We start from the raw sequence: 115,343 nt of genomic DNA on the forward strand, positions 1-115,343 counted from the left end.
CATCGGCTCGTTTCGGTGGTTCTGGTATAAGCGGTTTGATTACTTTCCATTGTTCGTCTGTAAGGTCCATCGGCTCGTTCCTCGTGAGGATTTGAGCCTGAGTTTACCATTTTTGAGATAGCTTCTACCCATTTATGCAAGCCCCGATTCAGATCTTCTTCTGAAAACTGGATTATCTCCTGATATTCTCCAGAAATGGGGCGGTCATCCAGATTAATTCTTTTTGGTTCGCCTGAATAGGTGATTTCCCAAGGCCCAATCAACCCTAATACTTGATGGACCTCGTCCTTAGTTGCACCAATTTCTGGTTGGTCATAATACAAATAACTGATAATTGCAAACCAGGAATCCGACTCCAGTCCAATCCTTTTAGCAATCTCCCGAGCAATTTCTATGTCTGGTTGCGGTGTATATCTTGCCTGATAACATACCCGTGCAGGAATGACATAAAACGCCACGGTGGAAACGATCCAACCAAGGATCAAGAATAGTCTTAACTTTGAGCGACTTATCTTCTTCATCTATTCCCTCGCCAATATCCAGGTATAAATCCTCTCGATAAAATGAGGTTAGGATGCCAAAATCATAGTCAAAATACCAAACACCGAGTTCCCGATTTGTGAGATCATCAATAAAATAAAAATTTTCCTCATAGAAAGGTTCCAGGTCAACATTGAAATCCTCTGAAGAATTATCGAAGGGATATAATAGTTCAATTCGGTATGGTCCTATTTGGTCAATGATTCCAAGAACCTCATTCCTGTGCATTCCTACTTTTATTGATCCATAAGAAAGATAGTCTTGAATTGCATCCCATTCAGCCTGTATGCCAATTCTGCTGGCGATGATTTCGGGGATTTCAGGGTCCTTTGGAGGAAGAAGTAGGGTATAGCAATAAAATGCGCTTAGCAATCTGGCGCCGATCATAGACGGGATCCATATCAGAATAATGAAGAGAATCACACCAGTTTTTTTCATCAGAACTCCACTCATTAGCTTCAAGATGGGTTTTATTCCACTCAACTAATCTTAGTACTGCCATGTACTGATGAGTTCTTAAGTAATAAGTCAACTATCTGATCGATTTTGCATTTTCGTTGCTTGAATCTCAGAATGCACTCAATCGCCTGATCCAAGCGCTGATTAAGGTCTTCTCCACGATCCACCTGTTCAAACGGCAATGACGATCCATTCAGCCACACAGTAACCATACCCGCGATGTAGCTTTCATAGTAATTTATATCGATATCCAGACCTTCAACCAGGTTCGCAAACCCAGTCTCAACTGGTTCGCTATTCAATTCATTAAATAACCGCTCTATTTCACTTCTCATCTTTTCGCCCGTTAAACAATTCAGGAAAAAATTTCTTATAAATATTCTATCTGATTTGATTAATAATATTTGGCCTGCAGATACTCACCCAAATAACAAAACCACTGCTCTTCACCCCATCCGCTCCACCTGGCAGGCGTACCAGCCCGCCAGCCCGGTCTCCATTCTTTTCACCGCGTATCTCTCCCCCGGCAGCAGATCTTCCATCAACGGCAGGCCCGGCGCGTAGCAGAAGCGCCCGCCCGGCTTCAGCGCGCCCAGAATCGCCATGTACCGGCGCGCGTAGCGCTCCGCTTCGCCGTGGGCGTACTGGTGGTGAAAGGCGAAGTGATGGCTGAAGGCCATGTGCGAGAGGATCGTGCCCCAGCTCTGCGGCTGCAAATCCACTTCCAGCCAGTTGCCCACCCGCAGGTAGTCTGCGTCTTCCACAATGCGGTCCACACCCACGGCCGGCACGCCCTGGCGGCGCAGGTAAGCCGTCAGACCACCCCGCCGCCCGCAGCCCAGGTCCAGCACCGGGGGCAGCAGGTCTTCCACGCGCAGGCCCAAAATCCGCAATTGCAGTTCCGGGCTGTAGTCTTCGCACACCACCGTCTGGTACAGAAACGGGTTCTCCCCGCGCCGCGCGATGCGCTCCAGGTTGCGCTTCAGGTCGTCAAAATGTTTGCGAATCAGGCCGCTCAGCTCGCGCTGCAGCTCGCCGGGAGCGCGGTTCACCGCCAGCACCGCGCGCATGCCGTTCAGGTAGTCGCGGTACAGCGAGACCAGGTAAGCCGTCTCCAGGCGGTCGAACTGCAAAAACTGGTTGCTGCGGTAAGTGAAGTCCAGCGTGGCGGTAACAAACTGCCCCAGCAGGGTGTTGAAGGCGCGCTCATCGGCCAGCAGGGCCGCCATTTGCGCGCCATGCTCGCCGCATAAACGCGCCACCTCCGGCTCAACCGCCAAAAAGTCTTCATCCAGGGCGGCCACATCGCGCAGCGATTTTTGCGCGAACCTTTCGTAGCGCCGCTGAATGCTGGCCAGCACGGCCTGAAACAGCGCGTGTTGATCTGCGCCAACCGTTTGCGTTAAACTTTGCATGCGCCTTCCTTTCGGCCTGGCGCGATTGTAAATCCGCGCCGCATTGGCTACAATTTCATTAACCCCGTCTACCGGATGGTTTTCAGCAGGAGGGTATTATGTTTACTCCGGTCATGTTCATTCAGTTTGGCGGCGCGGTGGTCTTAATCCTTTTGGGGGCCTGGGTCATCATCCAGGGCGTCAATCTGATCACCGAGTTCTACCCCCGCACCCTGGAGCTTACTCCGCAGGTCATGCGCCGTGGAGCCGCCGCCCAGCCCGTCCCGCCGCGCGCCACCTTTCTGGCTTCCCTCGACGAATTGATCAGCGCCGAAATCCGCGCCATCAACCTGGCTCCGCAAACCCGCCTGCAGAGCGAGGCCGCCGCGGATGAAGAGCACCCCGCGGCCCTCTCCGGCGCGGGCGACCCGCCCGAAGACGCCGACATTTTGCCGGTTGAGCCTGCCCCGCCCGCCGGAGAGCAGCCGGCCGCGCCGCCTGCAGATTCCTCCGCGCAGCACGGCAAGCCCCCCGCCCCCACCGACCGCATTGAGGCCATCGCGCGCATTGTCGAGGCTCTGCCCTCCATTCTCAACGCCAATTTCGGCCCGGCGGCGGTGCTGTGCCTGGTGGGGTTGGCGCTGTGCGCGGGTGGATTTGTCCTCATCTTAAACCTGGGAGCCTGACCACTTTCGTGGCCAGGCTGGTATCGCGCCTTCGGATAATTACTCTGCGCTGATCACAATCGCTTCACCCAGGCGGATGTCGCGGTAGGTATCGCCAAATTCCTGGCGGAAAAGGTCAATCTGCTCCGGCAGCGAGTCGTGCGGCGACACCGCCACCAGCACCGGGTTCAGGTTTTGAATAAAGGCAATATCTTCTGCCAATTGTTCCGGCGTCTGGGTGATGTTATGCAGCCCGCCGATCACTCCCACTACCGGCTCGCCGAATACTTGCTCGGCGCGCGCCGCCATGCGCTCAATGCCGGGGTGCCCGCAGCCGGTGATCAGGATCAAGCCCACACCCTCCACATTCACCACCAGCGGCTGCTCGTAGTGCCACTTTTTGAGCACATTGAATGGGAAAGAAAAATCAAAATACATGGGGCCTAAAGTCGCCACACCTTCGGCGATCTTGACCGGCTGGTCCACCACCGTCAGAGTGGCGTTGGGGTGTTCCATTTTGACCGGCACATAAACCGTCATATTGCTTAAATCATCGGGCTGCCTGCCCACAGAAAAAGTATTCGACAACCAGTTGCCCACACTGCCCACATGGTCGGGGTGGTCGTGCGAGATCACAATCGCGTCAAAATCAGACAGCGCAATTCCCAATGACCCCATATTGTCTTCCAACACGGAGGGATAGGTATTGGTCTCGTTGTAGCCAAAATCCAGCAGAATGTTGGCCTGGTCAGTGGTGATCTGGTACGATACGCCGTGCCCACCGGCCAGCAAATCACTGGAGAGATCAAATTCATACAACGGCACAATTTGCAAAGACTTCGTGCTGCCCAGTTCCTCCAGCGACATCGCCGCCGGGGCCGCTTCAGTCGGCTTGCCCAATTCCAATCCGTAGCGCATCGCGGCCAGCGCGAACACACTCACGATCAATAGAATGCCCGCCAGAAAAATACCCAAAAGAATTTTCTTCAACATGGTTCCTCGCCTGAAATGATCAAGATGATTGATCCCAGTTTATAATCACAGCAGTCCTTTGTACCCCATCCAAAGATGGGTTTATCTTTATCAAATGGTCAGGTTTTGAATCCCCCACCTGACCAGGAAATGGAAGAAGCATGCAGCCCTTCAAACTTGAACGATATTTCGCCCAGCACGAATTCAGCGCCGAGGTACTGATGAGCAGTTCCGACTGTGAAAGCCTTTCGCTGGAAACGCTATTGAACCTTTGCGACCCGGAAACCGAACATTTGTGGAAGAACCTCAGCCTGGGTTACACCGAATCGCAGGGGCTGCCCCTGCTGCGCGCTGAGATCTCCACCCTGTACACGCGCGTTCACCCTGATCAGGTCATTACGCTCGCCCCTGAGGAAGGCATTTATATCGCTATGCGAACTTTGCTGCGCCCCGGCGATCACGTCATCTGCCTGGCGCCAGCCTACCAGTCGCTCTACCAGGTCGCCGCCGACAGCGGCTGCCAGGTCTCATTATGCTGGCTGCGGCAAACCACCTCCGGCTGGCAGCTCGACCCGCAGCAGATCAAAGACCTCATCCGTCCCAACACGCGCATGCTGGTGGTCAACTTTCCCCACAACCCCAGCGGATTTCTCCCCTCCCGCGCCCTGTTTGAGAAGATCATCGACCTGGCCGCCCAACACAACCTGATCCTCTTCAGCGACGAAATGTACCGCTTGCTGGAATACAAAACCGAAGACCGTCTGCCCGCCGCCTGCGACGCCTACCCCAACGCCGTCAGCCTGGGCGGGTTGTCCAAATCCATGTCGCTGCCCGGCCTGCGTGCCGGCTGGCTGGCCGCGCGGAACCGCGAATGGATCCAGTCTTTCCAACGCTACAAAGATTACACCACCATCTGTTCCAGCGCCCCCTCCGAAGTGCTGGCGGTCATTGCCCTGCGCGCGCGCGAAGAGATTGTGCAAACCAACCTGGGCATTATTCGCGCCAACACCGCCCTGGCCCAGGCCTTCTTCGCCCACAACGCGACCTGGTTGGAGTGGATCCCGCCCCTGGCCGGCCCCATCGCCCTGCCGCACTACACCGGCCCCGGCAGTGTGGACGAGTTCTGCCTGTCTGTGCTTCAACAGCAAAACGTGATGATTGTGCCTGGCAGCATGTTTGAAATGGAAGGGAATTATTTCCGCGTTGGCCTGGGGCGCAAAAACCTGCCCGAAGCCCTGCGCCGCCTGCAGACCTATCTCGACGCGGCGGCTTAAGCAGCCCGCTGGCGGATGAACTGGCTGGCGGCCGTGAAGGCTTGCCGGGTGCAGGCCAAAAAGGGAATACTTAAAAAGGCGTGCCGCGCCTCAGGGTATTCGCGCCGAGAAAAGAACAGCGTCTCCGTTGGGACGCCCATTTCTCTGGCTCTTTCCGCCAGCGCCTCCGACTCGGGGGAAAGCGGATCCACTTCCCCGCAGCACAGAAACAGCGGCGCGCAGCCCCTCGAAAGATGCCGCAGCGGCGAAGCGGTTCGCGCCCGCTCGGCGTAAAGCGCGCTGTCCGTGCCCAGGAAACCTTCGTGCGTCATCGTGTGAATATTCCAGAAACTCGTCTTGAGCACGGTCTCAAAGTCGTACACGCCAAAAAACAGCAGCGCCCCGCGCAGCGCCTGGGCGGGCAAACTCATTCTTACACCAATCTCCTGCCACAGCAGCGGCTGGTTGAGCGCCGTGGTTACCCAGGCAGCCAGGTGCGCCCCCGCCGAATCGCCCGCCACAAAAACGCGCCGCGCGTCTCCGCCGAACTGCTCCGCGTGCTGGCAGGCCCAATCCACGGCGCGGGCCGCGTCTTGAAGCTGCGCCGGGTAATTGTAGCGTGGCCCCAGGCGGTAATTAGCGTTGAACACCACCACGCCGGCCTGCGCCAGTTGCTTGCACACCCGCGTGTAGCTGGCCTTGTCGCCCGATAGCCACCCACCGCCGTGAAAGAAGACCAGCACCGGACGCCCTGCCCCTTCCCCGGCTGAGACCACATCCAGGCGCTGTTCCGCGTCCGGGCCGTAAGCCAGCCCGCGCGCCAGCAATCGCGCGTTCGGCGTCTGCCAGTGAAACAGCAGTAACCGCCCGGCGCGGTTTGCCACGCCCAGCAAGCGTTTAAGCAGCCACGCGTTCATATAGCCCTTCAAATGTGACCCGCTGCTGGTCAACCACCACCACCTGGTTGGCGCCCTTTCCCTTGGCTTCATACAGCGCCTGGTCCGCGGCGCAGATCATCTTTTCCAGGCTGGCTTCCTCGCCAAACAAGTCGGAACAGGCCACGCCAAAACTCGACGTAATTTGATAATATCCTTTGTACGTATCCAGGGGCGACTGTTCAATCGCCTGGCGCAGCCGCTCCGAAATCTGTTGAGCTTCATGCAGGTTCGTATCCGGCAGCACCACCACAAATTCCTCACCCCCATAGCGCCCCACCAGATCGCCGGCGCGCAGTTGAGAGGTGCACAGGTCAACCACCGCCTTTAATGCCCGATCACCGGTCTGGTGGCCAAAAAGGTCGTTGATGCGCTTAAACTGATCAATATCCAGCATAATCAAAGAAAACGCCGCTCCGCCGCCGCGCGCTGCAGAGACGATATCGTCCGCCTTTTCAAACAAAACTGAGCGGTTCAGAACGCCCGTCAGCGCGTCATAGCTGGCAAGCTGTTTGATCTGCTCGAACAGAAGCACCCGCTCGGTGATGTCGTGCAGGGTGAAAATGCGCGCCGTGATGGCCTGGCTGCTGTCACGCACCGGCACTACATTCACTTCCAAAAAAAGCTGCCCAATATGCGTTTCGCTGCAGCAAATTTCTTGTTCGGCCAGCAGCTCCGCGTGGTTGGGAATCGCTTTCAGAGCTTCCCCCGCCAGCAGACCGCTGGTCTGGTTGGCCGCCAGTCCCAGCATCATCATCGCCGCCGGGTTGATATCCAGCAATTGATTGTAACGGTCAATCACAATCACACCGTCTTGCAGGGTTTCCAGCACCACATCCCGCGCCAATAAAACACTCTGGAACAGGTCAAACTGAAACACCGCTCTTCCCAGCAGAATACTTGCCAGCATCAAGCTCTGCGAAGTAAAGCTGATCTGCGGCACCGGCGTTGTGCCCAGCAGAAACATCAGTTCAGCCAGCAGCGGGACGATCATTGCCGCAGTCAGCAGCACCAGCTGGCTGCGAACCTTGCCCCGCGACTTGCGGAAAGATTCCGCCAGCAGTCCAAGGCTGGCCAGATACATTACCGCAGTAAAGGGAGAAAATGCCAGATAGAAAAAGCTTGTGTAAGAGTTGTTGAGGACGGCAAAGCCATACACCGGCCGCACCATCCCTGGAAGATGGCGAAACAGGTGATGGGAAGAATCACTCCACATCAACGCAATCAGAATCAACGGGTACAGGATGAGATACCTGGAATATTTCTTCACCAGCGTCTCATGGCCGGTGTAAATACCCACAAAAGCTAGCCAAAAGAACGACAGCAAGAAACTGCCCGATATTCGCACATTTTCCCAAAATAATGTATTGGATAGCGTATTGCTGAACACTTCAAGAAGATGTGCCAGCGACCAGACCAGCAGACAGGCCAGCACAGCCAGGAACGCCTGCGCCAGCCGCTTTTTCCGGTGCGTCCAGCTCAGCGCCATGAGGAAAATCACCAGCATACTGTTGAGCAGGATCGGTACAACAAACATAGTTTTTGAGAGCGTCATTTATCCCCTTGATTGCGATTCGCTCAGTTTGTTGTCAGCTACCGGTAAATATACCTGTACAAACAAAACGTGCTTTTTCCATTTTAACATAATTTATATAGAAATCAATCCTTTGGTAATAATTTAGTAACAATATTATTATTTTTACATTTTTCCAGTCAAATCCGCGGTCCGCTGTAGAGGCGGGTATAATAGAAAATACACTGGGTACCCATCTTGAGCAGGTATCCGGGCATTGATTCCGCATTGTTCCCCATTTAGCTGAAAACCATCTAGGAGTGTAGAGCATGGCCAAAAAACTAATTCTTGTCGCTGGTAACATTGGTTCCGGAAAAACATCTCTCACCGAGCGCATAGGAGAGCGGCTGGGCTGGCGCACAGCCTACGAATCAGTTGCCGACAATCCTTACCTTTCCCATTTCTACGCCGATATGCGCCAATGGTCCTTCCACCTGCAGGTATTCTTTTTGGGGCACCGCGCCAAACAGCACCTCGAGTTGTGGCAAGACCCGCGCTCGGCCATCATCGACCGCAGCATCTACGAAGACGCCTATATCTTCGCCCGCGCTCTGCACCACATGGGCAACCTCAACGAAATCGATTACCAGTCGTACCGCAGCGTGTTTGACCTGGTTGTGCGCAGCCTGCCCGCCCCCTCGCTGCTGGTTTACCTTAAAGCACCCGTGCCGATCCTGATGGAGCGCATTCACCGCCGCGCACGCAACATGGAAACGGGCATTTCACAGGATTATCTCTCCCTGCTCGAATCGTACTACGACGATTGGCTCACCAATTTTGACCTCTGCCCGGTGCTGACCATTCGCACGGATGATCTCGATTTTGTCAACCAGCCCAAACACCTCGATATTGTCGTCGAACGCATCCAGGAAAAACTATCCGGCAAAGAAGAGATCATCTTTCCAAAAACGGCGGATTAAGTATTTTTTCAGTTTCTGCAACCATTCGGTGCGCTTTCCGTATATGGGATAGATATAGAAACCATCAGGAGCAACCGTGAGTAACCTCGAAGCAGATATCCTGCGAAAATTGCGGGAGGGCGATGGAGATGCCTTTACAAGCGTTGTGGAGACTTACCAGACACCCGTCTATAACCTCTGCTACCGTATGTTGGGCAACCCGCAAGAAGCTGAAGATGCGGCTCAAGAGACGTTTTGGCGCGCGTACAGCAACATCAAGCGCTACGACGAAGGCCGCAGCTTTATTACCTGGCTTCTTTCGATCGCCGCGCATTACTGCATTGACCAGCAAAGAAAACGCAGGCTGCCAACCTTTTCCATGGAATTGATTCCAGACGAGATTGTTCCCGGCTCAACTCCTGATCCAGAAAACACATTTAACAAATCAGAGGAAGAAAGGGTGATGCGCCGGGTTCTCTCTACTTTAAAACCAACCGATCGGGCAGCGATCGTGCTTCGTTACTGGTACGAAATGTCGGAAGAGGAAATTAGTGAGTCTCTCGATCTATCAGTGAGCGCCGTTAAAAGCCGGCTGTTCCGCGCCCGCAAGCAGCTTGCCGAAGAGTGGAAATCCGAGCACCCCGAATCCGCCAACTCTGAAAGGAAATGCCATGAATCACCAGCCTTTTGAGAAATGGATCTTTGAAGAAGACGATCTCACGCCAAAGGAATTGGAACTCTTCAGTGAACACCTGGAGGAATGCAACGAGTGTACCGGTTTGCGGGCTTCTCTTCACCAGGTTGAGCAGCGGCTTCGTGTCGCCCCGATTCTCGCCCCCTCCCCCGGTTTTGCCGACCGGTGGAAAGCCAGCCTGGCAGAACGAACAGCGCGCGAGCAGCAGCGCCAGGTACGCAAGTTCTTAACCACCCTTTTCCTGTCTGGCGGCCTATTATTTGTTTTGATTTTTAGCCAGTTACTGCTCACCAGTTCGCCCACCGATTGGCTGATCACCGGTATTCAATTTACCACCCTCTCGGTGCTGCGCTTTAACCAATTACCACAGGTCATCATGACCTTTTTGCAAATCTTACCTCCGGCCATTCCGATTGTAGTCTGGGTTTTTGCCACCGTTACCTTCAGTTTGCTAGGCATTTTGTGGGCAGGCACCATCTGGCGGCTCTCGACCCGAGGAGTGCATAACTTATGAGACAATTCAAAAATTGCTTATTGATTCTGGTTCTCTTTACCGCTCTTTTCTTTGCATCACCCGTATCTGTCCAGGCGGCTCAAACCTCTCCCGATGGAGAAGTTGTGCTCGGCGGCACGTACACCTTAGAAAGCGGGGACACACTGAACGGCGGTCTTGTCGTGATTGGTGGTCAGGCCACCCTCGAAAAGGGATCGTCTGTTTACGGCGACATCCTCATCACCGGTGGCACTTTATCTGCCAGCGGCGAAATTTTCGGCTCTGTTACCGCCATAGGCGGCAGCATCAACCTGGAAGAGACGGCGGTGGTGCATGGCGACGTGAACACGGTTGGATCGGTTTTGAATAAAGCCGATGAAGCTGTCATCACCGGGTCGCTGTCCTTCGACGTTCCTTCAGACATGGATTTTAATTTCCTGCCAAAGGTGCCCTTCCCTTCTTTCGACGAACCCAAAAAGGAACCCTTCGGAATCAATCTCCAACCGGTTTGGGATTTCCTCTGGGCCATCTTCCAGGCGATTGCCCTGGCTGCCTTTGCCGCCCTGCTCAGCCTTTTCCTGCAAAAACCCATTGAACACGTTGCCGGGTCTTTCATGGCTTCGCCATTTGCATCCTGGGGATTGGGTCTGCTAACGATGGTGGTCGCCCCTGGTCTGTTGATCCTGCTGATCGTTACCATCATTCTCATCCCGCTGGGCTTGATCGGTATTCTAGCATTGGGGTTGTGCCTGCTGTTTGGCTGGGTTGCCATTGGCTATGAACTGGGCAAGCGCATGGAAGCTCTCTTCCACCAGACCTGGGCTCCGGCGGTCAGCATTGGCCTGGGCACGCTGGTGCTTTCGCTCACTGCCAGCCTGTTCAACGCCATCCCCTGCGTAGGTTGGACTATCCCGATCCTGGTATCCATGTTTGGCCTGGGCGGGGTGTTCCTCAGCCGCTTTGGAACCATCACCTACACCCCCACCGCTCCGCATACCGTACCAGCCGGTGTGCAGGAAAATAAGCCTGAATAAATGTAACCAACGAGCGCCACAAGGCGCTCGCGTTGGCACCGGTTGGGGGAGTCTGAACTGTTTCACCGATAGAAACAAAAAGAGGCCTTTCCGGCCTCTTTTTGTTCACAGGAACAGTTTCGACTAATCACCCCTCGGGTGGTACCAGCCCTCACGCATAATCAATTCATATACCTTTGACGGTAAATAGTGTCGAAACGGCTGCCCTGCGCGGATACGCTCGCGGATTTCTCGCGAAGATATTTCCAATAGCGGAGCCCGCACAAATTCAACTTTGGCCGACAAGCCAGGTAGGATTGCTTCCAATTCCGGTAGGTTAATATCGTCGCCCGGGCGGCGCATCACCCCAATAAAATCACACGCCTGAACAATTTCCTGAGGATGGTACCAGGTCGGCAGATTGTGCAGTGAATCGCCACCCATGATGTATCCCACAGAGTAAGCAGGGTACGCCTGCCGGGTCAATCGGATCGTATCCACCGCGTAATGCGGTCCGGGACGCTGAATATCCACCAGTGAGATTTCAAACGCCGCTTCCTCTTCCACAGCAGCCTGAGCCAGTTTCACCCGCATTTCCACCGGGCTGAACACCTGGCCAATCTTGTGCGGCGGATCCGCCGTGACCACCCACAACAATCGGTCCAGTTCCAGTTGAAAGTGGCACTCCTCCGCCAGGATTAAATGCCCCAAGTGTGGAGGGTCAAAGGTCCCACCAAAAATACCCAGCCTGCCCATCATTCAGCTTTTGCCTAATCCGACCATTCCAGCTCATAATCGCCAATGAAGACGGTATCGCCTTCTTCCACACCCGCTTTGATCAATGCGTCTTCAATTCCCAACACATTCAAAATCTTGTGGAAACGCCGCACCGAAGCATCATGCTCCCAATAGGTCATCGCGGCGGCGCGTTCAATCGCTTTGCCGGTAACGTGGTAACCTTCTTCGTCCTGGAATATCTCAAACGCGCTCGGGGCTTCTTCCACCCGGTAAACGGGCAGCTCTTCTTTGATCTCAGGCTCGGGCGTTTCTTCAATTAACTGATACACACGCCACATCAGCGGGCGCAGATCCTGGCGGGCAGCTGCCGAAATAGAAAAGACTTCGTAGCCCTTCTTCTCCAGAACTTTTTTAATCGCCGCCCATTTTTCTTGAACTTCCGGAAGGTCCATCTTGTTGAAAGCGATAATCTGCGGTTTGCGCGCCAGCCCCGGGTCAAACAGCGCCATTTCACTGTTGATCTGCGAAAAGTCAGCCAGCGGGTCTTCCGAAAGGCCGTCCAGAATGTGAACCAGTACCCGCGTGCGCTGGATATGCCGCAAGAACGCGTCACCCAACCCCACCCCCATGTGCGCGCCTTCAATCAACCCAGGAATATCGGCGAGAATCATGGTGTGCGTGTCGTCCAGTTCCACCACACCCAGGTTAGGTTCAATCGTCGTAAAGGGATACGGAGCGATTTTGGGCCGGGCATTGGTTACCGCGGCCAGCAGGCTGGATTTACCCGCGTTGGGCACGCCCACCAGTCCGGCATCGGCAATCAATTTCAATTCCAGGCGTAAATTCAATTCTTCCGATGGTTCGCCCTTCGTGGCCATGCGCGGCACCTGGTTGCGCGAAGAAGCGTAATGCTGATTTCCCCGCCCGCCGCGCCCGCCTTTGCAAACGATCAGGCGCTGCCCCGCGGAGACCAAATCTCCCATCAATTCGCCTGTGGCATCATTATAAACCAGCGTTCCGGGTGGCACCGGAATGATCAGGTCCTCCGCCGAGCGGCCAGACATATTGTTGGGGCCGCCAGCTGCGCCGCTTTTCGCTTCGTAACGGGTTTGGTGGCGAAAATTGGAAAGCGTGTTCAGGGTTGGAATCACCTCCAACACCACGTCGCCGCCCTTACCGCCATCGCCCCCGTCCGGGCCGCCGCGCGGAACATACTTCTCGCGGTGAAAATGGACCATACCATCCCCACCTTTTCCAGAACGCACAAAGATACAGGCTTCATCAATAAACATACACTACTCTCTTGATTCTTCACAGGGATCAGGCGCGCCTGATCCCTGTGAACGGCATAGCCAGAAACAACTACTTATTTTCCAAATTTCTGTTTTAATACATCTTCCAGCGAAGGCTGGCCAATCTCTTGCAGTTCGTAGCGCACGCGCTGCATGGGTTTATTGACCTTCAATACCCGCGTCAGGTCAATCGGCGTGGCCGAAATCACCAGGTCAACGTCCGCGTTGTTGATCGTCGTTTCCAGGTCTTTTACCATATCCGCGCCGTAGCCCATGGCCGGCAAAATCGTGCCGGTATTGGGGTACTTTTGGTAGGTGGCCTTGATCGAACCCACGGCAAACGGCCGCGGATCCACAATCTCACCCGCGCCAAAGCGCCGCGCGGCCACCCAGCCAGCGCCATAGGCCATTTCGCCATGCGTGAGGGTCGGGCCGTCTTCGATGACCAGCACGCGTTTGCCGCGAATGGCAGCCGGGTCTTCCACGAACAGCGGAGACGCGCCTTCAATGATCAGCGCATCTGGTTTGGTGGCAAACAAGCTTTCGCGGACTTTAATAACGTCTTCCGGTTTGGCAGTGTCGACTTTGTTGATCACAAACACATCTGCCAGGCGCAGATTGGTCTCGCCGGGATAGTAGCGCAGCTCATGGCCAGCGCGATGAGGATCAGCGACGACAATATAAAGGTCCGTCTTGTAGAACGAAAAGTCGTTATTCCCGCCATCCCACAGCACAATATCCACTTCCTGTTCGGCCTGGCGCAAGATCTTTTCGTAATCCACACCCGCGTAGACGATCACGCCATTATCCAGATGCGGTTCGTACTCTTCGCGCTCTTCGATCGTGCACTCGTGCTTGTCCAGGTCGGCGTAGCTGGCAAATCGCTGCACCGCTTGCTTGGCCAGGTCGCCGTAGGGCATGGGGTGGCGGATCGCCGCGACTTTGTATCCCATGTCGATTAAGATCTTCGACACGCGCCGCGTCGTCTGGCTCTTGCCAGAACCCGTGCGCACCGCACAGATCGCCACAACCGGTTTGGTGGATTTGATTTGAGTTGTTCCAACCCCCATCAAGCGAAAATCGGCGCCCGCGGCGTTCACAATCGAAGCTTTGTGCATCACATACTCGTGCGGCACATCGCTGTACGCGAAAACCACCTGGTCGACTTTATGCTCGTTGATCAGGCGCACCAAATCACTTTCCGGGTAAATCGGAATTCCCTTTGGGTATAAAGAACCCGCTAATTCGGCAGGGTACTTCCGGCCTTCAATGTTGGGTATCTGGGTCGCGGTGAATGCCACAACTTCATAATCTTTGTTGTCGCGGTAGAACGTATTGAAATTGTGAAAGTCGCGCCCAGCAGCGCCCATGATAATAGTACGGATTGGGGTCATTAATCAACTCTCCTTTGATCTAGATTTTGATTGAATGGTACTCCCCTCCCACGCGGGAGAAAAAATATGCGGTTTGCCCAATCAAACCGCGTATTTCCACAACAGATGATCTGTTACATCACGTCCGGCGCCTGAATGCCGAGCAATCGCAGGCAGTTGGCAATTGCCTGTCGGGCAGCGGCCACCAGCCGCAGGCGCATATCTCGAATCTCCGGTTCAGCTTGCAGCACCGGACATTGATTATAAAAATCATTAAAAGCTTTGGCCAGTTCGAATGCAATGTTAGAGATTAACAAAGGTCGCATCTCTTTCGCCGAGCGTTGAATTTCGTTGGGCAGTTTTGAAATCACATTGATCAATTCCACCTCAACCGGGGCCAATTCATAGGTAGGCGCAAAACTGCCAGGCAGATCGCCTTCTACCTTCTTCAAAATGGAATTGGCGCGCACATACGCATATTGGATATACGGAGCAGCTTGCCCATTGAAATCCAGCGCGGCATTCCAATCGAAGGTAACAATTTTGGTATTATCACGCGAAAGCATTGAATACTTGATCGCGCCCAGCGCAACCGCCTGAGCAATTTTGGTCTGGTTCTCCGCAGAAAGCCCGGCGTTCTTCTCTTTTACAATCTCCAGCGCCCGGCCCGTTGCTTCTTTGATCAAATCTTCCAGCAGTACCACCGTGCCGTCACGGGATGACATGGTTACATTCCCCGGCAGGTTCACAATCTCATACGCCAGGTGATGCAGGCGGCTGGCCCATTCATAGCCCATCAACTCCAGGGTTTTGAAAATTTGCTGCATGTACAGCGATTGGCGCACATCGATCACATACACCGAGCGGTCAAGATGGTACTGTTCAAACTTCTTGATCGCCAGGGGAATATCTTTGGTGGCATATAGCGACGTTCCGTCCGAGCGCAAAATCACCAGCACGCGGTAGGTTTCTTCCAACCCCAAAATCTCATCCAGCGGAATGATCACCGCCCCCTTCGGGCGCTCATCACGCGCCAGGCCTTTTTCAATCAGCCCGTCAACCAGTTCCACACCCGAGTCTTCCACTTCACTTTCAAAATAGAAGTGGTCAAAGCGTACTCCCAGAAGGTCATACACCTGGTTAAATCCTTGCATTGACCAATCGCGCGTTTTTTGCCACAACGCGGTTACTTCCGGGTCTCTGCGGCTCCAGCGCCCAAACAGTGCCCGCACTTCCGCTTCCACTGCCGGGTCTTCATAATACCGGTCTGCTTCCGCGTAAATATTTCCCATCCAGCGCGTAACGTCTTGGTCGGGTTCCTCACCGGCATGATTTTTTGTGTAATTCCACAACCACTTGATCACGTGCAGGCCAATATCACCAATGTAGTTGGAACGAACCACATCGTAACCAGCCGCCTCAAGAATATTACAAACTGAATCTCCCAGAATAACATTGCGGAGATGGCCCACATGGAAAGCTTTATGCGTATTGGGTTGAGAAAACTCAACCATCACGCGTTCATGTTTCGATTCACCATAACCAAACTTTTCACGCTCGTCCAAAACCGTATCGATAATCCGCTGGGTGTATTCACCGGTCGAAAAATACAGATTGAGATAACCGCGTACAGTCTCTATTTTTTCAAAGCCTTGCGGGCTGCCCAGATACGCTGCCACCTGCTCGGCAATTTCCTGAGCTCGCTGCGCCACATTGATCTTCACGCCCTTCTCTTTGCCCTCTTGAGAGGCCAGAGAGAAAAAGGAGGTTGAAATCCCCCAATGACCGCTGAATGGAATGTACTTCCATTGAACATCAGGCCGGGGAAGGTTGTGGCTTTGGCAGTAGGCGATAATTTTCTCTTCAATGCTGTTTTGTTCGGCTATAAACATGCTGCTTTTCCCTATGCGCTAGAAAATAAGAAATGCTCGCTTTGCCTGATCCGTTCAAAGGAGCCTTGAAATCCTGAATGATTATATCATAGAGTAATGCCATGAATTTCGCTTTGGCATTCATTAAACGCAAAAGCGGGAGAGAACCTCCCGCTGATTGCCAATTTGAATTGCCTTCTCGAAACAACCAGCCTGCGCGGAATTATTCCATCGCGGCAAGCTGCTTCATCAAGCGACTTTTGCGGCGCGAAGCGTTATTCTTGTGCAAAACGCCCTTTTCAGCGGCTTTATCCAGCGCGCTGACAGCCTGGCGCACCAGAGCTTCGGCGGTCTCTTTTTCACCGGCTTCAATCGCCAGGCGCGCTTTCTTAATGAAAGTGCGGGCGGTTCCACGGTAAACACGATTGCGTACACGTTTCTTTTCGTTTTGCTTATTTCGCTTAATCGCAGACTTAATGTTAGCCAACTTAATCCTCCAACTAGCTCAACCGACTATTTTCTTTGCAAGCTGGTATTCTACCCGATTGCTTCCTGTTTGTCCAGTTTCGATCTTTCTTGCGGTCAAAAATTATACCACACCTGGATAAAAAATCAGGGAGGTTTTTAAGAATCCACCTCCCTGATTTTCTTTGATTCACAAGAGCGCTTATTTATCCGCCAGAGCCGCCAGGCCGGGGAGCACAATCCCTTCCAGCATTTCCAACGAAGCACCGCCACCCGTAGAGATATGGGTGATCTTATCCGAAAGGCCGGACTGATTGATCGCCGCGACCGAATCGCCGCCGCCCACAATCGAAACCGATTTGCTCTCTGCCACGGCTTTGGCTACACCAAAGGTACCCTTGGCAAAATTGGGCATCTCAAACACGCCCATCGGGCCGTTCCAGACCACCGTGCCGGCGCTCATAATCACTTTGCTGTAATTCTCAACCGTTTCCGGCCCCACATCCAAAATGCGCCAGCCATCCGGCACCGGGCCCATCTGGGTTACTTTCGTCTCGGCATCGTTGTCAAACGCATTGGCGATGACCACATCCACCGGCAGGCGCAGTTTTTGCCCGCCGCCGGCCAGCAATTCGCGCGCAGTTTCCAGGGCCTCATCCTCTACCAGCGAGTCGGCGACCGGGTAGCCCTGCGCCTTAAAGAAGGTATTGGCCATACCGCCGCCGATCAAAACCTGGTCGGCAATCTGCAGCAAATTCTTGATCACACCGATTTTATCGCTGATCTTCGCGCCACCTAGAATGGCCACAAACGGGCGGTCGGGGTTGGCAATTGCCTGGCCTAAATAGCGAATTTCCTTCTCCATCAAAAAGCCAGCCACCGCGGGGATGTAATCAGCTACGCCCACCGTGGAAGCATGCGCGCGGTGCGCCGAACCAAAAGCGTCGTTTACAAACACATCCGCGAAGGAAGCCAGTTTCTTCGACATTCCGGCGTCATTCTTGGTCTCGCCCGCTTCAAAGCGGGTGTTTTCCAGAACCAGCACTTCGCCAGGTTTCAAAGCCGCTGCCGCTGCTTCGGCCGCCGGGCCAACGGTGTCTTCGGCAAATTTGACGGTCTTGCCCATCACTTTGCCCAGGTATTCCGCCACCGGTTTCATTGAATATTCCGGCATGGGAGAGCCTTTCGGGCGGCCCAGGTGCGAGCACAGGATCAGCGCGGCGCCCTCATCCAGCAGGTAGTTTAATGTCGGTAAAGCGGCCTGAATGCGGGTATCGTCTTTAACCACACCCTCTTTAAGCGGGACGTTGAAGTCGACCCGCACCAGCACTTTTTTGCCCTTCACATCAATATCTTTGACCGTCTTCTTATTGAACATTTCGCCTCCACTTCTGGTCATAAAGACATAATGCGCAATCTGTCTGATGCAGCAGGCGGCAGATTACGCATTATGCGCATGGTTAGAACCTCAAAAGACTAAAGTGATTTCGCCATCTTGGCAGCCAGGTCGGCGGTGCGGCAAGAGTAACCCCACTCATTGTCGTACCAGGTCACGATCTTGACCATCGTGCCGTTCATCACCATCGTATATGGGCCATCAACGATCGAGGAACGGGAATCGCCTTTGTAATCCATAGATACCAATGGTTCCATGGTGAAGCCCAGAATGCCCTTCAGCGGGCCTTCCGCAGCGGCTTTGAAAGCAGCGTTCAGTTCTTCCACTGAGGTGGGTTTTTCCAGCTCGGCGACAAAGTCCACAACCGAAACGGTGGGGGTGGGAACGCGCAGCGAATAACCGTCGAATTTACCCTTCAGATCGGGGATAACCAGCGCCAGAGCGCGGGCGGCGCCGGTGGTGGTGGGGATGATGTTCATCGCGGCAGCGCGGGCGCGGCGCAGGTCTTTGTGCGCCAGGTCCAAAATGCGCTGGTCGTTGGTGTAGCTGTGGATGGTGGTCATCATACCGCGTTTGATGGTCCAGTTGTCGTGGACGATCTTGGCGGCCGGGGCCAGACAGTTGGTAGTGCAGGAAGCGTTGGAAACCACAAAGTGCTTGGCAGGATCATACTGGTCATCATTGACGCCCAACACAATCGTGATATCTTCGTTCTTGGCAGGGGCGCTGATGATCACTTTCTTCGCGCCGCCAGCTTCGATGTGAACAACCGCGCCAGCTTTTCCACCAGAAGCCAACTTGTTGGTGAATACACCAGTCGATTCAATCACAATTTCCACACCCAGGTCTTTCCAGGGCAGGGCTGCAGGATCTTTTTCCGCGAAGACTTTAATCTTCTTACCATTGACAACCAGGTCGTTCCCATCAATTTCAACTGTTCCGGGGAATTGGCCGTAATTCGTGTCGTATTTCAGCAAATGCGCGTTGGTGGGAGTGTCAAACAGGTCGTTGATTGCCACAACTTCAAGATCCGCCGGGTAGCGTTCGCTGATTGCTTTCAACACCTGACGACCGATACGACCAAAGCCATTGATACCGACTTTAACAGACATCTTAGAACCTCCGTAGTTGTATATTAGTGAAAATTAACACTACATTATTTTACCATGCCTGGCAAAACTACATAGTGGATTCTATACCATTCTGGACATCTAAACATACTATTTTAAGGTTTTTTAATCTTCTTCCCGCGTCAATAGCGGACCGGTGCGCTCGTAATACAAATCCATAATCGTTTTAGCCAGCTTTTTCGAGTCGTGTCGCCAGGGATTCTCCAGATCAACCAAATCAGCCGAATACACTGAGTACGTATGCTGCAGTTGCGCCTCCGTTTTTACCCAATCGAGGTTTTCGGGCAGCTTTCCTTCAAAGCGATTATTGCTGATCAGCAAATCAAATAATCGCGTTCCAACATGCTTCTCCAATGTTATGAGATGGTCACCGCACTGGTAACCATCCGTTTCACCCGGCTGGGTAGCAACATTGCAAACATAAAACTTGAGCGCGCGGCTGGCGCGCAGCGCGCCGGCGATATCGGGAACCAGCAGGTTGGGGATAATACTGGTATACAAACTTCCCGGCCCTACCACTATTAAATCCGCAGAGAGGAGGGCCTGTAGCGTGGGCGGAAAAGCTTGCGGGCTGTCTGGCTCCAGCCAGACGCGCAGAACCTTGCCAGCCGCTTTTGGAATTTGTGATTCGCCTCTCACCTGCTGCACCACGCCTTCGCCGTTGGGCATTTGCACGTCTGCCACCAGGCGTACATCGTGCAGCGTGGCTGGCAGCACGCGGCCCTGTACCGCCAGCACGCGGCCGGTTTCAGCTACTGCCTCTTCAAAGCTGCCGGTCAGTTCCGTCAACGCCGTAATCAGCAGGTTACCCAGGGTATGGCCGTTTAACCCGGCCGCGGTGGAAAACCGGTATTGGAAAATTTGGGTCAGCAGCGCCTCATCATTTGAAAGCGCCGCCAGACAGTTGCGGATATCGCCCGGCGGCAAAATCCCCACCGTGCGCCGCAGTTCGCCTGAAGACCCGCCGTCATCCGCGACGGTTACAATCGCGGTGATATTGGTTGTGTATTCTTTTACCCCGCGCAGTAACGCCGAGAGCCCCGTTCCCCCGCCAATCACCACCACCTTCGGACCGCGCTCTTTGCGCCGGTAAGCCGAAACCATGTCATAAATCTGGCGGCCGGGTTTCACAAAGGGTTTCAACAATGCGCGATTTAATCCCCAGTTGCCAATCAAAACCAACGCCACCCCGAACCCGCCAAAAATGACCGCTCGCAAAGTGCGGTCTAGAAAACGCAGCGAAAGCAGCGAAATCACTCGCAGCCACCAGGTGGAAGAAGGTGCGGTTCGGTACACGTCCAGCAGCAAAAAAGCAAAGCCAATCGCGATGAGCGTTGTTCCGGCCAGGATCAACGCGATCCAGCGTTTCACGCCCAGGCCAGGTGAAAGCCAGCGTAAATCTCGGCGGAACAGGGTGATTAATTTTTGGTACCAGGGATTATGGTTGCGCTTCATCCACTACATCATAATGTCGAAAGCCTTTTCCGTCAACAAAGATTTGTGCTATAATCTCGTTCTATGAAAACCATTATCGCAGCGGACATCGGTGGAACTGGTATTCGGGTGGCTGTCTACCCCTTTTCTGGCAGCACAGAACCCCTCGCACAAAAACGCATTCCCACCCGTGGAGAAGGTACCGCCGTTGAACGGCTGGTTGGCCTGATTAGAGAATTATGGCCCGCAGGCCACGAAGTTGCCGGTATCTCTGCTGGTTTTCCCGGACCGGTCAATCCCTACGAAGGCATCATTTATACTGCCCCCAACATCGCTGATTGGAAAAACCTGCCGCTGGGCCAGATCTTAAGTGATACATTCCATGTGCCCGCGATGGTTGGCAACGACGCCAACATGGCCTGCTTGGGCGAGTGGAAGTTTGGAGCCGCGCAGGGCCACCGTGATGTGATCTACATCACCATCAGCACCGGCATTGGCACCGGCGTCATCAGCAACAACCAGCTTCTGCTGGGCGCGAAAGGCCTCGCCACCGAAATGGGCCACACAGTAGTCAATCCCGAAGGCCCTCTTTGCGGCTGTGGGCATCCCGGTCACATTGAATCATATTCTTCCGGCACCGGCATTACCAGCTTCGTCAAAAGCCAGTTGGCCGCTGGCCGCGAGTCCTCTCTACGGGGCATCAGCCGGCTGAGCGCCAAAGAAATTGCCGAAGCCGCCGTGACTGGCGACAGCCTCGCCAAAGAAGCCTTTGAGATCGCCGGCACTTACCTGGGGATCGGCATCTCCAATTTCCTGCATATTTTCAATCCGTCCATCATCGTCCTCGGAGGCGGGGTATCTCAAACTGGCAGTCTGATTTTGGATCCTATGCGCCGCTCGCTGAAAGAACGCGTTGTCTCTGAGGAATATATCAAAGACCTGGTCATCACCCCAGCCCAACTGCAAGACAACTGTGGCCTCTTGGGGTGCCTGGCTTGGGCGCAGATCAACTTCAAAGAATAAGCGCAGCCCCCGCCATTTCCAGGTTTTCCCAACAACAGTACACATACTTTGGCCGCCTCGGCGGCCTTTTGCTATAATTTAACTACCGTGCGCCGTCCGCCTGGTGGCGGGCTGTAAAACGACTTTAATCGCGGAAGCGCGCCAACAAATTGGCGACCGTCCGCATGATGGAGAAACATGCTCAATCCACTACTGCCCGATCTGAGAATCCGCCAGCGAGATTACCTGCTGGAACTTTCGCGCGCCCTTACCCAGGAGTTGGACCTGGGCATCCTTTTGGAGAGGATTCTTAATATATCCATCGATATGCTCGCCGGTTACGCCGGTATGATTACCCTGCGCTCGGTGACTGGCGAGTGGCGCGTCGCTGCCAGCAACGGCCTGCCGAACGCCTTTCTCCACTACATCAAGAATTTCTTAAAGGAAATTCCAGCTGAAACCCGCAGCCCAGACGATATGGAACTGCCCGAGATCAACTACATTCTGCAAGAGCTTTCCCGCTCCGGCAGTTTTGGCGCGGTTACCGGGGTTGGCCTACCACTGGTCGCCCGGCAGAACGTAGTGGGTGTGCTGTTTATATTTCGCAATTATCCCAGCCTGTTCACACCCAACGACCGCGCCCTGCTCAGCAGTTTTGCCAACCAGGCTGCCATTGCCGTGCAAAACGCCCAGCTTTACCAGCAGATCAACCAGGAGAAAACGCGCCTCGACGCCCTGCTCGATTCTGCTGCAGACGGCATCTTAATTCTCAACCCCGATCACCAGATTCGTAAATGCAACCCGGCTTTTGCGCACATGTTGAATATTTCCTCCGCGGACGCGCAGAAAATGACCCACGAACAACTCATCCGCTGGGTCAACCGCCCGCAGGACCTGACCCTGGAACAAGCCGAAGCCGGCGGATGGCCGCTCACCTCACGCGCCCAGTTGTATATTGAAGGAGACCTGGATCGGGGCAGCGGGAATCCACCGCTGCCAGTGGGCATCACCTACGCGCCGCTCTTCTCGGAAGAAGGCAGCCTGATTAACATCATCGCCACCATCCGCGATATCACCCGCTTCCGCCAGGCTGAAGAGATGAAAAGCACCTTCATCTCGATTATCAGCCACGAACTGAAAACCCCCGTCGCGCTGATTAAAGGCTACGCCAGCACCCTGCGCCGCGAAGATGCCGTCTGGGAGCGTGCCATCATCGAAGACAGCCTGGCCGTCATTGAAGAAGAAGCCGACCGCCTGACCGGCCTGATCGAGAATCTACTGGATGCCTCGCGCCTTCAGGCAGGCGGGCTTTCGCTCAAACGATCAGATGTATCTCTTCCCACACTGATCCGAAGAATTTCAGAGCGTATGCAAACACAAACCAGCCGCCACAAAATTGTTATGCACCTTCCAGATGACTTCCCCATCATCCTCGCCGATGAATCCCGAATATCACAGCTGGTCACCAACCTGATCTCCAATGCCATAAAGTACTCACCCAAAGGAGAAATCACCATTACGGGTTCGGTCAAAAGCGACATAGTCATCATCTGCGTGTCTGACCAGGGACCTGGCATTGCCGCGGGCGATATTCCTCACATTTTCGACCGCTTCTACCGCGCCCCAGACATGGCCCGCCAGACCAAAGGGGCTGGGCTGGGACTGTTTTTATCGCGCGCCATCGTCGAAGCCCACAAAGGGCGCATTTGGGTCGATTCAGAATCCGGCAAAGGCGCGCGGATTTGCTTCTCTCTCCCTCGCTCCAACGACTTTGAACAGGAGGGATCCTCCTGAAGCGTCAAAAACGCTCAACCCACTATCACTCAATGGTATAATCCCGATATTCTGAACAGGAAAATGGTGAAAAACTTATGGCTAAAACTTCCGTAGCATGCCCGCGCTGCCGCCAACCCGTCATTGCCGATATTGAACAACTGTTTGATATGGGAACCGACTCCCAGGCCAAACAGAAATTACTGAGTGGCATGTTCAATGTCATTCAATGCCCATCCTGCGGATACGCTGGTCAAACTCCTCGTCCACTCGTTTACCATGACCCGCAGAAAGAGCTGCTCCTCACCTACTTCCCCCCCGAGCTTGGCCTGCCCGTCAATGAACAGGAACGCCTGATCGGTCCATTGATCAATCAGGTAGTCAACAACCTGCCCCTGGAAAAACGCAAAGCCTATCTGCTGCGTCCGCAGAGCATGTTCACATTTGAAACCCTCATTGAGAAGGTGCTTGAAGCCGACGGCGTCACTAAAGAGATGCTCGATAACCAGCAGAAACGCCTGTCGTTGATTCAGCGGCTCTTAAACCTGGCCCCCGAGGCGCGCGCCGAGGTCATCAAACAGGAAGAAAACCTGATTGATAACGAGCTGTTCAGCTTGTTGGGGCGCGTGTTTGAAATCGCAATTGCCCAGGGTGATCAGCAAGGCGCGCAAGCCATTGCCCTGCTGCAAAAAGATCTGATCGAGCAAACCGCCTTTGGGCAGCAGGTCAAACAGCAAAACGACGACGCAGAAGCCGCCATCCAGGCCCTGCAGCAGGCCAGTAAAGATGGCCTCACCCACGAAAAGCTGCTCGATATCTTCATAGCCGCCAAATCAGACGTTAGCCTGAGCACCCTGGTCAGTATGGCACGCCCGGGGATGGACTACACCTTCTTTGAGCTCCTTACCAACCGCATCGATGCCGCCAGCGGGGAAGAAAAACAAAGGCTCACCGCCCTTCGCGAAAAGCTCCTGTCTCTCACAGAGCGGGTTGATAAAGTTGTGCAAGAACGCCTGGCCCAGGCCAAAGAAGCTCTCGAGCAAGTATTAAATTCTGGCGATCTAGAAAAAACCATCCTTGAAAATACTGACGCGATTGACGACTTCTTCATGGAGGCCCTGCGCTCTGAGCTGCATCAGGCGCAAACCGACGGCAACATCGAACGATCCGCAAAATTGAAGAAGTTGGTTGAAATCATCCAAAAGCTCTCCCAGCCCCCGGCAGAATACGCCCTGGTCGAAGAGCTGCTTTCAGCCGAAGATCAAACCCAACGCCAGCAAATTATGGAAACTAACTCGCAATCCATCAACGCGGACTTCCTTCAGATTCTGAATGGCCTGGTGATGCAAAGTGAAAAGGAAAGCCAGCCAGCGGAGGTTCAGCAAGAATTGAAGGATATCTACCGCATGGCGCTGCGGTTCTCCATGCAAAACAACCTGACAAAGTAGTATTTCTACTTAACCAATCAAAAATCCCTCGCCATGAGACGGGGGATTTTGTTTTTTTACAAAAGTGGATCTAATAAATCGGCGGGTTATCCAGCCGCAAGCCGTGCCCCCTCACGGTGAGAAGGTAAGCGTGTTTGGGGTCAATCTCGGCAATCCGGTCTCGCAGGCGGCGCACCAGCGCGTCCAACGCCTGTTCGGTCACGCCAATCGCCTCTCCAGCGCCCCATACGATGTTGATGATCTCACCGCGCGCCACTACTTTGCCCTGCTGGTCGTAAAGCGCCTGCAGCAAACGGAACTGCGGCGCAGAGAGCGGCGGCACTAATTCCTTCTCGCCCACCCAAACTCTGCGAGACTTCTTTTCCAGGTACAGCTTGCCTTTTCGCTGTTCCTGATACATACGGTTATATTCCATTGGCATGGTCGCATCGGAACTGAGATAAACAAAATGCTGCACCAGCGCGATTTGCAGCACATCTCCATCCTGTAAATAAATCGGCTCAGCCACCACCTTACCGTTGCAATACGTTCCATTTTTACTGGCCAGGTCTTCCAGGGTTACTCCATTCTCTCCCGGCGTCAGTCGGGCATGGTAACGCGAAACTTGTCGGTCTGGGACTACAATTCCGCACCCCGGATCCCGGCCAATGACCAGTGATTCACTGATCGCCCACTTTTGCCCATTCAACGGTCCAGTCTGGCCAATCACAACGGGAAGGTCAGAGTTTTTCTTATCCATTTCCCTCCTCAATATTGATAGCTGCGTTCCAGATAAAAATCAATGCAGTCATCAGCTGCCTTGCGGTATAATCATAGCAGATAATTGTTTATTTGTGCAGTTATCCCTATTATAGAAGAGAAGCACGCCAGAGGATAGAACGCCGAAATTCAATCGCTGGCATGATTTTCCGTTAACAGGAATGCGCTATGCCCATACCCTTAATGGCTGGGGAAGTGCTGCGCGACCGTTATGAAATAGAGCGAATCATTGGGCAGGGTGGCATGGGGTCCATCTATTTGGCCAACGATTTGCGTCTTAAAGGCCGCCAGTGCGCCCTCAAAGAGGTTGAACACGAACGATCCCTCTCGCCTGATCTGCTGGAAGAAGCCCGCAAACAATTCTTCCAGGAGGCGACTGTTTTGGCGCGCCTCGACCATCCGAACCTCCCGAAAGTATCCGATTTCTTCTCCATCCAAAGCCGCGATTACCTGGTGATGGATTTTATCCCCGGCAAAGACCTGCGCACTCTCATGCTAGAAGCCCGCCAGCAAAACCGGTTTCTGGACGAGACCCAGGTGCTCAACTGGGCCAGCCAACTGGCAGACGCGATTGCCTTCTTACACAGTCAAGAACCGCCCATTCTGCATCGCGATATCAAACCCAGCAACCTTAAAGTAACCCCCAGCGGTCTGGTCAAACTGGTAGATTTTGGATTGGTCAAAGTTCTTGCTCCTGGCGAGGTCACCATCACCATTTTGCAGGGTCAGGGTACCGCTCTCTACACACCCATTGAACAATACGGCGGCGACGGCGGGCATACTGATATTCGCAGCGATATTTTCAGTTTTGGCGCAACGTTATACCATCTGCTGACCAATCATCCCCCGGCCGACGCTCGCGACCGCTTTCTCGATCCAGATGCCCTCTTACCGCCGCGCCAGATCAACCCGGATATCTCCTCCCAGACCGAGCGCGCCATTCTATGGGCGATGAACATCCACCCCGATGACCGGCCCAACTCCATTCAAGAGTTACAGCAGGTGCTGTTCGGAGACCGTCCCACCCTGCCGCGCTCCATCACGCGGTCGCCATCCTTTTGGCGCACAGCCAAACGCGAGCCCGAAAAGCTGCTTTGGGCGGTTGTGGCCAGTCTCAGCCTGATTTCCTTTTTGATCACCGTGCTTTAAGTCAAAAAAGAGCGGATTTGCTCCGCTCCTTCAATCTATTTTTCTTCTGCCGACTTTCTCTCTTCCATCTGCCACCACACCAGGCCGCCAATCCAACCCGCGAAAACCCCCACCATTAACAGCACAAAAGGCGCAATGGGATCGTCAAACTGCTGCCATTGTGAAAGACTTTGTTGGGTCTCGACCGATAATCCCAAATAGCTGATGATTCCGCCAATAACCGCCAGCAGCCCCCAACGCGATCCCCACTTCACCGAAAGCAATCGATTCCCAATCCAGTAAACCAACAAGCCAGCCAGCCAGATTTCCGCCATGGAAAGCAGCCAATCATCCATGCTTGGTTTCGGCTTCGGGGTTTCCAGCAGCGTCTCAGTGGCCTGCGCCACTACCGATGGGGTGATCGTCGGCACGAAAGCTTCTGTAATCACCGGCGTAGGCACAATGGCCGTAACTGCCGCGGCCTGGTTGGAGCGAATATCCAACCTCAAAATCTGCGATACCGTCGCCGGATCGCTGACCACACGAATTTCCAGCAAACCCTGAGATTGAATAGGGTAGGTTGCGCGCGCCACGCCGTTAGTGGTTACCGTCTCAATTTGCTGCGCTGTCCCACCTTCTCCGCCCAGGGTGAAGAGAAAGCGCACAACCGTGCCATCGGGAACCATGTGGCCGTTATGGTCCACAATTTCACCGGTTACCAGTGGCAGCACGTCGCCCACGCTGAAGGTGGGGTTCACATCGCCAGGCGGGCTGACCGGCGTTCCCATGTTGGATGCCGGTGACTGCAGGTCAATTAACAAGGGGATGACTTGCTTTGGGTCGGGCATGGTTACCTGGATTAAATCATATCCAACCGAAGGCACCGATACGGGCAAAGATCCAACAGGGGTCATCTCTTGCATCAGCAGACGTGCGGCCACATCCACAAAGGCGGGTGTTTTTGAATACAATCCGTAATAAGCCGTCAGCTTGGAAATATCGGTCGCGTCTAAAAAATAGGGCGCGTTAAAGGCAAAAGCGACAATCCGCTTCCCCTGCAGTAAATCCGGTCGTTCAGATAAAATCCGCTGCAAGGCTCTGGAGCCGCCATGATCAACGCGACTGTTGAGCATTGAAAACACCAACCACTGCGCGTCACGGATTGTGGTTTCCATATCAGCAGGCAGCTCTTCGGTTACACCATCCAGCAGCCCCGCCAGTTCTGAAAAGCTGTACGATTCGAGGTTGTACGGCTGCACCTGGCCGCTGGCCGCGGGGCCGTACAGGCGCAGCACCGCGTTCATCAGGCTTTCTTTGCCTAACACAAACTCTTCTGTGCAGGTGCTGCACTGCCGGCTGCCCTGAACATCCGTGAAGAAAACAATCCGGTCACGTTGATCTGGAGGCGATCCTAAAGTGCTGATCAACTCAGACGCGTCTGGGCTGATCAGTGTGGCCGCGTTTTGTGCAATTTCAAAACCAATTTCGTTTGCCGTGCCAACCTGTTCAACATCATCGGGCAGGGGTAAAACTGCATCCAGGCTGAATTCGCCATACATTTTGTACTTCATCGTCAATAAGCGCAACACAGAAGCATCCACTTTTTGAGCAAAAGCGGTGTCTTCACGGTACTTCTGGGCAAAGAACTCCAGCACACGCTTCACGGTTGTAAAGGAATCTTCATCTCCAGTGGAAAGGATTTCGTCCATATATAACAGGTCGTTGCCCGCCAGAAACGCCGTGCGAACAACCTGTCTGGCATCAAAAGATTGTCCGGCTGAGCCGTAAAACTTCCTTACTGCAGGGCTGCCCAGATCATCACTGACGATAATGCCCCCACTGGTCCGCCATCGGGCGAAATCGGGCAGAGACAAAATCTGTTCCAGCGCCGCCTGATCAAAGCTGACTGGCCTGGTTGTCGCCCGAATGTTGCCCTGAAATCCCTGGTAGCGGATATGCGAAACCAGCAGACCGTCTGCGACCTCATCCACACTTTGCGCCGCGCCGGTAACGCTGAAAAATGGCGCCAGCTCGATTTGCTTCAATTGCTCCAGCGATTTTCGCACGGTAGCAACTTCTTCATTGGAAGGCCGGTCAGAGCCGCCCCGCCCGGGGAAGTGTTTCGCCACCACGGCCAACTGGTTCGAGCTGCCCTGGTGCAGCCCGCGAATATATGCTTCGCCCATCCTGGCTACCCAAAATGGGTCGCTGCCAAAGGTGCGCGTTCCCAAGTCTTCTCCGCTGCCTGTCTGCAAGACATCCAGCACATCCAAAGAAGGGCCCAGGTAAAGGTTAAACCCCATGGCGCTTAATTCCCGCCCCATCACCTTACCCACATCCTCCGCGTAACGGGTGTCCCAGGTGGCCCCAATCGCCATTAAATTGGGCAATGGTGAAAGACCTGATAAGACCTGATCGTTGGGAGTGTTATCGCCCTCTTGAGAAATCCCTACAAACAGAGGAATATAGGGAGACTCCACCTCCGCGGCGCTGCCCGACTCAGCTCCGTTCGCGGAAGCATCCCAAACGCTGGTTTGCAGCGATTGGATCAACTCGGTGGCCTGTAAAATGGTATCCACCGGGCCAATAAAATTATTGTTTTTCGCCTGCAGAACCACACCACCGACTCGATATTTTGTGATCAATTGGTGAATATTCGAATCCGCTAACGCTGTGCTTCCCTTAAAGGTAACCAGGAATAACTGTCCCACCCGCTGCTCGGGGGTTAAGGTTTGCAGCAGTTGCAGCGCTTTTTGGGCGGCATCGTCACTTTGCGATTGGACGGTCACCTTGGGCACACTCACCAGGGTCATGGCCAGCGCGAGGCTTAGCAAAATTCGGGGTAAGAAATCAGATCTCAGCATAAACCATCAAATTCTCTTCAATGAATTACAAACCATTATACGATAAGAACCAGCCATCATCTTCGAAATCATTAAAAAACCGCGCAAAACAATGCGCGGTTGCATCGGTAGAAGAGCAATTTATGCGGCTTTCATCTGCCCGCGTAAATCAACCGCCAGTGCCGGGTCGTCGGTGAAAACCCCATCCGCTCCCCAATCAAACAAATCTTTTAGGTCAACCGGGCGGTTCACCGTCCACACATGCACCCGCCGGCCCTGCCGGTGAGCAATCTCAATCCACTGCTGTGAGGCGTCCGTCAAATAGGGGTGCACCGCGTGGGGCGCCACCTGCCGCCCGGAAATGTTCCTGGCAATAAAACCGGCCAGCCCGCGCAGCGCCAGCATGCCCGTTTCCGCTTCAGGAACCAGTTGTCTGACTTTTTTTAAATTCTGCGCGCTGAACGATGAGAAAAGTATTCGCTCACCCAGCCCCATCGAATTAACCAGCGCGGCCGCCTTTTCCACCAGTTCGTCATTCGGAGACGTGTAATTGGTCAGTTCGATGTTGATATACCGTGTTTTGCCAAATTCTTCCAACACCTCGAGCAAAAGCGGAATCTTTTCCCCACGGAATTGCTCCGAAAAATGCGAGCCAGCGTCCAGCTCGCGCAGCTCTGCCAGGCTTTTCGAGTCTACGCACCCGGTTCCGTTGGTAGTGCGGTCTAAGGTAGGATCGTGAAAAACAACCACCTCGCCGTCCCGGCTCAGCTTGGCGTCCAGTTCAATCGCGTCCGCTCCCTGTTCAAAAGCCAACCGGAAAGACGCCAATGTATTCTCTGGGGCATGCGCGCAGGCGCCCCGGTGTCCAAAAATGACAGGTTTTGGTAGGGTATAAAGCATGTTCATAGGTCTACAAAATAGGAATCAGCCGCCATGTCAATTAATTCACGTGTCATTTCCGCGTCCACATTGAGGTACCGCGAAATATCTAAGATTTGATCGCACAGGTCACGCGGATGTGAAGCACGCACTTTGCGGTTACGTTTGATGTACCATTCCTGGATCAGGTAAGCCAGGGTCTGGTCGTTATATTTCACGCCTTTATGTTCGGCAACAGTTTTAAAAATTTCACGGTACTCTTCATAGGTCGGATCGCCAATTTCAATTTTGTGGCGCAGCCGGCGCAAAAAAGCTTCATCCACCAGCTCCTTTGGCGGCAGATTGGTTGAAAAAATAATCAGAGTGTCAAAAGGTACTTCCATTTTACGGCCGGTGTGCAGGGTGAGAAAGTCAATCCGGTTTTCCAACGGCACAATCCAGCGATTCAGCAAATCCCGCGGCCGCACTTGCTGGCGACCAAAATCATCAATTAACAAAATACCGCCGTTGGCTTTCATCTGAAATGGGGCTTCGTAATATTTCAGCACATCATCAAAAACCAGGTCTAGTCCCGCCAGGGTCAATTCACCGCCCACCATGATAAAAGGCCGCTTGATGTTGACCCAGCGCGGATCGCGGCGTGTGCCAGCCCGCAGCGTTCCCGTCCCCAGCGAGGTTGTTTCCTGCCCCGCGGCAAGCCGGTGATTGACCGAATCGTATAACTTAATCACCTGTCCATCCACATAAATCGAATACGGAATATACATCGTCTGCGATTGCACCAGGTTGCCAATCGCCCGGGCGATGCTGGTTTTTCCATCGCCTGTGGGACCATACATAAAAATCGACGTGCCTGAATTGATGGCTGGCCCAAGCCGCTGGATTGTCTTTTCAGACAGCGTCAGGTGCGTCAGCATTTGTCGCATCACCCGGTTGGTTACCTGCACCCGCCCGCGGCTTTGCTTTTTGCATGATTCAATATAATCGGTTAAAGGCACTGGCGCTGGCCCGGCATATTGGCTTCGCTCCAACGCCTCCCGCGCTTTTTCAATCCCCGCGCCGGTGATCGCGTATTGGTACGATCCTTCTCCAAGACCCAATTGGGAAGAGCGCACCTCAATTAATTTTTCGCGCTTCAAAATTTCCAAAATCTGATCCACAACCCCAGAAAAGGGCAGCGACACATCTTCCGCAACTTTGAAGCCGGTCATATAGCCCTGAAAATACATCACCTTGAGCACATGGTCTTGAAGCCACAAGAGCGGCAAGCCTGTCTCCTCAATTTTGGTGATGGGCGCAGGGCTGAAAGCCGCTGTCGGTGCAGCCGCAGGCCTTTCAGCCGGTTGAGGTTTCTTTTCACTCGTTGGGTACATGGCCGATTCCTCTTTTCTGGATATTCATATGCCAATAAAAATTATAGCACCGCTTAAAAATCTTTCAGCCCCGGTTTTCACAATCCTGTTAAAATTCATGGGGCAAAATATGAAGGTTTTTTTCGCCTCCGCCATAAACTTCAGAGTTCTTTTACTTGCCTATCCACCATTTGCAGACTATAATCCTCCCCATGCAAGTAAGTGTGATCATCCCCGTCTACAACGAGGTCAAAACGATTTGCGCTGTTTTAGAGCGCATTAAACAGGTTGGAATCGTCGACGAAATCATCATTGTGGATGATGGTTCGTCGGATGGCACCCGCGAGATGCTCGCCAGCCTTGAGTCTGATCCCCTCATCCACATCGTTTTCCACCCTCATAACCAGGGAAAAGGCAGTGCCGTCCGCACAGGCATCCAAAGCGCCACCAAAGACATTATCATCATTCAAGATGCCGACCTGGAATACGAACCTGGCGACTATCCCTCCCTCATCCAACCCATCTTGGATGGGCAGGCCAAAGTGGTGTACGGCTCGCGCTTTTTAGGCGCACAAAAACGCGACTTTTTACTCCTCAGCAAACTGGCCAACCTGTTTCTCACTTTTGTAACCAATCTCCTTTACCAACAGTCGCTGACCGATATGGAAACCTGTTATAAGGTCTTTCGCCGCGACGTTGTCAAGGACATTACCTTCCATTCCCGCCGTTTTGAATTTGAGCCAGAATTTACCGCGAAAATCCTGAAAAGGCACATCCATATTCATGAAGTGCCTGTGCACTATAACTCTCGCGGATTTGATGAGGGCAAAAAGATTGGCGTGAAAGACGGCCTCGAATCGCTTTGGACGCTGGTCAAATACCGCTTTGTTGAATAGTGAAGATCAAAAAAACCGGCGCGACGCGCCGGTTTTTTTGATTATGTTCTCAATTACGCAAACGGGTCCGGTTCAAAGGGTTGGATATCCCGCACCATCAACTGCACCGTGGTCCGCCCGTTAAATGTATTAATGTCATACGAATATAACAAATCCAAACGGCTGGGCATATTTTCGGCCCAGTGTCCCATGCGAAAAGCGATGGCATCGAAAACCGTGCGCCCGTCTGAAATTTGCAGTTTCAAATGGGTTTTGTCTTTACCCACCGCCGAGAAGCGCTTCACCCACAACCCGCGCGAAACAAAGCGCACGCCCGGGTTTTTCTCGCCGGTCGGCTCAATTTTTTCCATTGCCTCAAAAATTTCTTTCGGGTTCTGCAGCGGCAGTTCCATATCCGCGTGCAGTTCGGGCTGCAGCACCTGTCCGCTTAATTGATCAGCCGCGATATTACGCAGCCGCGCTACCAGCTCTTCCAGATTCTGATTTCGCACTGTGAAGCCGGCCGCCATCGAATGGCCGCCATGCCGCACCAGTAAGTCGGCGCAGTGATCCAGCGCCCGCGTTATGTGAAAAACCGGAATGCTGCGGCAGGATGCCCGTGTTTCTTCATCTCCCTTATGCGCCACAATTGCCGGACGGAAATAGGTTTCGGCCAGCCGAGAGGCCGCCAGGCCCACCACGCCTTCGTTGAAATTTTCATCTGCGGCAAAAATCAAGAAATCATTGCCGTCTGCTTTGGCTCGTTCCTCCGCAGTCTCCTGAATCAATCGCGTGATTTCCTGCCGCTCTTTGTTCTTGTCATCCAATTGCTGGGCCAGCCGTCCGGCTTCCAAAATATCCCGCGATACCAGCAGTTCATACGCCAGTTTGGCCGTATCCAACCGGCCGGCTGCGTTCAAGCGCGGCCCCAGCAGAAATCCAATCTGCTCGGCGGAAATTCGCTCAATGTTCACACCAGCCACCTGTGCCAGCGACCATAAACCCGGGCGTTTTCCCATCGCCAGGATTTCCAGGCCGGCTTTGACCAGCGAACGGTTTTCACGAGTCAGCGGAACAATATCGGCCACGGTGCCCACCGCCACCAGATCGAGCAGATCTTCCAGACGCAGGTTTACCGGTTGACGCTTTGTAAACAGGGCCTCCGCGATTTTGAAGGCCACACCCACCCCGGCCAGGTCGCGGTAAGGATAGGCGTCTCCCGTCTGTTTGGGATTGATCACCGCGAACGCTTCCGGCCTCGTTCCACCCGGCTCGTGATGATCGGATATGATCATATCCATGCCCAATTCATTGGCATAAGCCACTTCTTTGGGCGAGCGCACCCCGCAGTCCACCGTGATCACCAGCCGCGCGCCCTCTTCCCATAAGGTCTTCAGCGCGTCCTGGTTCAACCCATAACCTTCATCGAAGCGGTTGGGAATATACGCGCGCACATCTCCGCCAATCGCTTTCAGGCTTTCCACCAGCAGAGCTGTGGCGGTTACGCCGTCCACGTCATAATCGCCGTAGACAATCATCGTCTCTTGCGCGTCAACTGCTCGCAAAATCCGCTCAACCGCTTTGTCCATATTCAACAGTTGAAAAGGATCGTGCAGAGATCCTTTGGCGAACAAATACGTCCTGGCGTCTTCGGCGGTCGTGATTCCGCGGTTAAACAAAAGCTGGCGCAGCAGTAATGGGTATTCAATTAATTCGTCTTGAACCTGAGTGGGAATATGTTTTGAACTGCTATCAATAATCCATTGTTTTTTGATCGGTGAATTCATCCGTATTCCTTAATCTTGCAAGCCAAAATAAACACGCGGCAGGCGGTGAGCCATGCTCGTCGCCACTTCATAATTAACCGTACCCCAATCCTGGGCTACTTCTTCCATGGTAATACAATCGCTTCCCTGCGCGCCAATCAGAACCACCTCATCACCAACCCGCGCGTTGGGCACATCCTGCAAAGTAACCATACACTGATCCATGCACACCGTGCCCAGCACCGTCACGCGCTGCCCACAAACCAGCATCTGGCCGCCCTTTTTGCGCCGGTAGCCATCGGCGTAACCAATCGAGACCACACCCACCCGCTCAGGCGCAGAGGTAACATAGCGGTAGTTGTAACCCACTCCATGTTGAGCCGGCAGTTCCTTGATTGAGACCAGCCGCGCTTTCAAACTCAACGCCGGTTTGAATCCATCTGGCAGCGGAGCCTCATCCGAGGGATGCAGCCCATAGATCGCGATCCCCGCGCGCACCATGTCAAACCGCCCCGCCGGGTGATACAAAGTTCCCGCCGAATTGGAAACATGCACAAGCGCCGGGCGCAGACCTTCTTTTTCCAGTTGGTCGAGCAATCGGTTCATGCGCTCAATCTGCCAGGCCGTGGTCTCCGCCAGCGGCTCATCGGCGCGCGCGAAATGGGAGAAGATGCCTTCCACCTCAAATTCGGGCTGCTGACGCAGCCAGCGTACAAACGCTGCGCCTTCTTCCGGAAACAATCCTAAACGGCCCATTCCTGAGTCGAATTTCACATGCACGGCCACTCGTTTCCGGCTGGCTGCCGCCGTCTGCAGGTACTGTTTTGCCACCGCCGGGTCGTAAACCGTAAGAGATATCTTTTCTTCCACCGCTGGCAGCACCTGCTCAGGCGGTGTATACCCCATCACCAGAATGGGGATTTGCAAACCAGCCGCGCGAAGGATCTGGGCTTCTTCCACTCTTGCTACGCCGCACCACGCGGCGCCGCCCGCCTCAGCCGCCCGCGCCGTCTCGACTATGCCGTGGCCGTATCCATTGGCTTTGACAACGGCCATCACCGGCTTGCCCGCGATTTCACCCAGTCGTTTGACGTTATTTCGAATTGCCCCCAGGTCAATTTCTAACCAAGCAGAGAAATTTTCGATGCCATCGGGTTTTTTCATAGCCAATAGTATATCCTTGCATTCATCTTCCGGCAAGACGTCGCCAAATCCGCTTCCTTCAATTTTGAACCATCCCGCCTCGAGCGGTAACAATTTTATAATGGAATGTTTGTAAAGACACCGTAATGTTCGAAGTTCGCTTGAATCAACAGCCTATGATAAGATTAGGACTGGTTTGACTCTTCACAAAGGATCATGATTACTGCATGCTATCACAAGTCTCTCCCGCTTTTCAATTCGAACTGATCGCCCAAGACGGTAACGCCCGCGCGGGCGTCTTCCACACCCCTCACGGCGATATCCTCACACCGGTTTTCGCCCCCGTGGGCACACAGGCCACGGTCAAAGCCGTCTCATCGCGCCAGTTGACAGAGCTGGGCGCCTCCCTCATTCTGGCCAACACCTATCATCTCTACCTGCGCCCCGGATCAGACTTGATCGCCGAATTTGGCGGGCTGCACCAGTTTATGAACTGGCACGGACCCATTCTCACCGATTCTGGCGGCTACCAGGTATTCTCTCTGTCGTCCATCCGCAAAGTTGATGAAGACGGCGTAACCTTCCGCAGCCACATTGATGGCTCCACGCACCGCCTGACCCCCGAAAAAGCGATCTCCATTCAGGAACAATTGGGCTCCGATATCATCATGGCATTTGACGAGTGCCCCGACCCGTATGACCCGAAATACAACCAGAAAGCCATGGAGCGCACCCACCGCTGGGCTGAGCGCTGCCTGGCAGCCCAAACTCGCCGCGACCAGGCCTTATTCGGCATTGTGCAAGGCGGGGTCTTCCCAGACCTGCGCGCCCGTTCAGCGGAGTTTATCTCCTCATTGGGCTTCCCTGGCCACGCCATTGGCGGGCTTTCGGTGGGCGAAACCAAAGAAGAAATGCACGCCATGCTCGAAGTTGTTACGCCCATCCTGCCAGCAGACCGGCCCCGCTACCTGATGGGCGTTGGCTCCCCGGAAGATCTGGTCAACGGCGTTTTGCGCGGCGTGGATATCTTTGATTGCGTGCTGCCCACCCGCCTGGCCCGGCATAAAGCCGCCCTGACCATGACCGGGCGCATCAACCTGCTCAACTCTGTCAACACCCGCAGCCAAAGCCCCATTGAAGAGGGCTGCCAGTGCTATACTTGCCAGCATTACTCGCGCGCCTACTTGCGCCACATGCTGGTTGCCAAAGAAATCTTGGGCGCGACGCTGATTTCCATTCATAATCTGCACGTCTTATTGGAATTGATGCGCCAGGCGCGCCAGGCCATCATCGAACATCGCTATTCTGCCTTTGCCAGTAACTTCCTCGAAAATTACCGGCTTCCATAATCACCTGGGGGATTCTCGCGCATGACCGTTCTTCAATCCATCATTCTTGGCTTCATACAGGGCCTAACCGAATTTTTACCCATTTCCAGCTCCGGGCATCTGGTTCTGATCCCGCACCTTTTCGGCTGGGAACTGGACCCTGATTTCGTTTTCATCTTTGACGTGCTGGTGCAAATGGGCACCCTGGTCGCGGTGATCCTCTATTACCGCAGCCACTTATGGAAAATTGCCAGCGCTTTTTTGAACAGTCTGAAGACCCGCCAACCCTTTGCCGAACAGGATTCTCGTTTGGGGTGGTGCCTGATTTTGGCCACCCTGCCCGGCGTTACCATCGCGCTGATCATCAACGGAGTTGTCGAAACCGCCTTTAAGAGTCCGCTGATGGTTGCCGGATTCTTGTTCCTCACTGCCGGGTTACTGGTACTGAGCGAGCAGGCCGGCAAGCAGACCCGCCGGATGGAACAGCTCAAAGCCGTGGACGCGTTGTGGATTGGCCTGGCTCAGGCGCTTTCTATCTTTCCCGGTGTTTCTCGCTCCGGTGCCACCATCAGCGGCGGTATGCTGCGCGGCTTGGATCGCAAAGACTCGGCAGATTTCTCATTTCTGATGTCTATTCCCATCATGATTGGCGCGGGCGTTTACAGCCTGGCCGACCTGGCTCAAACCCCTGCCCTCTTCACCTATCTCCCCCAATTGGCCAGCGGATTTATCACAGCGGCTGTGGTAGGATATTTAAGTATTGCCTGGCTGCTGCGCTTCCTGAAAAAACAGTCGCTGAAATGGTTCGCGCTCTACTGTGCCCTGATGGGCAGTCTGGTGCTGATTTTGGAATATGCAACCTCGTTTTAACCGGTTCGCCATCCTGGCAGTGCTGATTCTGGCCGCCTGCCAGCCAGTCCTGCCAGAGGCTCCCCTCTCCACACCCGAAATTTGGCGCGTGCAGATGCCGGCTTCGCTTGCCTGGTTGGGCGCGCGAATGAACGTCTGCGCCCAACAGCAGGCCGGTGTAGCGCTGCTGGTAGATTACCAGCCCCCAACCACACCGCTTCTGGAAGCCAGCGATGTACTTGTCCGCTGGGGAGACCCAGACCCGCAGGACAGATCAGATTGGTACAAAATTGGGGAAGAATCCCTGGCCATCATCATCCATCCTCAAAACACCACCACCGCGATCAGCCCAGAACAGCTCCGCCAGGCCTTTACCGGCCAGGTGCGCGACTGGTCAGAAATTTCTGATTATTCACAGGTTCTGGTTCCGGTTAACCTCCCCGGCCAGGATGAAACTACGCTGGTCATGGGTGCCGTTTCGGGCGAGGCTCCTTCCATCACCGATCGAACCCTCATCGCTGCCGACCCCGCCGCGATGATCGAGCTGGTCGCGGCCAACCCCGGTGCCATCGGCTACCTGCCCTCCCGCTGGCTGAATGAAAGCGTGCGCGAGATATCGCTGTCCGGCGACCAGCCAGTTATCACCACTCGCCCCTTGCTGGTCAAATTCACATCCCCGCCAACCCCCGCGCAAACCGGATGGCTGGCCTGCCTTCAGTAATCTCTCCTCAATCCAAGAGTAAAGCCATATAATCTTCGTCTATATATTGATTATCTACACGCAAAGAATGGCGCTTCACTCCTTCTTTTAGAAAGCCCATGCGTTTGTAAAGGCCAATCGCCCGCTGGTTGTGCGCCATTACCGTCAGCTCCAGGCGCGTGATTCCGCTCTGCTTTGCCCAGCCAATCAGGTCCGCGAACAGGCGTTTGCCCCAACCCTGCCCGCAAAACGCCTGCCGGATTCCTGTGGTGATGTAGGCGCTGTGCCGGTTGCGGCGATAACTCCCCGACTGTGCCGAAAGGTAGCCAACCAGCTCACCGTCGCATTCCATCACCGCCAGGTAATCCCGCTCCACAGCGGCAATCCGCTCCAAAGTTGCCCGCATTTCCTCCTCAGAAGTCAGCCGCTCGCCCGGCTCCAGCATTAAAAAAGCGGTTTCAACATCCAACGCTTTTTTCAGCGCCAAAAACGCGCTGGCATCTTCGGGGGTTGCTCTCCTCAGAAAGACATTCTCTCTCATTTAGAAGCGCCTTCGCTGCTTGCGCAAAAAGCGTTTGATCGCGTCACGCGCTGCCATGTACTGCTCGCGGTGAATGCTATGTCCCGAACCGGCGATATACTCCACTTCCAGATTGCGCCACAACCGTTTCGCCTCTTCCGCAGTTTCGGCGGAAACCATACCGCCCTTTTCTGTATCCGCGATGAGCATCAGGCCATCACATTGAATTTTTGAGACAACTTCCTGCCAGGGCATGCGCGGGTTGAGATACCGTTGGGCAATCAACGGGCTGACCAGCTTCAGGGCTTTTCCCCACTGTAGAAATTCGCTCTCATCCCAGGTCGGGTTTTCCTCTTTGCCCAGGGCGATGATTTGTTCCAGCGGCATGGCTTTTACCTTCACGAGTTCCTGGCGAAACTGTTCGGCTGCCGCTTCCCGCTCTGCTGAGGTGGCGTTTTGCAGCCGGTCTGGCCAGGGCGGATCTTCCAGCACCACCGCACTGACCATGTGCGGGTATAATGCCGCAAAGGTGGCGGCCGTCTCTGCGCCCATAGAATGACCAATCACTGCCGGCTTATTGAGCGCCAGCTCTTGCACCACAGCTGCCACATCGCCGGCCATTTCTTCCTGCCCATAACCGCTTTCTGGCGCGTCTGAAAGGCCGTGCCCACGCGCGTCGATCAGCACTACGTCATATTCCGGCTCAAACACCAACGGCAGGCGGTTCCAACACAACCCCGAATCGCCACGCCCATGTAAAAAGATCAGGGCGGGTTTTTCATCACCCGTGCGGTAATATTGAATCCGCACGCCCTGGTTCATTACCGATCCGTACATCAGTTTTCTCATCGCGACCTCACCTGTTGCGTATCATAAAAATTATGCGTGGTTCCGTTCCGCCATTCAATCCACCCGCGGCTTGAACCAACCCATCCTCATTCCTCATTCGTTCTTCTGACGCACCGGGGCAAAAAAATGAGAGATCGGCAAGTGCCGTTCCTGATCGGGATTCTTCAGGTAGGTATACCGCTCAATGCGGTTGGGCCCATCCATTTCATACACCAGCGGAATGCCAGTCGGAATTTGAAGGTCAGGCACTTGCTCCTCGTCAATTTGGTTCAAATAGGTTACCAGCGCACGCAAACTATTGCCATGCGCCACCACCAGCACGTTCTTGTTTTGTTGTACTTCTTTGCAGATCACGTCCTGCCAATACGGCAGCACGCGCTGGAGAGTGTCTTCCAGCGATTCTCCAGCGGGAAGCAGATTCGCCGGCACGTCTTTATAGCGCGCGTCAAACCGCGGGTGCCGCGGATCGCCGACCGACAGTTGCGGCGGCTGGCCCCTAAAAGTTCTCCGCCAGGTAAACACCTTCTCTTTTCCCAGGCGCTCACCCATTTCGGCTTTGTTGAATCCCTGCAGCGCGCCATAATGCCGCTCATTCAGCCGCCAACTGTTGCAGGTCGGCACCCACAACAAGTCCATCGCGTCCAACACCATCCACAGAGTCTGCACGGCGCGCTTCAAGCAAGAGGTAAACGCGCAATCGAAATGGAAATTTAGATCGCGCAGCAGACGACCAGCCTGCCAGGCCTCATCCACACCCCGCCGGGTCAGATCAACATCGGTCCACCCGGTGAAGCGGTTTTCGCGGTTCCAGACGCTCTCCCCATGCCTCAGCAAAACCAGTCGGCTCATCACGATCCTTTCCTCTGCTATGAAAGAAATTGTAACCGAGGTGGAGATGATCTTCAACGTGTTTTCAAAGCCTTTCCCGAGTAGACCCTGATCAGACCTTGCCCAGACCGTTGCTTTTCTATATAATCATATTCATAGAACACTTTCCCTATGAATTGTGAGGAAATCATGCCTGAACTGCCCGAAATTGCCAACCGCACCCGTGAAATCCAGGAAAACCTGATCGGCAAACAAATTGCATCCATAACCATTATCCAGCCCAAATGTCTCAACTGCCCGCCCGAAGAATTTCAAGCCAGCCTCAATGGAGCTGTGATTCAATCCGCACGGTATAAGGGCAAATGGATTTTTGTGGAAACCACCCAGGGCTGGCTGTTGCTCAATATGGGCATGGGCGGGGAAATGATCCTGACCGACCCGCAGCACCTCCCTGAAAAAAACCGCCTCATCTTCCACTTTGCCGACCAAACCTGCCTCTCGGTCAACTTCTGGTGGTTTGGCTATGCTCATTATGTCCCCACCGGTCAGCTAGACCAGCACGAAATGTCCGCGAAATTGGGGCCCAATGTGCTTGACCTCTCCCCCGAAGAGTTCTCCACGCTTCTGAGCAGCAAAAAAGGACAGCTCAAATCCTTCCTGCTCAATCAGTCCAATCTGGCGGGGATTGGCAACGCTTATATCCACGATATCCTCTTCTTTGCCGGTCTGCACCCGCTGCGTCCCATTCCCACTTTAAGCAGTGATGAAATCGCCCGTCTGTACGCCGCCATTCGCAAAGGGTTGACGATGAGCCTGGAAAAAGGCGGCGCCTGGTATGAGCTGAACCTGTACGGCCAAAAAGGCGGCTTCACTCTGGAAGACCTGGTCATCGCTTATAAAGACAACCAGCCCTGCCCTTCCTGTGGAACCCCCATCCAAAAACTGAAAACCGGCAGCACCAGCAGCTTCCTTTGCCCCGCCTGCCAGCCGCTGGACAACCGCTAGCGGTATTCAAACTGTTAACCTCACCTTTTGGCCAGTTACAATCCCCGCCAGGCGGTAGTTCAAAGGGATTCCAATTTGTGAGATCATCATTCTGGCAGAGCAATTCGGGCTGCCTGCCGTTGCATTTCCCACCAAGGCGCCGCTGTAGGCTATAATGGAATGCCCTAATCAACATTACCGGAGGCTCGATTGACTGCCTTATCCTATTATCTCAATTACGACCTTAAGCAGGCCATCACCAAGCACCGTCTGGTGGGGCTGTGGCGGTTAATGCACGGTTTCGAGTGGAAATATGTCGGCGCCACCCTCAGCCTGGGAATCGCCGCGACCGCCAAAACCGTTACCTACCTATTGTTACGCTACTTTGTAGACACCTTCTTCGCCAGCGATACCACCCCGTTTTCTGTGGGCTGGATCGCGGCTGGCTTCCTCGCGCTGGCGCTGGTCGAAGGCAGTTTTACCTTTCTCAGCGGACGCCTGGCAGCCCAAACCGCCGAAAGCGTTGCCCGCCGCCTGCGCAACTATCTTTACGATCACATCCAGCATCTCTCCTTTGCCTACCACGCCGAAACCGACACCGGCGAACTCATCCAGCGCAGCACTTCCGATGTCGACGCCATGCGCCGTTTCTACGCGGACCAGGCCATCGGCGTCGGCCGCATCGTTCTGCTTTTCCTGGTCAACTTCGCCGCCATTTACCTGCTAAACCCGCGCCTGGCATGGTTATCCATTATCGTGGTTCCGCTGGTGGTGGCTGTTTCGCTGTTCTTCTTCAAAAAAGTTTCTGACGCGTACGAAGCCTACCAGGAGCAGGACGCGGTTCTTTCCACCACCTTGCAGGAGAATCTCACCGGTGTGCGTGTGGTGAAAGCGTTTGCCCGTCAGGAATATGAGATCAAGAAATTTGAAGCCGACAACTTGGAAAAATTTTTCCGCGGAAAAAAACTGCTCACCATGCACTCGCTTTTCTGGCCGGTCTCCGATATTCTGTGCGGCCTGCAAATGCTGGGTGGTTTTTACGCTGGCGCGATGATGGCCATCAACAATGAAATCAGTTTCGGAACGTACCTGGCCTATGCCGGCCTGGTAGTCTGGATCATCTTCCCCATGCGCAATCTTGGACGCCTGATCGTGCAAATGTCCACCGGCATGGTCTCGTTCAATCGCATCATGGAGATTATCAAGCAAGACCGCGAACCGCTGGATGATGGCGATTATTCGCCCGCCGGGAAAATTACAGGAAACATCGAATTCAAAGATGTCTGCTTCGAATATGAAAAAGGCAGCGAAGTGCTGCGCGGAATCAATTTTGAATGCCGCGCCGGGCAGTCCATCGCCTTGCTAGGCTCCACCGGCTCCGGCAAGTCTACCCTTGTCAATCTGCTGCCGCGCTTTTACGACTACAACGGCGGGTCGATTCTGTTAGACGGCGTAGAGCTGAACCGCTACCCGCGCCGCTTCCTGCGTCAGCAGATCGGCATCGTAGAGCAAGAACCATTCCTCTTTTCGCGCACCATTCGCGAGAATATCACCTACGGCGTTGGCCGCCAGGTTTCGGAGGAAGAAATCGAAAAAGCCGCACGCGCCGCGGCCATCCATGATGTGATTCTGTCCTTCCCGAAAGGCTACGACACCCTGGTGGGTGAAAAAGGCGTAACCGTCTCTGGCGGTCAAAAACAGCGCATCGCCATCGCCCGCACTCTGCTCAAAGACCCGCGCATTCTCATCCTCGACGACTCAACCAGTTCGGTAGACACCGAGACCGAAGCCGAGATCCGCGAAGCCCTGCAAAACCTGATGCGGAACCGCACCACCTTCATTATTGCGCACCGCATTCAAAGCATTATGAACGCAGACCTGATCCTCGTCCTCGATAAAGGTCAGATCATTCAAAAAGGCACCCATGAGACTCTCGCCACTCAACCCGGCATGTATCGTGATATTTTTGACATTCAAACGCGCATTGACGTGGAATTGGAAAAGGAGGTAAGCAGTGTCGGATAGTTATTTTGACGAAGAGGAATTTGCCACCTCCCAATTCGACGCGCGCACCCTGCGCCGCATTCTCGCGCTCACCCGCCCGCATTGGAAGATGGTGGCTGGCTTTCTGCTGAGTATTGCCGTCGTCGCCACCCTCGACTCTTTCTTCACTTATCTCAGCAAACGCATGATCGATGAAGCCATCGTCCCGGCCAATCCCTCAGCGCTGACCGGCATTCTCAGCATTTATGGCGGGCTCATGCTCGTGCAGGCGCTGGGCGTGTTCGGCTTCATCTATCTGGTTGCTACGGTCGGCGAGCGCATTCGCTATGAGCTGCGCCAGAAACTCTTCAACCATCTCCAGCAGCTTTCGCTGGCCTATTACAGCCGCACACCGGTTGGCTGGATCATGTCCCGCGTAACCTCAGACACTGAGCGCGTGGCCGAGCTGGTTACCTGGGGTTTAATCGACACCACCTGGGCCATCATGAGTATTGGCTCCTCGATGGTGTTTATGCTGGTCATCAACTGGCGGCTGGCGCTGGTTGTTCTTGCCGCTCTGCCCATCCTCGTCTATGTGGCCATTGAGTTTCGCAAACGCATAATTGACCAGTTCCGCAAAGTGCGCAAACTGAACTCCAAAATCACCGGATCGCTCAACGAGAATATCAGCGGCGTGCGCGTGGTCAAAGCCCTGGGGCGCGAAGACGCCAACCTGGAAGAGTTCAGCCATCTCACCGGTAATATGTACAAGGCCGGTTTCCGCGCCGCCTGGTTAAGCGCGCTCTTCCTGCCCACCGTTCAGCTCATCACCGCCGCCGCGCTGGGCGCGATTATTCTCTTCTCGGGCACGCAAATTCGTGTCGGCGGCCTGTCAATAGGCGGCATTCAAGCCTTTGTGTCTTACCTTACCTTCATGATGTGGCCCATTCAAGACCTTGCGCGTGTGTTTGCCGAGATGCAGCACGCCATTGCTTCAGCCGAGCGCATCTTCTCGCTGATCGACTCTACGCCCGATATCAAAGACCAGCCTGGCGCGTTTGACCCCGGCACCATTCAGGGCGATATTGTCTTTGACCACGTCTCCTTTTCTTATGAAGGCGACGACCCCGTGCTTGAGAATTTTGATCTCACCATCCGTCGCGGAGAAACCATCGCATTGGTCGGGCCAACTGGCGGCGGCAAAACCACCACCATTAACCTGTTGTGCCGCTTCTACGAACCCACTGCCGGGCGCATTCTTATCGGCGGGCATGACTATCGTGAATACTCCCTGCAGGCCATCCAGTCGCGTATCGGCGTCGTCTTGCAAACGCCGCACCTCTTCTCAGGCACCATCCGCGAGAATATCCGCTACGGTCGTTTGAACGCCACCTCTGAAGAAGTGGAAGAGGCCGCCCGCCTGGTTGGCGCGCATGAGTTCATCACCCACCTCGACAAAGGTTACGATACCCAGGTGGGCGAAGGCGGCATCATGCTTTCCGTGGGGCAAAAGCAACTCATCAGCCTGGCGCGCGCGGTGCTGGCCAACCCCGAAATTTTCATCATGGACGAGGCCACCAGCTCGGTGGATACCCTCACCGAAGCGCTGATTCAGCAGGGCATGGAGAAAATCATGCGCGGGCGCACCAGCTTTGTCATCGCCCACCGTCTCTCCACCATCAAACGCGCTGACCGCATTCTGGTCATTGAGGGCGGTCAAATCGCTGAAGTAGGCACGCATGCCGAACTGCTGCGCCTGCGCGGCAAGTATTATCACCTGTACACCCGCCAATTCCGCAACCAGATGGAATTGGCCTACAACGCTGGCGCTTCCTAATCAAAATATACCTTACAAAGCCAACATCCCCTCAATCAAGACGAGGGGATGTTTTTGTTTGAACGAACCGCCATGCTTGTGTCATCATTCATAGTGAATGGCTTCCAGCACCGCGATGCGCGCCGCGCGCCGGGCGGGAAGCAGCGCCGCGATTTGGGAAACCACCAGGGCCACCAGCACACCCAACAGCACCCCTTCAAGTGGAAGTGTGTATTCCAGATCATATCCAGACATAGCCATCATCGAAGCCAGAAAAATGCGTGAGAGAATCACGCCCAAGGCCAGACCAATCACACCGCCAATTAACCCCATCAACCCGGCTTCAGCCAGCACCATTTTAATCACCTGCCCGCGCGTCATCCCCACACCGCGCAGCATACCAATCTCCTGTGTTCTCTCCATCACATTCATGGTCAGAGTGTTGACCACACCCAACGCTGCGATCAACAATGCCAGAACAGCCAGAACATCGAACATGCCAAAGGCCTGGTCCATCAAGGTGGTGATGCGCTGCTTAATCAATCGGTTCGATTCAACCGTCAACTTGTAACGATCTCCATACAGACGTTCAATTTGCGATTGAACAGCCGCCGCGTCATACCCCGCTGACACCTTGATCAAATAGGTGTTGGCATCATCCACGCGAAAAATCCGCCGCAGATCATCCCAACTGCCTTCAACCACCAGCCCCTGATTAAAGAAATCGACCACCACCGCCGCGACTTCAAACACACGCAATCCGCTGCGCGTGCGCAGTTCGATCGTATCGCCCACATTAAGGTTGTGTTTTTCGGCCAGCACGCTGGAAATGAAGACCGCCTGGCCTTGAGAAAGCCGTCTCAATGCCGCAGCCGGGTCGACATTCTCTCCGCTAAAGACAAACGAAGTCACCTGAGAATAAGTGGACGGGTCAACCGCCATGAAACTGATTGTTTCTTCATTGCCATCCCTCAGACGCCATTTAACATCGATATAGCGAATGGGGGTCAGAGCCTCCACGCCTTCCACAGCCGAAAGGCGCCGCTCCAGTTCACTGCGCATGGGCAGGGTTGAGGTTACATATAAATCCCCGCCCACATAAGCATTAATCCACTCCTTCAGATCCACACTGAAAGAACCCGTCATGGCGCGCACAATTAAGATCATGGCCACCCCAATCATCAAGGCGGCAACAGTCAACGTCGTCCGCATCCGCGAACGTTGAATATTGCGGCTGCCTAATTCGCCCGAATTTCCATAAATAACCTTCACCAAAGGCCGGGTGTAGCGCTCCCAAAGATCCACACTGGCTGGCAGCATTAAGGTAGCCCCAAAGAAAAGTGAAAAAACGGTCATACTCCCCAGCCTGAATTGGACATCGTAAGGAAATGGGTTGAAGAGCAAAATCACCGCCGAGACCGCCAGCAGAACCACGCCCAGCTTCCAGCCTTCGCGAACCAGGCGGCCTTCTTTCTGGCGGCTGCGGACGCGCAGTGCCTCTAGCGGAGAGATTCGCCCCGCCTGCAAGGCTGGCACAACCGCCGCGATCAGGGTTACAATCACACCCACCCCAATGCTGATCGCCACCCAACCAGCAGGGATATGCATCTGTCCCAAAGACTGTCCCAGCAGCAATTCCATGACCCGCGTCAGTCCAATCGACAGCGCGACACCCAATCCAGCACCCAACAGTGAACCCAAGCCACCCAAAATAGCCGCTTCCCACAACACAATTCTTACAACCTGCCTGGAAGTCATTCCTACGGTGCGCAGCATGCCAAACTCACGCGTGCGTTCTACCACCGTCATGGTGAACGCGTTATAAATTAAAAACGCGCCCACAAACAGGGCAATCCCGCTCAAAAAATTCAAGCCGATCTGGTAATTTTCCAGCATCTGAGACATTCGTTTACCCTGGCTGGCCGGGAAAATTACCTGGAAATCTTTACCCGCGAGCGTCTGCAGGCTGGCCTGCAATTCTTCAAGCGCGCCGGTGCTGGTCACACCTTCATCCACCACCACATCCAAATGACTGATTTTTCCGCTGTTGTTGAACAGCGTTTGCACTGTTCCCAGCGGCATAATCGCGAATGCGCCGTTGTTGAGCTTCCCCGGTCCGCTTTTCTCCATCAGCCCCACCACTTCGATTTTCTCAATGCCATTGGGGGTTACAATCTCTACCTTCTTCCCTGGTGAGATGTTATTTTCCTCAGCGTATGTGTTGACCATCACCATTTCAAACGCATTGAAATCACCTGAAAGGAACTTTCCTGCGATGATTTCGTAATCTCTGGCTAACCTGTCACGGTCAGGGTCAATTCCATACACTAACAGACCGCCCAAATCACTGCCGAAGAAGCTAAAACCAATCTCCTGCCCCGAGTCATGGCTGCCCAGCAAGGTTTGCACCTGCAAAACTGGAAGAAGAGCGGTTATCTCTTGATGATTGGAAAAACGCCTTTCCAAACGATCCGAAAAGACCTTTTCGCCGGATTCGGCGCTCACCAGCATCAGCCTGGCTTTTCCAGAAGTATCCTCAAATAACCTCGTTATCGACGCTAACGCGGTTTGATTGGTGATGGCTATCGCCAGAATGCTGGCAACGCCCAAAATAATTCCCAGCGTGCTTAACAACGTGCGGGCCGGTCGGGCGCGTAAGGATCGGATCGTCAGGAAACGGAATAAACGCATTCTATCCTCCGGGAGGGTTTCCTCATGCGTATGTCATAGCCTCATTCAGCCAATTTCTCCATCTCATCCATCACCATTTTGAGACGGACTGCCAATGGCTCTTGTGGATTGAGATGAATTTGCTGCACAACCAACCCATCGCGTAAGAAAATGACCCGGTCCGCGTAAATTGCCGCCTGCGGATCGTGCGTAACCACAACCATGGTTTGAGAGAATTCATCACAAGATCGTCTTAACAGCTGCATTATCGCCCGCCCGGTTTTCGTATCCAGATTACCTGTCGGTTCGTCTGCCAGCACAAGTTCCGGTGCCGTAATCAACGCGCGGGCAATAGCCACTCGCTGCTGCTCCCCACCCGACAACTGATCCGGTTTATGGTTTTGCCGCTCACTCAAGCCAACCAAATCCAATAGCGTTAGCAGCCGCTCTTCGTACCCGTTGGTGTCTTTGCCGTCAATCAGCAGAGGCAGCAAAATATTCTCGCGCGCGGTCAAGGTGGGCAGCAAGTTAAAAAACTGAAAGACAAAACCAACATGATGCCGGCGCGCCAACGTAGCCGCCTGGTCATTTAATTCTGAAAGACGGTTGCCGGCCAGAATCACTTCCCCCTCCGAGGGCTTATCCAGCCCTCCCAGCAAATGCAGCAGTGTGGATTTTCCGCTGCCGGACGGACCCATGATCGCCACAAATTCACCTTGCTCAACAGCAAAATCCACTCCCGCCAGCGCGTTCACGCTGTGATCACCCAGACGGTACAATTTTCTCACCTGCTGCGCTTGCAAAACTTGTTTCATTCAATACCCTCCACAGCGGATTTTTCGGCACCATTAACTATCATCACTTCCCCAGAATAACCATTGACCAGCAGCCGCGTGCCGTCGGGCAGCAAGGTTACATCAGGGACTGAAACCACACAAGGAATATGGTATTCTCGCGCGATGATCGAACTGTGAGACAGCATGCCGCCCGATTCCGAAACCACCGCCCCGGCTTTGGCAAACAATGGCGTCCAGCTTACATCCGAATATGGGATGACAAGAATTTCGCTTTGCTCAATTTTTGAAAAATCTCGCAAGCCGCGCACCACTTTCGCCGTGCCCTCAAAATATCCTCCCGACGTGCCCACTCCATTCAAAACACATTTCCCCTCCTGGTCTACGGGTGGAATCTCCTCGCCAAATATAATCTGAGGCAGCACCACTTGCTGGGCGTTTTCCATTTCCCGCTTGCGCTGTTCCACCAAGCCTGCCAGGTCGTTTGCACTCGTTTCTCCGGCCACCACCGCGCGAATTTCGGGCAGATAGATATAGAAGATATCATTCACCGCCTGAAGCCACCCGCGGCTTACAAAACGTCTGGCAAGCTCCATGAAGTAAATCCTGAACAGGCCGTATCCGAAAGTGTATCGAAAACTGATTCGCTCGCGAAACAGACGAAAATCTCTTGCGCGGCGATAGATATGGCGCAAAACCCAACGATGCACGCCTTTTAAGGGAATGTTTTCAAACGAAATCTTTTTCTCCAACAAGCCTGGTTCAGGCTCATAGTGCAAGATCAACTTAAACAAGGTGTCGGGGTCTTCACGCCAGGGAATTTGCGAGAAATCGTTCCCCGAATCGCTCAAATGGCCAAAATGTTGAATGAATTTCAGCACATCCTCTCGAAATCCATCCATTTTGTCCATCGCCATGAACTCATCAAAGCTCAAATGCAGAATGGCTTCCCGGTCCTGGTCAGCCATATTCCGAAAGCGCTGGTTCAGCGCCTTCATCCACGGCGCAGGATCAAACTGACCAAGATCCCTTTCTCCATCAACAACCTGCAGATGGTCAAAATCAACGTTTACCTTCTTCAATTCTGATTTCAGGGACCCGTTGTAAAGCATCATCAACAGCGGTCCAACGATATTAAAATAAGCCATCTTCTGGGCGGTATCGAACAACGCGTCGATACCTTTCATTATCTCTCCATCGCTCCATTCACCCCACTTCTCTCGATAATGACGGGCAAATTCTTCTTCCAGCACCGGGAGTTCTTTCAAGATTCGGCGCTCGAATGTCAATTTATCCAACATGAATACCATTAACCGTGGGAGCAGACGCATCATTTTAAGGTTGGGCTTCATTTTCGGAGACTGAAACCCTTCCGGAGCCACACCCATCATCATTTCCAGTGATTCAGGTGGCATCCCCAGGCGTTTGAAAATATCCCCCAGAATACTCATATTGAAATAGGTTCGATAATGGAAAGCCTTGGCCATTTTTTCTGGTGTCAGATCATTTTTTCCCACCAGCTCCGTCATCACCCTCACCCAGGCGCCGTTAACCAGGGGGATATTGATGGACCAGATTAACGGCTTTACCAGGCCTGGCAGCATCTCTTTGGCCAGTTTATTCGAATAAACTGTAACGCCGCTGATCGTGGTAATCTGCCGCATCTGCAGCCAATACAAAGTTTGGCCGTCAGACACCCACTCAAGGTCCACATCCTGGTCAAAGGTTTTCGCAATCTCCCTGGTTCCGCTGACCACTTTATCGATTAACGTCTGCGAGATTTCATCAACAACCGGTTGTTTCAACCAGCAGCCCCATTTCCAAACCCAGCGGTACGGCGTTGTGCCTTCCTGCACCAACTGGTCGCCTCTCCCGCGCACGGCTTCCACTACAACTTCATCCATGCCTGTCATCGGATTTTTGCTGAACGAGACGCCCGAAACAAACGGCGGGACCATTTCCTGAATAATCACCGCCATCAGCAGGCCTTTACGTTGGAAGAATTGGGTCTGAATATAGGTCTGCACCGGCTGAGAGTTAGCTGTGGCCCAAATGGCCCACATCGCTTGCAGAATTTGGTCGGCAGAATCCACATCCAAAACAGTTTTGAACTGACCAGCAAAAGATTGATTGATATCGTCTTCCACATTGGCAGAAGAACGAACCGCGTAACGTTTTCCAGGTTCGCAAATTCCTTCCAGCTCAGTTTTTAATTCCTCAATCACAGAAATGTCATTGGCCTGATAGCGCTCAAAAGCCGACCAGTTGCAAACCCAGGTCTTCGGGATTTGATAACCAGCTTTTTGCAAGGCGTGTAAATTTTTGGCTTTATTGCCAGCCTTCGTATCCAACCGCGCTGAGATTATGGGCGTGATCAATCGCATCTTCTGGCTCATGCGCCCCCCTATTCCAGGCGAATATTCAACTTATCGGCCATTTTTAAGATCCCCCGCCCCATCGGCCAATCTTGCATACTGGTGCGCAGGTCAGATTTTCCATGTTTCTCGAGCCCAGACTTCACCTGCTTGATTTCCGGAATCATTGCCAGCATGAAGATCACATTCACTGCCAGCGCGTAGGCCACCATCAGGGGATCTTGCCAGCGCAGCCACATCCACGGGATCAGCAACCACATGCCTGATAAATAAGCGACCATGAAATCACGCACGACAAATAACCCCAAGGCCATTCCCACCACGGACGAAACAATCGCGCCAATCGGGTCAATCGCCAGCAGCCCACCATAGACGGTAGAATAACCATGCCCGCCCTTGAAGCCGTAATACACCGGCCAGTTATGGCCTACCATCGCCATCACTGCCGCGGCCAGGTGATAGGGCTGTTCAGGAAAAAGCAACCTCAGCGCCAGCGCCGGGACAAAGGCTTTGGACATGTCCAAAATACCGACCAGGCAGCCCGCCTTCTCCCCCAGGCGGTTACCGATGGTGGTCGCGCTGATGCCGGTTAAGGTAAATTCTTCACGGGTAGTAGAAGCAACCACCCTGGAATCTACCCAATTTTCTTCCGGGGCATACTTTTTCGCCGCAATACGAGAAAATGAAATCGCCCCCAATAAATAACTGACAACGCACACGGTACTTAAAACAAAAAGGTTCATGTATTCATTCCTCCCCGCCTGCGTTATTCAATACGTGAACATTCCAGACAACGGTTGGACTCAATGAACCTGATGAAGCAGCAATGAATGGTAATCCGTTTTTTATCTTTACAATATTGTAGGAGAATTCACCAGAAAGGTAAATAGAGGGTATAAAAAAACAGCGCCTTCCGGCGCTGTTCATAGCTTAAGGGGTATGGATACCTAATGCCTCTTCTAGTTCCTTAATTTTGAAATCGATAATAACCTTGCCGTTGATATTGAACGTGGGGGTTACCAGATTGCCGTTGGCCCATTCCCGCACCTGTCGAGACGCCTCACGGCTCTCCATCACATCCACTTCGGTAAATTCGATCTCGTGGCTCTTAAACCAGGTGCGCGCCCGCCGGCAGTCTGGGCACCAGGAATTGCAATACATCACCACCCCGCTGGTGGGCAGTTCCGCAGCGGGCTGCGATGATTTCGGCTTTTGGGCTTCGCGCTGCACGTCTTGCGGAACAATCCGCTCCAATTCAGCGAACAGCACATCATTACTGGGCTGGTCATCAATATCGTGAATATCGATATAGCGGATAAACCCGTTCGCGTCAATAATAAAGATCGCCCGCTCCGAATGGCCTTCTGAGCGTAAAACCCCATACTGCTCAGCCACAGCCCCGTGCGGCCAAAAGTCGCTCAACAATGGGAAATTAATCCCTCCCAGGCTCTCTGCCCAGGCCTGCAGACAGGGAACATGATCAATGCTGATGCCGATCACCTGCACATTCAACGCCTCAAAATCCGCGCGCCGCGCTTCATAGGAGGGAATCTGATTGGTTCATATCGGCGTCCAGGCCATCGGGAAAAACGCCAGAACAACCGTTTTGCCTCGCAGCAGCGAAAGCTGCAGGCTGCTGCCCAGGTGACTGGGCAGGGTAAAATCTGGGGCTTGCTGGCCCAATTTTAGTTTCATATTCACCCCAAGGATATTCTTGATCCAATCTTTTATGAGTGTTTTTGTCATATTCTAATTATAGACGCAATTCGCAAAATGAATAGCTGAAATTTCATTTTTTCAGGTCTTTCCCGCGTGGTTTTGGGTTGGCAATCGCGGCCAGCAGCACGCTCAAAAGATACAGAATGAGCAGCGGCAGCATCAACAGCGCCATATTAATCGGGTCGACAGTGGGGCTGATCACCGCTGCCAGAATGGAAATGACAATCACCGCGATTCGCCAATGCCGGCCTAACATTCCGGCATTAATCAACTTAACCTTCGCCAGCAGAAAGGCAATCAACGGCAGTTGAAAACTGATTCCGATCCAGAAAATCAGATTGGTAACGAACTTCATATAATCCGACAGGCGCGGGACGGTCGCCACATCCATAAAGCTAATCAAGAAATCAATGGAAGGGGGCAGCATAATGAAATAACTAAAAGCCGCTCCGGCCACAAACAAGAGGGAAGCGGTGGGAATGGCTGCAAGTACCCACCTCTTTTCGCCAGGAGTGAGCCCGGGCAAAATGAAAGCCAGTGCTTCGTACAAAAGAATGGGCATGGCCAGTATGATCCCGCTCAACAGAGAGACGCGCATAAACACGCCAATCGTCTCAGTTACCTCAATCGCCTGAAGTTTGTCCAGACCGCCAATCGGCTTCGCCAGCGCCTCCACAATCCGCCCGGCCAAGCTGAAACTGGCCAGCGAGGTTACCGCGAGCGCAACCAGGGATATGAGCAGGCGGCGGCGCAGCTCTGAGATATGGTCCAGTAAGGACATGGTTGCCGGTTCATCTGCCATTGAGAATACACACCTTACTATTCTTCAAATCGTCATTCACACCGATTCTACCAGATATGACCCTCTGCAATGAAAAAACCCGGCCAGGGATCAACCCGCCGGGCAAGTATGCATCACCTGTTCTTTTTATCAATCCACAGCGAAAAACAAAGCACGGATCAGGATATAGATAAAGTAAAGAACCAGTAGATATGTCGCACCCCATTTGCTTAACTTCCCTTTGGAGAACCAGATCACTGCCCAAAGAACTGCTCCTGTAAAAGTCGCGGCAGGTAAGTCCCACAAAATCAAGGGGCGGGGGGCTGCGTATGTCGAGAGTAGCGCCCCACCACCAATTGCAACCAATGGATTGGTAATATTACTGCCAATCAGAGTGCCCAACGATATTCCATGTTCTTTTTTCCCAATTCCTGCTAAAGCTGTTGTAAGCTCTGGAAGCGCAGATGCCACACCTAGCGTTACCACACCAATTAACGAACCACCAATGCCAGTTCGATTAACGATCATCTCCGTAATGTTCAATACATATGTTGCGCTGAAGATCGTGATGATAATCATTCCCAGAGCGACAAGCGTATCAATGAGAACTTCTTTCAAATTTCGAGGAACACTATTCGCAATTTCTTCATCTTGATGAAGATTATCCTCTTTTCGGTAAAATTTCCGTTCATCCATATAAAGAAAATAGTTATATACCATGAATGAAATCAATAAGATAATGCCGTCAAGCCGGGAAAAATTTCCATTGAGCGCTAAAAAAATACAGAGAACATTTGTCAGTATCATGGGGATCATACTTTTCCAAAGGAAATACCTCCGAAAAGTTAACCCACCAGCGATAAAAACCACCAACCCAAGGATGAAGGTTTGCTGCACAACATCCGAGCCAATATTCGCGCCCAGCACAATCGCTGAGCCCACCTCATAGTCCAGCGTTCCCCGCAAGATATTGGTGGACGCCGTCAGGTGAGCGGTGATTTCTGGAATGCTGGTTGCCAAGGAGACAACCGTCATCCCCATAAAAGTTGAAGACAGGTGGAAAAACGACGCGATTCCAATGAGCTTTTTTACCGCCACATTCGCTGTAACAACCAGCAGAACCAGGGCACCCAGCCCAAGGAACGATACAACCCAAATATTCTGTTCCATAATCATATCCCTCCTGTATAACCAGACGATATCGACGATGTGTGGAAGGGATATCGCGGGTTACACAAAAACCGACCGCAAGAACCGGTCTTTGCACAATCCTACGCTAATGCATTACTCATCAACTCAAGAAGTATACAAATAATGGTGATTTCTGGTCAATATTCTGAGAGATATTTTCAGGGCGATTTAACATTCCGTTAACACACTTGGGCTGGCGGCCATCAAGAGAAGCCAAACGCCGGTTTTGCGATTCAGTAGTAAAATTGGCAGGATATTTACAAATTCAGGAAACAATCCCGCTCACCCTTGGAGGAATTATGTTGCGCTCGCGGCTCATTTTTAGTCTTTTTCTGCTCGTCCTTTTATCGCTCTCACTCACCTCTTGCGGCATCTTAAGCACCCCCATGCCCACCCCCGATATCACCGCGGTGGTTGAAAGCGCGCGCCACACCATGGTCGCCGAAATTACCCTCACCGCGCTGTTGAATCCGTCTTCAACGCCAACCCCGCAGCCCACCTACACACCATACCCCACCTACACACCCATCCCACCCACCGAAACCCCGGTAGGAGACACACCCACGCCTGAGCCCACCGCCACACAAAAGATCATTGGCGATTACGCCCAGCCGGTCTACACCTCTACCTACCCCGAAAACCGCCGCGAATATTTTGCCAACGAATTATTCAACATCGCCTGGGGATTGAAAAACATTGGCACCACCACCTGGAACACAGGCTACGCGCTCATCTACACTGGCGGCGACAAGTTCACGAACGTTGACCGCATTCCCTTGGACCGCATTGTAGCCCCCGGAGAAAAAGGAGAATTTAACCTGGGCGCTTTTGGCTCTGAAGACATTCGTACCCACACCACTTACTGGGCGCTGGTCAATGACAAAGGACAACTAGTACCCGGCGGGGCGGTTTCCTTCTCATACACTGGAAAATAACGCACTTTTTAATGAAAGCCTTCAACGGCAGCCCGCGCGGCTGCCGTTTTTATATTGTGCGGCTCCGAAAAGGGTGTATAGTAAAAAAAGAGGGGAATGAATTCCGCTGACAACATCTCTCACGGAACGGAAAAAACAGCCAGTAGCTGCTCAACAGGAGGGAATCCATGTCTGTGCAACTTTCGGACCAGCAGAAAATTGAATTTGCTGAGGCCTTTCTTAACCGCTTTCTGGAACACGGCTTGGGTGAGATGACCAAACGCGAGACCGAAATTCTCGTCTTCAACCTGCTTTTCTACCGCGCCAATCTATTCGAGGGCCAGGATAATTACAATATCGCCAACTTCTTCAAAATCACCGAGCGCAAGGTTAAAAGTTATATGACCGATGCCTTTCTCAAGTACGAAACCCCCAGCCACCAGGCCGCCCTGCTAAAAATTGCCAACATGCTTTTTTATTATCATTCCACCCGCCCGCAATTCATAGACGAAAAACGCGAATACATCCAGCTCAGCCTTGAAGACCCCATCTTGCAGCGCGAATTTGAACACGCCGCCAAAAACCTGGGGCACTATGTTGATTACAGCTTTAACAGTGAGCTGCTGCGCATCAAATCTACCGCCTTCCTGGAGGTCTTCACCCATGAATTTCCGGGCGTGGAAAAACAATTCCTGGATACCGTCAAAACAAACACGGAAGACGAAGAAGAACAGCAAAAGCTTCTCAACCAATCAATACCCATCAGCCAGCGGATTGAATCGTTCCTGGCCAAGCACGAATTTAAGATCAAGCTCCTCCTCGACATACTCTCCCCGCTCAAGCTGCCGGTGATGTAAAAATTCGCGCTTGACCTTCCTTTCCGCTGACCGGTCTTATTAAAAAAACACCCACTTTCATTCTCTGGAAAATGGGTGATTCTGTTTAGTTAAATAAAATGAGTGGCGAGGGTGGGAGTCGAACCCACGACCAAGGGCTTATGAGTCCCCTGCTCTGGCCACTGAGCTACCTCGCCGCTCCGGATTGGGCAAGCGCAATAATACTACGCTCTCCATTTTTTGTCAACAAAATCCTGCTGTAAATTTACGCATCGAACCCCAACCCGCGCTCCTTCAGCGACACAAACCGCCCGTGCCCAATCACCAGGTGATCCAGCACTTTGATATCCAGCAGCTTGCCAGCCTGAACCGCCGCGCGGGTCAGTTGAATGTCCTCCGGGCTGGGGCCGGGGTCGCCGCTGGGATGGTTGTGCACCAAGATCACCGCCGCCGCGTTGCGCTGAATCGCCGCCTTGAAAAGCTCGCCCACCCGCACCGTGGACGAGTTTAAAGAACCTTTATAAATCCGGTCGGTGTGCACCACCCGGTTGCGCGTATCAAGGTGCAGCACCCACAGATTCTCCTGCAACAGCGCCGACATTTCAAACATCACCAGGTCAGCCGCGTCTTGCGGGCTGTGAATCGCCGGCCTGTCATCTCCGGTAAAAGCCTGCAAGCGCCGCCCCAGTTCAATCGCCGCCTTAATCTGGGCCGCCTTGGCCGGCCCCACCCCTTTTTGCTGGCAAACTTCATCAAAAGAAGCCTGGTGAATTCCGCTCAGACCCTTCAAATCGCGCAGCAGGCGCCCCCCCAACTGCACCGCATTCTCGCCGGGAATGCCCACCCGCAGCAAAATTGCCAGAAGTTCTGCGTTGCTTAAGGCCTGCGCGCCCACCTCTGCCAGGCGCTCGCACGGCCGGTCGTTACTTTCCAAATCGGTAATGCGGTATCCGATGCTCCCATTGTCTTTTGGCATTTTTTTATCCTCATCGTGTGATGCACTCCAGATACTATATCCGAGGAACCAAAATCAGACAACATTCTTCCCCAAAAAACCGCTTTACCAGGCCGCCCGCCGGGCATGGAATAAATTCATCCATGCTATAATTTCTTCATTGGGAGAACTCCAGCTATGAAAATGGATCCGGCCTTCTTCAGCAATTTTTTACTCGTCGCCTCGGCTTTTGCCGCCGCCTTCGCCGCCGCATTGTGGCTCAGCCTCATCATTTGGACCTTTCGAGATATTCGCCGCCGCTCCCGAGACCCCTTACTGCGCGTACTGGCAGCCCTGGTCGTAGCGGTATTATTCCTGCCCGGCATTATCATCTACCTCATTTTGCGGCCCCCACTCACCCTTGATGAAGAGTACCAGCAAGCCCTGGAGGAAGAAGCCTTGCTGCAATCCATTGAAGACCAGGCGCTGTGCCCTGGCTGCTCGCGTAAAGTGCAAAGTGACTGGGTGGCCTGTCCCAACTGCCACACCCGGCTGAAAAAAGCCTGCCACAACTGTGGCAAGGCGATTGAACTCGCCTGGAACATTTGCCCTTACTGTGGCACCTCCGTGCCTGGCGCGCGGCAAGGTGAAGACCTGCTCGCCCCATCCAGTGACTACCTGTCGAACCCGCCTTCGTCGATCTAATCATCGCCTTTGTTTGAAACCACATGATCAAGTCGCTTGAATCACCATCACCCGTAGACTATGTACTACTCGGGCACATCACCCAGGATATCACCCCCAAGGGGATGATTTTGGGGGGCACTGCCACATACGCCGGCCTCACGGCCAGGGCGCTGGGGCTGCGGGTTGGTGTGGTTACCGCCATCTCAACCAGCGTTGACCTCAGCGCGCTGCACGGGTTGTCCATATCCAACCTGCCCACAAAGGTTTCCACCGTCTTTGAAAATGTGCAAACCCCCTCCGGGCGCGCGCAAACCCTTCACAGCCAGGCCGCCATCATCCACCCCCAACACGTCCCGCCCGCCTGGCGAACCGCGCCCATCATCCATTTTGGCCCGGTAGCCCAGGAGATTGATCCCCAGATCTTTGACCTGTTCCCGCGTTCTTTCATCGGGCTGACCCCACAGGGATGGCTGCGCGCGTGGCAAGAGGACGGCGCCGTGTTTTACCAGCCCCATCCGCAGATTCAATCCATCTACCGGCGCTCGTCCTGCGTCATCATCAGCATCGAAGATGTGCAGCGAGACGAAAGCGCCATCGAAGAGATTCACGGCCTCACCTCTGTTTTGGTCGTCACCGAAGCGAATGCCGGCTGCCGCGTCTACTGGAATGGAGACGTGCGCCGCTTTCGCGCCCCGGTGGTTAACGAAGTTGATGCAACGGGTGCCGGCGATATTTTCGCGGCGGCCTTCTTTTTCCGTATGGCAACAACCCGCGACCCCTGGATCGCCGCTGAATTTGCCACCAAAATCGCCGCCCGCTCCGTTACTCGCCGGCTGCTCAACAGCCCGCCCACTCCACAAGAAGTCCAGGAAAGCCTGATAGAAATCATAGGAAACGCATAAAAGATGGCCAAAATTTACACCCTTGTCAATCAAAAAGGCGGCGTTGGAAAAACGACCTCTGCCATTAATCTGGGAGCCTACCTGGGTTATTACGGTCAAAAAGTGTTGCTTATCGACCTGGACCCACAGTCTAATGCGACTTCTTCTTTGGGTATCGATAAAAACACGGTGCGCACCGGCACCTACGAAGTGCTGCTCGGTTCCGCGCCAATCTCACCGCACATCCTGCACAATCCGCGCCTGAAGATTTCACTTCTACCCTCCTCTCCCGCGCTGGCTGGAGCCGAGGTGGAGTTGGCTGACCTGGATCATCAGGAAAAACGCCTGTCCACAGCCATTGAGCCAGTCCTCAGCCGCTATGATTACATTCTGATCGACTGCCCTCCATCCCTCAGCATGCTCACGATCAACGGTCTGGTGGCGGCCAAAGACGGAGTTTTGATACCGGTTCAATGTGAGTACCTTGCCCTGGAAGGGCTCGGCATGCTCACGCAAACCCTCGACCGCGTGCGATCTTCCTTCTCCATGAATTTACCCGTTCGCGGCGTTCTGCTGACCATGTTTGATGGCCGCACGCGCCTGGCCCTGGACGTTGTAACCGAAGTGAAAAAATATTTCCCCGATCAGGTCTTTCAGACGGTTATTCCGCGCAGCATTCGGGTGGCCGAAGCGCCATCGTATGGCCAGCCTTTATCCACCTACGCGCCCGAATCCAGCGCCGCGAAAGCGTATGCAAACCTGGCCCGTGAGGTATTGGGGCAGGATGGAATCATGATCCCTGAAGGGATGGAATAAAGGTGGCAAACATGGCTCGCAAAGGTGGCTTAGGTAAAGGCTTAGACGCGCTCATTCCCTCCCAACCGGTAGAAGGTCAAACGCCAACCCAGGGCATGGCGGTATCGATTGCCAAAATTGTTCCCAACCCACGGCAGCCGCGCCAGGTTTTGCGCGAAGAAGACCTGCAAGACCTCGCCGCTTCGATCAAAGAGCACGGAATCATCCAGCCGTTAATCGTCTCATACGACGCCGCAGCTGATACTTACATCCTCATTGCCGGAGAGCGTCGCTTGAAAGCGGCTGCGATGGCCGGCCTGACAGCCGTCCCTGTGGTTATTCGCCAGGTAAATGACCAGCAGCAGTTGGAGTTGGCTCTCATCGAAAACATTCAGCGCGCCGACCTTTCTCCATTAGAAACCGCGGAGGCCTACCAGCATCTGCACAATGATTTTGGCCTTTCTCACGAAGAGATCGCCGTGCGGGTGGGCAAAAGCCGCGTGGCCGTCACTAACACTTTGCGCCTGCTCAAGCTTCCCGAATCAATCCTGAAAGCGCTTACCTTGGGAGAAATCTCCGAAGGTCACGCCCGTGCTTTGCTGGCGCTCACATCCAGCCAGGCCCAGGTGGCAGCCCTGCAAACCATCCTCAACCAAAAACTCACCGTTCGCCAGACCGAAGAGCTGGTCCAAAAATTGAGCGGCGAGAAACCCGCCGCCCTGCCGCGCAAGCCCATTGCTCCTGAAATTAAAGCGCTTGAAGAAAAACTGCGCGACCAGTTAGGCACCCGCGTAACCATGCGCCACGGCAAAAAAGGCGGCACGCTTACCCTCCACTACTACTCTACGGAAGAGCTGGATACGCTCCTGTCGATTTTATTAAAGGAGTAACCCTTTGCAGATCTTTCATAACGCCAAACTGTATCCAACAGCCGACCCTGCCTCGCGTCAGTCCGCGATTGCGATTGAAAATGGGCGCGTGGTGGCGCTGGGCAGCGACCCCGACGTGCTCAATCTGGCGCGCCCCGGCTGCCAGATCGTCAATCTGGCAAAAAAAACCATACTTCCCGGTCTGACAGACAGTCACATTCACCTCTCGCTGTACGCCCAGAGCCTGGCAAAAGTCAATTGCGAGGTCGCTTCCCGACAGGCCTGTCTTGATCTCATTGCCCAAAAAGCACACGATCTGAAGCCCGGCGAATGGATTTTGGGGCATGGTTGGAATCAGAACGTTTGGCCGGAAGGCTTTGGCACGGCCGCCGATCTGGACGCCGTCGCTCCCAATCATCCCGTTTACCTCACCGACAAAGCCATCCATTCTGCCTGGGCCAACACCACGGCCATCCGCCTGGCTGGCATAACCAGCCAAACACCCGACCCTTCTGGCGGCATCATACAGCGCGCGGAAAACGGTGAGCCGAAAGGCATCTTCTTCGAATCAGCCATGTTGATGATCGAGCGAGCCATCCCTGCGTTTTCAGCGGAGGCGCTGGCCGGTCTGCTTGACCAGGCCCAGCAAACCTTGTGGCCAATGGGGATCACCGCAGCGCACGATTTTGATGACCTGCTTTGCTTCGCCGCGCTCCAGTTGCTTCATCTGAACGGCCAGTTAAAGCTGCGCGTTACCAAGGGCATCCCCGAAGACGCCCTCAACACCGCCATCGACATGCGGCTGCAAACCGGCTTTGGGCATGGCATGCTGCGCGTTGGCTCATTAAAGCTCTTTGCCGATGGCGCGTTAGGCCCGCATACCGCGGCCATGCTAGAGCCCTACTCCGATGATCCAGGCAATACTGGTGTGCTGCTCGGTGACAGCCAGCACTTCTATCCGATCTTTGAAAAAGCGGTCAAGAACCACATCTCTATCGCCGTTCACGCCATTGGAGACCGTGCCAACCGGGAAATTTTGGATTCCTACGCGCGCTTGAGAGATTATGAAGCGCAAAACCATCTGCCGCGCCGCGCTCATCGCATTGAGCATGTCCAAACGATTCAACCGCAAGACCAGGTTCGACTGCAGGCGCTGGGAATCACCGCTTCCATGCAGCCCCTGCACGCCACATCGGATATGTTCACCGCCGATCGCTATTGGGGCAGCCGCGCTGCCAACGCTTATGTCTTTAAAAACTTATTAGACTTGGGCGCACAGTTGATCTTTGGTTCAGACGCGCCAGTAGAAACACCCAATCCCTTCGTCGGCCTGCACGCTGCCGTCACGCGCCGCCGCGCAGACGGCAACCCCGGCTCCCAGGGCTGGCATCCTTCCCAACGGCTGACGGTGGCGCAAGCGCTGCACGCCTATACGTCCGCTCCCGCCCAGGTGTATGGGCGGCAAACAGAACAAGGCAGCCTGCTTCCCGGGTGTTTTGCCGATCTGATCCTTCTGGACCAAGACCCATTCGAGATGCAGCCCGATGATTTGCATTTTTTGAAGCCCTCTGGCACAATGGTTGAAGGAGAGTGGGTATGGCAAAAGTAGCCTCAACTGACAATCACGAAAACCCAGTCCTTCCGGTTCGCACCCTTACACCAGAAATCCTCGTCCCACGTTTGGGAGACTACCTGGTGGAACGGGGTATTCTCTCTCAACAGGCCCTAAAAGACGCTTTAATTAAACAAAGCCAGCTCACATCGCCAAACCAGCCCCCCCCCTTGCTAGGGAATATTCTCATTGATTTGGGCTACATCGACCGCGCTACACTTGACGAAATCATTACCGAACAAATTTTACAGCTGCGCTCCGCCCTGCAGGCTGCCAATCAGAGCCTGGAGAGGCGCGTACAGGAACGCACTGCCGAACTGGAAATGGCCTTAAAGAAGGTGTCCGAGCTCAGCCAACTGAAATCCAACTTCATTGCCAATATCTCGCACGAGCTGCGCACCCCGCTGACTCATATCATTGGATATATTGAGCTGCTCATCTCGCGTGATCTCGGTCCCATGACCGAAGACCAAGAGCAGGCGACCTTTATCATGAAAAGATCGTCTGAGCGGCTCAAACACCTGATTGAAGACCTGATCCTCTTTTCGAACACCGAAGGCGGCCAGGTTCACCTGGAAATTGAAACTTTCAGCATCAATTTACTTTTTGAAGAACTGCGCCGCCAGATTCTGGCCAAAAGGCGTGACACCTCCATGGAAATAGAAGTCAATTGTCCAGAAGACCTGCAGCCGGTGCGCGCAGACCAAGAAAAAATCTTATGGGTGTTATTGCAGTTGGTGGATAACGCCATTAAATTTAACAAGCCGGGGGGAAAAGTCACCATTGCCGCGGAAAATGACGGATCCTTTGTGCGTTTATCCGTCACGGATACCGGCATTGGAATCCCCCCCGACAAATTGGAAGAGATCTTTGAGCCTTTCCACCAGCTTGATAGTTCCTCGACTCGCAAAGCGGGTGGCACCGGCCTGGGGCTAAACCTTGCCCGAAAAATTGTTGAAGCACACGGCTCCATTCTATCAGTCTATTCGGAACCCGGTGAGGGCAGCCGCTTTGAATTCACCATTATCTCCTCAAGACCATTTTCAAACCACTATCCGGCTGATTAAACCAAAGCCGTGAAACGCCGCATTGGCGGGTATGGATCGAAAAAAAATGACAAGCCAGGATATCGGCCCACAAGTAGAGCATCTGTATGCCATCAACCAGATGGTTATCAGCGCGTCCGGCTGGAAGCCAGCGTTGGAGGAAATCTCACGCATGGCGCGGTCTTTCTTTATCTTTGATAATCTGGTTGTCTACAAAACAGATTATCAAACCCAAAACATGGAAGTGATTTTTGCCCGGGCGATGGGTCGCGGAAAGCGGGCCGAAGCCGACATCTCTTGGGGCGAGGAAATCGCGAACAACATCCTTCGCGAAGGGAAGATTATCTGCACTGAACCACAAGATACCGAACAAAAGGACCGCCTCGCCCTGCCGTTCATTTTGGGCATTCCCCTGAAAGTCTCCGGGCAACTGATCGGCGCGCTGATCATAATTCGCTTTGGCGGGCCGCCCTTCAACCAGGATGGCATCCAACTCGCAAGATTTATTGCCAACCAAATCGCCCTGCTGATCGAGCGGGATGAGTTATCCAAACGCTATTCACAGTTAGCCGAAAGAGATCGCCAGAACCAGCTGAAAGATGATTTTATTTCCACCATCACCCATGAACTGCGCAACCCGCTTGGCTTCATCAAAGGCTACACCACCACCCTCCTGCGGTCAGACACCACCTGGGACCAACAAACTCAAAACGAATTTCTCCAAATTATCGACACCGAAACCGACCACTTGCAGGAACTGATTGATAATATTCTCGACTCAGCCCGCCTTCAGTCCGGGCAGATGAAAATGAATTTTCAATACGTCCGCCTGGATGCCCTGGCCAATGACATCATTCTTCGCGCGAAGATGAATTTTCCGGAAATGAAAATTCGGACAAGACTTCCAAAAAAGTTAGAGCCGATCATTGGAGATTCTCGGCGGCTTTCTCAGGTCATTGAGAATATCATCTCCAACGCCGCCAAATACGCCCCTGATTCTGAAGTTATCATTTCGATCCACCAGACGGCAGATAAGACTCGCATTTCTATCACCGATTTTGGGCCGGGTATTCCCCCTGAACTTCTTCCGCGAATCTTTGACCGCTTTTTCCGCAACCCCGACCAATCGCCCACCATTCGGGGTTCTGGGCTGGGATTATTCATTTGTAAATTGATCATCCATGCCCACGCGGGTGAAATTTTAGTAAAATCCAAGGTAGGCGAAGGAACCGAATTCCAAATATTGCTGCCTCACCATTCGCCAGAAGCAATGGGATTAGGCTGACCAACAGGGAGGGTATGATGACCTTAATACTGGCTGTAGATGATGAAACCCTATACCAGCATCTGTTAACGGTAAACCTGGAAAAGGAAGGCTATGAAGTCATCACAGCCGGAGATGGAGAGCAGGCCGTAGAAATCGTTGCCAATCGCAATCCAGACCTGGTAGTGATGGACGTGATGATGCCCAAGCTGGACGGCATCTCGGCCTGCGAGCGCATTCGCCAGTTTTCCAATGTGCCGATCATCATCCTGACGGCTCGCGGAGAAGAACAAGACCGCGTAACCGGGTTGAACGCAGGTGCGGATGATTATGTCGTCAAGCCCTTTTCGGCCACCGAGCTCATCGCCCGCGTGCGGGCCGTCTTACGCCGCGCGCACAGCACTGAGCAAATTACCCAAAACCGCTATTTTGTTCACGGCAATTTGAAAATTGACTTCGCGCGCGCCGAAGTGTGGAAAGACAACAAACCCATCTTTCTTTCGGCCACCGAGTACCGCCTGCTGATCCAGTTTGCCCAGCACATTGGCGAAGTGCTTTCCTCAGAAGACTTGCTCGTCGCCATTTGGGGACCCCAGTACCGCGAAGATAAAGAAATTCTATGGGTCAGCATTGCCCGCCTACGCCAAAAACTGGAAGACGAGCCGCATAATCCGCAACATATCGTCACGCGCCCTGGCTTGGGCTACATCATGCCAGCCGAATAACCATAACAGAGGAACAAACAGGATGTACGACGCATTTGAGAATAAAAGCAAAATTTTCACGCATGTCATCACCAAAGAGCCGGTAGATGTCATTGTTCAGACCACCCAATTCAAAATCATCGGCCAGATTCATGTTCGTCCTGAAGACCGCCTCAAAGATGAACTGGACCAGCCAGAGACATTCTTACCGGTAACCAGCGCCGCCGTCCATTCTCTTGATGGTACCGAGTTGTACCGGACTCACTTTATTGCGGTTAATCGCTCGCAAATTGTTTGGATCATCCCGATCCAGCAGCTGCAGCCTCACGAAAACCCGGAGGAGGAGCATGGAAAGGCCTGATACGTCCAGCCTTAAATCCGTCGATTTATCGAAACTTAAATCTTACCTGATTACCACCATCTCCCGTGAATTAGAGGGCAAATCGGTGCCGGCCCAGCAGAGAAGAGAAATGGTAAATTCCATTCTCCAGCAAGCCTATCAGGCCACAAAACTGCAGCTTCCAGTTGGGCTGCGAGATCAGTTGTTCCGTGATATTCTGGATGACATCGTAGGCTTTGGCCCACTGCAGCCCTTCTTGGATGATCCCGAAATTAGTGAAGTGATGGTAAACGGCCCCCACCAGATATATATTGAGCGCAAAGGCAAGTTAGTCCGCACCCAGGTGATGTTTGAGGATGATAACGCCGTCTTGCGCGTGATCGACCGCATCGTCTCTCCGCTCGGCCGCCATATTGACCGCGACAACCCCACTGTGGACGCGCGCTTGCCAGACGGCTCGCGCGTCAATGCCGTCATTGCTCCAGTCGCGATTGACGGCCCCTCCATTACCATTCGCAAATTTCAAAAAGACAAGCTCACCGTTGACCAGTTGATCGCTTTTGGTTCGCTCACCCCCCAGATGGCTGAATTCATCCGCGCCTGTGTGGTCTCGCGCTTGAATGTCATCATCTCGGGTGGAACTGGTTCGGGTAAAACCACTCTCCTGAACGTTTTATCGGGGTTCATCCCTGAAGAAGAGCGCATTGTAACCATCGAAGACGCCGCCGAACTCAAACTGCAACAAGAGCACGTCGTACGCCTGGAAACCAAACCCGCCGACTCCAGCGGCCATAATGAAGTGCCCATTCGCCACCTGGTGCGTAACGCACTGCGCATGCGCCCCGACCGCATTGTCGTCGGAGAAGTCCGTGGCGGAGAAGCGCTGGATATGCTCCAGGCAATGAATACCGGCCACGACGGTTCGCTGACCACCCTGCACGCCAACAGCCCGCGCGACGCCATCTCACGCCTGGAAACAATGTCTCTCATGTCGGGCATGGATTTGCCGCTCAAAGTCATCCGCCAGCAAATTGCCTCCGCGGTAGACTTGATCGTACAGCAATCGCGCCTGCGCGACGGCAGCCGGAAAGTAACAGCAGTCACAGAAGTCGCGGGAATGGAAGGCGACACTGTGGTCATGAGCGACATCTTCCGCTTTGACCAGACCGGCATCGGCCCGGATGGTGCCATCATCGGCGAATTGAAACCCACCGGAATTCGGCCCATGTTTATTCCGCGCCTGGAGGCGGCTGGTTTCAACCTGCCCGCTACCGTGTTTGGCGCAAATCTGGGCGATATGATCTCTTCGTCACGGCGGCGCTGACATCAAATCAAACTTGCCGCAGTGATGTATAATTTCTACATAATCTGGTTCAATTGAAAACCATGAATGGACGTGTAAACGCAATGGACAAAAAACAACTTCTTCTCCGTCTGCGCCGCAAGAAAATGGGTTTACTGATTGCGGATGCCCGTCAGGCCGCCGGCCGCTCTCTGAATGACTGCGCTCGCGCCATGGGCGTTTCTCAAGACCAGCTCAAAGCCATCGAAACCGGGCAGTGTTCTCCCTCGCTGCCAGAGTTGGAAGCTTTTTCATTCTATCTGAACCTGCCGGTTGAACATTTTTGGGGCAGCCAACCTTATAAGCCGCTCGAAGAATCCAGCAAAGAGGAGACACCGGATCCATCACACGCGGCGCGCAATGAGGAGATCAGCCAATTACTGCGCGCTCGCCGCGAAGAAGCCGGCCTTTCTCTTGAACAATTGAGCCAGCAGACTTTTCTGCCGTTGGAAACATTACAAACCTATGAGGCCGGAGAAGAGCAGATTCCCGTGCCAGAGTTGGAATTCATCGCCCAGGAGATCGGCCTTCGCATGGAAGACCTGATCGACCCCAGCGGCCAGCCGGGTAATTGGCGCGCGCAGATCGGCAGTGCCCGTCCGCTGCTGGAACTGCCGGATGATGTGAAGAAATTCATTTCCCAGCCTACCAACCTGCCCTACATTGAACTGGCTATGCGCCTCAGCAGCCTCTCCAGCGACCGGCTGCGATCCATCGCCGAAGGCATTTTGGAGATCACACTCTGATGAACACTCCCAGCCAGGCACAGCAGCTTGCCGAAGAAGCCCGCGCCGCGTTCCAGGCCGGACGGTATGGCGAAGCCGCGTCTCTCTTTGAGCGCGCCCATTCCCTGTCCGTGCAGGCCGGAGATGCCCTAACCGCCGCAGAAATGGCAAACAATCTCAGCGTTGCCCGCCTGCAGGCTGGGGATGCCGCGGGCGCGCTGGCGGCTGTTCAAGGCACGGATCAGGTCTTTGAGCAAGCCGGAGACACGGTGAAACAGGCCATGGCACTGGGCAATCAGGCTGCCGCCCAAGAAGCATTGGGGCAGCTTGAAACCGCCCTATCCCTGTACCAACAGTCCGCGGATTTGCTCAAACCTCACAAAGACCAGGCAGAAACCCGCGCCTTCGTCTTAAAAAGCATATCCAGCCTGCAGGTACGCACCGGCCGGCAGTTGGAAGCCCTGGCCTCCATGAACGCCGCCCTTGACCAGCAAAAGAAGCTCAGCCTGCGGGAAAAACTGCTGCAAAAGCTTCTGGGTATCCCCTTCAAACAAATAAAGTAAGATGATGGGCAGCGACGACCCCGCCGGTTTTGAAGAAGAAGGCCTTTCAGCCCACCGCCTGCCGCGCTTCTGGAATCCGCGAACCAAGACCTACACGGTTCGCCAGGCCACACCTCTCGACGAGGACGACCTTTCCATCTTACTCAGTGTGGGGTTTTACGTTCACCGCCACTTAGATTGGCGATCTGCCTCCCATTGGCTATCCCACCAGCCCTTTTATGTTCTCGAAGAAGATGGTTTCATCCAGGCAGCGCTTGCCTGCCCGCCCGACCTGCCTGGAATGGCCTGGGTGCGCCTGTATGCCACTAATTCACCCTTTGATGCCCGCCAGGCCTGGGAAGCCCTCTTTCCGCCTGTTTTAGAAGCGCTACAAGCCGAAAAAGGCTTCACGCTTGCAGCGCTGTCTTTGCATGAATGGTTCAGCAGCCTGCTGCTTCACACTGGCTTCCAGCATCACCATAACATCATTGTTCTGGAATGGACTCGCCGCGCACTCCACCCCACTGCCCTTCCGCCGCACGTGAGTATTCAACCGATGACTGAAGAAGACCTTCAAACCGTCTGCGAGGTTGACCACCGCGCCTTTGATCGTCTTTGGCGCATTTCTGCCGATGAAATCGCACACGCATACCTACAATCAGCCTACGCCTCCGTGCTTAAATGCCATTCGCAAATCATCGCCTACCAGATCAGCACCCGCACCGGCAGCCACGCTCACCTGGCACGCCTGGCTGTGCTTCCTGAGTTTCAACACCAGGGCCTGGCAACCCGAATGCTTGAAGACCTGCTTACCGAATTCACCCGCCGGCGCGTGCGTACCATTTCGGTTAACACCCAGCACACCAACCATGCCTCCATCGCGTTATATAAAAAAGCCGGTTTTGTGTTAACCGGCGAATCATTTCCTGTGTATGTGTATCCGACTTAGACCGAAATCCTGCTCACGGCAGGGTAACCCCCAACACTTGCAGCAGCCACACCAGCAGCGGAGCAACCGCCAGCGCGGGCAAGAAATTGCCGGTGCGGATTTTCTTCAATTCCAACAGGCTGCCCATACCAATGCCCAGCAGCAGCACCCCGCCCACCGCGCTCATCTCATTCATCATACTGGTAGAAAAGAAATTCTGCATCTGCGCTGCCAGCAGGGTTATCCCACCTTGGTAGACCAGAATGACCACAAACGAAAAAATGACCCCCACCCCCAGCGAGGAAGCAAACGCCAGCGCGGCAAATCCGTCCAGAATGGCCTTCACTCCCAGCGTGCTGTAATCACCCGTCAGTCCATCCTGAATCGAGCCCAAAATCGCCATAGGGCCAATCACAAATACCAGCGAAGCAGTCAAAAAACCGCGGATAAACCGCGCCTGGCTCTCAGCCGTACGGTCTCGCCCATGCGACAATACGCGCTCCAGCCAGCCGCCCAGGTTTTTAAGCCCTTCCTCAATCTGCCACCATTCACCTAGCAGCGCGCCAATCAACACGCTGATCACCACAATCAGCGTGTTTTCCGATTTGAGGAATAACGAAGCACCGTAAGCCGTGGTGAACAGCCCCAGGCCGGCCACAACCGTCGTCCGAACCCGTTCAGGCAACTGGTCACCAAAAAAGGTGCCCAGAACGCCGCCAACAATGATTGTAATAACGTTTAAGAGGGTTCCCATCTTCTATGATCTTTCTTGCTTTGCAAAAGTTGGGCTGTCTTTGCCAGAAGCAGCCTGGTTTTCAGATAATTCCATCACAAAACACAGAGAGGAAAGGCGGTTCAGGTATTTTAGAATCTCCGGGTTGCGCTGCGTATCTTCCTGAAACAGGGCAACACAGCGACGTTCCGCGCGCCGCACCGTAGTGCGGGCCACATCCAGCGCCGCTCCCGAAGGCGTGTCGCCCGGCACAATAAACTCTCTGGGAATAGAAGTGCTGTTCGTCAACTGGGCGATCATCGCCTCCAGCCATTCAACTTGCTCCGCGGCTACCTTGGGAAAAGCATTGGCGGTTTTTTCTGTCGTCGCGATTTCGCTCATCAGACCATACAAATCACGCTGTACTTTCAAAAGCGTCGCGCGCGATTCTTCTCTCACTGCTATACTGCGCGCCATACCCAACGCGGAATTCGCCTCATCAATACTGCCCAATACTTCCAGGCGTAGATCGCTTTTCGCAATCCGCTCATCGCCCAATAAGCCGGTTTCGCCCCCATCTCCCCGGCGGGTAAAAAATTCGCGCATGGCCTGCCTCCTTCCAAATAAATGATGCCACATATAGAAAACCACCCGTTCTACAGCTCGCGGAAGAAAAATCCCGCAAGCGAACGGGCAGTACTTTTTCGATAGATGGCAAACCGCTATTCAGCCACTGGGGTTGCAGCCCGGCGCGACGCTGGATTAGCCACCAAAAACCACTCGTTGATTAGATTATAGCGGTCGCTGCGCTCAAAGAGTGTACCAATCTGCACACCTTGCACTTTATAATCCACCGCGCTGCTGGCGACTGGATAGAACAGCGGAATAGAGGGAACCTCTTCCTGGAACAACACCTGGAAGTTGTGATACAGCCGTTTGCGTTCTTGAAGGTCGGGGGTGATCCGCGCAGCTTCCAGATATTCACTCGCCAGCCGGTTATCCCATTGGGAATAGTTTTGCCCGCCAGTGGCCTGAGCCTGGTCCCAAAACGGATAAGGGTCCGGGTCAGCGCTGCCCCTCAGGCTCAACTTGACCAAAGCCGCCTCGTAATTGCGGTTTTCCAGACGATCACCGACCAGTTCTTCATACCCCAGAGGCGTCAGGTTGGTTTCCACGCCAATGGCTAACCAATCTTTTTGAATCTGCTCAGCTATGGCGTAATACGGGTCTTCATCCGGGAAAATTAAATCAATTGAAAGGGGAGTGCCTTGCTTCTGGCGCACCACGTTCTCCTCACCGGTGATTGTGTAACCCGCCTCTTTCAGCAGTAAAGTGGCAGTATCCGGCTCGTACTCTCGGGGCGGCAGCGCGTCCGAGTAGGCCCAGGTGTTTGGCATCAATGGAGCATCCACCAACACGCCCTGGCTGCCCATAATCTTATCCACGATCAATTGACGATTGATCCCAGACATCAACGCCTGGCGCACTTCTTTTTCTTGCAAAAACGCCGCTTCAGGGTTATTCAAATTGAGGAAAACCAACATCAAATCCGGCGTATTCCCTGAATACAGCGCCAGATTGGGCTCAGCTAGAACATCGGGCAGAATGTCCGCGGTTACTTCACTGATTCCCTGCACTTCGCCGGCCCGGTAGGCATCCAGCGCACTGGGCGCGTCGGGGTAGAAGCGCACCACAATTTGTTCAATATAGGCAGGTTGGCGGTAATAGGCGCTGTTCATATTCAGCACCACACCGCTGATCTCGCCGTTTTCCACGAGCAAGCGGTCGAACTGATAAGGGCCGCTGCCTACGGGTTGAAGATTGAACGGATCGTCAATCAAATCCGCCATCGTCTTGCCGGCCAGCAGGTGATTGGGAAGCACGCCAAAGGTCAGGTAATCCAAAAAAGGCGCGAATGGCTCTGGCAAGCGGAACTGCAGTGTGGTGTCGCTTAACGCAACCACCTCAATTTCATTCCAGAAGGCCTGAATATCCGCCGGCACGACCGGGTCGCCGTTGCGCAGCAGGTCAACCGTGAACACTACGTCCTGCGCGGTCAGCGGCTGTCCGTCATGCCACTTGATATTCGGATACAGCTCAAAGTTGTAGATGGTGCCGTCTTTGGCATAGCCCCAGGCAGCTGCCAGGTCTGGCTGCGGGTTGCCTGCCGAATCAAACTGGATCAGGCTGCTGTAAATCAGCCGGTTAATGTCGCGATCTACAGGATTATAAAAATCCAACACCGGATTCAACCGCTGCAGCATGCCAACCATCCCCTCGGTATAAATACCGCCCTGTACAGGTTCGGGGACAAACACACTGGCCGGTTCGGGTTGTTCACTCAACAACAGAATGCCAACCACCAGACCGGTCAAGAAAATGATGATCAACTGCCAGCGTAGCTTTTTCATAAGCAAATAGGAAAAGGGCGATCTCCCTCAAGGACGAGTCGCCCAGATATTTGGGTGAATGAGTTGGGATACGATTGGCTCAGAACGATCAGCTGACCACAACCGCCAGAATAGTAAGAATGAAAAACAAACCGCTCAGACCGATGGTGATCCAAAACAAGGTCTTTTCAATCCCGCGCCGTGCGGTAAACACGCTGCTTGAGTCAGCGCCCGTCAGGCCTCCAAGACCCACGCCCTTATTTTGTAAAATCACACTGCCGATCAACGCAATCGAAGTTATAATCAATGCGATATCAAAGAAGTCACTTAAATTCACGCGTTTTTCCTCCTGTCGATGAAAGCAAATCAGATTATACCTGTATCAACCGGAAATCGTCAACCAATCATGCAAGAACTAGTCACCAATTTACACATTCATACTCAATACTCTGACGGCACCGGCACCCCCAGCGAGGTGCTGGAAGCAGCCACCCAGGCTGGCCTGGATGTGGTCATCACCACCGACCACAATGTTTACATCAGCGGCATTGACCGCTACCTGCAAACGGGACAACAGCGAACATTGCTCATCGCCGGTGAGGAGATTCACAACCCCACCCGCGATCCACAAAAAAGCCACCTGCTGGTGATGGGCGTTAACAAAGACCTCAGCCATTTCGCCGAAGATCCGCAGGAGTTAATCAACCAGGTGAAAAAGAACGGCGGTATTTGTTTCCTCGCCCATCCTTACGAAAACGCTCTCGCGCTGTTCAACGAGTCCGATATTTCCTGGGATGATTGGCAGGTAACCGGCTACACCGGCCTGGAACTCTGGAACGGTCTTTCCGAGATCAAGAATGTGATCCACTCACCGTTGAGCGCGCTGTTCTACGCCCTGAACCCACGCCTCATCGCTCACGGCCCCGATCTGCGCACCCTCGCCCGCTGGGACGATTTACTCAAACAAGGCCAGCGCGTTTACGCCGTTGGCGGGGCAGACGCACATGCCCTTAAGATGTCAATGGGGCCGCTCAAACGCACTATCTTCCCCTACGCATTCCATTTTTCTGCCATTAACACCCATATCTTCACCCCCACCGGGCTGACCGGCGACTTGGCGCGCGATAAGCAAATGGTCTTCCAGGCCTTTCGCTCCGGGCACACCTTTGTAGGCTACGACCTGGCCGCCTCCACACGTGGGTTCCGCTTCTCCGCGCAGGGCAAAGACTGCACTGCCTGGATGGGTGATGAAATCAAACTGAACGGCGGGGTTACCTTACAAGCCCGCCTGCCTTTTGCCGCCGACGTGCGCCTGATGGTCAACGGCGCGGCGCTGCGCACCTGGCGCAACACCACCACCGCCACCCTCATTGTGAATGAACCCGGCGCGTACCGCATTGAAGCTTACACCCAGTATCAGGGCAAGATGCGCGGCTGGATCTTCTCCAACCCCATTTTTGTTAAGGCCTGATCAGGCCGGGAAGATGGACATGCCCGTCAATAACGTAACCCGCTTATTAGACTCGCGAAAAATCCCTTACCAGGCGTTTGAGCTGCCCGCCGAAAAACTGGGCGCGCTTGAAACCGCCCGCCAACTGAATGTTCCCCCGGAACAGGTCTTCAAAACCATTGTCATCCTGCGCCCCAAACCGTCCAAACCGCTTCTGGCGATGGTACCCGGTGGATACGAGGTAGACCTGAAGAAAGTAGCCGCCGCGCTGAATGAGAAAAAAGTATCCCTGCCCACCCAGGCCGAAGCGGAAAAGCTCACCGGGCTGCAGGCTGGCGGAATTTCTCCCCTGGCGCTGCTCAATAAAGGCTTTCAGGTGCTGCTCGATTCTTCCGCGTCCAGCTTCCTCGAAATCCACATCTCCGGCGGCCAGCGCGGATTGAACGTCCGCCTGCCGGTTGCCGCGCTGGTCGAACTGACCAAAGCCCGCCAGGCCGACATCTCCATACCCTCGCAAAGCGGTTGATCAGCCCTTAACCACCACCACCGGCCGCAACCGCGCCACCTTTTGGGCAATTCCCGCCCCGCTGACCACCTTAACCACCTCGTCCACATCTTTATAGGCCTGGGGCGCCTCTTCGGCCAGGCCGGCATTGGATCCTGCCTGCACGCGAATGCCACGCTGCAGCAAGTCGCGCCGCAGGTCTTCCCCGCGCACGCTGTGCTTGGCTTTTGTGCGGCTCATCACCCGCCCCGCCCCGTGGCAGCAAGACCCCAGCGAACGCTCCATGCTCGTTTCCGTTCCAGTTAATACCCACGAAGCGGTACCCATGCTGCCGGGAACCAGCACCGGCTGCCCGATGGTGCGGAAGCTGTCGGGCACATCTACTGAGCCAGGACCAAAGGCGCGCGTGGCTCCTTTGCGGTGCACGCACACTCGCGTCTCGCGCCCCTCAATCTGGTGAATCTCTTCTTTGCCCATATTGTGGGCAATATCATACACCTGGAAGAGGTGCCAGTCTTGCACCTTCCCCGCGAACACGCTTTCAAATGCTTTTCTCGCCTGGTGCGCCAGCAGTTGGCGGTTGGCAAAGGCGTAATTAGCCGCGCACCACATCGCCTCGAGGTATTTCTTTCCCTCCGGCGACTCCAGCGGCGCGCAGACCAGCTCCCGGTCTGGCAGGTGAAGGTCGTATCGTCGCGCCACGCTTTGAAAATCCTGCACATAATCGGTGCAAATCTGGTGGCCAAATCCTCGCGACCCGCAGTGGATCAGCAGGCACAGGCAGCCTGGCTCCAAACCCATCAGTTCCGCCGCGCGCGCGTCAAAAATGTCTTCCACCACGTCCACTTCAATAAAGTGATTCCCCGACCCCAGTGTGCCGAGCTGGTCTTTTGCCCGTTCAAACGCCTTGCGGCTCACAGATGCCGGGTTGGCCCCTGCCAGCCGCCCGCCTTCTTCGGTGCGCGCCAGGTCCATTTCGGTGGCAGCCCCACTCTTTTTCGCCCACCGGCTTCCCTGCGCGCACACATCTTCCAGTTCATTCTGCTTCAGCAGCCGCTCGCCGCGCGTGCCCACTCCACTTGGGCAGAAATGGTCCAGCGCCGCGGCCAGCTTATCCAGCAGCGGTCGGGCTTCTTCAAGTTCGATGCGTGAAGCCATCAGACGCACCCCGCAGTTAATGTCGTACCCAATCGCACCGGGAGACACCACCCCGTCTTGATAGCGCATTGCCGCCACCCCGCCAATCGGGAACCCATACCCCTGGTGAACATCGGGCATCACCATCACATGGCCGGTTACGCCGGGCAGAGTTGCCGCGTTCATGGCCTGCTCAACCGAAAGGTCGCCCAGCGCGTCTTCCAGCAAACTGCGGGTCGCAAAAAAGCGCACAGCCGCGCGCATATCGTCTCGAAACCCGGCCGGCAGTTCCCATTCAAAATCAGAAATCTTGCGAAAATCGTTCAGCATTACCATCAAAATACCACTCCTCCCCCCTCACACATCAAACACAACTACCGCTTCAACCCCCTGCTCAGTTACCCTGACTTCTAATCCACTGTAGGTAACCGCCTTGATCTCTTTCGCGCGTTCGGCGATAGGCACTGCCCGGCCAAGCGCGCGGATCACCTTCCCATCGTAGCGAAAAGCCAGGTCTTCGACCATGATTCCGCGGGTATCCTGCCAGTAAATCAACTCCGAGAGAAAACCGACCAGCCAGGATTCTTCATCCTCCCCCGCCACACTTATCTCGACGGCTGTCTGCCCGCTCTGCCCCTCCACTCGTGTCATTTGCAGCGCGTACATCGCCCGCGCTGCCTCGGCTAACAGCAGCGTGAAATCCGGCGCCCAAATCTTCACTGCCCAATCGGCTGTGTGAGCGATTTCAATAAATCCGCAGGGGTTGTCAGAAGTGGTCATTCCGTATCATAATTATACGTATGAAGACACCTCTCGACATCATCGAAAACCGCCTTAAAACATTCATTGAAGCCAGCGCCCAACTATTGCCAGAAAGCCTGCGCAGGCAGTCGTTGGCCGAGCTGCTGGTAACTGCTATGCGCGCTTCGCTGGAAGTATCCGAAAGCGGCGAAATTTCAGCCCCGCCTTTTTACACCATCTTTGTCCACCCCGATTCACTGGCCCATTGGGCCGGAAAATCAGAGGTGTTCGCCATATTGGCCGAGGAGCTGGACGCTGCCGCGGCCGAAAGCGGCATCACCTTTACCCACACCCCGGTCATCCGGATTCTGCCGGACGCGCAGCTTTATGCGGACGCGGCGCGCATTGAGTCCAGCTATTTTCAAGACCGTATCAGCCACACCTCAGCTATTCCCGTCACATCCGACCTGCCGCCTGCCAGAGAGACTATCGATCCTCGCCCCCAAAACGCATTCCTGATCATTGACAACCAGACCATTCCTCTGCGCGACGCGGTGATCAACATCGGCCGCCGGCTCGATAACCATATCATTATTGAAGACCCGCGTGTATCCCGGTCACACGCCCAGCTTCGCGCCGTGCGCGGACATTATGTGATATTTGATCTGAACTCCACCGGCGGAACAACCGTCAACAACCAGCGCATTGATCAGCAAACCCTCAAACCCGGAGATGTGATCTCCCTCGCAGGCGTGCCTTTGATTTATGGAGAGGACCGCGACTCGTTGGTAGATGACACCGGCGAACTTCCCGGGCTGATCGACCCGCACAACCCCAAACAGGAATCAACCTAATGACCGCGATAGTCGTCCTGATTTTACGCATTCTCATGGCAACCGCTTTGTACGGGTTTTTGGTATGGGCCGTTCTCACCCTGTGGCGGGATCTCCAGCAGCAGGCGCGCCAACTATCCGGGGGCGCCATTCCCACACTGGTCTTGAATGCGCCAAACCTGATCCCCCCGCTCACCCATTCGATCAACACCCAAGAAGTGATCATCGGCCGCGATCCCGGATGCGACTTGCTCATTTCAAACGATACAGTTTCCGCTCGTCATGCAAAGTTGAGCTTTCACCATAAACAATGGTGGATTGAAGACTTGCGTTCCACCAACGGCACCTACCTGAATGACGAACCCGTCCAGACCGCGACCGTGATCATCAGCGGCGACGACTTCCGACTGGGCGAGGTTGAGTTCCAGATTAGCATTGAAAATCATTAACCCTGGCACTTTCTACTCCCCCTTTCACTGTTAATAATCTTCCTATATTAATCCAGTTCTGGAATGGGTATAATCAGGCTGAAAAGAACCTACAATGTAGGATAATGGATATGCCAGAATCAATTGACCTGGAAATTGCCCGGCTGCTTAAGTTGAACGCATTTTTTTTGGTTACCGCTGAATCTTGCACCGGCGGGTTGATTGGAGACCGCATTACCAACCTGCCGGGTTCCTCAGATTATTACCTAGGCGGGGTGATCACATATTCCAATGCCGCCAAAACCACTCTTCTAAGCGTGGAAGAAGCCGTATTGCAAGAATTTGGCGCGGTCAGCCAGCCAACTGTGCTGGCAATGGCGCGGGGCGTGCGCCAGTTGTTTGCCTTGCCGGCGCAGGGCCGCCCGCTGATTGGCCTCTCCACCAGCGGCATCGCCGGCCCGGGCGGCGGCACCTTCGAAAAACCAGTTGGCCTGGTCTGGATTGGCCTGAGCACCCCCACCGGCGATCACGCCTGGGAAATTCGCCTCAACGGCTCGCGCATGGAGAATAAAGCCGGCACCGCCCAACAGGCCCTTGAAAAACTGTTGGAATATCTTTCCAAGGATGCTGCCCCGCAGATCTTGCGCGTGCTGACACGCCCGGATGAAAAAAATGAAGAAATTCCTTACCGGCTCATCTGGGCACATCATTGGGAAGACATTCTGGATGTCGGCCGCCGCTGGCGTGATGAGCGGGGAGAACATTGGCTGGTCATCACCTCCCACTCACATACCGCCCGGCTTTCGCGCCTTGCCTCGGGCAGCTGGGAATTTCACCTCATTGCCCCACCCCGCCAGACGGTCTAATTCGCATAGGATGTAGAGAAACATGAATCGCTTATCTTCAAATGATTATCTTCACCAATTACGCGCCGATAACACCCTCAACAACCGCCCGCGGCGAATTTTGCTGCTGACTGCCAACGCTGGTTTTGGTCACCGCAGTGCCGCGATTGCCCTTGAAGAAGCCCTGAAAGAAATTTATGGAAGCCAGGCGCAAGTCTTTATGGTTAACCCGCTGGATGACCGGCGCGCTCCATTGCTGCTGCGCGAATCACAGTCTGATTACGACAAGATTGTGCGCAACATGCCCGAACTGTATCGTCTTGGCTATGAAGCCTCCGATGCCACCATTCCGACAGTGATGGTAGAAAGCGCGCTGACTGTTTTGCTATACGAATTGATGGTTGATATTGTTGACCAGATCAAACCAGACGCGATCATTTCCACCTACCCGCTCTACCAGGCCCCCCTGGCAGCTTACTTCACCATTTCCCGCCATTACATCCCCTGCATGACCGTCGTCACCGACCTGGCAACCGTTCACCGCATCTGGTTCAACGAACATATGGATCACCTGTTTGTGCCCACCGAGACGGTGAAGAAGCTGGCCGTTGAACACGGCATTTCAGAAGATTCCATAACGCTCACCGGCATTCCCGTCCACCCGCGCATCTCCCGCGAGACCCGCAGCAAAGACCAAATCCGCGAAGAACTCGGCTGGCAGAAAGAAATCACCACCCTGCTGGCAGTGGGCAGCAAGCGTGTGGAAGGATTAATGGATGCCCTCACCGTGGTCAATCACTTTGGCTACCCTCTGCAGCTGGCCGTCGTAGCCGGCAAAGATGAAGAGACATACCAGGCCTTAAAAGCAGTGGATTGGCATATTCCCGTGCACCTCTACAATTTTGTGGAGAATATGCCCATGCTCATGCACGCCTCCGATGCCATTATTAGCAAAGCAGGTGGGTTGATCACCACCGAATCCCTGGCGGCCGGCTTGCCAATGATCTTCATCGACCTGATCCCCGGCCAGGAGACCGGCAACGCTGACTATGTTGTCAGTAATAACGCCGGTGATATTACCCGTAAACCTCTGGAAGTTCTTTCCGCGCTGAAGCATCTCACCATGGACGATATGCGTCTGCTCAAAGAGCGCTCGGCCAATGCCCGCCGTCTTGGCAAGCCCTTTGCCGCGTACGAAATCGCCCGCTTGGCCTACCAGGCCGCCGAGCGCGGCCCCATCACCCGCGAACGGAAAATCTTGCAAATCCGTCCGAAGCTGATAGATCTGCTGACCCAAAACCACATTACGATTAAAAAAGACGCAGACACCCAATAAAAAAGAGCGCGAGACTAACACTCGCGCTCACTCAATCACGTTGCAAGTGATTTTACCCCAACCGCTGCCGTTCTTCTTCCACAATACTGGCATCCAGCTTCTTGAACAGCGGTTCCGGCTGGTTCAGGCGCTGACCGGCTTTTAACTGGCTGGGCTTCCAGTCCAGCTTGCCAACCTGCCCGTGATAGCGCAAAACCGTATGCGTGCCCAATTCATCCCCCACCGCTTCCACCGACTGCTCGCCAAACAAGCTGTCTTCATAGCCCAGGAAGCGGTGCAGCTTTTCGCTGGTAAAGGGTAAAAACGGCGCCAGCATTATGGAGAGACTGTCAATCGCCCGCAGCGCAGTGTACACCGATCGGGCAGCCGCCTGCCGGTCCACTTTGATCTGCTTCCAGGGCGCTGAAGTATCCAGATATTTATTGACCTCGCTGGCCAGGCGCATGGCTTCTGCCAGGGCGGCGCGCAGCCGCACGGCTTCCATCTCTTTGGCCACGCTGTCAAATCCCGCTTCCACCTTCTGCAGCAGCTCGCGATCCTCCGCTTGCAATTCTCCCGGTTCGGGAATAACACCCTCCCAGTTTTTGAAGGTAAAAGAAAGCACGCGGTTGGCCAGGTTGCCCCAGGTCGCCACCAGTTCGTCGTTGTTGCGGCTTAAAAATTCTCCCCAAGACCAGTCGCTGTCTTTTGACTCAGGCATGTTCACCGTCAGATAATAGCGCAGCGGGTCTGGGTCGTAACGCGAGAGGAAATCGCGCGCGTACACCGCCCAATTGCGGCTGCCGGATATCTTTTGGCCTTCCAGGTTCATAAATTCGTTGGCCGGAACATCATACGGCAGCACCAGGGGTTTCCGCTCCGCTTTGCCGTTTAGTTCGTCAAATGTTTCACCCACACCCAGCAGCTCCGCCGGCCAGATAATGGCGTGGAATGGAATATTGTCTTTGCCAATGAAGTAATACGAGCGGGTGTTTGGGTCTTGCCACCAATCGCGCCAAGCGTCGGGGTTGCCATTGATCTTCGCCCATTCAATCGCCGCCGAGAGATAGCCAATCACCGCCTCAAACCAAACATACAGGCATTTGCCATCCCAGCCTTCAATCGGCACAGGGATGCCCCATTCCAGATCGCGGGTGATCGGCCGCCCGCGCAGCCCTTCTGACTCGATCTGCCCCAGTGATTGGCGCAACACATTCGGCCGCCAGTAAGATTCGCGTTCTTTCAAAAACTCAGCCACCTGCGGCTGCAGCTTGCTTAGATCCAGGTAATAGTGTTCGGTCTCGCGCAGTTCCGGGGTAGACCCATCAATCTTCGAGCGCGGATTAATCAATTTGGTCCCATCCAGCAGGTTTCCGCATTTGTCGCATTGGTCGCTGCGCGCGTTGTCATATCCGCAAATATAGCAAGTGCCTTCCACATAGCGATCCGGCAAAAAGCGCTGCTGGCTCACCGAATACCACTGCACCTGGCTGTCTTTATACATAAAGCCATTCTTTTCCAGGGCCAGGAAGATTTTCTGCGCCACATCAAAATGATTGGATGTGTGCGTGCTGGTGAACAAATCATACGTCAGCCCGGATTTCTGGAATAGGTCCAAAAAACCTTCGTGAAAGCGCTCGTAAACCGCTTTGGCGGTCGATTTTTCGGCGTCTGCGCGCACGGTAATCGGCGTTCCATGAGAATCCGAACCAGACACCATCAGCACGCGCCGTCCGCGCAGGCGGTTGTAGCGCGCGAAAATATCCGCTGGCAGGTAAGCACCGGTCATATTGCCGACATGAATTTCTGCATTTGCATAAGGCCAGGCAGCCGCAATCAATACCGTTTCAGGCATTCTTCACCTCTGTTTAGAATGATTGTGAAATTTTATCACAGAACACCCATCCCCTTGAAAATCGTTTTCGCGCTGATTACGGCATCATATCAGAATTGTTAGGTTGTTCTCATTGACCTGATCAACACTCATTCGTTATACTTACTCTATTCTTATTGTTGCTTTGACCCTGAGAACAGCGTAGTTTGCGGCAGGGTTCGTCAATCCCCCAGTCCATCTGGTTTTCTTTTTGAAGGTTCGCATGGTTGTAAATTAATGATCAGAAACACAAACCGGAGCGTAGTCTCTCTCTTTTTATCCTGCCTGGTATTCTTCACCCTCATTGCCGCCCCCCCTCCCTCATCCGTGCAGGCGCAAAGCGCCACGCTCCTGATCAGCGATTACCAGTTCCTCACCTCCGAATTTGGCTATACCGGCGCGGAAATGCAAGCCGCCCTCCACAAAGCCAACCATCCCCTTCAAACATATCAGAAAAAGATATTCGATGTAACCTACACCGCCGGTGACTTCATCTCCATCGCTTCTTCCCAGATCAACTTTGCCTTTAACCCGCGTCCTCTGCTGGTTACCCTGCTGGTCGACGATGCCTACCAGCCCCTTTACGCCCCCGACCTGCTGGACTACCTGGAAACCTTTGCCGTGGAGCTATGGTCGGATTACATCGCCTACTCTGCCGGTGACGCCGCCCTGATCTTGCAAAGTGGTGAGCCGGTTTCACTCTCGTTCGAAAATGCCGCTTCGTATGCCATTGCGCGCCACCTGGCAGCCTCCAGCCGCACCGAGAGCGAGCTGCGCGCCAAAATGGACGAATGGCAAACCGTGTTTCAAACCGTGTTCGACACCGATCCCGCCTCCACCCCGCTGACCGCCCAGGATGTCGCCCCGCTCATTCCCTTTATGGGCCCTACCTTAAACCAGCCCAGCGATACCTTCATCAAAATTAATTCCTTCTTTGATCACGACAATCCCACCTATGTGAGCGACGGCAATATCCTCATTTTCAACGGAAAGTGGTATTCCGGCGCCAATTCATCCGGCTGTTTATTGGGTGTGAACTGCTATGCCGGTCACAACGGGCTTGATTACAGCACCGGGGACAATTACCCCATTCTGGCGGTGGCCGATGGCGTGGTGGACCGCTATTACTACAACCCGGCTCCAGAACCGGATGACAACAGCTATATTCACATCAATCACGGCAACGGCTACCGTACCGTCATTTACCACATGGATCCGCCGTATGTGCAACTAGGAGACACGGTAACCAAAGGTCAGGTCATTGGCCTGTCTGGCAATTTGGGGTTCTCCACCGGCCCGCATCTCCATCTCGCCTTGCAGCGCATCAGCGACAGCCGCTATCTTGACCCTTACGGCTGGTGGTCGGAAGGGAATGATCCCTGGAACCAGGGCGGTAATTCCTGGGCCTGGGAAGGCGACCTGATCGCCGACAACCGCGAATTTCAGTCGCAGCAGTTTTACCGCAGCTTTTGGAATACCGATAACGCCGGTTACAATGGCGAATCACAATATACGTTTAGCGTGAAAACCAGCGCCGCCTCGGTCAATTGGGGTGTTTGGGGCACTTACATCCCCGCCGCCGATTCTTACGATGTGTACGCTTACTGGCCGCAGAACGCTGCCAACACCAACAGCGCCCAATATAAAGTCTTTCACGCCGCCGGCTCGTCGCTGGTAACAGTCAACCAGGCCTCAGACGGCAACCGCTGGGTCAAACTGGGCACTTACAATTTCAACCAGGGGCCGGCCGCGGTGATTCTCACCGATCTGGCCAGTGATGAGAACAAGCGCGTCTATTTCGACGCCATCCGCTGGGAATCCACCACCAAACACCCACCAACTGATATCCGCCTTTCCTCCACCAAACTGGATGAAAATTACCCCGCCAACACTGCCTTCGCCATCCTCACCACCGTAGACGCAGACTACAGCAACACCTTCACCTACACCCTGGTCAGCGGCGCGGGCAGCACAGATAATGCCAGCTTTAGCATTGATCAGGACCTGCTTGTTCCCCTGGCATCATTTGATTACGAAACAAAATCGTCTTATGCCATTCGCCTGCGCTCCACCGACAACGAAGGTCTCTACATCGAAAAAGCGTTCACCATCACCATCAACAACAAAAACGATCCTCCCTCCGCCCTCGGTCTTTCGCCCGCCTCCATCGCGGAAAATCAGCCCGCCGGAACGCAAATCGGCATTTTAACCACCGCCGATCAGGACGCCGCTGAATCTCACACCTACACCCTCGTCAGCGGCGATGGCAGCACGGACAACGCCCTGGTTAAAATCAGCGGCAACAAACTGCTGACCAACGCGGTTCTCGATTATGAAACCAAATCCACTCTCGCTGTGCGCGTGCGCACCACCGACAAGGCCGGAGCTTACCTGGAAAAAGCGTTCACCATCAACGTCACAAATCTGAATGAATTTGCTCCCACCAACATTTCGCTTTCCAGCACTGCCATCAATGAAAACCTGGCTGCCGGCACGCTGGTGGGCAATTTAACTGCGTCTGACGCAGACGGGCAGGATGCGCACACCTACGCCCTCGTCAGCGGAACCGGCAGCACCGATAACGCCGCTTTCCGGGTTGAAGGCGCAAAACTGCTCTCGAACCAGGTCTACAATTACGAAGGAAAGAACCAATATTCCATCCGCCTGCGCGTCACCGACAGCGGTGGTCTGACCTTTGAAAAAGCCTTTACCATCACCATCAACAATCGCAACGATCCGCCAACCGCCCTCAATTTATCCAGTAACACGATCCTGGAAAATCTGCCCGGCGGAACCCAAATCGGGGTCTTTTCCGCTGTGGATGAAGACGCCGGTGAGACTTTCACCTATGCTCTCGTCTCCGGCGACGGCAGCCAGGGCAACAGTTCCTTCAGCATACAGGCCAACACACTGCGGAACGCAGTTCCGCTCAATGCTGAAACCCAGGAAACCTACTCCATCCGCGTGCGGGTTACCGACAGCGGCGGCGCGAGTTTTGAGCGTGTGTTTTCCATCCAGGTGCTGGGCGTCAACGAATTCGCTCCCCACGACATCGCCCTCACGCCGCCCTCTGTCAGCGAAAAGCGTCCTGTGGGCACCATGGTGGGGAATTTGACCGTTGCTGATCAAGACGTGCAAGATTCGCATACCTTTGCCCTGGTATCCGGCACCGGCAGCCAGGATAACACCTCCTTCACCTTGCAGGGCAGCACGCTCTTTACCAACGCGTTCTTTGACGCCGACCTAAAAAACAGCTACTCCATTCGCGTGCGGGTAACCGACAGCGGCGGTCTGACCTTTGAAAAAGCCATTATCATCACCATTCTCAACCGTCCTGAGACTTATCTCCCCCTTCACTAATTTTTAGCAGCGCAACCAATTTCAGCGAGAGCCGTGATAAAGCTTATACAGGCTCTCGCTTGATTCATGTTTGGATTATTTATAATGAATTTAAGACTGTTTGATATGGAACAAAATATGAATGCAGAACTCGAAGCCAATAAGACTCCATGGCATACCATGGATATTGAAGAAATTGCGCGTTCCTTGCAAACCAACCTGGAACGTGGTTTGGATACATCGGATATTGAAAACCGCCAGGCGCGTTACGGCTTGAACAAACTCACCAGCCGCCAATCACGCACTCCGCTGATGATCATCTTCGACCAGCTCACCAATCCGCTGGTCCTGCTGCTGATCGGCGCGGCCAGCCTCTCGCTCTTCCTCGGAAAAACTATCGACGCGCTGGCCGTTTTCGCCATTGTTGTTCTTAACGCTGTTCTGGGATTTATCCAGGAATACCGCGCCGAAAACGCCATTGCCGCGTTGCAAAGCCTATCGTCCCCAACGGTGCGCGTGCGCCGCAATGCCAGCATCCTCGAAATCTCCGCTGAGCAGCTCGTACCCGGTGATGTCATCCTGCTGGAAGCCGGCAATACCGTCCCCGCGGACGCGCGCCTGATCGAAGCAGCCAGCCTGCGCGTGCAGGAAGCCGCCCTCACCGGCGAATCGGAAGCGGTAGACAAAGAAGCGGGGATCCTCAACCAGCCAGGCACGCCTCTCGGCGACCGGCGCGGTATGCTCTTTATGGGCACTGCGGTTACCTATGGTCGGGCTGTCGCTCTGGTGGTGGAAACCGGTATGCAAACCGAGCTTGGTCACATCGCCGGGCTGATCTCCAATATTCGCACCGAACCCACCCCGCTGCAAAAAAGAATGGCCCAGTTAGGGAAAACCCTGGCCTTCACCGTATTGGGCATTGTGATATTGGCGTTTGCCATCGGCACGATCCGCGGCGAAGACCCCATCCTGATGTTCCAGACGGCCATCTCTATGGCCGTCGCTGCCGTCCCCGAAGGGCTTCCCGCTGTAGTGACGATTGTTCTGGCGATGGGGGCTCAGCGTATGCTTAAACGCAAAGCCCTCATTCGCAAACTCCCTGCCGTCGAAACGCTCGGCTCGGTTACCGTGATCTGCTCGGATAAGACCGGCACGCTCACTGAAAACCGCATGACCGTAACCGTGTTGGACGTGGCGGGGCACACCCTGGAATTGGAAGAGATCCTCGAAAAAGGACACCCCCTCTTGCTGGCCAGCGAACCGGCCATCACCACCGAGTGGGAATCGCACATCCTTCTATCGGGGGTCGGGGCGCTGGTCAATGATGCCGTTCTGCAAGGCTCCGATCAAACTTGCAGTGATTGCAAAGTTCTCGGTGACCCCACCGAAGCCGCCCTGCTGGTGGCAGCCGCCCGGTTGAACCTGTGGCAGCAAGACCTGCAAAAAATCTTTCCGCGCGTGGGTGAAGTCCCCTTCACCTCTGAACGCCGCCGCATGAGCACTTTGCACCGCCTGCAAGCGCCAGATGCCAGCCAGCCCTTCCATCCTTCGCACAAATTGGTTGGGATCTTTCCTCAACCCGGCTCCGTTGTGGTGATGACCAAAGGCGGCGTGGACGGACTGCTGGACGTTTCGGACCGCGTGTGGGTTAACGGAGAGATTCTGCCGCTCGATGAGATCTGGAAAGGGCGCATCGCCGCCGCCAACGAACAACTGGCTGGCCGCGGGCTGCGCGTATTGGGCATCGCTTACCGCCCGCTGGCAGACGATACCCTGTCCGCCGCCTCTTCTGGCATGGTTGAGGTGTCAGAAGAAGTCGAAAACCAGTTAATCTTTATCGGCATGGTCGGCATGATGGACCCACCCCGCCAGGAAGTGTACCAGGCTGTGCAAACCGCGCGCCAGGCTGGCATCCGCCCGGTAATGATCACCGGCGACCATCCGCTCACCGCCCTGCAGATCGCGCGCATGCTCACCATCGTCGACGCGGATGAAACCCGCGTGCTCACCGGCCAGGAACTGGCCATGTTGGACGAAACAAAGATCAAAGAAGCCGTGCGGGATGTGTCCGTATTTGCCCGTGTCTCACCTGAGCAGAAATTGGTCATTGTAGACGCGCTGCAAAGCCAGGGAGAAATTGTCTCCATGACCGGCGACGGCGTCAACGACGCGCCTGCCCTGCGCAAAGCGGATATCGGCGTAGCAATGGGCATCACCGGTACCGACGTTTCCAAAGAAGCGTCGGCCATGGTCATTCTGGACGACAACTTCGCCAGCATCGTCAGTGCGGTCGAAGAAGGCCGCCAGGTGTACGACAATGTGCGCAAGTTTATCCGCTATACCCTCGGCTCCAACGCCGGTGAGCTGTTGGTAATGTTCGTATCTCCTCTAATCGGACTGCCCACACCGCTCATCCCGCTGCAAATCTTGTGGATGAACCTGGTAACAGATGGCTTCCCCGGCCTGGCACTTACCCTGGAGCCGCCCGAAAAAGACACCATGCGCCGCAAACCTGTTTCGCCGCATGAGAACGTCTTCGCCCGAGGGTTGGGTTGGTACATTCTCCGCATCGGTTTGGTGATGGCAGTGGTTACGCTTGCCTTTGCCTGGTATTTCTGGTCTTCCGGCAACGCGGCATGGGCCAGCATGGTCTTCACCCTGCTCATCTTTGCCCAGGCCTGGCACGCCCTGGCCATGCGCTCTGTCAGCGAATCGCTCTTCCGCATGCCCTTCGCGTCCAACCCCGCCTTATACGCGGCAATTGTGCTCACCTTTGCCCTGCAGATGGCCGCTCTTTACTGGCCGCCTTTGCAACGATTGTTCGGCACTGTCCCGCTGAGCGGCAGCGAAATGCTCATCACGCTGGCCGCCAGCCTGACGATACCCCTCTGGATCGAAATGGAAAAATGGATTCAGCGCCTGCCACTTAAAGCCAAACTCTGACGCTTCGCAAGTTCAACCTGATGTTGGTCAAGAACACAGAGACGGAGTCTGCCTAACGGTGACTCCGTCTTTTTCGCATCATGCCCTTACAAAGAACTATTCATGGTGTTATGATTTACCCACCAATTCACGATAGAGGTAAATCCCTTGTTTCACCGACTCCGCTCTCTGCAAAAAGAGTACCCGGCTCAATATTGGTTGCTATTTTGGGGCTTGCTGGTCAGTTCGGCTGGCATCAGCCTCATATGGCCGTTTCTCACCATCTACCTGCGAGAAAAATTAGATCTGCCGCTCACCACTGTTGCTTCCCTCATCACCCTGTCTTCCGTCGCCACGCTGGTAGCTTCCCTCATCGCCGGTCCGATCATGGACCGCTTTGGGCGCAAGATCATCATGGTCGCCAGTCTCTTCCTCAGCGCGGTAACCTTTGTGTTGATGAGTTTTGCCAGCACGTTGCCCCAGTTTATCATTCTCATGCTCCTGCGCGGCGCATTCACACCCCTCTATTCGGTTGCCGCCGATGCAATGGTTGCCGACCTGATCGAACCGGACAGGCGTGTGGAGGCTTATTCGCTCTTGCGCATCGTCAACAATGTGGGGATAGCCCTGGGACCAGCTGTGGGCGGATTTATCACCAGTTCTTCTTACTCGACAGCCTTCAACCTGGGCGGCGCGTCTCTGCTCATTTTCGCCTTGCTGGTGCTCTTCACCATTCAAGAAACCGCCCCACTGCGCGCGGCAGCCGCTGTCGAATCGACTTTAAGCGGCGGCGGTTACCTGAGCATATTCAAAGACCGCTTTTTTGTGTCCTTCTGTGGCGCGTTTACTTTCTCTGGGATGATGTCTGCCCTCGTCTTTGTGTTGCTTTCTGTCTATGTTAAAGAGAATTTTGGCATTCCAGAGAGCCAGTTCGGCTTTTTAATGACCACCAACGCCCTGGTGGTTGTGCTCTTTCAGTTTGCGGTCTCGCGCATTTCCAACCGCCATCCCCCGCTCAGAGTGCTCGCCACCGGCGCGCTGGTGTACGCGGTCGGCGTGGGCAGCATCGCCTTGGGCCGCGGATTCTTTGCCTTTATGCTCAGCATCATCGTGCTCACCTTTGGCGAGCTGCTCATTGCCCCCACCGCGACCACGCTGGTATCGCAAATTGCCCCCGCCCATTTACGCGGCAGTTATATGGGCGTCTTCTCGCTGACGGTTGGGGTGGCGCGTGGACTTGGTCCCATTTATGGCGGCGTCTTGAATGATAAAATATCCCCCGCAGCCATCTGGTACGGGGGTTTGGTGGTGGGTCTGATCGCGGCGGTCTGGTATTATCGTCTGTATCAAATTCGCCGGAAACAAAAACAAGCCGTTATGGTTTCCGCTCAAACAACTTCCGGCGGCGCCAGTTAATCAACGGGGCGGCCAGTTTTCGCACCCAATATTTGGCATAGATCACGGAGAACCAGCTGCCGCCTTCGCGGCGGTGCACACGCAGCATTTCCGGCCAGCAGCGATCATCCGCTGCCACGGTCTTGGCGTCGCCGTGCAGCCGAAAGTTCGCCCAATGTCGGGGATGATAGACGATGGGTGCTTCACGCGCCAGCCGCACCCACAAGTCATAATCCATGGCGAAGTAGAAAGACGGGTCCAGCGGGCCTACTTTTTTCCACAAATCGTTGCGGAAGAAAGCCGCCTGCTGACCCATATGCACATATCCCTGGCGCAGTTTAGCATAGCTGGTCTGCGCTGAGGGAAAATCGCCAATTACCTGGTCTCGCGCGTCAATAAACTTGACATGCCCGTATACCAGGCCAACTTCCGGGTGGCTTTTCAAATACTCCACCGCCTCACGCACCGCGCCGGGTTCGTAGGTGTCATCCGAGTTCAGCCAGGCGATGATCTCGCCGCGCGCCCGCGCAAAGCCTTTATTGATCGCGTCGGTCTGCCCGCGGTCTTTTTCCGACACCCACCAGGCCAGCCTGTTTTCATACTTCTTGATCACATCCACACTGCCGTCCGTCGAACTGCCGTCCACCACAATATACTCGATCTCTGGGTAATCCTGCTCCAGCACCGAGCGAATGGTTTTCTCCAAAAATGCAACCTGGTTATAAGACGGCGTAATAATTGAAACTAACATTCATACTCTCTTTTACTTTTGACCACGAAGATCATAGATTACGTAATCGCTGCTTTGCTCAAACACCGGGTAATTCGCGTCGAGCAGCTCTTTCACTTCCGGTTGATTATTAAGATCGTCCAGCAGGGTAACAATAAAATAATCTTTTCCGGCAGTTTCTTCCTCAAACAGCTTCTGCACATCAAATTCCACACCGGCAAGCTTGCGGTAATTGAAGTCGCCGGCGGTCATCCAGTTGGTTACCTGCATCCAGCCCCAATATTTCAATGGGTAGCTGTAATTTTGAGACAATGCAACCACAGAAACATTATCTCCCAGTTTTTCACTAAGGCGTGTCCAGAAAACAGCTTCATTGCGAAAATCATCGCGCTTTAAGGCCACGCGGATATCCCAGGCGCTGGTCACCACCGCGAAGAGCAGCACCCCCGCCAGCAGCGGATAGGCCAGCCATTTCTTCGCTTGAATGCCGCGCACCAGGCTGTCCACGCCGCCCGCCAGCCCCAACGCCACCAGCGGAATCAGCGGCAGCTGGTAATAATCGTGTGTGGAAATGTGATAGGCAAACGTCAGCCCGTACACAAAATACCCGCCGAAGGCTGCCAGCAGCAGGCCGCGCGCGGTTCTCTCACGCAGCAGCATGATGCCCAGCAGCGCTAGCAAGAACCACTCAAACCCCACCGTGCTGGCGATCAGCCCTTTCCACTGCAAGTAGAACACCGGGTCCGTCCACAACTGCGGGAAGAAGCGCAGGCTGAACTGCTCGCGCAGCAAACCGGAGATGTACATTCCGTAAATATGGAACATGGCATACGGCACCACGGCTAAAACGCCCATACCCCACACTTTTGGGCTGCGCAGCGCTTTGAGCAGCCCCATGCTCAACACCACCACCACCAAAAACGCGGGGCCGACAAAAAACACCGCCACCGACTTGGTCAAAATTGCCAGCCCGGCTAGCAGCCCGGCGGTGATGCTCCACTTCCAGTTTGGTTCTTTGCTCCAGCGCACCAGCGCCCACAGCGCCAGCACAATCAAGGCCGTCATCAGCGGATCGGGCTGGAAGGAACGGCTGGCAATCCCCGCGTATTTTAGCAGCATATAGTAAGCTGCCGCGAAAATACCGGCTGTGTTCCCCGCCAGCTCTTTCGCCAGCAGGAAGAGGCCAATTCCACCAGCTGTCCAGAATAAAATCGAATAGATCCGCGCGTACCAGACTGCCTCCTGACCGGTTACCCGGTAGGTCTGCGCCGCCAGCCATTCCATAAACGGCGGTTCAATCAGGCCTTCGGCCTTCCACTGCTGAACGGCCATTTCGCGCTTCCACTCGGGAATGCCCTCCAAATTCTGGTAATACATTCCGCGCGCCATCAAAATCGAATGGAACTGCCGCGTGGGGTGAAAATCCATCGGCGGGTCTTGCAAATCATAAAAGCGCACCGCCAGGCCCAGTCCGAATATGAACAACAGGCTTAATGCCAGCAGCCATTTGCGTTTTTCCAGGAATTGATCCAATGAATTCATTCTGCCTCGCTGATGATCATAAGCAAAGGGTTTATCTTTTCGGCCGGAACAGGCGCGCCATCTCTGGGTCAGCCGCCAGTTGTTCCAACCGCTCCTGTTGGTACGTCTCTTGAATTCCTCGAATGCCCAGCATGCTCGCCAGGGTCAGCAGCACGCGCTTCCAATCCGCGGCCACCCGTCCCGGGTCGCGCCATAACGCGCGCCAGTAAGCGGCGATGGATCGGCCGTATTTGCCGCCCACGGAGCAGTACCATGCGTTTAACCAATCTGCCCCGGCCTTGATCTTGCGGCGGTGACGGGCAAATTCCTGCGAAAAAGGCTCGCTGCCTGCCATCCAATCCACAATCTGGTAGGCCTCGCGCCCAAAACGCGCCGCCAAAGCCACATTCTTGGCGTCAGCGTGATAGCGCGCCGCCGACCACAGCGCCGGCAGGTGATAGATTTTCGCCTCGGCTGCCATTTTCAGCCACAATTGATGATCAAGCAGGTAATGAAAACGCGGATCAATTCCACCCACTTTTTCATACACCGCCCGGCGCATAAACACCGACGGCTGCCCGATGATGTGAAAACTCATCAAGTCTTGCAGCCCGTAATCGGGCAGGCGCTGCACATTAATTGGGCGACCTTTCCCATTCAGCGAGACTACATCGCCGTACACCAGACCTACGTCCGCGTGAGTTTTTAACACCGAAGCCGCCTGTAAGACCGCCCCAGGCAAATAGTAATCATCCGAATTGATCCAGGCGATCACCTCTCCGCTGGCATGGCCAATCCCTTTGAGAATCGCGTCTCCCTGCCCCTCATCTTTCTCCGATACCCACCAGGCCAGTTTATGCTCATACTTGCGGATAATGTCCACGCTGCCGTCGGTCGAGCCGCCGTCCACGATGATATATTCCAGGTTCGGGTATCCCTGTTCCAGCACCGAACGGATGGTATCCTCCAGGTACTGGGCCTGGTTATACGAAGGAGTAACAATTGAAACGCGCGGTAATTCGCCCATACCATCCTAAAACAGGGAGGAGTACTCCACCTTGTCAAAAATCTGAAGTTTACCCCCCACCGTTGCATCCAGCACTTTCCGCCCCGCCTTTTCATAAGCCTGGCGCGCCATCCAATAGCCGCGCTCAGACGTATCCAGGTCGGGCAATTGCCAGCGGAAACCCTTGCCAAAATAACCGGGGTGGAAGTGATTGGGGTCGTCCCCTTCGGAGACCACCGTGGTGTTCGGCTTGCCCTGCGTGGCAAAAGAATGGTCCACGCCGATCAAAACCACCGTTTCAAAGCCCATGAAATAGGCAATTTGCAGCGCCACATTGGTCACCGTCGCGCCTTCCCAAATCCGCCCGCGGATGTCACCGCTGAATTTAGGGCCGGTGTAAGTGGTGTAGAGAAAGAACAGATCGTTGTCGGGCTGCAGCCACTGCCGCCCACGCCACGAGATAAAGCGCGGCAGCTTCAAGCGTTGAATATCTTGCGCGCACTGCTCGATGACCAGGTCGTTGATCGAAACATAATAGCTGGTTTCAAAGCCCAGCTCCTCAAACAGCATGTAGATGCGGTTCATGCCAAAGGTATATTCGCCCTTCAGCTTGCTTAAATCCGTATTCTTCAGGCTTGGGCCGTTGCCAATAATGAAGCAGCGCTCGCCGCGGTGAATATCTTTGTAACGCGCCAGGTTGGCAATCGTGTCGCGCCGCCAGGGATGAAAGACCGCCTGCGGCCAGTCTTTCAGCCGCGCCGCGGCGTCCATCGTCGCCCGCGCCGAAGCAATCACCGGCTCAGGCAGGATCTTCTTGAGACTGTTCTTGATATCGCTCATTCGGTACTCAGCCTGGCGGTCGCCCCGCCGTCCACCACCAGCGCCTGGCCGGTCATAAAGGAAGACTGATTGCTGTCGGCCAGGAAATAAATGGCGTGAGCAATTTCTTCCGGTTCCCCAATCCGTCCGTTGACCGTTTTGCTGGCTAGATTCTCCAGCCGCGAGAGCACCGAGCCGCCATCCAGCACACCGCGCTCCATACTGGCGCGCAGCATGGGCGTATCCACCGCTCCCGGCAGAATGGCATTGACGCGGATATTATCGCCGGCAAATTCAATCGCCATGGCGCGCGTCAAGGCCAGCAAACCGCCCTTGCTGGCAGCGTAAGCGGCAATATTGGCCGAAGTGGCAATCGCGTGCACGGAAGACATATTGACAATCGCGCTGTTCCCCGCTGCTTTCAACAGCGGATGCGCCAGTTTGGCGCCCAAAAACACCGAACGCAGATTGGAAGCCATCACCGCGTCCCATTCCTCGCCGCTGGTTTCAATTAATGGTTTATTGAACTGCAAACCGGCGTTATTAACCACCGCGTGCAGTACCGGGCTGAAGGCCTGCGCCTGGCTGAAAATCGCTTCAATATTTGCCGGGTCCGAAATATCGGATTGGATAAACAGCCCGTCCGTTGGAAATCCTTCACCAAAAGCATTGCGGTCCACACCAATCACCCGCCAGCCGTGCTCGGCAAACACCTTGACCGTTGCCCGGCCTATGCCCCCCGCCGCACCCGTAATTAACATGACTCTGTTTTCCAAAACTTCCTCCTTTAACGTTTCCCTGATAACATTAGCTCAGGCTGGCGCGCACTTCATCCAGGTCTTCGCAGTTGATCTCCAGTCCCAGCAGCAAATTGCGAATCGTATTCCAATGCACGCGTTCCCAGGCAGACGGGCTGGAATTGGAATTGTGCGGGGCCAGCATCACCTGGCTCATTTGCCGCAGAGCAGAATCCAACGGCAGGGGTTCCACCTCAAACACATCCATGCCCGCGCCTCCCAGGCGGCCGTCTTGCAGCGCGCGCACCAGGGCGGCTTCTTCCACAATGGGGCCGCGCGCGGTGTTGATCAGCACCGCCCCGCGTTTAACGTTGGCCAGCGAGGCGTCATTGATCAAATGGTAACTGGTCGGGTTCAGGTCGCAGTTCACGCTGATGAAATCCGACTGCGCCATCAACACGGCCAGACTCACCATTTCCACGCCCTGCTCCACAATAAAATCGGGTTCAATTGGGCGAATGTCGTTGCCCAGCAGGCGCATGCCAAAGGCGCGCGCCCGGCGCAGCACCGCTTTGCCCACATTGCCAACACCGATCACACCCAGCGTGCATTCGCTCAGCGAGCGGCCCATCAGTTTTTCCCAATTCCCGGCCTTCATTTCGGCATCCATCCAGGGCTGGCGGCGCGCAAAGGCCAGCATATAACCCAGCACCGAGTCGGAAACCGGCAGCGTGAAGGCGTTGGGCGTGTTGCGAATTTGAATCCCCCAGCGGGCGGCGGCTTTCTGATCCAGCGAGTCGATCCCCGTTCCCCATTTCGAGATCACCTTTAATCGGGGCTGGCAGGCTTCCATCACCTTCGCCGTGTAGCGGTCATCTCCGCAAATCGCGCCGTCAAACTGCCCGGCATGCTGCAGCAGATGGTCTTCTTCCATGCGCTCCAACACTTCGGGCACAATCAGGTTCAGGCCATAATGGGAAAACACCGGGCGAAAACGCTCGACGTAAGGGATCATGTAAGGGGCGGAAAGGAGTACTGTTTTCATAGCGGCTCTTCTTCATCAAATCTGATTTTTGATTATACCGTACTCATTTTAATCGCTGGCTGAGGATCGCGTCGGCGATTAAAAAGTCGATTTCCTCATCAATATCCCAAGATTCATCCGCTTCCATTTTGAACATCAGCGGGCGGTCGCCCAGGCGGTTGCGCCGCCGCAGCAGGTTTTCGCGGGTGAAGATGTAAATGCACGAATTTTCTTCATACACCGGCGGTAAATCCTGCGTTTGCAGCAAAATAGCCGGGTTGTGATTGATCGGCCTCGTCAGCTCATCCCACAGGCGGGTTTGCAGGCGCGTGGCCGAAAACAGCGAGTCAAACGCCGGGTAGCTGCTCACCAACGCCTGAATCGCGTTTGAGATCGTCTCTGCCCGCAGCAGCGGATTGGTGCTGTGGGTCTGCAAATACAGATCGGCCTGCACCTGGGCCGTGTCGTGCAACAGAATTTCATTCATTGGGATGTCATCCGCGCGCAACGACTCAGGCCGCTCCAAGGCGATGACACCGGGATACTGCCTGTCCAGTCCTTCCAATATTTCTGGACTGTCAGTATCTACAACAATATCATCAATTTCCGGGCAGGCTAGCAGCGTATCCAGAATGTGCTGGTAGAGTGGGCGGCCGGCCAGCGGGCGGTAGTTTTTCCCCGGCACACGCTGCGAATGGTGGCGCATCGGCACCAGGGCGGCAATCTTCATTTTGTCCTTCATCATCACAGCTTCCCTTGTTGGTTTTGCATTTCAGAACAATCTCTGCCATTGGAATAATCAATCGGCATCACCCCGCGCTGCGCCGGGCGCGCCTTCGCCAGGCTGGTGTTGGGATAGTAGAAGGCCTGTTTGAGCTGCCAGGTGAGCGATGACTGGCGATAACCCTGATGGGTTCCATAAAACTGCGCCCAGCGGAAGCGCGCCACCGGAACAATCTCCTTCCAGAAGCGGCCCAGCTCCCCTGCCGCACGCAGATCATTGACCACGTTGCCTGTCCACAAACGGATCAAATCCAGCCAGGTGAAGTGTTCCTGCGGATAAATCTGTTTGAAAGCCATACCCTCGCGGCGATAGCGGTTGAAAATGCTGCGCCAGTTCTGCTGGTGCACATGGATGATCTCTGCCTCAGCCGAGTAGGCGATGGCATAGCCCTGGTCAAACGCCCAGCGCGCCCAGGCCAGGTCTTCCAGCGCCGGAATAGCCTCATCGTAGGGATGAACTTCCCAGAGCGCTTTTCGGACGGCGCAGTTGGCATTATTGCAGAAGGGATGGCTCTGGCGCGGCGTGGATTGCTCGCCAAACCAGTTGTGGAAAATCTGGTGCTCCGAGAACATGGTTACGTCTGCTCCGCGCTGTTTGCCGTAACTTAAGGCGATCTGCTCGTCTTTCTGCAGCGGCGCGATCAGCTTTTCCAACCAGTCCGGGTAGACCGGGTAAACATGCGCCGAGGCCATCACCACATAATCTGCGCGCGCCTGCTGAATGCCCAGGTTGAGCGAACGTCCAAAGGTGAACTCGTCCGGCGCGATGTGGGTGATTTCCACCGGATACTGCCGGGCAATCTCAACGGTGCGGTCCGTCGAACCTGAATCAACCAGCACCACCTGCACATTTTTCAGCGTTTGCTGGCTGATCCCTTGCAGCAGGCGTCCAATGTGGGCCTCTTCGTTATAGGCGCGAATCACAATCGTGCAATCCGGTTTTTCTACGCTCATACCTTGCGGTTAATCCTCGCCCAATAATAGATTTCCATCACCCAGAATTCCATTCACAATGGTTTTCATCGTCTCAGAGTGCTCTACGCTCAGATCCGCTGGGGAAAAGGGCTTCAGGCGCACATACCCGGGCCAGATGCCGTCTTCTTCAATAAAAGCATCAAACGGCAGCGACGTTTTGAAAAGCTGGTAGTACAAAAAGCGTCGCGCGTTCTCGCGGAAGTGAGCAGGCACTTCAATCGTCTCAGCCATTAAAAATTCTTCGGCCGCCTGGTCAAAAGCTGGCCGTGACTGCGGGAAGAACACCGTCTCCAATTGGGTGAAGCGTGCCTTTCCGGCGCACAGCACCGCCGCACCCATCAAAGACGCTTCCAGACCAATGGTGGAGTTGTATACCATCACAAACTTGGCCCGGTCAATCAGCTCATACGAGCTCAGATACTCGCTCGCGTCCACAAACCACACATTTTTCAGCGTTTCCAGGTGGTTCTTTCTTGCCCATTCCGCCACACTTTCGCGGCTTTCTTTCCCAGGGCGGGCTTCGTCGGGGTGGGCTCGGATCACAAACAGCGTCTCCGGGTGCTGGCTGGCAATCTCCAACACACGGTCCAGCCAGGTGAACATATCTTCAAAGACCACATTGGCATGTGACTGGCTGGTATCAAAAATCACGTTGGTGAACACCGGCACAACTTGCCTGAACTGCTGGGCTTTCTCCACCAAGTGCGGGTCGAGCTTCATCATTTCCGGCCAGAAGCGCACACCCGCCATGCTAAAGTTGCCCTGAAAGCGCTGCGCCAGGTAGGCGTCTAACCGCTGCGCCTGGCTTGCGCTCAATGCAAAATTTGAGGGAATGTCAATTGGGTAGGCGGTCGCCTCGCCGGTGGTGAAGAAACCGGTATACGGCTGCAAACCCACCTCATGCGCCACCACCTTAATTCCCCTGTCCACTGCCAGCTTGCGCGCCACCGCTTCGGGGAAAAACTGTCCATTAAACACCAGCACCGCGCGCGGGTTTTCTTCCTCCAGCAGGCGCGAAAAATTCTGAGCTACATTCCACGCCGAAGCGATAAAACTGCGAAACAGAAAGCGCGTGGAATCATCATCCGCCAGGTGATGGCGGCGCAGCACCCAGCGCAGGGTGGGCAGGGTCAATTCACCCAGCCCTAAACCCTGGAATTTCAACTCTGCCAGCGCGTCCACGCTTAATCCGGACATCGCGTTTTCCAACGCCGCGTCCGTTGCCCATTCAAACCAGCGCGCTTCTGCCGCCGTGGTATTCGCCATCGACTGGGCGACACATTCTTTGCACGGCGGGAGCTGCGCGGGGTTGTCCTTATTGGTTCCCAGCACGCAGCGGCTCATCCCCGCGTTGCAGGCGAAGTGAATCACCCGCGCGCCGGCCATCTGCAGCCCCCAACTGGAGATTAGCGAAAAAGCGGCGTTCAGGCTCAGCCCGCCCAGGCGCGTGGAGGCATTAAACACCACCACCGGGCGCGGATCGTGGGGCGCTGGACGCGCCTCCGCCACGGCGCGCGCGCGGGCGCGGAGGCTGTTGGTCATCTCCCGGCGCAGCCACACGCGCCGGGCCTTATTGCGAATGCGATTAATCACGCTGTGCGCTTCCATCCATCAGGACTGGCTGCTGGGGCGGAAGCGGCGCAGTTTCTTCAACGATGAAAGCTCGCTGTCGTACACCTTCTTCACGCCATCACCCAGCGATTCTTCGGTAACGCGGATATATTTCACCAGTTTGCGGAAGCCTCCCGGCTCCACGGAGGCCGCCTGATCGTTGCCCCACATGGCGCGGTCCAGGGTGATATGTCGCTCCACCAGGCAGGCGCCCAGCGCCACGGCAATCGCCGAAGGCACCAACCCCACCTCGTGTCCCGAATAGCCAATCGGAACCGGGAATTCGTCCATCAACGACTGGATCATGCGCAGGTTTAATTCGCTTGGGTCGCAGGGGTACGCGCTGGTGGTGTGCGTGATCAGCAGATTCTCCAGACCAATCACCGTTATCGCCTCGCGGATTTCTTCCATGGTTGACATGCCCGTGGAAAGAATCACCGGGCGGCCGGTGGCACGCAGCTTGCGCAGCAGGCCGTGATCGGTCAGGCTCGCGGACGGCACTTTGTAGCACACCGGGTTGAACTGTTCCAAAAAGTCCACCGCCGGCTCATCCCATACCGAAGCGAACCAATCAATACCCAGCTCTTTACAGTAGCGATCAATTTCTGCGTACTGCTCGGCTTCAAATTCCACTTTGTAACGGTAATCCAGGTAGGTGATGTAGCCCCACGGCGTTTCGCGCATCTGCCCCTGTTGTTCGGGGGGCACGCAAATGGCCGGGGTGCGTTTCTGAAACTTCACCGCGTCCAATCCGGCCTCTTTCGCCTCGCGGATCAGTTCTTTGGCAACATCCAGATCACCGTTGTGATTGATTCCAATTTCTCCAATGATATAAGTCGGGTAGCCTTCGCCTACCCAGCGATTTCCTAACTTGACTGCCTTTGGCATGCCAGCTATCTCCTTTCACTCATCTTGTTTAAGATCATATCGCACAATTCGCGTGCCGCGCCGTGGCCGCCGTTGCGGGTAAGCACCAGATCGGCTTCACGCTGCGCTTCGGGTTCGGCATCCGCCACCACCACCGCGCAGCCCACCAGCGGAAAACAGGGCACATCGTTGATATCGTTTCCTAAAAAAACCACCTGCTCCGCAGGAATCTGGTGTTCGCCCAAATACGCTTGCAGCACTTCGGGCTTTTCCAGCACGCCGTGCACTGCCTGGATGCCCAGCTTGCGGCAGCGCGCCTCGACCACCGCGTTGACCTCACTGGAAATCACGATGAACTCCACACCCTGCGCCTTCAAGCGCTTAATGCCCCAGCCGTCGCCGCGGTTGGCCGCTACCATCTCATGGCCGTTCAAATCTACCCACACGCGGTTATCGGTCAGCGTGCCGTCGAAATCCATCACCACCAGGCGCACTTGTTCGGGCAGCGGACGGCGACGCTTGGCCGGGTCCACCATCTCCAGCCCGGCGTTCCACACCAGCCACTCGGCCTTGCCCCAATCCATTGGGTTGTCAATATCCACCGTGAAGCGCGCGTCCACCACAATCGGAAGAATTACCTCACCCGACATGCTTGCCTTCTCCAGAATAGTCGCCGGGCGGATCACGTCAATATGCCCGGTCTGCCAGTAAACAGGCGGCAAAATCTGGCGCGGAGAGTTATACGGCTCGGCAATTCCCGCTACGGTCAGCAGCGGAATCATGTGCCCCGTGCCGGGGTCCAGCCGCCACATCTTATGCGGATTTTGCCCCGCGGACACAATACCACGCACCGAATCGGCTTCGGGGTGATCGAGCAGCATGCGCACCGCGTCATCCACCAGCGTTCGCGGGCGGATGGGCGAGGTCGGGCGCAGTTGAATCACCGCGTCTGGGTGGTAATCTTCATTGACGCCCAGCCACTGCAGGGCGTGCTCGAAAACCGGCAGGTCGGTGGTGGTGTCTTCGGCAAACTCCGCCGGGCGCAGAAAAGGCGTCTCAGCCCCCCACTCGCGCGCCACAGCGGCAATTTCTTCGTCATCCGTGGAGACAATCACCCGCGTAACCGTTTCCGCGTCCAGCGCGGCGCGGATGCTGTAAGCAATCAGGGGGTAGCCGGCAAACTTGCGGATATTCTTGCGCGGAATGCCCTTTGAGCCGCCCCGCGCGGGGATAATTGCCAGAACTTCAGGGTGTTTTACCATGCTGTCCACCCTCCGTCGATCACCAGATTGCTGCCGGTCATGTACGAAGACGCGTCTGAAGCCAGGAACAGCAAACCGCCGTTCATCTCATCCAGGTTGGCCATGCGCCCCATCACCGCCCGATAGGAATAATTGCGGGTAAAGGTTTCATCATGGCTGTTGTATACACCGCCGGGTGTCAGGCAGTTGACGCGAATATCCGTCCCCGCGTAATACGTGGACAGATATTTGCACATGCCCAGCACACCCGCTTTGGTTACCGTGTAGAAAATCGGTTTGTACTGTTTGGGCTGGCCAGGTTTTTCGTAAATGCGCTGGTCTGGCCCCACCAGTCCGTAGGTGGAACAGATCAGGATAATTGAGCCTTTGCCCTGCTTGACCATCGGCTTCACCGAAGCCTGCACCGACAGGAACATGCCAGTCAGGTTCACATCCAACGCGCTCTGCCAGGCGGCCAGCGGATAGTCTTCAAACGAATTGTTGTGCTGCCCGGCTTGCGAAGCATCAAACTTGGGGTCCATGGCCGCGCTGCATACCACCACATCCAACCGGCCAAATTTCTCTACGCTGCGCGCCACCATCTTGTCATTCGATTCGGGTTGGGTTACATCCAGCCCCACACCCAGCGCCGAATAACCACTTTCTTTCAGCTCCTCAGCATACGCCGCCGCTTTTTCTTCATTCAGGTCGGCCACCACCACATTGGCGCCGGCTTCGGCCAGGGTGCGGCAAAATCCCTTGCCCAATAAACCCACCCCGCCTGTTACCACCGCGGTGCGCCCGCTCAGGTCGAACTTATCCATTATTGTTCCCATATTTAGGATTCCTTTTCGCTTGTAACCTCAACACCAAAAATGATTCCATCATCCAACTCGTAAAGGATGGGCATGCCATCGCCCAGGTCCTGCATCATTTGAATATCATCGGCAGAATTGGAATGCATTAATCCATAATAGTTAAAAATCACCATATAAGCTTCGCCCTTGATTACCGCTTCACGCACTTCACGCACGTTTTCTGCGTACCCTTCACGCGGACGGTCCGTTGCGGGGTTAATAGGAGAGGGCAGAGCGTAGGCAGGGCGATTGTTCAGAAACTGAATTGCCATAATTTTATTGCTATAAATCGGCATATCTTCCGGCAACTGCCTTAGGACAGCCAACGTGGCAGAGTTAAGCCAACCGCTGCTCAAGAATCCCTGTCCGCCCCAAGATATTTCCCGGGCAGAAAAGTAAGTCCCTTCAGCAAATACCAATCCTAAACCCAACGCAATTGCAACTGCGGTGCCTTTCAACCACATTTGGCCGCGATTCCATAGCCATTGGATGCCCATGAGGAAGAGGGCAAGCATGCACACATAGACTGGAAACATGATGTGCGCTTCAAAAATCGGACTGGCGTCTAAAAACAGCAGGGTAACAATTAACAGCGCAGAGTAGCCAAACAAGTACACAACGTTGCCAATCCGAAAAATTTGGCTTTCTGATAATGTCCGCTTTTCGCGTACAGCGCGAACAATCCACACGAGGCTGCCTATTGCCACCGCTGCCATACCCGCATAAAAGAGAACGCTGGCAACGGGAAGCGCCCGCTCCACCAGCCCCTCACTGTTCGGCAGCAGCCATTCCCACAGGAAAATCATTCCCTCTTTGATTTTCGCAGCATGAATGGGATGATACAGCATGGTGCGATTCGCCAGCGATCCTTGCACCAGCTGATTGCGTACCATCCAGGCCAATGCCATCGGCAGTCCTGCTGCCAGGTAAATACCCGCGCTGATCAGCTTTTTTCGCCAATCCTCCTGGAAGAGCAGCACCATCACCAGCACCGTTCCGAATAGTGCCGCGCCCACATAGCGAGTTAGAAACGCAAATCCAGAGAATAACCCGCTCAGCGCAATCCAGCCGATCTTTCCGGTTTTGAGGTGGTTAGCCAAGCTGAATAACACACCAAAACTGATCAATAGAAAATAACCATCCGTCATTGCGAAGGTATGAATGCGCATTATGGGTTCAGATAGCGCCAACAAGCCGGCTGCCAACCAGCCAAACAGAGTTGAGCCCGTCATCTTCTTGCCCATTACACCCATCAAGATGACATTGATGGCGTATAAGAAGATGGAAAAATACCGCGCCGTATACAGCGGATCCAGACCCGGCAGGCTGAGCAGCGCCAGAGTCAGCGAATACATCGGAGGGAAATTGGTGATCGGCACGGCAGAATAATCGCCAGAAAAACGCACATAGCCATTCCCGGCCAGTAGATTACGCGCGCCGAGCACATACAACACCGAATCATTAATCACACCAATACCATGCCGGGTGATATAAGCCATTAAACCCGCGCACATCAGCCCCAATAATCCCAACCCCAACCAGAACAGGCGGCTGTTCCCTTCCAGCCGCTGCCAAATTTCCATCATCTTGTTCTGAGGTTTTTTGTTCATTGACTCAACTCATTTCGTATGCAGCCTTGAATTATAAAGCCAACCGCTGCACTCTGCTACCAGATTGGCTCCGAGCGGTAGCGGTAGATCGCTCCATCTTCCGCCTGGTAAATCACCTCCAGACCCTCAGTCAACCCTGCCGCCCAGCTCTCCGCCTGATCGCCATATAAACCGGCCACCTGCTTCGGCAGGCTGTCAAACACTACCAGCAGCGCTTTACCGTCGCGAAACAGCTTTTCAGCCGGGTCTTCCTCCAGGTTGCCATCGCCGTAACGCGCCGGGGAAACATCCGGGCTGTTGGCGTAAATCTCTTGCAGTGGATACGACGCCCGACCACTCAGAAACAGGATTGCCGTCTCTTCGTTGGTTACAATCAGCTGACCGGCAGGCAGGTCTTTCACCGCCCGCATCGTTTCTGAGTTTATCCAGGCCAAAGATTGGTAACCTAACCCCTCAGCAAAATTTTGCTGCACAATGCGCAGCGAGCGTAAGCCGTACCATCCCGCCAGCAGGCACAGAACAGCCAACCCAACGGACTTCATCGCGGCTTGCGAGGAGGCGTTTATCACGCTCAACACACCCACCAGCAGCACCACCAGCCACACAAAGGCCAGATGCACCGGCGAGAACATGCGCGAACCAATCGTGATCGGCGGGTACGTGGTCAGTGCGACCAGCAGAATCAAACCGCTGTACAGCCCGCAGAAGACCAGCAAGCCCAACACCAGCCGCCGCAGCATGCTGCAGTCAGATCGGTTCATTTTTCGCAGACCCAAAACCACCAGCGCCGCCATCCCCATAAGGGCTGCGGCGATGATCGCGGTGTTGAACACGGCCGGGTACGGCGGAGAGGCAATCCACGAATCGGGAATAAACCAGAACAGCAGCACTTCGCGCAGATTCGCGCCAAAATCAGCCAGCCGCTGCGTCAGGCCCGCGCCCTGCTCCACGCTGCGAGAAGCCACGCTGGCCGTCTGGCTAAGATCATAGAAAATCCAACCCCAAATTGGCAGCGACCCGATTAACCCATACACCAGCGCAGATTCCATCCGTTCCCGTGCTTTGCCGGGCGCGCAGAAAAGCACCAGCAGCGCCCAGGCCCCTAGAAACGCCGCTGAGCTGTAACGCGTCAGCAGCGAGAGCCCGGCCAGCAGCGCGCTGATCACCAGGTTGGATTTTTTCGCGGGCTCTTCAAAATAATCCAGCAGCACGCTCAGCGCGCCAAACCCCAGCAGAATCGCCAGCGGTTCCGACATGGCCCACGAATAGACTGGGATCAATACCGGCGAAAGCGCCGCCAGCAGCGCGGCCAAAGCCGCCAGCCACAGGCTGCGGCTGGCGCGTAGCGTTACCCAGCCCGTCAACCAGATGATTAGCCCAAAACAAATGCCATTCAACAAATGGGCGGCCATCACCCCGTCCACGCCAAACGCGATGAACAGGCTGATCACCAGCGGGAAGAAGGGCGGAAAGTAGGGCAGCAGGCGGAACTCACCCTGCGGGCCGATCAGTCCCAGGCCCTCGCCCTCCACCAGATGACGCGCCGAGGTGAGGTAAATCGTGGCGTCGCCGCCGATGCCAATTCCCTTCGCTGTGCTGACCAGATAAATCAACACGCCAAACAGGGCAATTCCCACAATCCATCTGCTTTGTTTCTTCATCTGCTCAGTCGGCATGGTTGCTCCCTTCCGGCAAAATGAATACCCATTGTCCATCGAGTTTGTTCACCAGTTCCAGCCCCAGGGCTTCGCAATCGTACTGCACCTGCTGCATGTCCGCGTATTCGCTGGCCTGCACCAGCACATATTTCACGCCAAATTCCTTGAGCAGCGCCACGCTGGCCTCATCCGGAAAGCCCTCCAAAACAGGGATCACCTCGCGGTACTGGCGCGGCGGGAAGGCGTTGAAGAACCCGCCCACGTATGGTTTTTCGTGAAACAGGGTGTAATAAGTCTGCTCCTGGTCTTCCGCCAGACGGAATGGCATTTGCACCAGCGGCGCGTCATCCGGTTGCTCCGCCAGCCAGGTATCCACCGCGCGCGGTGGCACCTGGGCAAATTCCGTGTAGGGGCCGGGGTAGAAGTCAAACAAAACCAGCATGATCAAAGCCGCCGCAGCCGCCTGCTTCCACGGAGTGGGAACACGCTTCAAAAGCCAATCCCCTCCCAGCCCGGCCAGGGCGCAAACAAACACCAGCGCGAAGATGCCAAAGCGCATTAAAGCGCGCAGTTTCGCGAAAAATGGAAAGACATAAAACAACCCAAACCCTGGCAGCGGAATGGGCGCTTCCGCCCGCCCCAGCCGCCCGGCCAAAAATTCTGGCAGGCGCACCAATACCGATTCTCCGTTCCAGTGCAGATCAATGCCCATCGCCAAAATCACCGCCAGCAGACCACCCGCCAGCATCATCTGCATCACCTCGGCATGCTGGCTGTCTTTGCGCTTCAGCCAGGCCAGCAGCGCCAGCGCGCCGGAGACCGCGCCCACATACAACGTGCCTTCAATCCATAAATCGCGGTTGAAGTTATTGCCGACCCACGCGCCCCACAAAAAGTGATCCGTGGATGGCAGCACAAAATCGGTGGGGCTGGCCGAATATGGGCGCACAATGCTGATATTGCGGTCGGGCAGGCCGCCCTGCTGAGACAGCGCGAAGAAAGGCGCCACCGCCGCGATCACCAGCGGCAGAGAGACGACGCCCATCAACAGCAGGTGCTTCCAAAACAGCATGTCCTTCCAGCGCGCGCGCTCGATCCACAGCAGATAGACCAGCAGCATCCCCCCCACCACAATCAGGCACATGTAGAGGTAATAGGCCGAGGTCAGGCCGATCAAGCCCAGCGAAACGCCTGCCACAAGCGCCGCTTTCCAATTCCAGCACCGCGCTTCGATCAGTTCAAAAAACCCCAAGAAGAAGAAGGGAAACCACTGCGTGCCGGATAAATTGAGATGCCCGATCAGAAAATGGGCAAACCGGTACGGAACAAACGCGAAGGCCGTCCCTGCCAACAAGCCCGCTGCGGAACTGCCGGTCATGCGCCGCACCCACAGGTACATGCCCAGCCCCGAGAGCAAAAACGAGATCAGCATCGCCATATTGAACCCAAACATCGGCCCGCCCAGCAGACTGAACGGCAGCGCGATCAGCAAATTCGCCGGGGTGATCTCGGTGTAGGCCAGGCTCCAGCCTTCCGGGTAATTCAAAAACCATACATCAAACGGGTTGACATGCAGTTGAAACAAGGCTTTCTGCAGCCAGCCGATCATCCACACAAAGTAAATATTATCCCCCACCTGCCCTACCATCGAGTCCAGCATCCGGGTTGGCAACGGCCAGGTCATCCATACCGTCAGGACGGAAAAATACAAACCTGCCCAGGCCAGGTGGAATTTTTTCAGGGATTCGCGCATCCAGTTCATAAGGAATAATCTTAAAGCTGAACGGTTCGCCGCTCTGCGGAAGAGCGGAAGATCGCCTCAACAATTTCCATCACTTTTTCGCCGTCCTCCAGGGTGCAAACCGGGCTGGCTTTGCCCTGAATCACGTCAATAAAATGACGGGTTTCGGCCAAAAACAGGTCGTTGCGGTCAAAGCCTTCCGCCAATGGGAAGGTCTCCCATTGACGGCTTTCTTCCTGCCACAGGCGCGCCGCACCTTCGGCATTATCCCATGCCAGCGTGCCGTGCGTGCCCACCAGTTCCAGGCGGTGCACCGGCGGGCGCTGGTAATAATTGACCTGCACGCTGGCCTGCGCGCCGCCCGCAAAGCCCAACGACACTTCCGCCATGTCTTCCACGTCCAGTTCCAGATCGCTTAATTGACCCACCACCGCGCTCAGACTTACCACGTCGCCCAGCAGCCAGCGCAAATAGTCAAACGGGTGGGTCAGCGTGCGCACCACGCCGCCGCCCAGATCGCGCCGCGCGGCGTAGCCCTGTCGGTAATCTTCCCAGGGGTGCCAGCCGGGTAAATATTCACCCCACTGGCAGCGCGCGGACAAAATCCGCCCCACAGCCTGGGTGTCGATCAGCTCTTTTATCTTGTTCAAGCCGGGGTGAAAGCGGAATTGAAACCCCACCAACAGGCTGGATTTTCCCTCATCCAACGCCCGGCGCAGCTCATCGATTCCCTCCAGGCTGTCTGAAACCGGCTTCTCCATCAAAATAGAACATCCAGCCCGCGCTGCGGGAATAGCTACCGGCAGATGCAGCGCGGTGGGGTTGGCAATCACCACCCCATCCGGGCGGTGTGCCAGGGCTTTCTCCAACTCCGTCTCCACCGGCAGACCGGCAATTTCATCATCTGGCAGGGTGCTGCGGTGCGAGCGCAGCAGCACAATGTCTTCATGCCCCAGCGCGCGCAAATTGCGCAAATGCCGCCTGCCGATCGAACCAAACCCGGCGATCAGAAATTTCATTGTCCACTCCCCTGTGATTTCTCCAGGCAAGACAGAATGAATTGGCCGGTGCGTTTGCCGGCCTGGGCGTCGGTGTAGGTAACTTCATCACGGATGAATTTCCGGCAGGCTTCCAGGTCTACGGTTGGCTGTTCCAGATAAAGGTTAATCGCCTGCTGCAACTGTGTGGCATTCGTTGCTACCCGGCCCGCCCCCGCCTGGCGGAAGCGTTGATGGGTCGGCCAGTTGCCAATCTCTGTCAGCGGCAGATCAAAGCGTCCGGGAGTATTCCAGCCGCCCGGCGCGTCAATGCAAACAGCCAGAATCGGGCGCTCGTGAATGGCCGCTTCCACCACCATGGTGGAATAAACGGTTAAAAACACATCCGAATAGGCCATCATCGAGGTTTTCTCGGGCATATCCTCACCCGAGTAATACCCTAAAGACCCGCCCAGCGGCACCGGCTCAACCACATGCACATTGGGCACCTCGCGCGCCAGCTGGCGAATCTTTTCTCGCTCGCCAGCAAACAGCGGTTCATCCATAAAGTGATTGGGGTGCAGGCGCACCAGCAGCTGTGACGGCTGCGAGAGTTTGTCCTCGGCCACCAGCCGGGCAATAGCTTCCACGTTCTGATAATTAGGCGAGAAAGTGATGAAACTGCACGCGTAGCCCAGCAGTTTGCGGTTGGGATCGAGGTTGTGCAGCTTGAAGTATTCGTCCCGGTCCATCAGCCACTCGCGGCGGAAGTAACCGTCATACGATGGGATGCCGCCCACATGCACGCGCTCCGCTTCCCAATCCGAACCCAGAATCAATTCGCGTTTCTGCTCCTCCGACCAGCAGGTGATCCAGTCCATCGGCGCGCCGGGCAGACTGTAGCTGGAGGGATTATCCCACCCCACCACCACCGCCGCGGTCTTCACGCCGCGCCGCGCCGCCTGTCGCAGCAGGTAGCGGTCGTAACGCCAGCCGGGCGTGCTGGCCAGCACCAGGCTGGGCTGGTATTTTTCAAATAAATCCGTGTACAGATCGGGCGAGAAGGCATACTGCTGGCGCACCAGCCACTGCCGCGCCGTTTTGGAACGCCGCAGAATGGAAATCGCCACTTTCATGAAAGGCATCAGCAGCTTTCGCTTGCCCACCGCCTCAGCGTCCACCTGGCGAATATGGCTGTCCATCGCTTCGGTATTGATGCGGTTGGAGGAACCCACCCGCCGCAAGAAGTTCAGCCACCATTGTTGGGTGGGTGAAACGGTGTCATAGTACTTGCGCGCTTCGCCCAGGCGCAGTCCTTCGATATGTAGTCCCTCGCGGCCGAAACGCTGCTCAATCTGTTCTTTCAGCCCGTCATCGGTCAATATCACCACCTCCACGCCCGCGTCCAGCAGGGTGGGAACCACATCACTCTGTAAAAAATAAACAATGGCCAGGCCGTGGTCGGCGCTGATAAAAACAGTTTGTTTGGCCATAAAGGGTTGTTCTCTCCTTGAAAAGTGCGGCTATTTTCGGTCGTAATACCAGCGGAAAATGGAATCATACAGCCATAACAGCGGCTTTTTCACCATCGGCAGATCCAGAAGCCGGTACTTCTGCGCGGATTGGGGCTGTTGTTGAGTTTGCCCTTGCAGCCCGCGCAGAGTATTGCTGAGATTCATCGCGTAAGGCTCCACTGGCATCAGGCGCAGCAAACCGGCCTCGTTCATGCGCTGGTCAAGTTGTTTTACTTGCCCCATCGGGCGGTCCATATCAAACGGCAGAAACTGCTGCAGCGTGTCTTTGCGCGCGGTGAACTGCCAGTGTGAAGCCCCGGCCAGCGCCTGCAGGTCGCGGTAACGGAAGCGCACGTCTTCCGTCTCCGCGTAGCGCGCGCGAATTTCTTCTTCACTTTGTCCCAGGCTCAAGTCAAACTCCAGAAAGACCTCCCAAGGGATGAAGTCGCCGCGTTCCACCGTCACCTCGGGCTGACTTTCACCCCACGCCACTGTGCTGGTATAGTATTCTGGGCGGGTGCGGTATGGCCGCGCCGTAACCATGCCCACATTGGGGAAGCCTTCCAATAATTCCAGCGACTTGCTCAAAAAGCCTTTTGAGAAAAGACAATCGTTATCGGCATAACAGATGATCTCACCCGGCGCGCCGCTGAAGATCATGTTCCACGCGCCGCCTTTGCCCAAATTCTTCTCCGACAACAGCAGGTATTGAACGCGCCCGGCTGACTGCTCAGCCAGCAGATAGTCTTTCACCTCCGCGCAACTGCCGTTATCGAAAACCATCAGGTCAAAAGGCAGGTCCGCGCTTTCGCGAATACCGTTCAGGCTGGTCTTGAGCACGTCCAACATATCAGCATAGAAACCGCTCAAAAACGGAATGTAATTTAACACCGCCACCGTCACCCGTTCGGGTTTGGCCACGCTTTTCACAAATTTCGCCGGATTTTGTCCGATGCGCATAATCTCTCCTCAACGCCCCGCTTACGCGTCCGTCTGTTCGCGGGGTTTATTCATGGCCGAGCGCAGCTCGCGCCAGGCTTTTTGCGGGTGAAAGAGGGCAAACATTAACTGCCCCAGGGTGTAAGAATGCAGCTTAACCAGCGGAAAGATTTCCATCTCGCGCAACCATTTTTCGCCAGTCACGCGCGCCGGTTGGATCTCACCGCCTTCCAGGGAGTAATCCGCGTCCAGTAGATTAAAAATCGTTCGTTTGCCGCCCGCCAGCCGCACGTTTTCGTCTGTTTCGGGCAGGCGGTAATGCGGCTGCCCCTGCGGCAGATGGCTGTAATCATGGTCCTGGTGCACAATCCGAATATCCTTGGTCGCATCGACCAGCTTCCAGCCTTCGTAGCGTGCCTTGTAGAACATCCAGTTATCCCAGCCAGCGCGGCCAATGGCAAAAGCGGGCATATCGCTGAAACAATCGCGGGGATAGACAAAATAATCGCTGCCGCCGCGCGGGTGCAGCCGCCCGCGGCTGGCAATTTCCTGATTCAACCATTCACTCCAATTCCCGGAGAAATCGATTGACTCGCGCAAATCCAAGTCCCAGCGCTGACCTACCAGAAGAAAATTCTTCTCCTGCCGGGCAACCGCCTTGATGGATTCCACCATCTGCGGGAAAAAGATCACATCGGCGTTAACATACACCAGCACCGGGCTGCTGCTGGCCTTGCGCGCCATCTCAAAAATTGAACTGACCAACGGTGTGCCCGAGCTGTTGCGCTCCACGTCCGGCAGGTGGCGCACCTTCAATTCGGCGCAGGCTTCCGCGATGCCTTCTTCGTCCCCAATTACCAGCACCTCCACCTCAGGTCCCAGGTGCGTCCACGATTCCATCGCGTTGCGCTGGATCAGGGCGATATGCGGGTTGGTAAACGGCTTGGGAGCCGTAAAAATGGTTATTTCAGACATTGGTTTTATCCTTGTCTCGCTTGGTCGGCCTTCTGCTCGCTCTCATTGAACACTTTATGGCGCACGCCCGCGTTGATCTCGCTCAATTCAGGGTGTTCCACCACCAGCTTCCAGACATCCATCCAGCCAAAATCGTTGCGGCCGCCAAAGGATTCAAACACGCGCTGAATGAATTCTAAATCTTCAGGCGTATCTACCGTCCAGCGCTGGCTGCCCAAATCACTGGCATAATTGACGACCAAAACTTCAAAACGGCCTTCCTGCTCATACAAATACGGCATCACATGCTCACGCTGGTAAGGCTGATCGGCTTCATTCCAGGCGCGTTCCAGCGCGCTGAAGGTACAGACTTCCGTATCCAGCCCGATGGGGTAGGTGCGTTTCCAGGGCGGCGGCAGGCGGTTGGCGGCAAAATCCACTTTGGCGGCCAAAAATTGGCGCACCAGATCATCAATCAACTGCGGATCAATCACCGGGCAGTCAGCCGTAATGCGAACCACCACGTCTGCGCCGCAGCTTTTTGCTGCCTGGTAGAAGCGGTCCAACACGTCTTGCAGCGGCCCTCGGAATACCGCGATTCCGTTTTGCTGGCAATAATCCGCCAGCGGATCATCGCTGGCCTCAATAGTGGTCGCCACCAGCACCTCATCCACTATCTGGCTGCGCCGCACGCGTTCCACCACGTGCTGCAGCATCGGCTTGCCGCTGATCTCTTTCAAGACCTTCCCCGGCAGCCGGCTGGAAGACATTCTGGCTTGAATAATCGCTACAATTTTCATACAGGTATTAAAAACGGGTCGTTCCGCTACTTCTTTCCATATTTTTTTCGTATAAATCCAACGCCATCTGGTAGGCTTCTCCCAGCCGCAGCTGGTTGCGGCGCCAGTCGGCGCGCGCTTCGGCCAGCGCGCGGCTGGCTTTGCCTATCTCAGCCAGCGATTCTTGCTGGCGTACGGCCTCGCGGATGCCTTGAGCCAGGCTTTCCACATCGCCGTCTTTGAACAGCCAACCCTGCTTCCCGCTCTCAACCCATTCCAGGTTGCCGGGGATATCGGAAACCAGCACCGGTTTTCCGCAAGCCAGCGCCTCCATCAGCGATACGGATGAACCGTCGCTGTGAGACGCGCTTAAATACAAATCGCAGGCGCGATAATACCCGGCCAGTTTTTCGTTGGTTACCTGCCCGCCGAAATGCACCTGATCCATCACACCATTTTTCATCAAAATCTCTCGAATCATTCCGGCCTGCGACCCGCCGCCCAGCAGCATTAATTGCAGCCTCGGCAGTTCGCGAGCAACGAGGGCAAACGCCTTCACCAGCACGTCAATCCCGTAGATCGGCTCCCAGGAACGCAGCGAGAGCAAGACGAAATGATCCTCCCATCCCAGGCGCGCGCGTAGGCCGCCGTCCTCTCCAGGAGAGAACTGCTCCAGATCTACGCCCCACGGAAAGAGCACCACTCGATCAGGAGAAAAACCATACTGCTGCGCTTTGCGGCGCACAGCCTCACAGTCGCCCAGCAGCACGCTGGTGTGCTGCAAAGCGAAGCGCGTTACTCGCCGCGACCAGGCGTTCTGGTCGGCGTCTACCAGCAGATCGGACCCCCACGACATGCTCACCAGGGGACGATAGCCAGACATGGCCGTTAGAAAGGCGCAGCTCTGGATCGGCCCGGCGTGGATCACGTCTGGCTTGACCTCGTCAATGACCTTTTGCAAGCTGCCGAGTATATGCGGGTAGTCGCGCACATCCACCTCGGACGTGCCGCCTTTCCACACGACCTGCTGCACAGCGGGCGGCAGCGGGCGGTCTTCACGCTGCATTCCGCGCCGCTCCAATCGCAGAGAAAACACCTCAAAATCCATCTCGCTCAACGCCGAAAGAAAGCGGTGATCGTGCGGTGTGTAATCGCGGGTGAAATACAATACGCGCACTAGTCCCTCAACATCGTCCAGCGTAGCTCTTTACCAGCGGGAATATCTTCAATCGCCCGGGTGCCCAATACCGCTTCCACCTCGCTGGGTTTGATCGCTCCGGGGGTAGCCGGGCGCAGCACGTCAATCATTTCACGGGTGAACGGCTCGCCAGCTCGGATGTCGCGCGCCGCGCGCAGGCAGCGGCGCTGCACAATCGCGGTTTGCTGCTCATTCCCGGCAATCACTTTATCCGCGGAACCTAATGCCCGCTCCAAACGGCGGGTGTTTTCCACCATATCCGCCCAGGTTTGCGGGTTCATGGCGAACTTATGGTCCGGCCCTTCGCGGTTGTTATCATCGGTGAAATGTTTTTCAATCACCCGTGCGCCCAGCGCCACCGCGCCCAGCACTGTGGCATGACCGGGGGTATGGTCAGAAAGGCCCAAAATGACGTTGGGGAACATGCTGCGGTAGGTTTCCAGCACACGCAGATGGATATGGTCAAAATTCTCCAGACTGGCGGTGTAATTGGTATTGCACTGCATCAGCACCAGCTGCGGGTTGACGCGCAGCGCGGCGTGCACCGCCCGCTGCACTTCGCCAATGTTTGAAGCGCCCGTGGCCAGCAGCACCGGTTTGCCTTTGCGCGCCATATATTCAATCGACTCCAGCCAGTCAATATCACCCGAACCGATTTTATATGCGGGCACGTATTCATCCAGCATGTCGATGGCCTCAAAATCATACGGCGATGAAAAGTAGTCAATGCCCACTTCATCGCAGGCCGTTTTAAGCGCAGCCGTCCAATTGAATGGCACCGAAGCCTCGCGGTACACCTGCACCACCGACTTCTTCCAGCTGGCCTGGTGCGAGACCTGGGCGTTCATGTGCGAGAATCCGTAATCCGAAACGATCTTCTCTGCTTGAAAATTCTGAAACTTGGCCGCGTCTGCGCCGGCTTCTTTCGCCAGACGGATCAACAGCCGCGCGCGATTCAGGTCGCCGTCGTGATTGGCGGCGATATCCGCGATGAAATAGGTGGGGTGATTCTCTCCAACCAGGTTCTTTCCAATTCGGATTTCCATTTCACGCTCCTTTTTCAAAAAACCAGTTACGCCCCGGCGTCCAGCGCGCGCAGTCGTTGGGGCAAACCCTGCTCAAACGTCTCATAGAAACGGTCAATCCCCTGCTGCTGGCCGGGAAGCGCGTCACCCAGGTCGCGGGTTAATTTTTCCACACTCAGCGTCAGGCTGGGCGAGCGGTTGGCCTTCAGACCTGCTTTCTCCCACGAGGTTGGCTCAATCAGGCTTTCGTCCAACCCAAAGCGCCGCGCGATGCGGCAGCCAAACTCGTATTTACTGGTACTCTCCGGGCTGAGCACATGGTACAGACCGCTCAAACCGCGCTCCACCATTGCTGTCAGCACATCCGCCAGGTCATTCACCTGCAAGGGGCAAAACAGCACATCGGTAAAGCCCATCATCGGTTTCCCGGCCGCCAAACTGTAATAGAAGAACTCCGCCAGGCTGCGCTTTCCGCGCAGGCTCCAGCCGTAGAAGTTCACCCGCGCGATGATCGCGTCTGGATTATTTTCGGCCACCTGCTGCTCTCCGCCCAGTTTGGTGCGTGCGTAGACGTTGATCGGGTTAGTCGCATCCTCTTCACGGTACCCGCCGCGCTGCCCGTCGAATACCGCGTCGGTCGAGATGTGCACCATCTTGATCCCCATCCGGCGGCACGCCGCGGCCAGCTCGCCGGGCACTTCGGCATTCACGCGCTGGGCCAGTTCAGGCTGGGCTTCACAGGCGTCGATATTGGCCAGCGCGGCACAGTGCAGCAGCACATCCGGGCGGATTTTCTCCAGCAGACGCGCGCCTTCACCGGCAGCCGCCAGGTCCGCGGTTTCAATCGCGAAAGGAGCGTTCACCAGCCCGTGCTGGTTCACCACCCCCACCACCGCATGGCGTCCGTGCATTTGCAGGCCAAAATTCAGGCCCAGCAAGCCGCTTGCCCCGCTGACCAGATACTTCATCATGCCAGCGTGCCCTGGTTGTACGCCTCTTCAATCGGGGCGACAATTTTCTTAATCTCTTCCACGCCCAACCACTCGTCGTTGGTGTTGCTGGCGTAGCGGAAACCATCTGCCACTGGTTTTCCTTCTTTTTCCCATTCATGGCCAAACCACAGCGCCTCGGCGGGCTGCACAACAAACATGTCGTCCAACTCCACGGTAGTGCGCGCTTCATCGTCGGAGATCAGCACTTCATGCAGTTTTTCGCCGGGGCGAATGCCGATCACGTTGACTTCGGCTTCTGGGGCCACCGATTTCGCCAGGTCAATCACCGTCATACTGGGAATTTTCGGCACAAACACTTCGCCGCCGCGCATCTGCTCCACACAGCGGATCACGAAGCGCACGCCCTGATCCAGCGAGATCCAGAAACGCGTCATGCGCTCATCGGTGATGGTGACCTTACCGCTCTCACGCTGCTTCAAGAACACCGGCACCACGCTGCCACGGCTGCCAACTACGTTGCCGTAGCGCACACAAGAAAAGCGTGTGGCTTTTCCGCCAGCGTAGGCATTGCTTTGC

At 54.8% G+C, this 115,343-nt stretch carries 104 protein-coding genes and 1 tRNA gene (1 of these 105 running past the window's edge); 41 read left to right on the top strand and 64 right to left on the bottom strand.

Annotation, left to right across the window (positions count from 1 at the left end):
- From ADN00_RS20305 to ADN00_RS11680, 4 genes are all read right to left on the bottom strand, one after another.
- A partial coding sequence (locus ADN00_RS20305; RefSeq protein WP_152966337.1) for a hypothetical protein occupies positions 1-458 on the bottom strand: 458 nt, incomplete at its 3' end.
- Positions 370-978 carry a hypothetical protein gene (locus ADN00_RS11670; RefSeq protein WP_075063171.1) on the bottom strand — a complete coding sequence of 203 codons (609 nt, stop codon included), beginning with the start codon at positions 976-978 and terminating at the stop codon, positions 370-372. The genes ADN00_RS20305 and ADN00_RS11670, both read right to left, overlap by 89 nt.
- 41 nt (positions 979-1,019) lie before the next feature.
- A complete protein-coding gene (locus ADN00_RS11675; protein ID WP_075063172.1) occupies positions 1,020-1,334 on the bottom strand; it encodes a hypothetical protein in 315 nt (104 codons plus the stop codon).
- Between the two features lie 111 nt (positions 1,335-1,445).
- Positions 1,446-2,414, bottom strand: a complete 969-nt coding sequence (locus tag ADN00_RS11680) for a methyltransferase domain-containing protein (protein ID WP_075063173.1) — start codon at positions 2,412-2,414, stop codon at positions 1,446-1,448.
- Between the two features lie 98 nt (positions 2,415-2,512).
- Between ADN00_RS11680 and ADN00_RS19810 the strand changes: the two genes are divergently transcribed.
- Positions 2,513-3,079: a hypothetical protein gene (locus ADN00_RS19810; protein ID WP_075063174.1), complete on the top strand. Its 567-nt coding sequence runs from the start codon at positions 2,513-2,515 to the stop codon at positions 3,077-3,079.
- 39 nt (positions 3,080-3,118) lie between these two features.
- Here the strand turns inward: ADN00_RS19810 and ADN00_RS11690 are convergent, their stop codons facing one another.
- A complete protein-coding gene (locus ADN00_RS11690) occupies positions 3,119-4,051 on the bottom strand; it encodes an MBL fold metallo-hydrolase (RefSeq protein WP_075063175.1) in 933 nt (310 codons plus the stop codon).
- A 140-nt stretch (positions 4,052-4,191) separates the two neighbouring features.
- On the opposite strand from ADN00_RS11690, the gene ADN00_RS11695 reads away from it, so the two are divergent.
- On the top strand, positions 4,192-5,304 hold the full coding sequence (locus tag ADN00_RS11695; RefSeq protein WP_075063176.1) for an aminotransferase class I/II-fold pyridoxal phosphate-dependent enzyme: 1,113 nt from the start codon (positions 4,192-4,194) through the stop codon (positions 5,302-5,304).
- On the opposite strand, the gene ADN00_RS11700 is transcribed toward ADN00_RS11695, so the two are convergent.
- Together ADN00_RS11700 and ADN00_RS11705 are read right to left on the bottom strand one after the other, a co-directional pair.
- A complete protein-coding gene (locus ADN00_RS11700; protein WP_075063177.1) occupies positions 5,301-6,200 on the bottom strand; it encodes an alpha/beta hydrolase in 900 nt (299 codons plus the stop codon). The two genes, ADN00_RS11695 and ADN00_RS11700, sit on opposite strands and share 4 nt — an antisense overlap.
- Positions 6,181-7,773, bottom strand: coding sequence for a histidine kinase N-terminal 7TM domain-containing diguanylate cyclase (locus tag ADN00_RS11705; protein ID WP_082390095.1), 1,593 nt, complete (start codon positions 7,771-7,773; stop codon positions 6,181-6,183). Before ADN00_RS11705 ends, ADN00_RS11700 begins: the two co-directional genes overlap by 20 nt.
- A 287-nt stretch (positions 7,774-8,060) precedes the next feature.
- Between ADN00_RS11705 and ADN00_RS11710 the strand changes: the two genes are divergently transcribed.
- From ADN00_RS11710 to ADN00_RS11725, 4 genes are all read left to right on the top strand, one after another.
- Positions 8,061-8,711: a deoxynucleoside kinase gene (locus tag ADN00_RS11710; RefSeq protein WP_075063179.1), complete on the top strand. Its 651-nt coding sequence runs from the start codon at positions 8,061-8,063 to the stop codon at positions 8,709-8,711.
- Between the two features lie 76 nt (positions 8,712-8,787).
- Positions 8,788-9,381: an RNA polymerase sigma factor gene (locus tag ADN00_RS11715; protein ID WP_075063180.1), complete on the top strand. Its 594-nt coding sequence runs from the start codon at positions 8,788-8,790 to the stop codon at positions 9,379-9,381.
- Positions 9,362-9,898, top strand: a complete 537-nt coding sequence (locus ADN00_RS11720) for an anti-sigma factor family protein (protein ID WP_075063181.1) — start codon at positions 9,362-9,364, stop codon at positions 9,896-9,898. Before ADN00_RS11715 ends, ADN00_RS11720 begins: the two co-directional genes overlap by 20 nt.
- Positions 9,895-10,911: a bactofilin family protein gene (locus ADN00_RS11725; RefSeq protein ID WP_075063182.1), complete on the top strand. Its 1,017-nt coding sequence runs from the start codon at positions 9,895-9,897 to the stop codon at positions 10,909-10,911. Before ADN00_RS11720 ends, ADN00_RS11725 begins: the two co-directional genes overlap by 4 nt.
- Before the next feature lie 123 nt (positions 10,912-11,034).
- Here ADN00_RS11725 and nadD read toward each other — a convergent pair whose 3' ends face one another.
- The 8 genes from nadD to ADN00_RS11765 all read right to left on the bottom strand — a co-directional run bounded on the left by nadD (position 11,035) and on the right by ADN00_RS11765 (position 20,610).
- Positions 11,035-11,649: a nicotinate-nucleotide adenylyltransferase gene (gene nadD / locus ADN00_RS11730; RefSeq protein WP_082390096.1), complete on the bottom strand. Its 615-nt coding sequence runs from the start codon at positions 11,647-11,649 to the stop codon at positions 11,035-11,037.
- Positions 11,650-11,660: 11 nt separating this feature from the next.
- On the bottom strand, positions 11,661-12,920 hold the full coding sequence (gene obgE / locus ADN00_RS11735) for a GTPase ObgE (protein WP_075063183.1): 1,260 nt from the start codon (positions 12,918-12,920) through the stop codon (positions 11,661-11,663).
- Between the two features lie 74 nt (positions 12,921-12,994).
- A complete protein-coding gene (locus ADN00_RS11740) occupies positions 12,995-14,314 on the bottom strand; it encodes a cyclic 2,3-diphosphoglycerate synthase (protein WP_075063184.1) in 1,320 nt (439 codons plus the stop codon).
- Between the two features lie 113 nt (positions 14,315-14,427).
- Positions 14,428-16,185: an arginine--tRNA ligase gene (gene argS, locus ADN00_RS11745; protein WP_075063185.1), complete on the bottom strand. Its 1,758-nt coding sequence runs from the start codon at positions 16,183-16,185 to the stop codon at positions 14,428-14,430.
- A gap of 202 nt (positions 16,186-16,387) precedes the next feature.
- Positions 16,388-16,651, bottom strand: coding sequence for a 30S ribosomal protein S20 (gene rpsT, locus ADN00_RS11750; protein ID WP_075063186.1), 264 nt, complete (start codon positions 16,649-16,651; stop codon positions 16,388-16,390).
- 180 nt (positions 16,652-16,831) lie between these two features.
- Positions 16,832-18,007, bottom strand: coding sequence for a phosphoglycerate kinase (locus tag ADN00_RS11755; protein WP_075063187.1), 1,176 nt, complete (start codon positions 18,005-18,007; stop codon positions 16,832-16,834).
- A gap of 98 nt (positions 18,008-18,105) precedes the next feature.
- A complete protein-coding gene (gene gap / locus ADN00_RS11760; RefSeq protein ID WP_075063188.1) occupies positions 18,106-19,137 on the bottom strand; it encodes a type I glyceraldehyde-3-phosphate dehydrogenase in 1,032 nt (343 codons plus the stop codon).
- 123 nt (positions 19,138-19,260) lie between these two features.
- The gene (locus tag ADN00_RS11765; protein WP_075063189.1) at positions 19,261-20,610 is read right to left on the bottom strand and encodes a gluconeogenesis factor YvcK family protein; all 1,350 of its coding nucleotides are present in this window, start codon (positions 20,608-20,610) and stop codon (positions 19,261-19,263) included.
- A gap of 63 nt (positions 20,611-20,673) precedes the next feature.
- On the opposite strand from ADN00_RS11765, the gene ADN00_RS11770 reads away from it, so the two are divergent.
- From ADN00_RS11770 to ADN00_RS11780, 3 genes are all read left to right on the top strand, one after another.
- Complete coding sequence (locus ADN00_RS11770) at positions 20,674-21,612, top strand: ROK family protein (RefSeq protein ID WP_075063190.1); 939 nt, start codon at positions 20,674-20,676, stop codon at positions 21,610-21,612.
- A gap of 177 nt (positions 21,613-21,789) precedes the next feature.
- Positions 21,790-23,385 (top strand): ATP-binding protein, encoded by a 1,596-nt coding sequence (locus tag ADN00_RS11775; RefSeq protein WP_075063191.1) that lies wholly within the window; start codon positions 21,790-21,792, stop codon positions 23,383-23,385.
- A 77-nt stretch (positions 23,386-23,462) separates the two neighbouring features.
- Positions 23,463-24,812, top strand: coding sequence for a CpXC domain-containing protein (locus ADN00_RS11780; protein WP_075063192.1), 1,350 nt, complete (start codon positions 23,463-23,465; stop codon positions 24,810-24,812).
- Positions 24,813-24,882: 70 nt separating this feature from the next.
- Here ADN00_RS11780 and ADN00_RS11785 read toward each other — a convergent pair whose 3' ends face one another.
- Positions 24,883-25,551: an FHA domain-containing protein gene (locus tag ADN00_RS11785; protein WP_075063193.1), complete on the bottom strand. Its 669-nt coding sequence runs from the start codon at positions 25,549-25,551 to the stop codon at positions 24,883-24,885.
- A 188-nt stretch (positions 25,552-25,739) separates the two neighbouring features.
- Between ADN00_RS11785 and ADN00_RS11790 the strand changes: the two genes are divergently transcribed.
- Positions 25,740-26,720 carry a serine/threonine protein kinase gene (locus ADN00_RS11790; protein WP_075063194.1) on the top strand — a complete coding sequence of 327 codons (981 nt, stop codon included), beginning with the start codon at positions 25,740-25,742 and terminating at the stop codon, positions 26,718-26,720.
- 35 nt (positions 26,721-26,755) lie between these two features.
- Here the strand turns inward: ADN00_RS11790 and ADN00_RS11795 are convergent, their stop codons facing one another.
- From ADN00_RS11795 to ADN00_RS11805, 3 genes are all read right to left on the bottom strand, one after another.
- A complete protein-coding gene (locus ADN00_RS11795; RefSeq protein WP_075063195.1) occupies positions 26,756-29,563 on the bottom strand; it encodes a glycoside hydrolase family 3 N-terminal domain-containing protein in 2,808 nt (935 codons plus the stop codon).
- Between the two features lie 120 nt (positions 29,564-29,683).
- Complete coding sequence (locus ADN00_RS11800; protein WP_082390097.1) at positions 29,684-30,448, bottom strand: glycerophosphodiester phosphodiesterase; 765 nt, start codon at positions 30,446-30,448, stop codon at positions 29,684-29,686.
- Positions 30,445-31,794 (bottom strand): ATP-binding protein, encoded by a 1,350-nt coding sequence (locus ADN00_RS11805; protein ID WP_075063196.1) that lies wholly within the window; start codon positions 31,792-31,794, stop codon positions 30,445-30,447. Before ADN00_RS11805 ends, ADN00_RS11800 begins: the two co-directional genes overlap by 4 nt.
- A gap of 191 nt (positions 31,795-31,985) precedes the next feature.
- On the opposite strand from ADN00_RS11805, the gene ADN00_RS11810 reads away from it, so the two are divergent.
- A complete protein-coding gene (locus tag ADN00_RS11810) occupies positions 31,986-32,669 on the top strand; it encodes a glycosyltransferase family 2 protein (protein ID WP_075063197.1) in 684 nt (227 codons plus the stop codon).
- Between the two features lie 53 nt (positions 32,670-32,722).
- On the opposite strand, the gene recJ is transcribed toward ADN00_RS11810, so the two are convergent.
- Positions 32,723-34,435 carry a single-stranded-DNA-specific exonuclease RecJ gene (recJ, locus tag ADN00_RS11815; RefSeq protein ID WP_075063198.1) on the bottom strand — a complete coding sequence of 571 codons (1,713 nt, stop codon included), beginning with the start codon at positions 34,433-34,435 and terminating at the stop codon, positions 32,723-32,725.
- A gap of 9 nt (positions 34,436-34,444) precedes the next feature.
- Positions 34,445-35,578, bottom strand: a complete 1,134-nt coding sequence (alr, locus tag ADN00_RS11820; RefSeq protein WP_075063199.1) for an alanine racemase — start codon at positions 35,576-35,578, stop codon at positions 34,445-34,447.
- A 206-nt stretch (positions 35,579-35,784) separates the two neighbouring features.
- On the opposite strand from alr, the gene tgt reads away from it, so the two are divergent.
- Genes tgt through ADN00_RS11835 form a run of 3 tightly spaced genes read left to right on the top strand, consistent with a single transcriptional unit; the run spans position 35,785 to position 38,455 of the window.
- A complete protein-coding gene (tgt, locus tag ADN00_RS11825) occupies positions 35,785-36,906 on the top strand; it encodes a tRNA guanosine(34) transglycosylase Tgt (RefSeq protein ID WP_075063200.1) in 1,122 nt (373 codons plus the stop codon).
- 21 nt (positions 36,907-36,927) lie between these two features.
- Positions 36,928-37,755: an undecaprenyl-diphosphatase UppP gene (gene uppP / locus ADN00_RS11830; RefSeq protein ID WP_075063201.1), complete on the top strand. Its 828-nt coding sequence runs from the start codon at positions 36,928-36,930 to the stop codon at positions 37,753-37,755.
- On the top strand, positions 37,739-38,455 hold the full coding sequence (locus tag ADN00_RS11835) for a type 2 periplasmic-binding domain-containing protein (protein ID WP_075063202.1): 717 nt from the start codon (positions 37,739-37,741) through the stop codon (positions 38,453-38,455). The genes uppP and ADN00_RS11835 overlap by 17 nt, the downstream gene beginning before the upstream one ends.
- Before the next feature lie 7 nt (positions 38,456-38,462).
- Here ADN00_RS11835 and ADN00_RS11840 read toward each other — a convergent pair whose 3' ends face one another.
- The 3 genes from ADN00_RS11840 to gpmA all read right to left on the bottom strand — a co-directional run bounded on the left by ADN00_RS11840 (position 38,463) and on the right by gpmA (position 40,652).
- Complete coding sequence (locus ADN00_RS11840) at positions 38,463-38,975, bottom strand: GNAT family N-acetyltransferase (protein WP_075063203.1); 513 nt, start codon at positions 38,973-38,975, stop codon at positions 38,463-38,465.
- Positions 38,976-39,803 (bottom strand): alpha/beta fold hydrolase, encoded by an 828-nt coding sequence (locus ADN00_RS11845; protein ID WP_082390098.1) that lies wholly within the window; start codon positions 39,801-39,803, stop codon positions 38,976-38,978.
- A 93-nt stretch (positions 39,804-39,896) separates the two neighbouring features.
- Positions 39,897-40,652 (bottom strand): 2,3-diphosphoglycerate-dependent phosphoglycerate mutase, encoded by a 756-nt coding sequence (gene gpmA / locus ADN00_RS11850; RefSeq protein WP_075063205.1) that lies wholly within the window; start codon positions 40,650-40,652, stop codon positions 39,897-39,899.
- 168 nt (positions 40,653-40,820) lie between these two features.
- On the opposite strand from gpmA, the gene ADN00_RS11855 reads away from it, so the two are divergent.
- The 3 genes from ADN00_RS11855 (at position 40,821) to ADN00_RS11865 (ending at position 45,435) form a co-directional block, all read left to right on the top strand.
- Entirely contained in the window at positions 40,821-41,636 is an 816-nt protein-coding gene (locus ADN00_RS11855) for an Fpg/Nei family DNA glycosylase (RefSeq protein ID WP_075063206.1), read from the top strand.
- A gap of 189 nt (positions 41,637-41,825) precedes the next feature.
- Positions 41,826-43,640 (top strand): ABC transporter ATP-binding protein, encoded by a 1,815-nt coding sequence (locus ADN00_RS11860; RefSeq protein WP_236691511.1) that lies wholly within the window; start codon positions 41,826-41,828, stop codon positions 43,638-43,640.
- A complete protein-coding gene (locus ADN00_RS11865; RefSeq protein ID WP_075063207.1) occupies positions 43,630-45,435 on the top strand; it encodes an ABC transporter ATP-binding protein in 1,806 nt (601 codons plus the stop codon). Before ADN00_RS11860 ends, ADN00_RS11865 begins: the two co-directional genes overlap by 11 nt.
- A gap of 84 nt (positions 45,436-45,519) precedes the next feature.
- Here the strand turns inward: ADN00_RS11865 and ADN00_RS11870 are convergent, their stop codons facing one another.
- The 7 genes from ADN00_RS11870 to ADN00_RS11905 all read right to left on the bottom strand — a co-directional run bounded on the left by ADN00_RS11870 (position 45,520) and on the right by ADN00_RS11905 (position 54,923).
- The gene (locus ADN00_RS11870; protein ID WP_075063208.1) at positions 45,520-48,105 is read right to left on the bottom strand and encodes an ABC transporter permease; all 2,586 of its coding nucleotides are present in this window, start codon (positions 48,103-48,105) and stop codon (positions 45,520-45,522) included.
- Between the two features lie 41 nt (positions 48,106-48,146).
- Positions 48,147-48,899 (bottom strand): ABC transporter ATP-binding protein, encoded by a 753-nt coding sequence (locus tag ADN00_RS11875; RefSeq protein WP_075063209.1) that lies wholly within the window; start codon positions 48,897-48,899, stop codon positions 48,147-48,149.
- Positions 48,896-51,274, bottom strand: coding sequence for a PEP/pyruvate-binding domain-containing protein (locus tag ADN00_RS11880; RefSeq protein ID WP_075063210.1), 2,379 nt, complete (start codon positions 51,272-51,274; stop codon positions 48,896-48,898). Before ADN00_RS11880 ends, ADN00_RS11875 begins: the two co-directional genes overlap by 4 nt.
- Before the next feature lie 8 nt (positions 51,275-51,282).
- Positions 51,283-51,996, bottom strand: coding sequence for a glycerol-3-phosphate acyltransferase (locus ADN00_RS11885; RefSeq protein WP_075063211.1), 714 nt, complete (start codon positions 51,994-51,996; stop codon positions 51,283-51,285).
- Between the two features lie 187 nt (positions 51,997-52,183).
- On the bottom strand, positions 52,184-52,999 hold the full coding sequence (locus ADN00_RS20155) for a redoxin domain-containing protein (protein WP_330218350.1): 816 nt from the start codon (positions 52,997-52,999) through the stop codon (positions 52,184-52,186).
- Positions 53,000-53,042: 43 nt separating this feature from the next.
- The gene (tatC, locus tag ADN00_RS11900; RefSeq protein WP_075063214.1) at positions 53,043-53,774 is read right to left on the bottom strand and encodes a twin-arginine translocase subunit TatC; all 732 of its coding nucleotides are present in this window, start codon (positions 53,772-53,774) and stop codon (positions 53,043-53,045) included.
- A gap of 129 nt (positions 53,775-53,903) precedes the next feature.
- A complete protein-coding gene (locus tag ADN00_RS11905) occupies positions 53,904-54,923 on the bottom strand; it encodes a sodium:calcium antiporter (RefSeq protein ID WP_160317521.1) in 1,020 nt (339 codons plus the stop codon).
- 320 nt (positions 54,924-55,243) lie between these two features.
- Here ADN00_RS11905 and ADN00_RS11910 point away from each other — a divergent pair, with 320 nt between their 5' ends.
- Both ADN00_RS11910 and ADN00_RS11915 read left to right on the top strand, forming a co-directional pair.
- Positions 55,244-55,879: an NBR1-Ig-like domain-containing protein gene (locus ADN00_RS11910; protein ID WP_075063215.1), complete on the top strand. Its 636-nt coding sequence runs from the start codon at positions 55,244-55,246 to the stop codon at positions 55,877-55,879.
- Between the two features lie 167 nt (positions 55,880-56,046).
- The gene (locus ADN00_RS11915) at positions 56,047-56,715 is read left to right on the top strand and encodes a hypothetical protein (RefSeq protein WP_075063216.1); all 669 of its coding nucleotides are present in this window, start codon (positions 56,047-56,049) and stop codon (positions 56,713-56,715) included.
- Positions 56,716-56,818: 103 nt separating this feature from the next.
- Here the strand turns inward: ADN00_RS11915 and ADN00_RS11920 are convergent.
- Both ADN00_RS11920 and radC read right to left on the bottom strand, forming a co-directional pair.
- A tRNA-Met gene (locus ADN00_RS11920) sits at positions 56,819-56,891 on the bottom strand.
- 68 nt (positions 56,892-56,959) lie between these two features.
- Entirely contained in the window at positions 56,960-57,670 is a 711-nt protein-coding gene (radC, locus tag ADN00_RS11925) for a RadC family protein (RefSeq protein ID WP_075063217.1), read from the bottom strand.
- A 156-nt stretch (positions 57,671-57,826) separates the two neighbouring features.
- On the opposite strand from radC, the gene ADN00_RS11930 reads away from it, so the two are divergent.
- The 13 genes from ADN00_RS11930 (at position 57,827) to ADN00_RS11990 (ending at position 69,384) form a co-directional block, all read left to right on the top strand.
- Entirely contained in the window at positions 57,827-58,333 is a 507-nt protein-coding gene (locus ADN00_RS11930) for a zinc ribbon domain-containing protein (protein WP_075063218.1), read from the top strand.
- 23 nt (positions 58,334-58,356) lie between these two features.
- On the top strand, positions 58,357-59,217 hold the full coding sequence (locus tag ADN00_RS11935; protein ID WP_082390102.1) for a PfkB family carbohydrate kinase: 861 nt from the start codon (positions 58,357-58,359) through the stop codon (positions 59,215-59,217).
- Between the two features lie 3 nt (positions 59,218-59,220).
- Complete coding sequence (locus ADN00_RS11940; RefSeq protein WP_075063220.1) at positions 59,221-60,012, top strand: ParA family protein; 792 nt, start codon at positions 59,221-59,223, stop codon at positions 60,010-60,012.
- 11 nt (positions 60,013-60,023) lie between these two features.
- A complete protein-coding gene (locus ADN00_RS11945; protein WP_075063221.1) occupies positions 60,024-60,881 on the top strand; it encodes a ParB/RepB/Spo0J family partition protein in 858 nt (285 codons plus the stop codon).
- A gap of 4 nt (positions 60,882-60,885) precedes the next feature.
- On the top strand, positions 60,886-62,469 hold the full coding sequence (locus tag ADN00_RS11950; RefSeq protein WP_075063222.1) for an amidohydrolase: 1,584 nt from the start codon (positions 60,886-60,888) through the stop codon (positions 62,467-62,469).
- On the top strand, positions 62,457-63,539 hold the full coding sequence (locus ADN00_RS11955) for a sensor histidine kinase (protein ID WP_075063223.1): 1,083 nt from the start codon (positions 62,457-62,459) through the stop codon (positions 63,537-63,539). The genes ADN00_RS11950 and ADN00_RS11955 overlap by 13 nt, the downstream gene beginning before the upstream one ends.
- Before the next feature lie 46 nt (positions 63,540-63,585).
- On the top strand, positions 63,586-64,803 hold the full coding sequence (locus ADN00_RS11960; RefSeq protein WP_160317522.1) for a GAF domain-containing sensor histidine kinase: 1,218 nt from the start codon (positions 63,586-63,588) through the stop codon (positions 64,801-64,803).
- 17 nt (positions 64,804-64,820) lie between these two features.
- Positions 64,821-65,507 (top strand): response regulator transcription factor, encoded by a 687-nt coding sequence (locus ADN00_RS11965; RefSeq protein WP_236691512.1) that lies wholly within the window; start codon positions 64,821-64,823, stop codon positions 65,505-65,507.
- A gap of 22 nt (positions 65,508-65,529) precedes the next feature.
- Complete coding sequence (locus ADN00_RS11970) at positions 65,530-65,847, top strand: DUF6812 domain-containing protein (protein WP_075063226.1); 318 nt, start codon at positions 65,530-65,532, stop codon at positions 65,845-65,847.
- Complete coding sequence (locus tag ADN00_RS11975) at positions 65,834-67,150, top strand: CpaF family protein (protein WP_075063227.1); 1,317 nt, start codon at positions 65,834-65,836, stop codon at positions 67,148-67,150. The genes ADN00_RS11970 and ADN00_RS11975 overlap by 14 nt, the downstream gene beginning before the upstream one ends.
- An 83-nt stretch (positions 67,151-67,233) precedes the next feature.
- The gene (locus ADN00_RS11980; protein ID WP_075063228.1) at positions 67,234-67,914 is read left to right on the top strand and encodes a helix-turn-helix domain-containing protein; all 681 of its coding nucleotides are present in this window, start codon (positions 67,234-67,236) and stop codon (positions 67,912-67,914) included.
- Positions 67,914-68,456: a tetratricopeptide repeat protein gene (locus ADN00_RS11985; protein ID WP_075063229.1), complete on the top strand. Its 543-nt coding sequence runs from the start codon at positions 67,914-67,916 to the stop codon at positions 68,454-68,456. The genes ADN00_RS11980 and ADN00_RS11985 overlap by 1 nt, the downstream gene beginning before the upstream one ends.
- Position 68,457: 1 nt before the next feature.
- Complete coding sequence (locus tag ADN00_RS11990) at positions 68,458-69,384, top strand: GNAT family N-acetyltransferase (RefSeq protein ID WP_075063230.1); 927 nt, start codon at positions 68,458-68,460, stop codon at positions 69,382-69,384.
- Positions 69,385-69,397: 13 nt separating this feature from the next.
- Here the strand turns inward: ADN00_RS11990 and ADN00_RS11995 are convergent, their stop codons facing one another.
- From ADN00_RS11995 to secG, 4 genes are all read right to left on the bottom strand, one after another.
- On the bottom strand, positions 69,398-70,117 hold the full coding sequence (locus ADN00_RS11995) for a DUF554 domain-containing protein (RefSeq protein WP_075063231.1): 720 nt from the start codon (positions 70,115-70,117) through the stop codon (positions 69,398-69,400).
- A gap of 3 nt (positions 70,118-70,120) precedes the next feature.
- Positions 70,121-70,681, bottom strand: coding sequence for a cob(I)yrinic acid a,c-diamide adenosyltransferase (locus ADN00_RS12000; RefSeq protein WP_075063232.1), 561 nt, complete (start codon positions 70,679-70,681; stop codon positions 70,121-70,123).
- A 116-nt stretch (positions 70,682-70,797) separates the two neighbouring features.
- Positions 70,798-72,486 carry a peptide ABC transporter substrate-binding protein gene (locus ADN00_RS12005; RefSeq protein ID WP_075063233.1) on the bottom strand — a complete coding sequence of 563 codons (1,689 nt, stop codon included), beginning with the start codon at positions 72,484-72,486 and terminating at the stop codon, positions 70,798-70,800.
- An 88-nt stretch (positions 72,487-72,574) separates the two neighbouring features.
- Positions 72,575-72,802, bottom strand: coding sequence for a preprotein translocase subunit SecG (secG, locus tag ADN00_RS12010; RefSeq protein WP_075063234.1), 228 nt, complete (start codon positions 72,800-72,802; stop codon positions 72,575-72,577).
- Between the two features lie 69 nt (positions 72,803-72,871).
- Here secG and ADN00_RS12015 point away from each other — a divergent pair, with 69 nt between their 5' ends.
- Complete coding sequence (locus ADN00_RS12015; RefSeq protein WP_075063235.1) at positions 72,872-73,936, top strand: CehA/McbA family metallohydrolase; 1,065 nt, start codon at positions 72,872-72,874, stop codon at positions 73,934-73,936.
- A 19-nt stretch (positions 73,937-73,955) separates the two neighbouring features.
- On the top strand, positions 73,956-74,441 hold the full coding sequence (locus ADN00_RS12020) for an aminoacyl-tRNA deacylase (protein WP_075063236.1): 486 nt from the start codon (positions 73,956-73,958) through the stop codon (positions 74,439-74,441).
- Here ADN00_RS12020 and ADN00_RS12025 read toward each other — a convergent pair whose 3' ends face one another.
- Together ADN00_RS12025 and ADN00_RS12030 are read right to left on the bottom strand one after the other, a co-directional pair.
- Entirely contained in the window at positions 74,442-75,893 is a 1,452-nt protein-coding gene (locus ADN00_RS12025; protein WP_075063237.1) for an RtcB family protein, read from the bottom strand.
- Positions 75,894-75,914: 21 nt separating this feature from the next.
- The gene (locus ADN00_RS12030; RefSeq protein WP_075063238.1) at positions 75,915-76,337 is read right to left on the bottom strand and encodes an archease; all 423 of its coding nucleotides are present in this window, start codon (positions 76,335-76,337) and stop codon (positions 75,915-75,917) included.
- A gap of 20 nt (positions 76,338-76,357) precedes the next feature.
- On the opposite strand from ADN00_RS12030, the gene ADN00_RS12035 reads away from it, so the two are divergent.
- From ADN00_RS12035 to ADN00_RS12050, 4 genes are all read left to right on the top strand, one after another.
- The gene (locus ADN00_RS12035) at positions 76,358-77,152 is read left to right on the top strand and encodes an FHA domain-containing protein (RefSeq protein ID WP_075063239.1); all 795 of its coding nucleotides are present in this window, start codon (positions 76,358-76,360) and stop codon (positions 77,150-77,152) included.
- Entirely contained in the window at positions 77,152-77,580 is a 429-nt protein-coding gene (locus ADN00_RS12040) for an FHA domain-containing protein (RefSeq protein ID WP_075063240.1), read from the top strand. The genes ADN00_RS12035 and ADN00_RS12040 overlap by 1 nt, the downstream gene beginning before the upstream one ends.
- 110 nt (positions 77,581-77,690) lie before the next feature.
- Positions 77,691-78,425 carry a CinA family protein gene (locus tag ADN00_RS12045; protein ID WP_075063241.1) on the top strand — a complete coding sequence of 245 codons (735 nt, stop codon included), beginning with the start codon at positions 77,691-77,693 and terminating at the stop codon, positions 78,423-78,425.
- Positions 78,426-78,447: 22 nt separating this feature from the next.
- The gene (locus ADN00_RS12050; protein ID WP_075063242.1) at positions 78,448-79,740 is read left to right on the top strand and encodes an MGDG synthase family glycosyltransferase; all 1,293 of its coding nucleotides are present in this window, start codon (positions 78,448-78,450) and stop codon (positions 79,738-79,740) included.
- 52 nt (positions 79,741-79,792) lie between these two features.
- Here ADN00_RS12050 and metG read toward each other — a convergent pair whose 3' ends face one another.
- Positions 79,793-81,574 (bottom strand): methionine--tRNA ligase, encoded by a 1,782-nt coding sequence (gene metG / locus ADN00_RS12055; protein ID WP_075063243.1) that lies wholly within the window; start codon positions 81,572-81,574, stop codon positions 79,793-79,795.
- Positions 81,575-81,829: 255 nt separating this feature from the next.
- On the opposite strand from metG, the gene ADN00_RS12060 reads away from it, so the two are divergent.
- The 3 genes from ADN00_RS12060 (at position 81,830) to ADN00_RS12070 (ending at position 89,269) form a co-directional block, all read left to right on the top strand.
- Positions 81,830-84,952, top strand: coding sequence for a cadherin domain-containing protein (locus ADN00_RS12060; RefSeq protein WP_075063244.1), 3,123 nt, complete (start codon positions 81,830-81,832; stop codon positions 84,950-84,952).
- A gap of 117 nt (positions 84,953-85,069) precedes the next feature.
- Complete coding sequence (locus ADN00_RS12065; protein ID WP_075063375.1) at positions 85,070-87,874, top strand: cation-translocating P-type ATPase; 2,805 nt, start codon at positions 85,070-85,072, stop codon at positions 87,872-87,874.
- Positions 87,875-88,021: 147 nt separating this feature from the next.
- Entirely contained in the window at positions 88,022-89,269 is a 1,248-nt protein-coding gene (locus ADN00_RS12070; RefSeq protein ID WP_075063245.1) for an MDR family MFS transporter, read from the top strand.
- Here ADN00_RS12070 and ADN00_RS12075 read toward each other — a convergent pair.
- The 24 genes in view from ADN00_RS12075 to pseB are tightly spaced (at most 56 nt apart) and all read right to left on the bottom strand, a layout consistent with a single transcriptional unit that may run on beyond the window.
- Positions 89,229-89,999, bottom strand: a complete 771-nt coding sequence (locus ADN00_RS12075; RefSeq protein ID WP_075063246.1) for a glycosyltransferase family 2 protein — start codon at positions 89,997-89,999, stop codon at positions 89,229-89,231. The two genes, ADN00_RS12070 and ADN00_RS12075, sit on opposite strands and share 41 nt — an antisense overlap.
- A 12-nt stretch (positions 90,000-90,011) precedes the next feature.
- Positions 90,012-91,520 (bottom strand): ArnT family glycosyltransferase, encoded by a 1,509-nt coding sequence (locus tag ADN00_RS12080; RefSeq protein WP_075063247.1) that lies wholly within the window; start codon positions 91,518-91,520, stop codon positions 90,012-90,014.
- A gap of 31 nt (positions 91,521-91,551) precedes the next feature.
- A complete protein-coding gene (locus tag ADN00_RS12085) occupies positions 91,552-92,526 on the bottom strand; it encodes a glycosyltransferase family 2 protein (RefSeq protein ID WP_075063248.1) in 975 nt (324 codons plus the stop codon).
- A 6-nt stretch (positions 92,527-92,532) separates the two neighbouring features.
- Positions 92,533-93,345, bottom strand: a complete 813-nt coding sequence (locus tag ADN00_RS12090; protein ID WP_082390109.1) for a 6-hydroxymethylpterin diphosphokinase MptE-like protein — start codon at positions 93,343-93,345, stop codon at positions 92,533-92,535.
- Positions 93,342-94,100 (bottom strand): SDR family NAD(P)-dependent oxidoreductase, encoded by a 759-nt coding sequence (locus ADN00_RS12095; protein ID WP_236691513.1) that lies wholly within the window; start codon positions 94,098-94,100, stop codon positions 93,342-93,344. Before ADN00_RS12095 ends, ADN00_RS12090 begins: the two co-directional genes overlap by 4 nt.
- A 31-nt stretch (positions 94,101-94,131) precedes the next feature.
- Positions 94,132-95,106: a phosphoglycerate dehydrogenase gene (locus ADN00_RS12100; protein WP_075063250.1), complete on the bottom strand. Its 975-nt coding sequence runs from the start codon at positions 95,104-95,106 to the stop codon at positions 94,132-94,134.
- A gap of 43 nt (positions 95,107-95,149) precedes the next feature.
- The gene (locus tag ADN00_RS12105) at positions 95,150-95,830 is read right to left on the bottom strand and encodes an acylneuraminate cytidylyltransferase family protein (protein WP_075063251.1); all 681 of its coding nucleotides are present in this window, start codon (positions 95,828-95,830) and stop codon (positions 95,150-95,152) included.
- A complete protein-coding gene (locus tag ADN00_RS12110) occupies positions 95,830-96,822 on the bottom strand; it encodes a glycosyltransferase family A protein (RefSeq protein ID WP_075063252.1) in 993 nt (330 codons plus the stop codon). The genes ADN00_RS12105 and ADN00_RS12110 overlap by 1 nt, the downstream gene beginning before the upstream one ends.
- A gap of 9 nt (positions 96,823-96,831) precedes the next feature.
- Positions 96,832-98,436 carry a capsular polysaccharide export protein, LipB/KpsS family gene (locus tag ADN00_RS12115; protein ID WP_160317523.1) on the bottom strand — a complete coding sequence of 535 codons (1,605 nt, stop codon included), beginning with the start codon at positions 98,434-98,436 and terminating at the stop codon, positions 96,832-96,834.
- Positions 98,437-98,454: 18 nt separating this feature from the next.
- Positions 98,455-99,342, bottom strand: coding sequence for an N-acetylneuraminate synthase family protein (locus ADN00_RS12120; RefSeq protein WP_075063254.1), 888 nt, complete (start codon positions 99,340-99,342; stop codon positions 98,455-98,457).
- Between the two features lie 5 nt (positions 99,343-99,347).
- Complete coding sequence (locus ADN00_RS12125; protein ID WP_075063255.1) at positions 99,348-100,583, bottom strand: acylneuraminate cytidylyltransferase; 1,236 nt, start codon at positions 100,581-100,583, stop codon at positions 99,348-99,350.
- The gene (locus ADN00_RS12130; RefSeq protein WP_075063256.1) at positions 100,577-101,398 is read right to left on the bottom strand and encodes an SDR family oxidoreductase; all 822 of its coding nucleotides are present in this window, start codon (positions 101,396-101,398) and stop codon (positions 100,577-100,579) included. The genes ADN00_RS12125 and ADN00_RS12130 overlap by 7 nt, the downstream gene beginning before the upstream one ends.
- Before the next feature lie 2 nt (positions 101,399-101,400).
- Entirely contained in the window at positions 101,401-103,029 is a 1,629-nt protein-coding gene (locus tag ADN00_RS12135; protein ID WP_075063257.1) for an ArnT family glycosyltransferase, read from the bottom strand.
- A 56-nt stretch (positions 103,030-103,085) separates the two neighbouring features.
- The gene (locus tag ADN00_RS12140; protein WP_075063258.1) at positions 103,086-104,705 is read right to left on the bottom strand and encodes a hypothetical protein; all 1,620 of its coding nucleotides are present in this window, start codon (positions 104,703-104,705) and stop codon (positions 103,086-103,088) included.
- Positions 104,695-106,449 carry a glycosyltransferase family protein gene (locus ADN00_RS12145; RefSeq protein WP_075063259.1) on the bottom strand — a complete coding sequence of 585 codons (1,755 nt, stop codon included), beginning with the start codon at positions 106,447-106,449 and terminating at the stop codon, positions 104,695-104,697. The genes ADN00_RS12140 and ADN00_RS12145 overlap by 11 nt, the downstream gene beginning before the upstream one ends.
- 11 nt (positions 106,450-106,460) lie before the next feature.
- A complete protein-coding gene (locus ADN00_RS12150) occupies positions 106,461-107,447 on the bottom strand; it encodes a Gfo/Idh/MocA family protein (RefSeq protein ID WP_075063260.1) in 987 nt (328 codons plus the stop codon).
- Positions 107,444-108,898, bottom strand: a complete 1,455-nt coding sequence (locus tag ADN00_RS12155; RefSeq protein ID WP_075063261.1) for a glycosyltransferase family protein — start codon at positions 108,896-108,898, stop codon at positions 107,444-107,446. The genes ADN00_RS12150 and ADN00_RS12155 overlap by 4 nt, the downstream gene beginning before the upstream one ends.
- A gap of 30 nt (positions 108,899-108,928) precedes the next feature.
- Complete coding sequence (locus ADN00_RS12160; protein ID WP_075063262.1) at positions 108,929-109,879, bottom strand: glycosyltransferase family A protein; 951 nt, start codon at positions 109,877-109,879, stop codon at positions 108,929-108,931.
- Between the two features lie 21 nt (positions 109,880-109,900).
- Positions 109,901-110,833 carry a hypothetical protein gene (locus ADN00_RS12165; RefSeq protein ID WP_075063263.1) on the bottom strand — a complete coding sequence of 311 codons (933 nt, stop codon included), beginning with the start codon at positions 110,831-110,833 and terminating at the stop codon, positions 109,901-109,903.
- 5 nt (positions 110,834-110,838) lie between these two features.
- Complete coding sequence (locus ADN00_RS12170; RefSeq protein WP_075063264.1) at positions 110,839-111,612, bottom strand: cytidylyltransferase domain-containing protein; 774 nt, start codon at positions 111,610-111,612, stop codon at positions 110,839-110,841.
- A 7-nt stretch (positions 111,613-111,619) separates the two neighbouring features.
- Positions 111,620-112,768 (bottom strand): glycosyltransferase, encoded by a 1,149-nt coding sequence (locus ADN00_RS12175; RefSeq protein ID WP_075063265.1) that lies wholly within the window; start codon positions 112,766-112,768, stop codon positions 111,620-111,622.
- Entirely contained in the window at positions 112,768-113,835 is a 1,068-nt protein-coding gene (locus tag ADN00_RS12180; RefSeq protein WP_075063266.1) for an N-acetylneuraminate synthase family protein, read from the bottom strand. Before ADN00_RS12180 ends, ADN00_RS12175 begins: the two co-directional genes overlap by 1 nt.
- 26 nt (positions 113,836-113,861) lie before the next feature.
- Entirely contained in the window at positions 113,862-114,785 is a 924-nt protein-coding gene (locus tag ADN00_RS12185; protein WP_075063267.1) for an SDR family oxidoreductase, read from the bottom strand.
- Positions 114,782-115,343: the 3' portion of a UDP-N-acetylglucosamine 4,6-dehydratase (inverting) gene (gene pseB, locus ADN00_RS12190; RefSeq protein WP_075063268.1), read on the bottom strand. It continues 446 nt past the right edge of the window; the window shows 562 of its 1,008 coding nt (coding positions 447-1,008); its start codon lies off the right edge, out of view; the stop codon is at positions 114,782-114,784. Before pseB ends, ADN00_RS12185 begins: the two co-directional genes overlap by 4 nt.

Origin of the sequence: Ornatilinea apprima, assembly GCF_001306115.1 — a bacterium.
Taxonomy (GTDB): Bacteria; Chloroflexota; Anaerolineae; order Anaerolineales; family Anaerolineaceae; genus Ornatilinea; species Ornatilinea apprima.

What these genes read in the sequence shown, in the direction of transcription:
- ADN00_RS12035 (WP_075063239.1), top strand. Translation starts at nt 76,358, where the DNA reads ATGAAGACACCTCTCGACATCATCGAAAACCGCCTTAAAACATTCATT.
- ADN00_RS11955 (WP_075063223.1), top strand. Translation starts at nt 62,457, where the DNA reads ATGGCAAAAGTAGCCTCAACTGACAATCACGAAAACCCAGTCCTTCCG.
- ADN00_RS11710 (WP_075063179.1), top strand. Translation starts at nt 8,061, where the DNA reads ATGGCCAAAAAACTAATTCTTGTCGCTGGTAACATTGGTTCCGGAAAA.
- argS (WP_075063185.1), bottom strand. Translation starts at nt 16,185, where the DNA reads ATGTTTATAGCCGAACAAAACAGCATTGAAGAGAAAATTATCGCCTAC.
- ADN00_RS11810 (WP_075063197.1), top strand. Translation starts at nt 31,986, where the DNA reads ATGCAAGTAAGTGTGATCATCCCCGTCTACAACGAGGTCAAAACGATT.
- ADN00_RS11985 (WP_075063229.1), top strand. Translation starts at nt 67,914, where the DNA reads ATGAACACTCCCAGCCAGGCACAGCAGCTTGCCGAAGAAGCCCGCGCC.
- ADN00_RS12020 (WP_075063236.1), top strand. Translation starts at nt 73,956, where the DNA reads ATGCCCGTCAATAACGTAACCCGCTTATTAGACTCGCGAAAAATCCCT.
- ADN00_RS12040 (WP_075063240.1), top strand. Translation starts at nt 77,152, where the DNA reads ATGACCGCGATAGTCGTCCTGATTTTACGCATTCTCATGGCAACCGCT.
- ADN00_RS11725 (WP_075063182.1), top strand. Translation starts at nt 9,895, where the DNA reads ATGAGACAATTCAAAAATTGCTTATTGATTCTGGTTCTCTTTACCGCT.
- ADN00_RS12000 (WP_075063232.1), bottom strand. Translation starts at nt 70,681, where the DNA reads ATGCGCGAATTTTTTACCCGCCGGGGAGATGGGGGCGAAACCGGCTTA.
- ADN00_RS11695 (WP_075063176.1), top strand. Translation starts at nt 4,192, where the DNA reads ATGCAGCCCTTCAAACTTGAACGATATTTCGCCCAGCACGAATTCAGC.
- obgE (WP_075063183.1), bottom strand. Translation starts at nt 12,920, where the DNA reads ATGTTTATTGATGAAGCCTGTATCTTTGTGCGTTCTGGAAAAGGTGGG.
- ADN00_RS12110 (WP_075063252.1), bottom strand. Translation starts at nt 96,822, where the DNA reads ATGAGCGTAGAAAAACCGGATTGCACGATTGTGATTCGCGCCTATAAC.
- ADN00_RS12130 (WP_075063256.1), bottom strand. Translation starts at nt 101,398, where the DNA reads ATGGGAACAATAATGGATAAGTTCGACCTGAGCGGGCGCACCGCGGTG.
- ADN00_RS11740 (WP_075063184.1), bottom strand. Translation starts at nt 14,314, where the DNA reads ATGACCCCAATCCGTACTATTATCATGGGCGCTGCTGGGCGCGACTTT.
- ADN00_RS11975 (WP_075063227.1), top strand. Translation starts at nt 65,834, where the DNA reads ATGGAAAGGCCTGATACGTCCAGCCTTAAATCCGTCGATTTATCGAAA.
- ADN00_RS11775 (WP_075063191.1), top strand. Translation starts at nt 21,790, where the DNA reads ATGCTCAATCCACTACTGCCCGATCTGAGAATCCGCCAGCGAGATTAC.
- ADN00_RS12025 (WP_075063237.1), bottom strand. Translation starts at nt 75,893, where the DNA reads ATGGTAATGCTGAACGATTTTCGCAAGATTTCTGATTTTGAATGGGAA.
- ADN00_RS11905 (WP_160317521.1), bottom strand. Translation starts at nt 54,923, where the DNA reads ATGGAACAGAATATTTGGGTTGTATCGTTCCTTGGGCTGGGTGCCCTG.
- ADN00_RS11690 (WP_075063175.1), bottom strand. Translation starts at nt 4,051, where the DNA reads ATGTTGAAGAAAATTCTTTTGGGTATTTTTCTGGCGGGCATTCTATTG.
- gpmA (WP_075063205.1), bottom strand. Translation starts at nt 40,652, where the DNA reads ATGAGCCGACTGGTTTTGCTGAGGCATGGGGAGAGCGTCTGGAACCGC.
- ADN00_RS11755 (WP_075063187.1), bottom strand. Translation starts at nt 18,007, where the DNA reads ATGTTCAATAAGAAGACGGTCAAAGATATTGATGTGAAGGGCAAAAAA.
- ADN00_RS12005 (WP_075063233.1), bottom strand. Translation starts at nt 72,486, where the DNA reads ATGAAAAAGCTACGCTGGCAGTTGATCATCATTTTCTTGACCGGTCTG.
- metG (WP_075063243.1), bottom strand. Translation starts at nt 81,574, where the DNA reads ATGCCTGAAACGGTATTGATTGCGGCTGCCTGGCCTTATGCAAATGCA.
- ADN00_RS12165 (WP_075063263.1), bottom strand. Translation starts at nt 110,833, where the DNA reads ATGTCTGAAATAACCATTTTTACGGCTCCCAAGCCGTTTACCAACCCG.
- ADN00_RS11790 (WP_075063194.1), top strand. Translation starts at nt 25,740, where the DNA reads ATGCCCATACCCTTAATGGCTGGGGAAGTGCTGCGCGACCGTTATGAA.
- ADN00_RS12170 (WP_075063264.1), bottom strand. Translation starts at nt 111,612, where the DNA reads ATGAAAATTGTAGCGATTATTCAAGCCAGAATGTCTTCCAGCCGGCTG.
- ADN00_RS12150 (WP_075063260.1), bottom strand. Translation starts at nt 107,447, where the DNA reads ATGAAATTTCTGATCGCCGGGTTTGGTTCGATCGGCAGGCGGCATTTG.
- ADN00_RS12180 (WP_075063266.1), bottom strand. Translation starts at nt 113,835, where the DNA reads ATGGAAATCCGAATTGGAAAGAACCTGGTTGGAGAGAATCACCCCACC.
- ADN00_RS11765 (WP_075063189.1), bottom strand. Translation starts at nt 20,610, where the DNA reads ATGAAGCGCAACCATAATCCCTGGTACCAAAAATTAATCACCCTGTTC.
- ADN00_RS11880 (WP_075063210.1), bottom strand. Translation starts at nt 51,274, where the DNA reads ATGAGCCAGAAGATGCGATTGATCACGCCCATAATCTCAGCGCGGTTG.
- ADN00_RS11990 (WP_075063230.1), top strand. Translation starts at nt 68,458, where the DNA reads ATGATGGGCAGCGACGACCCCGCCGGTTTTGAAGAAGAAGGCCTTTCA.
- ADN00_RS11930 (WP_075063218.1), top strand. Translation starts at nt 57,827, where the DNA reads ATGAAAATGGATCCGGCCTTCTTCAGCAATTTTTTACTCGTCGCCTCG.
- recJ (WP_075063198.1), bottom strand. Translation starts at nt 34,435, where the DNA reads ATGAATTCACCGATCAAAAAACAATGGATTATTGATAGCAGTTCAAAA.
- ADN00_RS11935 (WP_082390102.1), top strand. Translation starts at nt 58,357, where the DNA reads ATGATCAAGTCGCTTGAATCACCATCACCCGTAGACTATGTACTACTC.
- ADN00_RS11835 (WP_075063202.1), top strand. Translation starts at nt 37,739, where the DNA reads ATGCAACCTCGTTTTAACCGGTTCGCCATCCTGGCAGTGCTGATTCTG.
- ADN00_RS12155 (WP_075063261.1), bottom strand. Translation starts at nt 108,898, where the DNA reads ATGGCCAAACAAACTGTTTTTATCAGCGCCGACCACGGCCTGGCCATT.
- ADN00_RS12085 (WP_075063248.1), bottom strand. Translation starts at nt 92,526, where the DNA reads ATGGGCGAATTACCGCGCGTTTCAATTGTTACTCCTTCGTATAACCAG.
- ADN00_RS11680 (WP_075063173.1), bottom strand. Translation starts at nt 2,414, where the DNA reads ATGCAAAGTTTAACGCAAACGGTTGGCGCAGATCAACACGCGCTGTTT.
- ADN00_RS12185 (WP_075063267.1), bottom strand. Translation starts at nt 114,785, where the DNA reads ATGATGAAGTATCTGGTCAGCGGGGCAAGCGGCTTGCTGGGCCTGAAT.
- ADN00_RS11840 (WP_075063203.1), bottom strand. Translation starts at nt 38,975, where the DNA reads ATGAGAGAGAATGTCTTTCTGAGGAGAGCAACCCCCGAAGATGCCAGC.
- ADN00_RS12050 (WP_075063242.1), top strand. Translation starts at nt 78,448, where the DNA reads ATGAATCGCTTATCTTCAAATGATTATCTTCACCAATTACGCGCCGAT.
- ADN00_RS12160 (WP_075063262.1), bottom strand. Translation starts at nt 109,879, where the DNA reads ATGCGCATCGGACAAAATCCGGCGAAATTTGTGAAAAGCGTGGCCAAA.
- ADN00_RS11855 (WP_075063206.1), top strand. Translation starts at nt 40,821, where the DNA reads ATGCCTGAACTGCCCGAAATTGCCAACCGCACCCGTGAAATCCAGGAA.
- ADN00_RS12075 (WP_075063246.1), bottom strand. Translation starts at nt 89,999, where the DNA reads ATGTTAGTTTCAATTATTACGCCGTCTTATAACCAGGTTGCATTTTTG.
- ADN00_RS11700 (WP_075063177.1), bottom strand. Translation starts at nt 6,200, where the DNA reads ATGAACGCGTGGCTGCTTAAACGCTTGCTGGGCGTGGCAAACCGCGCC.
- ADN00_RS11940 (WP_075063220.1), top strand. Translation starts at nt 59,221, where the DNA reads ATGGCCAAAATTTACACCCTTGTCAATCAAAAAGGCGGCGTTGGAAAA.
- ADN00_RS11875 (WP_075063209.1), bottom strand. Translation starts at nt 48,899, where the DNA reads ATGAAACAAGTTTTGCAAGCGCAGCAGGTGAGAAAATTGTACCGTCTG.
- ADN00_RS11785 (WP_075063193.1), bottom strand. Translation starts at nt 25,551, where the DNA reads ATGGATAAGAAAAACTCTGACCTTCCCGTTGTGATTGGCCAGACTGGA.
- ADN00_RS11970 (WP_075063226.1), top strand. Translation starts at nt 65,530, where the DNA reads ATGTACGACGCATTTGAGAATAAAAGCAAAATTTTCACGCATGTCATC.
- ADN00_RS11995 (WP_075063231.1), bottom strand. Translation starts at nt 70,117, where the DNA reads ATGGGAACCCTCTTAAACGTTATTACAATCATTGTTGGCGGCGTTCTG.
- ADN00_RS12080 (WP_075063247.1), bottom strand. Translation starts at nt 91,520, where the DNA reads ATGAATTCATTGGATCAATTCCTGGAAAAACGCAAATGGCTGCTGGCA.
- ADN00_RS12120 (WP_075063254.1), bottom strand. Translation starts at nt 99,342, where the DNA reads ATGCCAAAGGCAGTCAAGTTAGGAAATCGCTGGGTAGGCGAAGGCTAC.
- alr (WP_075063199.1), bottom strand. Translation starts at nt 35,578, where the DNA reads ATGAAAAAACCCGATGGCATCGAAAATTTCTCTGCTTGGTTAGAAATT.
- ADN00_RS12135 (WP_075063257.1), bottom strand. Translation starts at nt 103,029, where the DNA reads ATGAACAAAAAACCTCAGAACAAGATGATGGAAATTTGGCAGCGGCTG.
- ADN00_RS11885 (WP_075063211.1), bottom strand. Translation starts at nt 51,996, where the DNA reads ATGAACCTTTTTGTTTTAAGTACCGTGTGCGTTGTCAGTTATTTATTG.
- ADN00_RS12145 (WP_075063259.1), bottom strand. Translation starts at nt 106,449, where the DNA reads ATGAACTGGATGCGCGAATCCCTGAAAAAATTCCACCTGGCCTGGGCA.
- ADN00_RS12090 (WP_082390109.1), bottom strand. Translation starts at nt 93,345, where the DNA reads ATGAGCGATATCAAGAACAGTCTCAAGAAGATCCTGCCTGAGCCGGTG.
- ADN00_RS11915 (WP_075063216.1), top strand. Translation starts at nt 56,047, where the DNA reads ATGTCTGTGCAACTTTCGGACCAGCAGAAAATTGAATTTGCTGAGGCC.
- nadD (WP_082390096.1), bottom strand. Translation starts at nt 11,649, where the DNA reads ATGATGGGCAGGCTGGGTATTTTTGGTGGGACCTTTGACCCTCCACAC.
- gap (WP_075063188.1), bottom strand. Translation starts at nt 19,137, where the DNA reads ATGTCTGTTAAAGTCGGTATCAATGGCTTTGGTCGTATCGGTCGTCAG.
- ADN00_RS11845 (WP_082390098.1), bottom strand. Translation starts at nt 39,803, where the DNA reads ATGAGAAAACTGATGTACGGATCGGTAATGAACCAGGGCGTGCGGATT.
- ADN00_RS12125 (WP_075063255.1), bottom strand. Translation starts at nt 100,583, where the DNA reads ATGGTAAAACACCCTGAAGTTCTGGCAATTATCCCCGCGCGGGGCGGC.
- ADN00_RS11795 (WP_075063195.1), bottom strand. Translation starts at nt 29,563, where the DNA reads ATGCTGAGATCTGATTTCTTACCCCGAATTTTGCTAAGCCTCGCGCTG.
- uppP (WP_075063201.1), top strand. Translation starts at nt 36,928, where the DNA reads ATGACCGTTCTTCAATCCATCATTCTTGGCTTCATACAGGGCCTAACC.
- radC (WP_075063217.1), bottom strand. Translation starts at nt 57,670, where the DNA reads ATGCCAAAAGACAATGGGAGCATCGGATACCGCATTACCGATTTGGAA.
- tgt (WP_075063200.1), top strand. Translation starts at nt 35,785, where the DNA reads ATGCTATCACAAGTCTCTCCCGCTTTTCAATTCGAACTGATCGCCCAA.
- ADN00_RS12030 (WP_075063238.1), bottom strand. Translation starts at nt 76,337, where the DNA reads ATGACCACTTCTGACAACCCCTGCGGATTTATTGAAATCGCTCACACA.
- ADN00_RS11960 (WP_160317522.1), top strand. Translation starts at nt 63,586, where the DNA reads ATGACAAGCCAGGATATCGGCCCACAAGTAGAGCATCTGTATGCCATC.
- ADN00_RS11675 (WP_075063172.1), bottom strand. Translation starts at nt 1,334, where the DNA reads ATGAGAAGTGAAATAGAGCGGTTATTTAATGAATTGAATAGCGAACCA.
- ADN00_RS11720 (WP_075063181.1), top strand. Translation starts at nt 9,362, where the DNA reads ATGAATCACCAGCCTTTTGAGAAATGGATCTTTGAAGAAGACGATCTC.
- ADN00_RS19810 (WP_075063174.1), top strand. Translation starts at nt 2,513, where the DNA reads ATGTTTACTCCGGTCATGTTCATTCAGTTTGGCGGCGCGGTGGTCTTA.
- ADN00_RS11780 (WP_075063192.1), top strand. Translation starts at nt 23,463, where the DNA reads ATGGCTAAAACTTCCGTAGCATGCCCGCGCTGCCGCCAACCCGTCATT.
- ADN00_RS12100 (WP_075063250.1), bottom strand. Translation starts at nt 95,106, where the DNA reads ATGAAAACAGTACTCCTTTCCGCCCCTTACATGATCCCTTACGTCGAG.
- ADN00_RS11705 (WP_082390095.1), bottom strand. Translation starts at nt 7,773, where the DNA reads ATGACGCTCTCAAAAACTATGTTTGTTGTACCGATCCTGCTCAACAGT.
- ADN00_RS11770 (WP_075063190.1), top strand. Translation starts at nt 20,674, where the DNA reads ATGAAAACCATTATCGCAGCGGACATCGGTGGAACTGGTATTCGGGTG.
- ADN00_RS12015 (WP_075063235.1), top strand. Translation starts at nt 72,872, where the DNA reads ATGCAAGAACTAGTCACCAATTTACACATTCATACTCAATACTCTGAC.
- ADN00_RS11980 (WP_075063228.1), top strand. Translation starts at nt 67,234, where the DNA reads ATGGACAAAAAACAACTTCTTCTCCGTCTGCGCCGCAAGAAAATGGGT.
- ADN00_RS11945 (WP_075063221.1), top strand. Translation starts at nt 60,024, where the DNA reads ATGGCTCGCAAAGGTGGCTTAGGTAAAGGCTTAGACGCGCTCATTCCC.
- ADN00_RS12060 (WP_075063244.1), top strand. Translation starts at nt 81,830, where the DNA reads ATGATCAGAAACACAAACCGGAGCGTAGTCTCTCTCTTTTTATCCTGC.
- ADN00_RS11800 (WP_082390097.1), bottom strand. Translation starts at nt 30,448, where the DNA reads ATGAACATGCTTTATACCCTACCAAAACCTGTCATTTTTGGACACCGG.
- ADN00_RS12045 (WP_075063241.1), top strand. Translation starts at nt 77,691, where the DNA reads ATGCCAGAATCAATTGACCTGGAAATTGCCCGGCTGCTTAAGTTGAAC.
- ADN00_RS12140 (WP_075063258.1), bottom strand. Translation starts at nt 104,705, where the DNA reads ATGCCGACTGAGCAGATGAAGAAACAAAGCAGATGGATTGTGGGAATT.
- ADN00_RS11805 (WP_075063196.1), bottom strand. Translation starts at nt 31,794, where the DNA reads ATGTACCCAACGAGTGAAAAGAAACCTCAACCGGCTGAAAGGCCTGCG.
- ADN00_RS11670 (WP_075063171.1), bottom strand. Translation starts at nt 978, where the DNA reads ATGAAAAAAACTGGTGTGATTCTCTTCATTATTCTGATATGGATCCCG.
- ADN00_RS11965 (WP_236691512.1), top strand. Translation starts at nt 64,821, where the DNA reads ATGACCTTAATACTGGCTGTAGATGATGAAACCCTATACCAGCATCTG.
- ADN00_RS11910 (WP_075063215.1), top strand. Translation starts at nt 55,244, where the DNA reads ATGTTGCGCTCGCGGCTCATTTTTAGTCTTTTTCTGCTCGTCCTTTTA.
- tatC (WP_075063214.1), bottom strand. Translation starts at nt 53,774, where the DNA reads ATGGCAGATGAACCGGCAACCATGTCCTTACTGGACCATATCTCAGAG.
- ADN00_RS12065 (WP_075063375.1), top strand. Translation starts at nt 85,070, where the DNA reads ATGAATGCAGAACTCGAAGCCAATAAGACTCCATGGCATACCATGGAT.
- ADN00_RS11870 (WP_075063208.1), bottom strand. Translation starts at nt 48,105, where the DNA reads ATGCGTTTATTCCGTTTCCTGACGATCCGATCCTTACGCGCCCGACCG.
- ADN00_RS12105 (WP_075063251.1), bottom strand. Translation starts at nt 95,830, where the DNA reads ATGATGAAGGACAAAATGAAGATTGCCGCCCTGGTGCCGATGCGCCAC.